A 115343-nucleotide genomic window follows, 5' to 3' on the forward strand; every position below is an offset into this window, starting at 1 on the left:
TCAAGGCCAACGATTCTCCCCTCGACCACCCGATTGCGCAGCACGAGCGTGCCGCCATGCGCGGCCGCCACGCTGCGGGCAATCGTGAGCCCCAATCCCGTGCCGCCAGGCGCATCGCTACGACGCGAATCGATGCGGAAATACGGCTCGAACACGCGTTCGAGCAGCGCGGCATCGGCAATACCGGGGCCGTTGTCGCTGATTACGATGCGCACGCCGCCGTCGTCGACGTCGCAGACGGTGACGCTCGCCTCGCCGCCATAGCGAATCGCATTGTCGAAAAGATTCTGCAGACAGCGTTTGAGGCTGCGCGCAAAGCCCGGAATGGGCGCGCGCACGTTGCCCGTCACGCTTGCACGATGGCCCTGTTCGCGTGCATCTTCGGCAAGTCCTTCGAGCATCGAAACGAGGTCGATGCGCTGGCGCGGCTCAGTGATCTCCACGCCCTGCACGGCGTCGAGCGTGGCGCGCACCATGCCTTCCATGTCTTCGAGGTCGCCGCGCAAACGCTCGCGCGAGGCCGGGTCCGGCAGCATTTCGACGCGCAGCCGCAACCGCGTGAGCGGCGAGCGCAAGTCGTGCGAGACCGCGCTCAGAAAGCGCGTGCGCGCCGCAAAGCTGTCGATCAACTGCCGCTGCATGGCGTTGAACGATTGCGCCGCATTGCGCACTTCGCGCGGACCCGCTTCGGCGAGAGGCGCGCGATAAATGTTGCGCCCGAGCGCTTCGGCCGCCGCCGCGAAGCGCCGCAATGGCGCAAGCGCGAAGCGCACCGCGACCATGGCGATCAGGCATACGGCGGCGAAGCGCAGCAGATAGATACGCAGCAGGTAATCGATCACGAGCGCACCGCGTTCGGTATGCATGCCGGCCTGGCCTTCGTTCGCGCAGACATCGAGCCAGCCGTGTCCGGGCACTTCGAGTTGCACGTGAAAGTCGCCAGTGGGCATGCGCGAGTCGAACAGGCTCAGCACGCCACCTTCGCGGCGTGCGCCGTCGCGCACCTGCGCGTCGATGAGATGCACGTCGATGGGTTCGGCGAGGCGCTTGCGGATCACGCCTTCGATCAGTCCGGCGGTGGCGCGCTGCGCAAGCGAAAGCGTGGCGGGCGTGGGCAGAGGTGCGCCTTGCACCCATTGCAGGCGGTAGCGGTCGTCGCCGAGTGTGGCGACGATCGCCTCGCGCGTTACCGCATCGGGCGCGCGCTCGATCAGGCGCACCGTATCGGCAAGACGGCTGCCGAAGAGGCGCGCCGGAATTTCGAGCGTGCGGTTGTCGTGGGTTTCGAACCAGATCGTGCTGGTCAGCAACTGTCCCGCGAACATGCCCGCCGCGAGGATCACGACGAGGCGCCCAAAGAGCGTGTCGGGCCAAAGCATCCGAAGCGGCCAAAGCGGCCAAAGCGGCGGCCATAGACGCAACCGCGCCGCGATGTGCGCGACCCGCCTCACGCTTCGTACCCGACGTCGGCCACGAGCATATAGCCCTCGTTGCGCACGGTGCGAATGAGCGTGGCCTCGCGCGCCGAGTCCTTGAGGTGCTGCCGCAGCCGGCTCACGCACACGTCGATGGCGCGGTCGAGCGGCGTCATGCTTTTGCTGAACACCTGGTCGAGCAGAAACTCGCGCGAGAGCGGGCGGTTCGGGTGGTCGAGCAGGGTGCGCAGCGTGCGGTAGTCCGAGCCGCCGAGCGAGACGACCACGCCGTCGGGCGAACTCATCTGCTTCATGCGCGCGTCGAGGCGCCAGCCCGCGAAGGTGATGAACGCGTTCGCGTCGGCGGCGCGCGTGCCTGGCACGGCGCGCGTGCGGCGCAGGACCACCTTGATCTTGGCGAGCAGTTCGCGCGGATCGAAAGGCTTCGGCAGATAGTCGTCGGCGCCCATTTCGAGGCCGAGGATGCGGTCGAGCAGGCCGCCGCGCGCCGAAAGAATGATGACGGGAATGTCGTGAGCCCGGCGCAGCTCGCGCGTGAGGTCGAGTCCGTCTTCGCCGTCGAGCATGAGGTCGAGCACGATCAGGTCGATCTGTGCGGTGCCGAGCATCTGCTTCATCTGCGCGCCGTTGGTGGCGGCGCTCGCCTGGTAGCCCATCTCGCGCAGGTAGTCGCGCAGCAGTTGCCGGATGTTGGCGTCGTCGTCGACGACCAGTATGTGATCCATCTTTTTCTCTTGTCGCCGCGGCCTTGAGCCGCGCCAACACATTCCATTACAAAACGGCCCGTTTCAACACATCGCCATTACAAGCGGCCGTTAAAGTTGCACCCGCAAATAGCAATCGTTCGCATTTACAGAATATATCATGTTGACCTTTCGATTGATCCCCGGCTTGACCCGCCAGGCGCTGCGGGGCGCCGTCCTGGCCGCAACTGCGGCCGCCATCACCTTGATCAGCGCAGCCGCCGCCGAAGCCGCCACGCCTGCAATGGCGCAGACGGCCCAGACGCCGCTCGCCGTCACCGATCTCGCGGGCCGCACGATCAAGATGCCTGCCGATCCGCATCGCATTCTGCTCGGCGAGAGCCGTCTGCTTTCCGCTGTCGCGCTGCTCGAGGGTCAGAAGCCGCTCGCGCGCATCGTCGGCTGGCAGGGCGACCTGCCGACCATGGACCCGCAGACCTTCGAGGCCTACGCGCAGCGCTTCCCCGAAATTCGCCAGATCCCGCTGATCGGCAAGGCGACCGAGGACAGCATCAGCGACGAGAAGGCACTCGCACTCAAGCCCGATGTGGCGATCTTCAGCGTGGCGGGTCACGGCCCGAGCCGTTACAACGCACTCGTCAAGCAGCTCGAGGCGACCGGCACGACGGTGGTGTTCGTCGACTTCCGCCTGCATCCGATGCAGAACACGCTGCCGAGCATCAAGCTGCTTGGCGAGGTCCTGCATCGCGAGAAGGAAGCCGATGCCTATATCCAGTTCTATCAGCAGCATCTCGCGCGCGTGCAGCAGGTGGTGAACGCGATTCCCGAGTCGCAGCGCCCGAAGGTGTTCGTGGATATGCTGGCGGGCGTGTGGGACGCGGGCTGCTGCCACACAGCGGGCAAGGGCAATTTCGGTGAGTTCGTCGATGCCGCGGGCGGCCGCAACATCGCGGCAGGCCTGTTGCCCGGCGTGCTCGGCGACATCAGCATGGAGCAGGTGATCGCCGCACAGCCCGATGTGTATATCGCCACGGGCAGCCGCACGAAGCCCGGTCTCGCTTCGCTGCGCGTAGGCGCGCTCACAAGCGAGCACGACGCCGATGCGAGCCTCGCGCAACTGGCCGCACGCCCTGGCTTCAATGCCATCAAGGCGATTCACGATGGCCGCGTGCATGGCATCTCGCACAACTATTACGACTCGCCGTACAACATCGTCGCGATCGAGGCGTTCGCGAAGTGGTTCTATCCGCAGCAGTTCAGCACGCTCGATGTGCATGCGACCGAACGCGAACTGTATCGCCGCTTCCTCGCGATTCCCGATACGGGCACGGAGTGGGTCGATGCGCCGTTGCCGGCGGCGCAAGCGCAGCAGGCTGCGCGATGAACGGCATGCGCCTCGCCGCAGAGGCCGCTCGGCCTCTCGACGCAATACCGGATGCGTATGAAGCCCAGGCGCAAATACGTGCTTACGCGCGCCTCACTCGCCGCCGTGTGCTGTTCCTCGTCGCCGTCGCGTTGCTGATCGTGGCCTCGCTGCTGTTCGACCTCAGCTCCGGCCCTTCGGGCTTGCCCATCGCGACCTTGCTGCGCACGATCTTCCTGCCCGCTTCGGCTGATCCCGCCAACAGCGTGATCGTGTGGCAGATCCGCCTGCCCTATGCCGTCATGGCGCTCGTGGTCGGCGCCTCGCTCGGCATTTCGGGCGCGGAGATGCAGACGATCCTCAATAATCCGCTTGCGAGCCCCTATACGCTGGGCGTTTCGGCGGCGGCCGCCTTCGGCGCGTCGCTCGCCATCGTCCTCGATGTGGCGATTCCGGGCGTCGCGCAAACGTGGATTGTCTCGGCCAACGCGTTCGTGTTCGCGTTCGCTTCGGCGCTGCTGCTCGATTTCGTCGCGCGCTGGCGCGGCATGAGCACATCGGGCGTCGTGCTGATGGGCATTGCGCTCGTGTTCTCGTTTCATGCGCTCGTCGAGCTGATGCAGTTCATCGCCTCTGCCGACGCGCTGCAGGGCCTCGTGTTCTGGACGCTCGGTTCGCTCGCCCGTGCCGACTGGCCGAAGATCGGCGTGCTCACGGCGGCGCTCGCGCTCGCCGTTCCGTTCTCGATGCGCAACGCGTGGACGCTCACCGCCCTGCGCCTCGGCGAAGAGCGCGCGGCGAGCTTCGGCATCGACGTGCGGCGGCTGCGCCTCGGCACGCTGCTGCGCGTATCGGCGCTATCGGCGCTTGCCGTGTCGTTCGTCGGGACCATCGGTTTCGTGGGACTGATCGCGCCGCATATCGCACGCGCGATTTTCGGCGAGGATCATCGCTTCTATTTGCCTGGCAGCCTGCTGCTCGGCGCGCTGATGCTCTCGCTCGCTTCCATCGCTTCGAAGCTGCTCGTGCCGGGCGTGCTGATTCCCGTGGGGATCGTCACGGCGCTCGTGGGTATTCCGCTCTTTCTCGGCATCGTCGTGCGCTCGCAGGGAGCCGTGCAATGAGCGGACTGTCGATCCACGCGCTTTCGGTGCGCTATGGCAAGCGCGAAGTGCTGAGCGACTTGAGCGCCGGGCCGCTTGCACGCGGCGAAATCACGGCGCTGCTCGGGCCGAACGGCAGCGGCAAATCCACCTTGCTGCGCACGCTGGCGGGACTGAATGTGCCACGCAGCGGTTCGCTCACGCTCGACGGTGCGCCGCTCACGCTAACGGCCGCGGGCGCGCGCTCGCACAGCGTGGTTTATCTGCCGCAAGCGTTGCCGGCCGGCGTGCGCCTCGCGGTGCTGGAGTCGGTCGTGGTGGCCGCGCGTGCGGGGCGCGATCCGGCATCGCAGTGGGGTGCGCCGCGCGGCGGGTCTTCGGCGCAGATCGCGCACGCGCATGCCGTGCTCGAGCGGCTTGGCATCGCCGCGCTCGCGGGCCGCTCGCTCGACGAACTCTCGGGCGGGCAGCGCCAGCTGGTCGGCATCGCCCAGGCGCTGGTGCGCGATCCGCAGGTGTTGCTGCTCGACGAGCCGTGCTCCGCGCTCGATCTCAATCACCAGTTCCAGGTGATGCAGGTGCTGCGCGACGTGACGCGCGAGCGCGCGATCGTCACAGTGGTCGTGCTCCACGACATCAACGCCGCCGTGCGTTCCTGCGACCGCGCGATGCTGCTGCATCGAGGACGCATTGCGCGCCTCGGCGCACCGGCCGAGGTTGTCACGGCCGACAGTCTTGCCGAAGTGTTCAGCGTTCGCGCGCGCATCGAGCCATGCTCGCGCGGACAGCTTCAAGTTCTGATCGACGGTCTTGCCGGTCAGCAGGGCATCGCCAGCCGCCACTAGCGCGGCCCAGCCAGCCCGTTCCAACCGCCGTTTCAGCGCGTGTCTTCACGCCGCCGGAACGCATTCGCCCAGCGCGAATGCGGGGCCGGTTTGCGCGCTGGGCGGCCATCGCTACACGCAATCAACTCGAAGGAAAAAAACAATGAAAAAGACGCTCGTCGCCGCAGCCCTTGCCGCGGCCTATGCATGCGGGGCCCACGCACAAAGCAGTGTGACGTTGTACGGCGTGATCGACGCCGGCCTCTCGTACAACAGCAACGCAGGCGGCCATAGCCTCTTCGCGGCCGGCAGCGGCAACGTCACGGGCAGCCATTGGGGCGTGACCGGCAGCGAGGACCTGGGCGGCGGCACGCGCGCCGTCTTCCGCCTCGAGAGCGGCTTCAGCGTGACGAACGGCACGCTGCGCCAGGGCGGCCGCATGTTCGGCTACCAGGCGTACGCGGGCCTCGAAAACAATCGCTACGGCGCGCTCACGCTTGGGCGGCAGTATGACTCCGTGGTCGACTACCTCGCGCCGCTCAGCTTCACCGGGCGTCATCCGGGCGGCAACAATCTTTCGGCTCACCCGTACGACAACGACAACCTCAACAACTCGTTTCGCGTGAACAACGCGGTCAAGTACGCGAGCGCGAACTACGGCGGTGCGAAGTTCGGCGCGCTCTACGGCTTCTCGAACGAAGCGGGCGGCTTCGACGACAATCGCCTCTACAGTTTCGGCGCGTCGTACGATTTCGGCGGATTCGAGTTCGGCGCGGGCTACCTGCAGGCGAACAACGGCGGCAGCAGCAACACGAACGGCGCACTCACGCTCACCGACCGCACGTTCATCGCGGCCCAGCAGCGCACCTATGGCGCGGGTGTCAACTACATCACGCGCAACGCACGCTTCGGCTTTGTGTGGACCCGCACGCAACTGGGCGGCCTCGAGACGATCAACGGTGCGAACAGTCTCGGCCTCGTGCAGAACGGGCAGGGCGCGAGCTTCAGCAACTATGAGGTGAACGCGAGCTACATGTTCACGCCGCAATTCAGCCTGAACGGCGCGTACACCTATACGCAGGGCGCGCTTTCGAGTTCAGGCGGCGAGCATCACCCGCGTTGGCACGAGGTGTCGGTGCAGGCCGATTACTTCCTCTCGAAGCGCACCGACGTCTATGCGCAGGCGAGCTACCAGCACATCAGCGCGGATGGATCGGGTCTGGGTGCGGATATCAGCGGGCAGTCGCCGTCGTCGACGAATCAGCAGACGGTTGTTGCGATCGGCATGCGGCACCGGTTCTAAGCGACGTGCAGCCTAAAGCAGGCTGACAACGCTCACGATGCTGCTGACGCCGGTGTCGGCGATAACACCGGCGCTGACGCCAACGCTAACACCAACGCCAACACCGGCGCCGGCGCCGGCAAGCATCGTCCCGCGGCACGCCGGCGCGCCGCAGCGGCAGATGTATTCGCGCATGTTGTCTTCGCAGGCGTCGTCGGGCAGTTCGAGCGCGTAGTCGATGAACAGCTCTTCGCCTGGCAGGATGTCGCGGCACGCGTCGATGAATACGTGGCCGTTGATTTCGATGGTTTCGCAGTTCGCCTGGCACGCGTGATTAAGCCAGCGCGCCCAGTTGCCGCCCTGGCCGCCGTCGATCACGCGGCCATCGGAAAGGCCGAAGAGGAACGTATGCGCGCCGTCTTCACGCAGACGATAACGCCGGGCCGCGCTACGCCAGCTCATGATCTTGCCTTTGTATTCGAAGATGCGCTCGCCGGCCCGCAGAGGGCGCAACGCATAGACGCCTTTTCCGTGCACCGGCGACTGCCGGACAGTCATTCGTTTGCTCATGGCCATCTTCGCGCGTTGAACGCGTGCAGTATAAGCGGCCACGATGAAAGCGAGTGATGAAAATGAATATGCGCAGCGCCGCTGCGCATTGCGCCTTTGCACACTGCGTGCACCGCATTGAAGCAGGCAGCGCCCGACTCGCTGCTTCCGACCTGTGTGCGCCCCACAGTTGACCTCGCGGGCAGGATCAGGGCAACATACCCGAGTTTCTTTCGCGGGTTTCCGGATCCAATTCTCGAGTGGGCATATGGCAAGCACGAATGAGCCAGGCGCAGACGCCTCGCTGACCTATCGGCTGAAGGCATTGACCAAGATCGCCGATCGCATGAGCAGCGAAATGTCGCGCGACAAGCTGGGTGTGCCGTATCCGGAGGCGAGCATCATCGCCGCGATCGGCACGTTCGGTCCGCAAACCGTGATGGATATCTCGCGGCGCGCCAACCTCGACAAGAGCCAGGCGAGCCGCACGGTCGAGGCCATGCTCTCGAAGGAGATCCTCGCGCGCACGGGCAACGACAAGGATGGGCGCAGCGTCATCATTTCGCTCACCGCCGAAGGCCGCAAGATTTTCAAGAAGATCGGCCCGACCCTGGACAAGCGCGACAGCGACCTTTACCACGGGTTGAACGAGGCCGAGCGCGTCGCGCTGCGCTTTCTGCTCGACAAGATCCTCGCGTCACACGGCTGGGACGCCACACTCTGACCACCTCCTGATCCGTGCACGACTTTCCGTACGCGATCAGTCATTGAATTGTCATCAAATTGCCTCCGCGAAGCGCAGTGCCGTTTCGCGGCTGACCAGGCGTTAACGTGCAGTGGCGCCCAAGCATAAAAGAATGGCATTTGAAGCGAAAAGCGCTTCAGTGGATTGCCGTATCGTTCGCTCACATCGAAAAGCATGCGGGACGCGCCGTGCAAACCGTCGGCAGCCGCATGCGGATCTAATTTCTTTGGAGCACGACTGAAATGAACGACATCATCGCGGCAAGCCAGGAGACGAGCGCCGAGGATCGCGCAACACATGCCCTGCCACGCAGTGGCGCGGATCGCGCGAGCCACAGCGCCGCTGTGCGTTCGCCTTCGAACTGGGCGTGGGCGACGCCGACCAGCCAGTACGACTGGATGGACGGCCACGCGCCGTTCGCTGCGCTCGATTAGCAAAAATGTCAATGATCTGAAGAAGGATGCGCTCGATTAAGCACTCGCACGCGACAGGATGTCGCCTACGAACGCGTTATTTCGGCACTATAGTTGACTTGTCATGTAACTGAGAGCGAACGGCAGGTTACGCCGAAATGGAGGCAAGGATGTTCAGGAACATTAGCGAAACGTATCTGGATCTGGTGGGCGATCGCACGCGCGTGGAAACCTCGCGAGTCACGCAGACGCTATTCATGAAGGACAGGCTGGGCAGCCAGCTTCTGGTGATCACCCAGCAGGGCAAGCCGCAGGCCGTGTTCCCGGCGACGGATCGCAATATCGAGGTGATCTTGTGCGCGGGCTTGCGCATACACGAATACGTGATGCTCGACGGCCAGATCGACTATCAGGAACTCGCCGAAAGCCGGGACCATTTCGAAGACGCGGCCGAAGGCATCGCCTTCGAAGCCGCGCACGCATAGCCGTTACGACTGCTTCGGCGCCTGGATCATCTTCCAGCCGTTGCCGGCAGGATCGCGAAAACCCGCGTCGACGCTGCCGTAGCGGTCGACCGGCTCCTGGGTGAATTCCACGCCCAGGCCCTTCAGGCGCTCATAGCTCGCGCGGCAGTCCGCCACGGCGAGCACGAGGGGCGGCATGGCGCCCTTGGCGACCATGGCGCGCAGCGCCTGCGCGGTGGCCTCATCGTGAACGGGCGGCCCGGGCAGGAAAAGCCCGAGCTGGAACGATGGCTGCTCCGGGTGCTGGACCGTGAGCCAGCGGTACGCACCGTTGCGCACATCGGTATGCACACGGAATCCGAGTTTGTCGACGTAGAACTTGAGCGCCTCGTCCTGATCGTCGACGTACAGGCCCACCACATTGATACCCTGATTCATAACACCTCCCTGGTTGATGACCGCACTTCAGGGCTGCACTTTAGCTTTGCCCGCGCGCCGCCGCTTCTCCAAAACTGCTGTGGTGAGGTCGGGGCGCTGCGCGGCTTTCAGCACGCAGGCGGGCACGCGGTCGATCTCGGGCAGGTTGGCCCGCACCTGAATGCGCATGGCGCTGGGGCTCGAGCCGGTCACGTCGCGGAACGTCCGGCCAAAGGTGCCAAGACTCTCCCAGCCGGTGGCGAAGGCGATATCCGTGATGTCGAGATCGGTGTCGCGCAGCAGGGTGGTGGCCTGCTCGATGCGCCGCGTGAGCAGGTAGCGATGCGGCGGGAGGCCGAAGGCGCGCTTGAAGGAGCGCGCGAAATGCGCTTCGGATACGCCGCTGACTTCGGCCAGGCGCTTGACGGGCCAGGCCTCGTGAGAGGCGGCGTCCATGCGGTCTTTCGCGCGCAATAGACGGCGCAGCAGGGCCGGGTCCTGAAGGGGTTCCGCGTCGGGCGGTTCGGGATGCGCATTGGGGAGCGTGGGCGCATCAGCTTTGAGGGCTGCGCTAGCTGGCATGCATTCGTCTGAAGTGGGCGATATGCCGCTAGTTTAGGCCCAACGGCGATCGACGGCCGGCGATTGGCTTTCGATTGGTTGGGCCTGCCCGGCGTCGCTCACTGCGATTCGACGAACTGGATGATCTCGCCGTTGTCGCGCTTGAGGTACAGGTCGGCGCCTTTCATGCGCACTTCGTTGCACGAATATGGCATCTTGCTGCCTTTGCTGCAGATCTTGCCGTCCTCGGCTTTCCAGTCGCCGTGGTCGGCAAAGCCTTTGCTCGACTTGAAGTCGTAGTCGCCGTTATTGCCGTACTGCACGTGCCACGTGCTGCCGTCGGCGATCTTGATGTCGAACGCCTTGCCCGAGAGGCGTTGCTGGATGTCGGCCGCGCTTGGGCTCGCGGAACCGTCCGGGAATGCCGCCGAGTCTGCAAAAGCCGTAGCGGGAACGATGAGCAGGAGGGCAAGCAGCTTCTTCATGGTAGGTCTCCTGAAAAGCCGGATCACTGCCTTGCTTCGACACGATGGAGCGGCGCGCTCTCCCGGGGGGAGCCCGATGCCAGGCGCGGAGGCGGGTGTTGCGCGTCGTTCGCGTTAACGTTTTCACTATAGCGCCGGGCATTTTCGCCAATGTGGCCTGGCGCACACAAGGCGTGTAACCGAGGCCGCAAGCCGATGTCCGCACATCGTTGCGCATGGCCCGGCATGCGCTGGCGGGCCGTGAAATGACCGCCCGCCGCGACCTTACTTCAAGCGTCCCGCGAGGAACTGCTGCAGCCGCTCGCTGCGCGGCGCATTGAGCACTTCCTTGGGGTCGCCTTGCTCTTCGATCTTCCCCTTGTGCAGAAACACGACGTGATTCGACACGTTGCGCGCGAAGCCCATTTCGTGCGTGACGACGATCATGGTGCGGCCTTCCTCCGCGAGCTTCTGCATGACCTTGAGCACTTCGCCCACGAGTTCGGGGTCGAGCGCGGAAGTGGGCTCGTCGAACAGCATCACTTCGGGCTCCATCGCCAGCGCGCGGGCGATCGCCACGCGCTGCTGCTGGCCGCCGGAAAGATGCGAGGGGTACTTGTGCTCGACGCCGGCTGCCAGCCCTACCTTGTCGAGGTACTTGCGCGCGCGGGCCTCGGCCTCGCTGCGGGAGAGTCCAAGCACGCTGACCGGCGCCTCGATGATGTTCTCGAGCACAGTCATATGCGCCCAGAGATTGAAGTGCTGAAAGACCATCGAAAGGCGCGTGCGCATTTTCTGGAGCTGCTTCGGATCGCTCACGCGCAGCGCGCCGCCGCGGTCGGCGCTCGTGCGGATCTCCTCGCCGTTGAGCGTGATGCGTCCCGAGCAGGGCGATTCGAGAAAGTTAATGCAACGCAGGAACGTGCTCTTTCCCGAACCGCTCGACCCGATCAGGCTGATCACGTCGCCAGCCTTTGCCTTGAGCGATACGCCCTTCAAAACCTCGTTCTCGCCGAACTTCTTGTGCAGGTCGTCGACTATCAGCTTGTACATACTCGGTTCACTCCATCAGGACTGAAATTCTTAATGGCCTTGCGGCTTCAAATAGGCCAGCACACGTGTTTCGAGGCGGCGGAAACCCCAGATCAGGGCGAAGACGATGGACGCATAAAGCGCCGCTGCGATGCCGTACGCCTGGAACGTCATATAGGTGGCGGAATTCGCATCGCGCGCCACTTTCAGGATGTCGGGCACGGTCGCGGTGAACGCCAGCGTCGTCGCGTGCAGCATGAGGATCACCTCGTTGCTGTACGAGGGCAGCGCGCGCCGAAATGCCGAAGGCAGGATGATGCGCGTGTAGATTTTGGTCTTCGACATGCCATACGCCTGGGCCGCTTCGATCTCGCCATACGCGGTCTCGCGAATCGCACCCGCGAAAATCTCGGTGGCGTAAGCGCACTCGTTCAATGCAAAGGCCAGCAGCGTGCAATTCATGGCACTGCGAAAGAAGTCGCCAAGTACCGGATTGGCTTGCACGAAGTGCAGGCTGTAGAGACCGGTGTAGAAGAGCAGCAGCTGCACATAGAGCGGCGTGCCCCGGAACACGTACGTGTAGACCCAAACCGGCCGCGAGAGCCACGGGTTGCGCGACGCGCGCGCAATGGCGAGCGGCACGGCAAGCAGGAAGCCCGCCACGATCGACACGACCAGCAGCCAGAGCGTGATGGCGAGGCCGCTCGTGTTGAAGCCGTCGCTATACAGATAGTTGGGCCAGTATTGACGAAGCAGTTCGATCACAGCGCTGCCCTCCGCACACCGGTCGAATAGCGCTTTTCGAGGCGGTGCAATGCCAGGTTGGAAACCGTCGTGATGGCGAGATAAATCGCGCCGGTCACGAGCGTGAAAAAGAAGAACGCCTGGGTGGCCTTGCCCGCGTCCTGGGCGGCTTTCACCACATCGGCGAGACCGATGATCGACACGAGCGCCGTGGCCTTCACGAGCACCTGCCAGTTATTGCCGATGCCCGGCAGCGCGAAACGCATCATCTGCGGGAACAGGATGCGCGTGAACACGCGCGTGGAACTCATGCCGTATGCAAAACCGGCTTCGATCTGCCCGCGCGGCACGGCGAGAAACGCGCCGCGGAAGGTTTCCGTGAAATACGCGCCGTAAATGAAGCCGAGCGTGATCACGCCGGCCACGAACGGGTCGATGTCGATCTGGTCCATGCCCATCATGTCGGTCGCGTCGTTGAGCCAGATCTGGATGCTGTAGAACAGCAGCAGCATGAGCACGAGGTCGGGCACCGCGCGAATCAGCGTGGTGTACGCCGTGCCGATGCGCGAGAGCATGCGGTTGGGCGAGAGCTTCGCGGCAGCGCCCGCAAGCCCGAGCAGAAACGCGGCGCCGAGAGACAGCACCGCGAGCTTGATGGTTTCCCACGTGCCCGCGAGGAGCAGCGGGCCGAAGCCTTGAAAGACCATGGAAGGATGTCCTCGTTCAGGGGAGCAGCGCTCCCCCTGGTTGTTGCAGATGAACGCGGCGGCGCTTAGCCGCCGTACACGTCGAAGTCGAAATACTTCGACTCGATCTTCTTGTACGTGCCGTCCTTGATCATGTCGGCGATCGTCTTGTCGATCTTCGCCTTGAGGTCGGCGTCTTCCTTGCGCAGGCCGATAGCGGCGGCGCCCGTCGGGATTTCCGCGCCCGCGAACGCAAAGCCCGCGCCGCGCGGCGTCTTCAGGAAGCCGAGATTGGCCTGCACTTCGTCTTGCAGCGCGGCGTCGAGGCGCCCCGACTGCAGGTCCAGATAGACCTGGTCCTGGTTCTGGTAGGGAATCACGTTGACGCCCTTGGGCGCCCAGTTCTGCTTCGCGTAGGTCTCCTGAATCGAGCCTTGCTCGACGCCCACCGTCTTGCCCTGCAGCGAAGCGATGGTCGGCTGCAGCGGCGAGCCCTGCTTCGCGACGAGGCGCGTCGGCGTGTTGAAGAGCTTGGCCGAGAAGGCGATCTGCTGCTCGCGCTGCGGGGTGATCGTGAGCGCGGAGAGCGCGCCGTCGAACTTCTTGGCCTTGAGGCCCGGGATCATGCCGTCGAAATCCTGCTCGACCCACACGCACTTGGCATTCAGGCGCCGGCAGATTTCGTTGCCGAGGTCGATGTCGAAGCCGACCAGCTTGCCATCGGTCGCCTTCGACTCGAACGGCGCGTAGCTCGCGTCGGTGCCGAAGCGGATCGTGGACCAGTCTTTCGCATACGCGCCACCGGCGGCAAGGGCGAGGGCGACACACAAGGCAAGTTTCTTCATGAAGTCTCCGATAGGAATGGTTGGCGTGTGCCCGGTCATGTGCCGGAGGTTCGGCCCGGCAAGTTGTCTATACAATTATCGATGTGTCGAAAAGACCGGCAATCGGTGTTATCACCTGGGGATTTCACTGTGCTGCAATCGAAAGACGGCGTAATTCAGGCGTCAGGAAGCCGGAATGCGGGTATACGTGGAGCAGATTGAACTTGTATAGACAAGCTTGCTTCGGTAATCTGATTCCACCTTGTCCAGACAACTTTGACACCGCAATGAACATCAAACTCACTCCCGGCAATCTGACCCTGTCCCAACTGCGCCAGATCGCGCGTGCCGATGAAAACGGCGGCGTGAAGCTCGAACTCGACCCGGCCAGCTTCGCGGCCATCGACGCAGGCGCACGCGCCGTTGCCGAGATCACGGCGAAGGGCGAGCCCGCCTACGGCATCAACACGGGCTTCGGGCGTCTGGCGAGCACGCACATTCCGCGTGAGCAGCTCGAACTCCTGCAGCGCAATCTGGTGCTTTCGCACGCCGTGGGCGTGGGCGAGCCGATGTCGCGTCCGGTCGTGCGCCTCCTGATGGCGCTGAAGCTGTCGAGCCTGGGCCGCGGCCATTCGGGCATTCGCCGCGAAGTGATGGACACGCTCATCACGCTGTTCAATGCCGACGTGCTGCCCGTGATTCCGGTGAAGGGTTCCGTGGGCGCTTCGGGCGACCTCGCGCCGCTCGCGCATATGTCCTGCGTTCTGCTGGGTGTGGGCGACGTGTTCGCGAAGGGCGAGCGCATGAGCGCTGTCGAGGGCCTGCGTCTCGTCGGTCTCAAGCCGCTCGCGCTGCAGGCCAAGGAAGGCCTCGCGCTGCTCAACGGCACGCAGGCTTCGGCCGCGCTCGCGATCTACAACATGTTCGCGATTGAAGACCTGTACCGCACGGCGCTCGTCTCGGGCGCGCTCTGCGTGGACGCGGCGGCAGGTTCGGTGAAGCCGTTCGACGCGCGCATTCACGAACTGCGCGGCCATCGCGGTCAGATCGAGGCGGCCGCGGCCTATCGCACGCTGCTCGAAGGCTCGGCGATCAACCTGTCGCACCGCGATTGCGGCAAGGTCCAGGACCCGTACTCGCTGCGCTGCCAGCCTCAGGTGATGGGCGCGTGTCTCGACCAGATGCGTCACGCAGCGCAAGTGCTGCTCATCGAAGCGAACGCGGTTTCGGACAATCCGCTGATCTTCCCGGAAACGAACGAAGTGCTCTCGGGCGGCAACTTCCACGCGGAACCGGTGGCCTTCGCCGCCGACAATCTCGCGCTGGCCGCCGCCGAAATCGGCGCACTGGCCGAGCGCCGCATCGCGCTGCTCATCGACGCGACGCTTTCGGGCCTGCCGCCTTTCCTCGTGAAGGACGGCGGCGTGAACTCGGGTTTCATGATCGCGCACGTTACGGCCGCTGCACTGGCTTCGGAAAACAAGACGCTCGCGCATCCGGCCTCGGTCGACTCACTGCCGACTTCCGCCAACCAGGAAGACCACGTCTCGATGGCGACGTTCGCCGCGCGCAAGCTCGCCGACATCGCCGACAACACGGCCAATATCCTCGCGATCGAACTGCTCGCCGCCGCCCAGGGCGTGGACCTGCGCGCGCCGCACCACACGAGCCCGGCGCTCGCACACGTGATGGAATCGGTGCGCGCCCAGGTGCCGCATTACGACCTCGACCGCTACTTCGCTCCGGATATCGCCGCGTTGACGAAGCTCGTGCAGAACGGCGCGATCGCTTCGCACAGCCCGCTGGCATTCGAGTCCGAGCAATAAGCGCTAGAAGCCCAATAAAAACAGTCATCCTGAATAACATCCGAGACGAAGACGTTATGAACCACCCGAACTTCACCGATCCCCGCCTCGACCCGACCCGCACGATCCGCGCGCCGCGCGGCAGCGAGAAGGTCTGCAAGACCTGGCTGGCGGAAGCCGCCTACCGGATGATCCAGAATAATCTGGACCCCGAAGTCGCCGAGCATCCGCATGCGCTCGTGGTGTACGGCGGCATTGGCCGCGCCGCGCGCAACTGGGAGTGCTTCGACCAGATCCTCGCCTCGCTCAAGGACCTGAACGAGGACGAAACGCTGCTGATCCAGTCGGGCAAGCCCGTGGGCGTATTCCGCACGCATGCCGACGCCCCGCGCGTGCTGCTCGCGAACTCGAACCTCGTGCCGCACTGGGCCACGTGGGAACACTTCCACGAACTGGATCGCAAGGGCCTCATGATGTACGGCCAGATGACGGCGGGCAGCTGGATCTACATCGGCTCGCAGGGCATCGTGCAGGGCACCTACGAGACGTTCTATTCGGTCGCGAACCAGCACTTCAACGGCGATCCGAAGGGCCGCTGGATTCTCACGGGCGGCCTCGGTGGCATGGGCGGCGCGCAGCCGCTCGCGGCGACGATGGCGGGCTTCTCGATGATCGCGGTGGAGTGCGACGAGACGCGCATCGACTTCCGCCTGAAGACGCGTTACGTGGACCGCAAGGCGAAGACCATCGACGAGGCGCTGGCCATCATCGAGGAAGCGAAGAAGACGGGCAAGCCGGTTTCGGTGGGCCTGCTCGGCAATGCCGCCGACGTGTTCGCCGAGTTCGTGAAGCGCGGCATCACGCCCGACTGCGTGACGGACCAGACAAGCGCGCACGACCCGATCAACGGCTACCTGCCGCAGGGCTGGACGGTCGAGCAGTGGCGCGAGGCGCAGAAGGTCGCGCCGGAAAGCATCGTGAAGGTGGCGAAGGAATCGATGGCCCACCAGGTGCGCGCGATGCTCACGCTGCAGGAACGCGGCGCGGCCACGCTCGACTACGGCAACAACATCCGCCAGATGGCGCTCGAAATGGGCGTGGAAAACGCGTTCGATTTCCCGGGCTTCGTGCCGGCGTATATCCGTCCGCTGTTCTGCGAGGGCAAGGGCCCGTTCCGCTGGGTGGCGCTCTCGGGCGATCCGGAGGACATCTACAAGACGGATGCCAAGGTCAAGGAGCTGATCCCCGACGATCCGCACCTGCACAACTGGCTCGACATGGCGCGCGAGCGCATCGCGTTCCAGGGCCTGCCGGCGCGTATCTGCTGGGTGGGCGTGAAGGATCGCTACCGTCTGGGCCAGGCGTTCAACGAAATGGTCAAGAACGGCGAGCTGAAGGCGCCGATCGTGATCGGCCGCGACCACCTCGACACGGGCTCGGTGGCGAGCCCGAACCGCGAAACGGAATCGATGAAGGACGGCTCGGACGCCGTGAGCGACTGGCCGCTGCTCAATGCACTGCTGAACACGGCGGGCGGCGCGTCGTGGGTCTCGTTGCACCATGGCGGCGGCGTGGGCATGGGCTTCTCGCAGCACTCGGGCGTGGTGATCGTGGCGGACGGCACGCAGGCGGCGCACGAGCGTCTTGGCCGCGTGCTGCTCAATGACCCGGCGACCGGCGTGATGCGTCACGCGGACGCTGGCTACGAACTCGCGCAGCAAACGGCGCGCGAGGCGGGCCTCAAGCTGCCGATGCTCGGCCGATGAGCGATGTGACGCCGCCGTTCAAACGCGGCGGCGTCACGTTTGCGAGCGCTCGCTCAGAGCGTTTCGGGCAGCCGGTGTGAGTCGTTGTCTACGCAACAGACGAGCACCTCGGCATCCTCGGCACCTGTGCTGAGATACACGTGCCCCACGGCGCTGTCGAAGTAGAGGCTGTCGCCGGGCGACAGCTTGAAGACAGTGCCGTTTTCAAAATGCAGTTCCAGCTCCCCGCGCAGCAGGAACAGAAACTCTTCGCCGCTGTGGCGGATGTAATCGGGAAACGCGTCCATCGTGCGGGCGTGGATGCGTCCGCGCATCGGCACCATGCGTTTGCCCGTGAGATCGTTGGCGATCATGCCGTACTCGTAGTTCGGCGTGTCGTAGATCATCTGCTTGCCCGCGCGCGTGAGCGACGGCTTCATCGGGCCGGCCGCCTTGCGCTTCCTGCGCCCGAAAATCGTGTCGAAGTCCACGTTCAGCGCGTGCGCGAGCGCTGCGAATTTGTCGTACGTGAGCGCAATGTCGCCGCGCTCGGCCTTCGAAATCGTCGAGACGGCGATGCCCGACAACTCCGATAGCTGCATCAACGTCAGCTCGCGCGCCTTGCGCGCCTCGCGCAAACGCGCGCCAACGGCTGCGTGATCGATTTCCGTAGCCGCCTGCCCGGTTGCTTTCCCGGGTGCGTGCTCGGTTGCGTGCTCAGTTGCGTGAATTCGTGCTGCGCTCTTTGCCATGGAAGGGACGGTTCCCGGTTACGGGTTTTGTCGTATACGAGAAGTGATTTTTTCTCGTATATGATAACTCGCATCTCGACTCCCTTTTGAAGGAGCAGCGTCGTGGCCTCAATTGCATTGGGAAAAACGGGTCTTTCGAAGGGCCAGGTCATTGCCGCGACGACGCTGGGCACGGCGCTCGAGTACTACGACTTCACGATCTACAGCTTCTTCGCGATCCAGATCGGCAAGCTGTTCTTTCCCTCTGCATCGCCGGTCAACCAGTTCCTCCTTTCCATTGGCCTGTTCGGCGTGGGCTTCGTGGTGCGTCCTCTCGGCGGCATCGTTATCGGCGCGTATGCGGACCGCGCCGGGCGCAAGCGCGCCATGGTGCTCACCATCATGCTGATGGCGCTGAGCTGTGCGCTGATCGCCTGTGCACCGCCGTATGCGGTGGCGGGCATCGCCGCGCCGCTCATCGTGCTCGCGGCGCGCCTGATCCAGGGCTTCGCGGCGGGCGGCGAGTTCGGCCCCGGCACCACGCTGCTCGTGGAATATGCGAGCGACAACACGCGCGCCTTCTTCGCGAGCTGGAACTTCGCGGCGACGGCGCTGGGCCTTGCGCTCGGCGCGACGGTCGCCACGCTCGTGAACGTGCTGCTGCCCAAGGAAGCGGTCGACAGCTGGGGATGGCGCGTTCCGTTTCTCGTCGGCATCGTGGCGGCGCCCGTGGGCATGCTGATCCGCCGCCGCCTCGAAGAGACGCTGAGCGCGGCGCCGCCTTCAACGCGCCGAAGCGGCGCGTTGAAGGCGGCGCTCACCACGCATCTGAAACTCACGATACTCGGGACTTTCGCCGAACTCGGCGGTTCGGTCTCCATCTACATCACGGCGTTTTTTCTCCCGAATCACGCCGTGCGCGTGTTGCATCTTTCGTCCACGGCGGCGGTGGCGTCGGGCGTGGTCAGCTCGCTCGTGCTGTTCGTCGCCGCGCCGCTCGTGGGCAAGCTCGCCGACCGCTACACCCGCAAACGCGTGCTCGTGATCTCGCGCGTCGTGCTGCTGTTGAGCGTGTACCCGGCGTTCGCCTGGCTTTCCGCCGCGCCTTCCATGGCGTTGCTCTGCGCGGTGTCCGCTTTCCTCTCCGTGTTCGTGGCGGGGCAGGTCGTGCCGGTGCTCGTGATGATCCCCGAACTGTTCCCGCGCGAAGTGCGCGCCACCGGCATCGCGCTGACCTACGTCGTGAGCGCCTCGATCTTCGGCGGATTTTCGCCACTTGTGGCAAGCTGGATCGTCGCGCGCACAGGCAATCCGCTCGCGCCCGCCTGGTATGTCGCGGCTGCCTGCGCCATTTCGCTGATCCCGCTCGTCTGGCTGCGCGACCGTACCGGCGAGGCCATCGGCTGAACAACCATTCATCAGGAAACCGAACGATGCTTGACAAGACCGAGCTGGTCAGCCTGTCCGCCGTCGAACTGCGCCGCCTGATCGGCGCAAAAGCCATTTCGCCGGTCGAATTGCTCGATGCGTGCATCGAGCGCATCGAAGCCGTGAATCCGGCCGTCAACGCGATTACAGCGACGTGTTTTGACGCCGCGCGCGAAGCGGCCAAAGCCGCCGAGCAGGCCGTCATGGATGGCAAGCCGCTCGGCCTGCTGCACGGCTTGCCGCTCGGCGTGAAGGATCTCGAAGACACGGCGGGCCTGCTCACGACCTACGGCTCGCCGATGTCGCGCGGGCACGTGCCTTCGCGCGACGTGGTGCTCGTGGAGCGTCTGCGCGCGGCGGGCGCAATTCTCGTTGGAAAGACGAACGTTCCGGAACTCGGCGCGGGCGCGAATACGCGCAACCCGGTATGGGGTGCAACGGGCAATCCGTTCAACCCCGCGCTCAATGCCGGCGGCTCGTCGGGCGGCTCGGCGGCGGCGCTCGCGTGCGACATGCTGCCGGTTTGCACGGGCTCCGACACCGGCGGGTCGCTGCGTATTCCCGCCGCGAAGTGCGGGGTGGTGGGCTTCCGTCCGTCGCCGGGGCTCGTGCCCAATTCGCGTCGCCTGCTCGGCTGGACGCCGATCTCGGTGGTCGGGCCGATGGGGCGCGACGTCGCCGAAACGGCGCTGCAACTCGCGGCAACCGCGGGCGAATCGGCTGGCGATCCACTGAGCTACGAAGTGGATGCCAACGCGTTCGCCTTGCCTGCGCACATTGATCCGTCGACGCTGCGCATCGGCTATACCGAAGACTTCGGCTGCTGCGACGTCGACCCGCAAATTCGCGCCGTGTTCCGCGCGCGCATGGCGGAACTCAAGCGCATCGTCCATACGTGCGAGCCGGTTGAGTTCGATCTTGGCGACGTACATCGCTGCTTCGACGTGATCCGCGCGGAGAGCTTCGTCGCGGGCCTGCATGCCGCCTACACGCGTGACCCGGGCGCGCTGGGTCCGAATACGCGCGCGAACTATGAAATGGGCGCGAAGATGTCGCTCTCGGACAGCGCGTGGGCGCAAGCCGAGCAAACGCGCATCTACCAGCGCTTCCAGAGCGCGTTCGCGCGCTACGACGTGATCGTTTCGCCCACCACGCCGGTCACGCCGTTCCCGTGGACCGAGCTTTATGCCGCGCAGATCGACGGCCGCGCGCAAGAGAATTACTACCGCTGGCTCGCGCTCACGTACGTCGTTACGCTCACCACGCATCCGGCGCTCGCGCTGCCGTGCGGCGTCGATCACGCGGGCATGCCGTTCGGACTCCAGATCGTTGGACCGTTCCGCGGCGACATGAAGACGCTCGCGGTCTCGCAGGCGCTCGAGACGGCGTTTTCAGCGTATCCTCATCTGCGTCGCCCGCGCCCCGATCTCGCGCGCCTGACGCAACCCAATCCGGCGCTGACGTCCATCGTCACGGCGCCTCCCATTTACAACCCGGCCGGTAGCGACGCTGCCGGTCTTTCGGCGGTATGAACATGAGCAACGATATTCAAAGGCTGCAAACCAACGCGCGCATGAGCCAGGTGGTGATCGCCAATGGCGTGGTGTATCTCTCGGGCCAGGTGCCCGACACCGCAGGCGCGCCGATCGACGTTCAGGCAACCGAAATCCTCACGCGTATCGACAAGCTGCTCGCATCGGCGGGCGTGGACAAAACGCGCGTGCTGACCGCGAACGTGTGGCTGAGCGACCCGAAGCATTTCGACGCGTTCAATGCCGTATGGGACGCCTGGGTTCCGCAAGGGCACGCGCCCACGCGCGCCTGCGTGCAGGCCTTGCTGATGCGACCGGGCCTCGACGTCGAAGTGGCCGTCACCGCGCTCGCCTGAGTGCCTTCGAGCCAGGAACATCGCGTGATGAAATTCGATTCGGTCGTGCTTGGCGGCGGTATCGTCGGCGTCTCGGTGGCCTTGCAATTGCAGCGGCGCGGCCTCTCGGTCGCGCTCGTGGACCGCAGGGCGCCAGGCAATGAAACATCGCACGGCAACGGGGGATTGATCCAGCGCGAGGGCGTCTACCCCTATGCGTTTCCGCGCGAGCTTTCGACGCTGCTGCGCTACGCGCGCAACCGCTCGACGGACGTGCGCTATCACCCGGGGGCGATACCGAAGCTGCTGCCGTTTCTCTATCGCTACTGGCACCATTCGCGCGCCGACCGGCACGCCGAAATCGCGCGCGCGTATTCCACGCTCATCGAGCATTGCGTGATCGAGCATCGCGCGCTGATCGAGGCGGCGGGCGCACAGGCGCTGCTACGCACCAACGGCTGGATGAAGGTGTTTCGCAGCGCGGCGGCCATGGACGCCACGCTGGCCGAGGCGCAGCGCTGGCAGCGCGAGTACGGCGTGGGCCACGAGGCGCTCGACGCAGCGGCGCTGCGCGCCGCCGAGCCCGCGCTCAGCCACACGCTGGTGGGCGGCGTGCGCTACACCGATTCCGATTCGGTTAGCGATCCGAAGGGGTTGGTGACGACCTACTCGAAGCTTTTCGAGCAGCTAGGCGGCCGCGTGCTGATTGGCGACGCCGCGACGCTCGAACCGTCGTGGCGCGTCATGACGCAGGATGGGCCCGTGCTGGCGAAGTCGGCGGTCATCGCCATGGGGCCGTGGTCGGGCGACCTCACGGTGCGGCTGGGCTACGAGTTGCCGCTCGCCGTGAAACGCGGCTATCACATGCATTACGCGGTCACGAACGGCGCGAAGCTGAACCAGCCGGTGCTCGACGCCGAAGCGGGTTTCCTGATCACGCCCATGGTGCGCGGCACGCGCCTCACGACCGGCGTCGAACTCGGCTTTCGCGATTCGCCCAAGACGCCGGTTCAGCTCGAAGCCGTGGAGCCGCTCGCGCGCGATATTTTCCCGCTCGGCGCGCGGCTCGATGCCGAGCCGTGGCTGGGCCGCCGCCCCTGCACGCCCGATATGATGCCGATCATCGGGCCCGCGCCTAAGCACGACGACCTCTGGTTCGCTTTCGGCCACGCGCACCACGGGCTCACGCTTGGCCCGGTCACGGGGCGCCTGATCGCGGAAATGATGACGGGCGCGCCGACGGTGGTGGACCCACGGCCGTTCCGCGCCGAGCGGTTCTAACGGGGCGCGCATCGGCGCACGTGTTTAGAACCGGTAGTTGAGCCCCGCGAACGCCGTGATCTCGCGGCGGCTCTCGGTGATCGGGCTGTCGGCGGCGTAATGCTGAAGGCGTCCGAACGTTGCGTTCACCGAACCGACCCAGTGCTTCGAGAAGTCGTGCGTCATGTAGAACGTCATGTGCAGATCGCGAATGCCCGCGCCCGGCGAATAGGCCGGCAAGCCGGATGCCGCACTCTCGTCCGGCGTCACACCGAACAGCGTGCGCGTGTAGACGCCGTTGGCCCACGTGAGCCCCGGCCCTACCGAAAACAGCCAGCCCGTCAGCGGCAGCGACACATAGAGGTCCGCCGTTGCCGTCGTACCTTGCCCGTGGCCGCTGATGTCCTGATACATGGCAACGGCGCCGGTGAACGCCCACGCCGTGTAATCGGCGAAAAGGCGCAGCTTGGGACCGTCATCGACATTGCTCAGGCCGTGCAGATGCGGGTCGTCCGACACGGTGCGCGACTGGAAGTCGAAGCTCAGCGAAGCGCCTACGTGGTAGTTCTCCGCGGAAATCACGTTCACGCCCAGCACGTCCGGCCCTTGCGAGAAGAAGCGGTCGCGGTACGAGATGTCGAGCGACGGGAACGGATAGAACTTCATGTGGCGCGCGCCCGGATACTCGGGCGCGAAATAGGCGCCCGGACCGATCGAGATTTTCCACGGCGAATCAGTCGTTGCGGTACTGGACGTATCGGTATCGGCCCACGCGTGCGAGGCCAGGGTCAGCGCGGCGACGCACGCCAGCCCTCTCATTGCTACGGATTGCTTCACGTATTTTTCCTTCCCACTGCCGCCAGTTGGCGCAGACGCCGGGCGAGCGCCTTGGAGACGACCGGCGCGTCCTTCGCGCCGCGCGCGACTTCGCTCTCGCGCAGGAACAGGGCCGTTTCGCGCGCAACGATCTCGCGTTCGTTGTCCGAGGTGATCATGTGATACGAATCGTCGAGCCACAGCGTGCGCAGGAAGTTCGAGCCGATGCGGTCGATCACGTGGCGCGGATTGCGCGGGCTCGACGTTTCGTCGTCGATCGCGTGGATCACGAGCGTGTCGTTCTCGATCGCGGCGATATCCTTGCGCGCCGCGCGCGCGAGGCGCAGCGCCTGGTGCAGCGCGGGCAGCGCAATCGTCGAAGGGCCGACCTCGCTGAAGTCGCTGCGCTGCATGGCGCGCGCGATCTTCTTGCGCAGCGCTTCGTTACGCACGCCGAACGGTTCGGCTTCGCGATAGCGGTAACGGTGGCGCAGCGGCGTGAAATACGCCCAGTCGAGCAGGAAGCGATACCACGGGATCGCCCAGCCGTCGTAGGCGAGCGTGAGCGAGAGCAGCACGAGCGACTGCGCGGCGGGCCGCTCGCGAATCAGGCGCAGCGCAAGCGCGCCGCCGATCGACAGCCCGCAGATCGAGACGCGCTCGTAGCGCGCCGCCAGCGCGTCGAACTCGCGCGCGGCGTTTTCGACCCATTGTTCCATCGGCAGTTGGCCGGTGCCGGCGCTATACCCGTCGATGACGGGCGCGCATACCGTGAACCCTTCGCCCTGCAGGTAGCGCGCGAGATAGCGAAGTTCGATCGGCGAGCTGGAGAGCCCGTGAAGCATGAGCACGGCGTGGCTGTCGCCTTCGCAGAAAAAGCGCGTGGACTGCACGGCTGGCGTTTCGGTCGCGGCCAGTTCCATTTCGAGCGTAGCCATGTCAGCTCTCCGTGCGCAGCACGAGAAAATCGCCCGCGTGAGTGGTGAAGCGTTCACAGCTGCAATTGACGTGCCGGTACTCGCGCTTGTGCTGCTCGCTGCGCAGGCGCACGCGAAGATGGCCCGGCGACAGGGTGTGCGTGAGGCGCTGCACGTCGTCGGGATGCAGGGCGTCGAAGAGCGGGCCAGGCGCGACTTCGGCGGCGGCCGGCAGCGCTTGCGACATGCTCTGTCCCACGCTTGCGCGTTGGGCGGCATTGCGCTCGAGCCCCTTGATGAGGACGAAGCCTTCGTGATGCTGCGCGAGATGCCGCAGCAGGCGATGCGTTTCGTCAACGGCGCGGCGCGCCAGCGCGCGCTCGTTGTCGTGACGCAGCAGCATTTCGTAGCGGGACTGCGCGACCGAGGTGATCAACTGCGCGCGAAACTGCTCGCGCCGCAGACGCTCGATCAGCGTGATCACGATCACCGTGACGAGCGGATACGACACCAGCAGGATCACATCGTGGGTGTCGATGAATGTAATGTAATTGTAGGGCGGCACGAACATATAGTCCGCAATGGCGAGGCCCAGCACCATCACGGTCAGCGCAGGCGCGAGGCCGAGGAAGTATTCGACCAGCGAAGCGGCAATACAGAACGTCGTGCCCGGCATCAACGGGCCGAGCAGGGGATGCAGTGCGAAGCGGATGGCGCACGCGAGCGCGAGCGCGCCAGCGGCAAGGTACCAGCGGCGCGGGCCTCTTGGCGCCCAGAGGCGGGCGTTACGGACTTTCATGGTTTCCCGGGTGGCCCGCCGCGTGACGGGCCGTCGCGCGCGTATTGCGCATGGGCAATCGCTGACGCTTTAGTTGTAAGCAGTGCAAGGAATTCGACAGGAACGGCAAAGCGGAGCGGCGGTGACCGACCTGTCACCGTCAGCCCTCTGACGATTTTTTCGTGTCCCGAATATTACCACTGTTTACAGTCATCGGATCAGCCGTGCGAGGCCGCCGGGAAACCGTGGCGAGCTCGTGGGGAGCTTTAGACGTCAGGATTCCACGTCGGCCAGGCTGAATATTCCGGTCTTGTCGTTATACGAAAAGATTTCGGCGTAGCGGCCCCAGGCAATCACGGTGTCGAGCGTTTCCTCTGCGGCGTCGTCGGCAAGCAGGTCCTCCAGTTCCTGCTCGAAGCGCACGCGCGGGGCGCGATGTCCAGGGCGCTCGTTAAGCACCGTTTTGATCCGCGCGGCCAGCGGCACGTTGCGCAGCAAATGTTCGGCGAACATCAGCTTGCGCTCCTGCGTACTGAATTCGTTGAAGGTCTTGCCCGCGTGCGTGAGAATCACGTCGCCTTCGCTGACCTCCGCAAAGCCGAGATACTGCAGCATTTCCGCGACCGGGAAGAGCTCGTCGACCTCCAGTTGCAGTGCTCGCGCGATTTCCGGCATGTCCGCGCGGCCGTTGTAAGGCGCGGCGGCCAGCGTTTCGATCAGGCCCGCCATCAGGTTGACCGAGATGCCCGGCAGCCAGCTGCCCGGTTCGAGTTCGGGTTTCGCCGGGCCGCCCGGCTTGCGCGCGGTCATCTTCGCGTAGATATCGTCGACGAGCGCGCGGAATGCCGGGTCGAGACGATTACGCGGGTGCTTGAACGCCACCGGAATTTCGGCCACCACGCGGCCCGGGTTCGACGACAACACGAGAATGCGGTCGCACATGAATACCGCTTCCTCGATGTTGTGCGTGACGATCAGCACCGATTTGATCGGCAGGCGGCCTTGCGTCCACAGGTCGAGCAGGTCGGTGCGCAGCGTTTCGGCCGTGAGCACGTCGAGTGCGGAGAAGGGCTCGTCCATCAGCATCAGCGTGGGATCGACCACGAGCGCGCGCGCGAAGCCCACACGCTGGCGCATGCCGCCCGAAAGCTCGCGCGGATAGGCGTTCTCGAAGCCGTCCAGACCGATCAGGTCGATGGCGGCGAGCGCGCGCTTGCGACGCTCGTGCGGGCCGACGCCGATCGCTTCCAGTCCGGCCTCGACGTTTTCCAGCACCGTGAGCCACGGGAACAGCGCGAAGGTCTGGAACACCATCGCGACGCCTTCGGCCGGACCGCGCAGCGGCTTGCCGAGGTAGTTCACTTCGCCGCTGGTGGGCGGAATCAGGCCCGCGATGATGCGCAGCAGCGTCGACTTGCCGGAGCCCGAGCGGCCCAGCAAGCCGACGATCTCGCCTTCACGCAGCGTGACGTCCACGTCGTCGAGCACCAGTTGCTCGCCCGGGTTCTTGCCGAAACCGCGGCACACGTGCTGGACGCACATCACGTCCTCGCCGAGGCGGGGCCGCGTCTGCGGCATGTCGGGAGTGGTCGTTTTGAGGTTTTGCATGGAATTGATACTCAATCAAGGCGAAGACGGGACTCGGCATACGCGTACAGCGGACGCCACAGCGTGCGGTTGAAAAGCGTGACGAACAGCGACATCACGGCAATGCCGAGGATGATCTTGGGGAAGTCGCCGGCGGCGGTCGTTTGAGCGATGTAAGCGCCGAGCCCATGGGCCACGACCTTGGTGTCGCCCCATTGCACGAACTCGGAGACGATGCTCGCGTTCCAGGCGCCGCCGGAAGCCGTGATCGCGCCCGTGATGTAGTACGGGAAAATGCCCGGCAGCATGGCGCTCTTCCACCATTGCCAGCCGCGGATGCGGAAGTTGGCGGCCGCCTCGCGATAGTCATTGGGATATGCCGTGGCGCCTGCAATCACGTTGAAGAGGATGTACCACTGGGTGCCGAGCACGATCAGAGGCGAGAGCCAGATGTCCGGGTTCAGGTGGTACTTCACGATCACGATCACGAACACGGGAAACAGCAGGTTCGCGGGGAACGCCGCGAGAAACTGCGCGAGCGGCTGGATCTTTTCGGCGAGCGCCGGACGCAGGCCGATCAGCACGCCGAGCGGCACCCAGATCACCGAGGAGATCGCGATGAGCACGACCACGCGCAGCAGCGTGATGAGCCCCAGCACGAACACGTGCCCAACTTCGTCGAGCGTGACGCCCGTGCGCACGTACGAGACCACGCGGTACACCACGTAGACCGTGAGCACCAGCACGAGCGTGCCCCAGATGATGTCGCCCACGAGCGTCGACTTCCGGCGCTGCGACTTCTCGAGTGGGCTTGCGTGCGGCAGGGGCAGGCGAGCCGGAATGCGGGCCGCCGTTGCGAGCAGCACGCCTGCCGGCGTCAGCAGGCGGTGAATGAGGCGCGTGCGCCGCATCACGTCGAGCAGCAAGGACTCGGGCGCATTGCCCGAACTCGTGGTTTCCATGCGGAACTTGTCGGACCAGGCCACGAGCGGGCGGAACAGCAACTGGTCATAGGCGAGGATCACGACGGTCATCGCAAGGATCACCCAGCCCACCGCGTGCAGGTTCTTGTCGCTGATCGCCTGAGCCAGGTACGCGCCGATGCCCGGTAGCGTAATGGTGTTGTTGCCCACCGTAATCGCTTCGGAAGCGACGACGAAGAACCAGCCGCCCGACATCGACATCATCATGTTCCAGATGAGGCCCGGCATCGAGAACGGCACGTCGAGCTTCCAGAAGCGTTGCCATCCCGTGAGATGAAAGCCTTTCGACACCTCGTCGAGATCGCGCGGCACGGTGCGCAGCGACTGATAGAAGCTGAACGTCATGTTCCAGGCCTGGCTCGTCCAGATCGCGAAGATCGCGGCGAGCTCAGCGCCGATGACGCGCCCGGGAAAGAGCGAAAGAAAGAACGTGACCGTAAACGAGATGTAGCCGAGCACCGGCACCGACTGAAGGATGTCGAGAATGGGAACCAGCACCTTTTCGGCTCGGCGGCTCTTTGCGGCGAGCGTGCCGTAGGTGAGCGTGAAAACGAGCGAGGCGACCATGGCGGCGAGCATGCGCAGCGTGGTTCGCATGGCGTATTCCGGCAACATGGCCGGATTGAGCGAGATCGCCTGCGTCTTGAGCGTCGACATGGGCGCAAGCGTTTGATGAAAGCCAATCGAAGCCATCGCGATCAGGCAGATGATCAACGGAAAGGCAACGAAGTCCCATGCGTTTGGGAGTAACCGCTGTGCGGACGCGTTCGCAGTGCGGTTCAGATTGAAACCGAACTCCATCAGATGTCTCCCGGGTACGCGCCGCATAACGGCGTATCGTTGAGTCGATTCATGGCGAAACGAAAAGGGCGTGAAAGGGAATGGTTAACTCACCGCCACGATCAGGGAGCGCGCCCCTTTTCAACGATGGCGAAACTTCGTGACCGGAGTTTGGCAGAACTTAGGAAAACCGGGACTTGATGCGGCGCCACAGGTCTTTCCAGGGGTGACGGCGGACAGGTTCGAGCGACAGCAGCGCTTCGTAGTGCGCGCGCGCCTCGTTTACGTGAGGCAGATGCGACAAAAGCAGACCGAAAATCATGATGTTTCTCCGGACGTCTGGCGTGTATGGGCGAGTGCAAAGCCCGCAGACGTTCGGTCGCCGCGCAGCCGGCGCGGTCGCAGGGGTCTACGTGCTTTCCTCGGACGAGTTCGAAGGCAAGCGGTAAGGGCAACTGTCACTGTCGGGCATCTCGGCTCCTGTTCATGCTAAGCGCACGCCAGCGCCTCCGCCACGAAGCGGGGTGCAGGCGAACGGCGGCCGCGGGCGCAAGCGCTCGCGAGGTCGTGCCAATGCGTATGCGAGCGAAGCCCGCGTCGGCATGGCGCTATGGTTTGGGGTGCACGAGGGAAGACTGCTACGGCGCGCACCGTCTGCCTGCTGGCAGGACGGCGGCTCGGGAAGGGGAGCGGATGTCCTGCCGGTCAGGCAGCGAAACGATTCGAAGATCGACTACAACTACTGTCCAAGGCATCGGCCCCATTGAGAAGACGGGCGAATTCTAGTCTCGGTAAAAACACCAAGTCAACCAAAATTGCTAAGCAGAGCAGAGATTCAATTCTGAAGGTTGAAGCAACGCGATTGAAAGAAACGGGAGCCTGCGGGGCTGTTGCTGGCCGGCCTCGTCTTTATGCTTTTTTTACTTGCTTTTTTGTCTGCGTGCCCAATACAATCCGCCCCGTCATAGCAAAGGAGTCCTCCGTGGACGCATGTTCTAGTAGTGGAAGTCCGATGCCGGCCAGCGCCGGCAGCACCACCGCGAGATAGTCGCCGCAGGTTCACTCCTTCGCCGCTAACTCGCTTACGCCGGGTTAGCGCGCTTCGTTACTGACTGGTCTCAGTCGCTTTTGCGACCAGTCTGCCAGCAGCACGCTCCCTCTTGTCGATTGCCATTTGCAAGCTTGCTTGCAGGTATGGCTGCGCTTTCGCATTTCGTCCGCTTTTGAAGTGGCCAACGCGGAGGGATGATGTTCGTCTTTCTCTTTCCTGTCTTTCAGCTGCGTGCGTTGCGGGCTGTCTGTTTTCGCGCACGGGGTTTCGTGGCCGCAGCGGCGCTTGCCTGCCTGCACGGCATCGCTTTCGCCGCTGCGGTTCGCGCCACGCCTGCCGGCGTGCGCCTTCGTACGCTGCACGTTGCACGCCGTGCCGCCCACATGGCGGCGCGCTGCGCGCTGCGCACCGTTCACGCGGGACATCCGCTCACGCCCACGGGGTACGTGCTTCTCGGCGCGACCGTAGCGGCGGCTGCGCTGGTCTCGCTGCTGTGCGCGTCCGCGACCGCGTGCACCTCCGAGCCGGAGCGTCCTTTATGGCCGCATTCGCGCTTCGCGTAGAAAACCTGCGCGCCGGACACAGTTTCATCAAGCTTCGCAGGCACGCTCTGCGTTGAATAGCGGACTTGTCCGCAACTTACCAAAGCCCCACAAATACTATGAAAAATATCCTCAAGAGCAGGCTGCCCGGTTCGGGCGGACTCGTCACGCTGAGCGCGCTCCTCTCGCTGGGCGTCGTGCCTGCCGCCTTCGCGCAGACCAGCGGCGAAAATGCGCCCGCCCAACCGGCTTCGCCTGCTGCTCCTGCTTCGTCAGCCGGCGCAGCAGATCAGCAACAAGCGCCCGCTGCCGATCAGAACGCTGCTGCGCCCACGGGTCTTTGGGAACGCTCGAACCTCTTCGGCGATATGGGCGGCTTGCGGCCATGGCTCGCCCAGTACGGCTTGTCGTTCGGCCTGCAGGAAACCAGCGAGTACATGGGCAACGTGAGCGGCGGAACGAGTCGCGGCGGTGCCTATCAAGGTGTGACTGAGTTCAGCCTCGGCATGGATACGCAGAAGGCGTTCGGTTTGCCTGGCGGCATCTTCAATGTGTCCGGCTTCCAGATTCACGGCACGAGCCTGACTTCGCGCAACCTGCAAACGCTGCAGAACGCGAGCGGCATCGAGGCCGATGCCTCGACCCGCTTGTGGGAATTGTGGTACCAGCAGACGCTGCCCGGCGGCAAGGTCGACGTGAAGGTCGGTCAGCAAAGCCTCGACCAGGAATTCATGGTCAGCCAGTACGCGAATACGTTCATGAACGCGACGTTCGGCTGGTCGGTGCTGCCGTCTGTCGATCTGCCTGCGGGCGGCCCTGCGTATCCGCTTTCGTCGCTCGGCGTGCGCGTGCGCGCCACGCCTACCGACGCGATCACCGTGCTCGGCGGGGTATTCGACGGCAACCCGGCGCCGGGCGACGGCGACCCGCAAAAGCTCAACGCGAGCGGCACGAATTTCAACCTGGGCAATGGCGCGCTGGTGATCGGCGAAATTCAGTATGCAATTAATCAGCCGCCTGCAAATAATTCGGATCCCAAACCAAGTGGCATGCCCGGCACCTACAAGCTTGGCTTCTGGTACAACAGCAACCGTTTCGCCGATCCGGCAACGGGCGTGACGGGCGTGGGCGGCCCGGTTAGCCATCGGGGCAACTACAGCATCTATGCCGTGGCGGACCAGATGGTCTGGCGTCCGAGCGCCGACAGTCCGCAGTCGGTGGGCGTGTTCGCGCGCGTGATGGGCGCGCCCGGCGACCGCAACCTGGTGGACCTCGGTGTCAACGCGGGCGTGACGCTCAAGGCGCCGTTCAAAGGACGCGACAACGACGTGGCCGGCCTGGCGGTGGGCTACGCGCACATCGGCTCGCATGCGCAGGACTTCGCGAGCGCCCAGGCGGCCTCGACGCCTGGCTACCCGTCGCGCAGCGCGGAGACGGTTCTGGAAGCGACTTACCAGTATCAGATCGCGCCGTGGTGGCAATTGCAGGCGGACTTTCAGTACTTCTTCCGGCCGGCCGGCGGCATTCCGGACCCGCAGAATGCGTCGCGGCGTATTGGCGACGAGGCGGTGTTCGGCCTGCGCACGACGGTCGCGTTCTGATTCGGAAACGACGCTCCTGCCGCCGGATTGGCGGCGGCAGGAGCGTGCAGGACGACGAAGCGTTAGTGGTCTGCGTGCAGATACGAGCGAAAGACGAGGGAAGACCCCGATTGGTCGTACTTGCGATTGATCTAGACTCCAGGGGCGAGTGCTGCGCAGCTATTCGATGCGGCACCAGTTTCCAGACGCAGATTTCGTTCCATGAAGCATCCGATCCAGGGATGGCTTTTGGGTGTCGCTCTGCTGGCGCTTGCCAGCGTCTCGGCGGCCGAACCCGCCAAGTCGGCGCATACCCAGAAGCCTGTCCAGAAGCACGTCCAAAAGCACGTCCAGAAGGACGCGAGGGGCCATGCCCCGAAGCACGCCGTTGCGGCCGCACCCGCGCCGGCGGCGCCATCCGTCTCTTTGCCAGCCATTGCGAAGCGCTTCGAGTACCAGTCGCCGTTTGAAAGGCAGTACGACGCGCATCTGGCGACAACCACCGCTGCAACGCCTGGCATTCCGGACGATACCGACGCCTCGCTGGATCCGGGGACCAACGGGCCGCGCACGCCGGGAGCCCAGGTCGATAGCAATGGGGTGCCGAATCAGGCGCTCCATCCGCAAACGCCGCCGCTCGTCACCGTAGGCGACTGGGATCTCTCGGCCGACGCGCATCTGCCGTTGACGCGCTCGCACGACACGGGCGCGGCGATTAGCGCCCGGCACGGGTTCTAAGACAAAAATCCCCCCGATACCCACTTCCTTACCGCCGCAAGGTAATCGGTAAGGCATTGCCGTTGTCGCACGTTGCTCCCGGGAATGCGGATGAGGCGAGTCAGTAAGCTGACAAGCTCATATCCCGCAAAAGAATCCTCCCCGGACCCACGCCTCATGTCACAACGACGCCCAACCTGTTCGCGCATCCTGGGTCAGCTCCTGCTCCCCGTGCTGCTCAGCTCGACGCTGATGCTGCAGGGCTGCGCGACGACCGCGGAAAATATTGCTCTGGGTTTTGGTATCGGCTCGGTCGGTACGATCTCCGCCCTGGGTTGCCTGCTCGCCTGCCAGATGAACGACGCGCGCTGGTAAGCGGCGCTCAGTAATACATCCACCGCCCGTATTGCGGCGACCAGTACACCCAGCGCGCCGGCGGTTGCTGGTATTGCTGCGCGCCCCACGGTGCGGGCGGCGGGTAGTACGCGGGCCGGGGCTGCGCGTACGCGGGCTGCTGCTGTGGGTATTGTTGCTGGGCGTATTGCTGTGCATACACCGGCTGCTGCTGCGCGTAGGCGGGCGGCTGCGGGTAGGCCGGACGCTGCTGCGCATACGCCGGCTGCTGGGCATAACCGTACGGCTGGGGCGGCGGCGCGTATTGCTGGGCCTGCGCCTGGACCGGCTGCTGGACCCGTGGCTGCGCCGGTTGTGAGTAGGGCTGGGCATAACCCTGGCCCTGCGTCGAGTAGATCTGCGCGGAGCGCGGCGGCTCCGATTCGTCGACGGCTTCGTCGTTCGCCAGCGACTCCGGCGGCGCGACGTCGTCCTGCGGGGGCGGCGTCGCCGCAACAGCGCGATGGTTCGCGCTCGCTTGCGCATAGGCGCGGGGCTGCGGTTGCCGGGCGGCCGCAGCCGGCGCTGCGTTGGCGGCGTGCGCAATGTTGGCGTGCGCGTTCGTCTGCTCGGGAGCCGGCGCCGCTGCCGCCGCTTCGGCCGGAGCCGCGGCGGTGGAGTCCTGGACGTCTTGCGCCTCTTGAGTCTCTCTCGCGCTTTGTTCGCTTTGCGCGCCTTGCGCATCCGCGAGCGGCTTGACCACGACCGGCACGGTCATGACCGTCGAGACCTCGCCCGCGTCGCTATACGTGTGCTTGATGTCGAGGATGGGTTTCTGCGCCGCCGCGCCGGCGGCCTTCTTCGCGGGCGCTGCAGCAGGCGCAGCAGCAGGCGCAGCAGCGGGAGCCGCCTGCGCCATCTCCTCCCTGGCGGCCTTGTAACCCCTGTCATAGGCTGCCTGGACTTCGCGGTCCTGCGCCGCGGCGTCTTCTTCCTTGCTATAGGCGTGAGACGCTCCCGATATTGCGCAGCCCGTTGCAAGCAATGCGATGGCCGTCGCGTGCCGTGCGGTCGTGTCCATGGAGGGACCTCTAATTCTGTTTTTCGATGACTTCATCGTACTACGCGGCTGATGACATTCAAGCGGCGGAAAACCCCCTGGGTATGCAGACGAACGCAAGCGCTCACCCCGGCGACGCTTGCGCCAGCAACCACTGCCGGAATGCCGCCAGGCGGCTCTGCTTGATGTCGGTCGAGCGGCACGAAAGGAAATGCGTTTCGCGTAAAAAGCGCGTGAAGCGGTCGGCGCCGACCTCCACCAGATCGCCGCGCGCAAGCTCGCGCTCGGCGAGGCGCGTGCTTTCGAGCACGACGCCCATGCCGTCGGCCGCCGCCGAAATCGCGAGCGCCGCGCGATCGAACGAGGGGCGCGGCCGGTCGGTCAACGGCAGGCCGTTCGCGGCGAACCAGTCGCGCCAGGTCACGCGGCTCAACGGGCTGTCGATCAGCGTGGCTTCCTGCATCAACGCTTCCACCGAGCCTGCGCTCGCCAGCATCGCGGGCGAGCACATCGGCACGAGCGGTTCGACGCCCAGCGCCACCGTCTCCACACCCGGGCGCTCCAGCGCGCCGCCATACGAAATCGCCACATCGATTTCCTGAGCGCGCGTGAGGTCCAGCGGGTCCGGTCCGGTGGAAAGCCGCAACGTGATGTTGGGGTGATGGCGCGCGAAGTCGGCAAGCCTCGGCCCGAGCCATTTCACGGCGAAACTCGGCGCGCTGTACACGGCGAGCACCTGGGCCTGGGGCGCGAGCGAGACTTCGGTGCAGGCCGATTCGATGACGTCGAACACGCGGCTCAGGCTGTCGAGCAGACGCAGCGCCTCGGGGGTCGGATCGATGCGGCGATTGCGCCGGATAAAGAGCGGCCGCCCGAAGTACGCCTCGAGCTCCTTGACCTGATGGCTGATCGCCGATGGCGTGAGATGGAGTTCGCGTGCCGCGAGCGCGAAGCTCTGGAGCCGTGCCGCGGCTTCAAAGGCGCGCAGCAGCACAAAATTCGGAATTTTGCGCACGTTCGACCCCGAGATAGGTGAATGTGACTCATGTTTTCATGAACATCCATCGTTTGTCAACGCGTCGAGAGCCGGACAAGATGTCAACCATCGAACGGAAGGATTTGAAAGGAGACGCAGCATGTCCGAAGTGATGGAGACGCCCAAGGCCACGAAGGCAATCGACCTGAACGGTCGCATCTCGATCTATCAGCCCGAGCAGAAGGATCTGATTTTTCCCGAACTGCCGACTTTCGCGAATCACGCCGAGCACCGGCAGCACCTGAAAGAGCGCCTCGTCGCCGCCTGCCGTGCGTTCGCGCTGCAGGGCTTCGACTACGGCTTCGCGGGGCACCTCACCGTGCGCGATCCGGAGCATCCCGATCTGTACTGGACCAACCCGATGGCCGTGCACTTCTCGCAGGTCAAGGTCTCGAACCTGATTCTCGCGGACCACGAAGGCCGCGTGGTCGAAGGCAAGTACGCCATCAACCGCGCCGGCTTTGTGCTGCACGCGGCCGTGCACGAAGCGCACCCCGACATCGTGGCGATGTGCCATGCGCATACCGTCTACGGCACCGCTTTTGCGGCGCTCGGCAAGAAGATCGAACCGATCACCCAGGACGCCTGTGCGTTCTTCGAAGACCACGTCGTGATCGGCGACGAGGCGGGCCAGGTCGCGGTGGAAGTGAAGGCCGGCCACAAGGTCGCCAACGCATTCGCCGGCGTGAAGGCCGCGATTCACCAGAACCACGGCTTGCTGACGGCCAGCCGTCACAGCATCGAATCGGCGGCGTTCTGGTTCATCGCGCTCGAGCGCTGCTGCCAGCAGCAGCTGATGGTCGACGCCACCGGCATCACGCCGCGTCTCGTGCCGGAGGACCGTGCGCGCTACAGCCGCGAGCACGTGGGCAGCGAGTACATCGGCTGGCTGCACTTCCAGGCGATCTGGGATCAGCTGGTGGCCACGCAGCCGGATATGTTCGATTAAGTTGTTTGTTTCGCTCTAGATGTACGTTTGACTGAGCACTGCGGGCCGCTGGCGCAAGAGAACATGCGCGAGCGGCCGCGCGCACAATAATCTTCGGAGACAACCCCCATGAATACGTCGAGGCCTACGCTCGCGGCGTCCACGACTTTCCCGAGCGCCGAAACATCGCAGTCGGCGCTCTACGCGAAGGTCGCGTGGCGCCTGGTACCGCTCTTGTTCCTCTGCTATGTGGCCGCCTATCTCGACCGTGTGAACGTCGGGTTCGCGAAACTGCAGATGCTCAAGGACCTGGGCTTCAGCGAAACCGTGTACGGTCTTGGCGCCGGCATCTTCTTCATCGGCTACTTCATTTTCGAGGTGCCGAGCAACATCATCCTGCACAAGGTCGGCGCGCGCATCTGGATCGCGCGGGTGATGATCACGTGGGCCATCATTTCCGGCCTCATGATGTTCGCGAAGACGCCCGCCATGTTCTACACGCTGCGCTTTCTGCTGGGTGTCGCGGAAGCGGGGCTCTTTCCCGGCGTGATCCTGTACCTGACTTACTGGTTTCCGGCCGAGCGGCGCGGCAAGATCATCGCGCTCTTCATGACCGGCATTCCCATTTCGGGTGTGATCGGCGGCCCGCTTTCCGGCTGGATCCTGCATTCGATGAGCGGCACGCACGGGCTGGCGGGCTGGCAGTGGCTCTTCGTGATCGAGGCGATTCCCTCGCTCGTGCTCGGCGTCGTGGTGATCCTCATGCTCGACAAGGGCATCGAGCAGGCCAAGTGGCTCAACGACGACGAGAAGCGAACGCTGATCGTCAACATCGCGGCCGATGCGAGCCGCGTGGAGTCCCACTCGTTCCGCGACGGCTTCACGAACCGCATGGTGTGGGTGCTGAGCGTGATCTACCTGTTCTTCATCATGGGGCTGTATGGCGTGGGCTTCTGGTTGCCGACGCTCATCAAGGGCTCGGGCGTGAAGGACCCGCTCACGATCGGACTGCTGACCACCTTGCCCTACGCGGCGGCGGCAATCTCGATGGTCGTTGTGGGCCGTAGCTCCGACGCACGTCGCGAGCGCCGCTGGCACGTCGCGCTGCCGGGCCTGATCGGCACGGCGGGCTGGATCGTCGCGGTGGCGGCGGGCAGCGGCAACGTCACGCTGGCGATGATCGGTCTCACCGTCGCGACGATGGGCGTGATGACGACGCTGTGCCAGTTCTGGTGCCTGCCCACTGCTGTTCTTGCGGGTGCGGCGGCGGCGACCGGCGTTGCGGTGGTCAACTCCGTCGGCAACCTCGCGGGCTTCGTGAGCCCCTACGTGATCGGCTGGATCATCGACAAGACGCATTCGACCGATCTGGGTGTGTATACGCTGGCGGCGTGTCTTTCGATTGGCGGATTGCTGGTGCTCGCGCTGCCCAAGCGGCTCGTGAATCACTAATCAGGCATACGGGGCCGCTGAAATTCACTGAACCGCCTTCGGTTCGCTATCACCCGCCACAGCGGCCCCCGCTTTCTCATCCCACTGCCACCCGCCACCCAGATTCTTGATCAACGCAACGCTGCTCTGCATCAACAGCGACTGCGTATCCTTCAAGCTCTGCTGAGCCTGTAGCAACGTGAGCTGCTGCGTGAGCAAGCTTTGCTCGCTGGCGGTTCCCGCGCCGAGCTGCGCCTGCGTGCTGGCGAACAAGGCCTGATTGCGCTGATAAATATTCGCGTAGGCCGCTTCCTGCTGCGCAAGATGATTCCACGACGAGAGGCTGTCCTCGACGTTCTGGAACGCACCCAGCACCGCCTGTCGATAGTTGGCCGCCGCTTCGTCGTAGGTCGCGCGCGCTTCGTGCACGGCTGCCGTGCGCGCGCCGCCGTCGAAGATCGTCGCGGCGATATCCGGTCCGAGCGTCCACACGCGGCTTGGCAGCGAGAACAGATGCGCGAAGGTGTTGTGCTCGAATCCGCCCTCGATGCTCAGGTCCAGTATCGGAAAGAACGCCGCTTCCGCCGCACCGATCTTCGCATTGGCCGCCGCCGCCGAGCGTTCGGCCTGCACGACATCGGGCCGCCGCTGCAGCAATTGCGACGGCAGCGCGAGCGGCACGGCCGGCGTGTTGAACGCATAGTCCGCTTGCGGCGGCAACGTGAAGCTCGCCGGCGCCACGCCGATCAGCATGGCGATCGCATGCTCGTCCTGTTCGCGCGAGGTTTCTGTGCTCTGCAATGCGGCCACGACGAGTTCGAGCGTATCTTGCGCGGTCAGCACGTCGTCGTTCGATGCGGTGCCTTGCGCATACGCCGTGCGCGTGATGTCGAGTAGCCGCGTGTCGATGGCTTGCTGCTGCTTGAGCGACGCGATGTCGAAGTCGGCCTGGCGCAGCGCGAAGTAGTCGTCGGCGAGGCTCGCGGTAATCGACAGGCGCTCGCCCGCGAGTTGGGCGTCCGAGGCTTGCGCGCTCGCCTTGCTCGATTCGATCTCGCGGCGAATCTGCCCCCAGAGGTCGGGCTCCCAACTCGCTGCTGCGCTCACGCTCACGCTGTTGTGCACGCCGGGCACGGTGCCCGTGGTCGAACTCACACCGCCTGTCGCGGCATTCGTGCCCGTGCCGCTTCTTGTGGCCGACATTCCCGCCGTGACGACAGGAAAGAGGCTAGCGACGCTGGCATCCACGGTGGCCTGCGCGAGCCGGTAGGCCGCTTCGGCCGCGACGATCGACTGATTGGCCTTGAGCGATTGCTCGATCAGCTGCGTGAGCTTGGGATCGTCGTAGACGGTCCACCAGCTGCTCGCGAGCGCCGCCTGCGGGTTGGCCTGCGCGCGCTGCCAGTCCACGCCTTCTTTGAACGTGGCGGGAATTTCCACCGCAGGCTTGCTGTAGTTGGGGCCGATTGCACAACCCGCGAGCGCGGCGAGCGCGAGCGCCGCCGCACAGCGCCGCAGCTGTGGCACGGCGAAAACGGATGACGTATTCATGGTCATGCTTCCTTCTTGCGGCGACGCAAGCGTTGATAGGCGCGGTCGAGCCACAGATAGATGACGGGTGTCGTGTAGAGCGTGAGCATCTGGCTGAACAGGAGCCCGCCGATGATCGAAATGCCGAGCGGCTTGCGAAATTCCGAGCCGTAGCCCGAACCGAACACGAGCGGCAACGCGCCGAGTATCGCGGCGCTCGTGGTCATCATGATCGGGCGAAAGCGAATCAGCGCCGCGCGCTTGATGGCTTCTTCGGCGGCGAGCTTGCGTTCGCGCTCTTCGGTAATCGCGAAGTCGATCATCATGATCGCGTTCTTCTTTACGATGCCGATCAGCAAAATCACGCCCACTAGCGCGATGATCGACAGTTGCGTGTGCGTGACGAGCAGCGCGATCAGCGCGCCCACGCCTGCGGAGGGCAGTGTCGAAAGAATCGTGAGTGGATGCATGAGGTTTTCGTAGAGCATGCCGAGCACGATGTACACGGAAAGCAGCGCCGCCACGATCAATAGGGGCTCGCTCGCCACCGCCTGCTGGAACACCTGTGCCGTGCCCGCAAAGTTGCCGGTGATGCTCGCGGGCATGCGCAGTTGCGCGACGGCGTCGTCGACCTCGCGTGTGGCTTCGCCGATCGAGGCACCGGGCGCGAGATTGAATGAAGCCGTGACGGCAGGGAAGGTGCCCTGATGATTGATCGAGATGGCGGTGCGGTCGATGGTGAAGTGCGCCACGGCCGCGAGCGGCACGAGGGCCTGGCCGTTCGAGAGCACCGCCGTCGAGGGCGTGTTCGTCGTGCTGCCGGGCCCGGCTACTGCGGCTGCCGAAGCGGCTGCAGCAGTAGCCGCCGCTTCGCTTGCCGAAGTCGCGACGCTCGCACCCGCTGGGCTGCCGTTGCCGCTCGATCCGTTCTGGCCCGAACTCGGCGCGCCCGCGGCCACGTAAATGCCCTTGAGCGCGGCGGGATTGGTCCAGTACTCGGGGGCGAGCTCCATGACGACGTGGTACTGATTGGCCGACCGGTAGATCGTCGAGACTTGCCGCTGCCCGAACGCGTCATAAAGCGCGTTGTCGATCGAACTGAAGTTCACGCCAAGGCGCGCCGCCGCATCGCGGTTCACGCCCACGGTGGCCTGCATGCTGTTGTCCTGCTGGTCCGTGTTGACGTCTTCGAGTATCGGCATCTTGTGCATCTGCGCGACCACCTTCGGCACCCACTTGTCGAGGTCGCCCTGGTCGTCGGCGGTCAGCGTGTACTGGTATTGCGCTGCGCTCTGGCGGCCGCCCACGGTGATGTCCTGCGCCGATTGCAGGTAGAGCCTCGCGCCCGGAATGTCGCCGAGCGTGCGGCGGATCTGCGCGATGACCTGGTCGGCGCTCACATGGCGCACGCCGAGCGGCTTGAGCGTAACGAACAGCAGCGCCGTGTTGATCGCGTTCGTGCCGCCTATGAAGCCGCCCACGGCCTGAACGTTAGGATTCGCAAGCACCTGCTTCGAGATGGCCTGAAACTTCTGCTGCATCAGCCGGTACGAAATGCTCTGCGACGCCTGGATCGAACCAATGAGCCGCCCCGTGTCCTCCTGCGGAAAGAAGCCCTTGGGCACGACCACGTAGAGCATCACGTTGAGCGCGAGTACGAGGATCGTGACGATGCCCATCAAGAGCGGATGGCGGATCACCCAGCCCAGCGTGCGGGCGTAGAAGCGGTGAAAGCGCGAATCGGGGTATTCCTCTTCGTTGTGGCCCGCGTGTTCCCCGCGCAGCGCCACGCTCGAAAGCATCGGCGTGACCGTGAGCGAGATCAGCATCGACATGATGATCGCCACGGAAAGCGACACGGAGAACTCGCGAAAGAGCCGCCCGACGATGCCGCCCATCAACAAGAGCGGGATGAACACGGCAACGAGCGAGACGCTGATCGTGAGCACCGTGAAGCCCACTTCGCGCGCGCCCTGCAACGCGGCCTGCACGGGCGGCTCGCCGCGTTCCAGATGCCGCATGATGTTTTCGACCACGACGATGGCGTCGTCCACCACGAAGCCGGTGGAGATCGTGAGCGCCATCAGCGAGAGGTTGTTCAGGCTGAAACCGAGGAAGTACATCACGCCGAAGGTGCCCAGCAGCGAGAGCGGCACGACGATGGCGGGCACGAGCGTCGTGCGCCAGCTGCGGAAGAACGCGAACGTCACCGCGGTCACGAGCAGGATGGAGATCATCAGCGTGACTTCGACGTCGAAGAGCGAGGCGCGGATCGTCGTCGTGCGGTCCATCAGGATATTCAGCTTGATGGTCGGCAGGATCGAGGCTTCGAGAAAGGGCAGCTCGGCCTTGACGTTGTCCACCGTGTCGATGACGTTCGCGCCCGGCTCCTTGTAGACGATCAGGAGTACGGCCGGTTTGCCGTCGGAGAGCCCGTAGTTCTCCAGGTTCTCCACGTCCTGGCGCACGTAGCCGAGATCGGAAATGTGCACCACGTCGTTGCCGACGCGCTTGACGATGATCGGCGCGTAGTCGGCGGGGTTGTACAGCATGTCGTTCGCGCCGATCGTATACGAGACGCCCGCGAGGGCGGCGGAACCCTTCGGCAAGTCCGCGTTCGCATTGGCGATCGCCGTGCGGATCTGTTCGAGGCTCACGCCATAGTGGCTCACGCGGTCGGGGTTCAGCTCGACGCGCACGGCGGGCAGTGCGCCGCCGCCCACGGTCACGTCGCCCACGCCCGGCGTTTGCAGCAGCTTTTGCTGCAGCACGGTCGAGGCGGCGTCGTAGAGCTGCCCGCGCGTGGCCGAGTCGGAGGTGAGGCTGATGATGAGAATCGGCGCGTCGGCGGGATTGACCTTGCGATAGGTCGGGTTGCCGTCGAGGTTCGCGGGCAGGTTGGTGCGCGCCGCGTTGATGGCCGCCTGCACGTCGCGCGCTGCACCGTCGATATTGCGATTCAGGTCGAACTGCATCGTGATGCGCGTGGCGCCGAGCGAGCTGACCGAGGTCATCTGCGTGATGCCCGCAATCTGGCCGAACTGGCGCTCGAGCGGCGTGGCCACCGAAGTCGCCACGGTGTTCGGATCGGCGCCCGGCAAGTGCGCGGTCACGTTGATGGTCGGAAAGTCGATCTCGGGCAGCGGCGCGACCGGCAGCAGCTTGAACGCGAGCATGCCGAAGAGCGCGATGCCCACGGCGATCAACGTGGTCGCGATGGGGCGGCGGATGAACGGTTCGGAGAGGTTCATTGCCGCTTACTCCGTCGCCGTATCCGATGCCGCACTGGATGCATTCCCTGCGCGCTTGCTGAAGAAGTCCTCCACGCGGTGCAGCGCGAGATACATCACCGGCGTCGAAAAGAGCGTGAGCAACTGGCTCACGATCAAGCCGCCGATGATCGCGATGCCGAGCGGATGCCGCAGCTCCGAGCCCATGCCGGTGCCGAACGCGAGCGGCACCGCGCCGAACAGGGACGCCATGGTGGTCATGAGAATCGGCCGGAAGCGCAGCTCGGCGGCGCGCTGGATCGCCTCGACGGCAGGGAGCCCTTCGTTGCGCTCGAGTTCCAGCGCGAAGTCGATCATCATGATCGCGTTCTTCATGACGATGCCGATCAGGAGCACGATGCCGATCAGCCCGATGATGTCGAACTGCGTGCCGGTGAGCACGAGCGCTGCGAGCGCGCCGAGCGCGGCGGAGGGCAGCGTGGAAAGAATCGTGACCGGATGGATGAAGCTCTCGTACAGAATGCCGAGCATCAAATACACGACGATGATCGCGGCCGCCACGAGAAACGCCTCGTTCGCAAGCGACGCCTGGAACGTGGCCGCCGAGCCTTCGAGCGAGGCCTGCACGGTCTGCGGCAGGCCGATGCGCTGCTCGACGTCCTTCAGATGCGCGAGCGCCGTGCCGAGCGTGTAGCCGGGCGCGAGATTGAACGACACGTCGGCGTAAGGGAACTGGCCCTGCCGGTTGATCGTCACGGGTGCGGGCACGAGCTTCATGGTCGCCATGGAGGCGAGCGGCGCCACACCGCCCGACGACGTGTCGACGTAAAGACCGTCGAGCACATGCGCGACTGAGTTCGAGGTCGCGTCCGCCGCGAGCACGACGTGATACTGGTTCAGTTGCGTGTAGATCGTCGAGACCTGGCGCTGACCGTAGGCGTCATATAGAACGTCGTCGATCGCTTGAGGCGTGATGCCGAGGCGCGAGGCGCTCGCACGGTCGAACGTGAGCTGGATCTGGTTGCCCTGTTGCATGGCCTGGCTTTGCACGTCGGCGAACGCGGGGTCCGCGCGCAGCGCGGCAATCAACTTGCCGGTCCAGAGGTCGAGCACGGCGGGGTCGGTCGCCTGCAGGCCCACGCGGTAGCTCGTGGTGGAGATCGTGTCGTCGAGCGTGAGGTCCTGCACCGGGTGCAGGAAGAGGCGCATGCCGGCGTCGCTGGCGGTGGAGTCCGAGAGGCGACGAATCACGGCAGTGCTGCTGTCGCGATCGCCCTTGTCCTTCAGGTTGATGAGAATGGTCCCCTGGTTGAGCGTGGGGCTCGTCTGGTTGATGCCGATGAACGACGAGAGGCTCGCGACCGCCGGGTCCTTGAGAATCTGCGCGACCAGTTGTTCCTGCTTCTGCACCATGTACGGAAACGAAATGCCCGGCGCGGCCTGCGAGATGCCTTCGATGAGGCCCGTATCTTGCTCGGGAAAAAAGCCTTTGGGCATCAGGAACAGGATTGCGAAGGTCAGCGCCGCCGTTGCCGCCACGGAAAGCAGCGTGAGCCCGCGATGCGCCAGCACCCAACCCAGCGCCTTCACGTAACGCGCGTTGATCTTGTCGAAGAAGTCGGCGCGCTGCGTTTGTTCGTGCTCCGCGTCGTGCGCCTTGAACATGCGCGAGCACATCATCGGCGTGAGCGTGAGCGAAACGAACGCCGAGATCACGATGGCAATGGCGAGCGTGAGCGCGAACTCGCGAAAGAGCCGCCCGACCACGTCGCCCATGAAGAGCAGCGGAATCATTACCGCGATCAACGATACGGAGAGCGAAACGATCGTGAAACCGATCTGTTTCGCGCCCTTGAGTGCCGCTTCGCGCGGCAGCTCGCCCATTTCCAGGTAACGTGTGATGTTCTCGATCATCACGATCGCGTCGTCCACCACGAAGCCGGTCGCCACGGTGAGCGACATCAGCGTGAGGTTGTTCAGCGAGAAGCCGAGACCGTAGGCCACCGCAAGCGTGCCGATGAGCGAGAGCGGCACCGTGACCGCCGGAATGACTGTAGCCGCGAGCTTGCGCAGGAAGATGAAGATCACCATCACCACGAGCGCCACGGCCACGCCGAGTTCGTATTCGACGTCGCGCACCGAGGCGCGGATCGTTTGCGTGCGGTCGGTAAGCACGGCCACCTTGAGCGTGCCCGGCAGGCTCGCGCGCAGCTGGGGCAAGACCTTCTGCACGCGGTCCACCACGTCGATCACGTTTGCGCCCGGCTGGCGCTGGATGTTGAGCACGATCGAGGGCTTGTCGTTGGTCCACGCGGCCTGGCGCACGTCTTCCGCACCGTTCACGGGATGCGCCACCTGCGAGAGGCGGATGGGCGCGCCGTTCTTGTAGGCGATTACGAGGTCCGTATAAGCATCGGCGCTCTGCAACTGATCGTTCGCGCCGATCGAGTACGACTGGTAACGGCCGTCCAGATTGCCCTTCGCCTGATTCACGTTGGCGTCGGCGAGCGCGGTGCGCACGTCGTCGAGCGACATGCCGAGTGAATTGAGCGCGCCTGTGTTCGTCTCCACGCGCACCGCGGGGCGCTGCCCGCCGCTGATCGTCACGAGCCCCACGCCCGAGATCTGCGAGATCTTTTGTGCGAGGCGCGTGTCGGCGAGGTCTTCGATCTTCGTGAGCGGCAGCGTATCGCTCGTGAGCGAGAGCGTGAGCACCGGCGCATCGGCCGGGTTCACCTTGCTGTACACCGGCGGGTAGGGCAGGTTGGCGGGCAGGTAGCTCGCCGAGGCGTTGATGGCAGCCTGCACCTCCTGCTCGGCGACGTCGAGCGAGAGCGAAAGATCGAATTCGAGCGTGATGACGGAAACGCCGTTCGAACTCGTGGAGTTCATCGACTTGAGGCCCGCCATTTCGCCGAGCTGCACTTCGAGCGGGGCAGTGATGGAGGAACTCACCACGTCGGGCGCGGCGCCGGGGTACTGCGTGTAGACCTGAATGGTCGGGTAGTCGACTTCGGGCAGCGCGGAAACGGGCAGCAGGTGGTAGCCGAGCAGGCCGGCGAGCAGCACCGCCACCATGAGGAGCGAAGTGGCGATCGGTCGCTCGATGAACGGGCGCGAGATATTCATGGGCGCGCCCTGTCAATGCATGGTTGACGAGGCGGCCGAAGCCGACGACGCGGGCGATGCAGCTGAAACCACGCGCACCAGCGTGCCGTTGTCGAGCTTGTCCGCGCCGTCGGTGACGACGCGCTCGCCGGGCTTCACGCCGCCGCCAAGAATCGCAGTGTCGTCGCCGGTCACGGGGCCCGCCTTCACGTTGCGCAGCACGGCCTTGTTGCCCGCGCCCACCACGAACACGAAGTCGCCGTTCGTGCCGTGCTGGATCGCCGCCGTGGGGATCACGGGGTTCTGGTCGAGCGTGTCGGCCTGCATGCGTGCGTTCACGAACTGGTTCGGAAAGAGCGCGTCGCCCGCATGGTCGAACTGCGCGCGCACCTTGACCGTGCCCGTGGTCGTGTCGACCTGGTTGTCGAGCGCGAGCAGCGCGCCGGTAGCGAGCAGCTTGCGTTTGTCGCGATCCCAGGCGAACACCTTCACGGGGCCGCGCGCCATCGCGGCGTGAATCTGGCCGAGGTAGTCCTCAGGCACCGCGAAAATCACCGTGGCGGGGTCGAGCTGCGTGATGACGGCCATGCCGGTGGTGCTCGTGGTCGTCACGTAGTTGCCCGGATCGACGAGGCGCAGGCCGATCACGCCATCCACGGGCGAGGTGATCGTGCAGTAGTCCACCTGGACCTGGAGGTTCTTCACATTGCCGGTGTCGGCCGTGACTGTGCCTTCGTCCTGCTTGACCGTGGCCGCCTGCGTATCGAGCGTTTGCTGCGTGATCGAGCCGACCTTGATGAGCGTCTGGTAGCGCTGCAGGTTCAGACGGTCGTTGGCGAGCGTCGCCTGGTCGTGCACGAGCGTGCCCTGGGCCTGCTGAAGCTGCGCTTCGAGCTGGCGCGAGTCGATGTGCGCGATCACCTGGCCTTTCTTGACGTGCTGGCCTTCCTGGAAATTGACCGAATCGAGAATGCCGTTGACCTGGGTGATCAGCGTGACCGTGCGGATGGCCGTGACGGTGCCGAGCGCATCGATATAAACCGGCACGTCGGCCAGCTTCACGGCAACGGCCGAAACAGGAATGCCGCGCGGCGCGGCCGCGGTGGTGGCGGCGGGACGCCGGCCATAAAAGAACCACGCTGCGAAAGCGATGAGCAGCACCGCGACGGCCAGCGCTGCCCAGCTGATGTGTTTTCTTTTCATAACGCCTCGTTCAGGAACCCTTGAGCGCGCTGCCATCGCCGGGCGGGTTTGAATCGGCCGATCTGAACCACACGGTGAGGCGTAAAACGCGCGTAGTGCTCTGCAAGGGCTATGCCAACGAGGGTCAGACGATGCGCTATGGGTTTGCAGCGGTTCCGCTTGCGCCGCCAAGCCGAGGTTGTCGTGAAAGCCAACAGGCGGTGTCGTGAATCAGGACAAAAAGGGGCGCTAAGTTATCGGCGTGGCCGGCGCGTGGGCCGGCGCTGGCCTGGCATGGCTTTCGCATCGCATAATGCCCCGTCCCTCATCACGACCCGAAACCGGAAACTGGACCGATATGCTCCGATCCCTGCGCGGCCGGCTGATCCTGCTGCTCGTTCTGCTAGTGGGCGCGGCGCTGTCCACCGGCATCCTGATGATTGGGCTCTTTCACCAGTCGGCGGCCGCGCAACTCGGCCAGGCCGCCGCCGAGAACAGCCGCGCCTGCGATGCGATTGCGGCCTCCTACCGCGCTTTCAGTGCGGCTCACCCGGAAAAGGTCGCGGCGCTCGACGGCAAAGCAGGCGACGCGTTGCGCGAGCACCTGAACGACCTCGTGGCCGTGTCGCTGCGCACGCGGCCCGGCGTGCAGGGCGGCGTCTGGAGCCGCGACGCGGGCTCGCTCGCCTATGCCTATCCGACTTACGTGGGCGCGGTGCAGCGCACGGACCCGCCTGCCGGCGAGCTGCCGCGCATCCGCACGCTCAACGAGGCGGCGCTTGCGGGCGACCACGCGACGAGTATGCGCATCAGCGGCCAGACGCAAACGCTGCTGCTGTCGGCTTGCCCGCTGCCGGGGCCGGTTCCGCACCTCACTGCCTGGACCATGAGCTGGACGCTCACGTTCGCGGGCCGCAGCTATCACCAGCTGATGGCGGGCCTCGGCGTGCTGCTCGTGACGGTGCTCGCGGCGGCTGCGCTGCTCACGCATCTGACGGTCACGTGGTCGCGCCATGTCTCGCAGATCGAAAGCGCGCTCAATGCCTACGACGTTGCCGAACTGCCCGTGTTGCCCGCCACGCGCGAGCGCGAGCTCGACCGCATCGTGCTCGCGCTGAACGAGGCGGCGCGCAGGCTTGCCGCAGCACGCCAGCGCGCCGATACGCTCGCGCGCCAGATGGCGAGCGCCGAGCGCATGGCCGCGATCGGCCGCGTGGCGGCGGGCGTGGCGCACGAGATCCGCAATCCCATTGCGGCCATGCGGCTGAAGGCGGAGAGCGCCGTGGCGGCGGGCCCCGAGCGTCAGCCCCAGGCGCTGCAGGTGATCCTCGGGCAGATCGAGCGCCTCGACGCGCTGGTGCGCCGCCTGCTGAGCATTACCGAGCACGACGAGCCCAAGCGCGAGCAGGTCGCGGTCGGCCCGTTCCTTGACGCCCGCCTCGCCCAGCACGTGGAGGTGGCGTCGGCGAAGCAGGTTACGATGACACGCACGGGCGACTTGCAAGAGGCCCGCTTCGATCCCGACCAGATGCAGCGCGCGCTCGACAACCTGATCCTCAACGCGATTCATGCGGCGCCGCCCGGCAGCCGCATCGAAGTGAGCGCGCGTCATGCGCCGGAAGGCGCGGTGTTCGCCGTGCGCGACGAGGGCGCCGGGCCGCCCGCCGCGATCCTCGATCACCTGTTCGAGCCGTTCGTGACCGGCCGCCCGGACGGCACGGGCCTCGGCCTCTCGATCGTGCGCGAAGTGGCGGAGGCGCACGGCGGCGTGGCGCGCTTCACCCGTAGCGCTCGCGGAACGTCTTTTGAAATGGTGCTGCCATGGCCCACATCCTGATCGTCGACGACGACGAGACCATGCGCGACGCGCTCGCCGAAGTCGTGCGCGACCTCGGCCACAGCGTCTGCCTCGCCGCGAACGGCACGCTGGCGCTCGAGATGGTCGAGCGCGAGAGCGTGAGCGCGATGTTCCTCGACCTGCGCATGCCCGGCATCGATGGGCTCGAAGTGCTGCGCCGCCTTCGCGAGCGGCCTGCGGCGCCCGCTGTCGCCGTGCTGACCGCGCACGCCACGGCGTCCAACACGATCGAGGCGATGCGGCTCGGCGCCTTCGATCACCTCACCAAGCCGATTGGACGCGACGATCTCGCGCAAGTGCTGGAGCGCATGCTGGCGAGCATCGTCGAGCCTCAGCCGCCTGCCGCCAGCGTGGAGCCCGAGACGCTGATCGGCTCGAGCGAGGCGATGCGCACGGTGCAGAAGACCATCGGCGTGCTGGCCGACAGCGATGCCACCGTGCTCATTACCGGCGAGACGGGCACGGGCAAGGAAGTGGTGGCGCGCGCGATCCATGAGCACGGGTTGCACAATCGCGGGCCGTTCGTGGCCGTGAACTGCGCGGCGATTCCGCCCGATCTGCTGGAGAGCGAACTGTTCGGCCACGTGCGCGGCGCATTCACCGGCGCGAGCGCGGACCGCGACGGCGCGTTTCGCCAGGCCGAGCACGGCACGCTCTTTCTCGACGAAATCGGCGACATGGGCATGGCGATGCAGGCGAAGATTCTGCGTGCGCTGCAAGAGCGCGTGGTGACGCCGGTGGGTGGCCGCGCCGTGCCCGTGCAGGTGCGCGTGATTGCTGCCACGCACCGCGACCTCATGCGCGGCGTGCGCGAGGGCAGCTTTCGCGAGGACCTTTACTACCGGCTCCATGTCGTGCCGATCCACCTGCCGCCGCTCTCGGCGCGCATTTCCGACATCGTGCCGCTCGCCGAGCATTTTCTCGCCCGCGCGGGCACGCGCAAGCGCCTTTCCGCCGACGCCGCGGCGCATTTGATCCGTTATGGCTGGCCCGGCAACGTGCGCGAGTTGAAGAACGCCATGGAGCGCGTTGCGGTGATGGTGCGCGGCGAGTATGTGCACGCCACCGACCTCGCATTTCTCGAAGGCGAGCGCTCGGGCGTCGACCCTGTAATCGACTGGCCCGACGAAGACCTGCCTTCCGCGCTCGCGCGTCTGGAGGAAATGCTGATACGGCGCGCGCTCCGGCACAGCAACAACAACCGGACCGACGCGGCGCGCCGGCTGAACGTGAATCGCCAGTTGCTCTATGTGAAGCTCAAGCGCTACGGCATCGAGGTGGCCGATGAAAAGAACATCGAAGGCGGCGAAGGCGAGTAGGGGGATGCCACACGAAACCGCGCATAGCGGGCACTGTTCGCGTGAAAGTTATCTGGATTCCGAAATAGTCGCCGAGGCCGAATAGCCGAGTTGCGTCGCCGCCTTTTCGGCGAGCGCGAGGAGTGCGTTGTCCGTCGTCGGCGTAGGCGGCACGACGTAGAGATCGGCGATATCGGTCACCGGGTCGCTGAACGGCGTTGGCGCACTGCGCTGGGCGTGCAGAAAATCGCGGATCGGTGAAGGGTCCGTGAGACCCAGAAAGCGGCTGATGCTTGCAATCGTTGTGTCCGCATCTTCGATGAGATTGCGATAGCCGATCGTCAATGTCTGCTCCTTCGGGATTTCGGCGAAGAAGTCGATGATCTCGGTCACATACTGACCCCATACGCGCACGCCGTCGTTGACGGACCCGATCCAGTGCTTGCGCACCAGTGAATTGGCGACCCAGCCAGGATCGCGATGAAGATGGATGAAGCGGGCGTTGGGCAGCAGCTCGTGGATGAGCCTCAGGCACGACCCGGAGCGCGGCAAGCGCTCGATTGCGCCGATGCGCCCGGAAAGAATCGTCGGATCGGCGTAAGGGGGATGCTTGTCGCCCCAGATCGGCGCCGACATGTCGAGGTCTTCGCGATAGAAGCGCTCGACCCAGGCGCCAAGCGTGCGGCGGCTATAAGCGTTGAAGCGGTCACGGCAAGCCGCGCCCAGCAGATCGGGGCGCTGGCTGTCTACATCCAGCATTTCCTTGACCAGCGCGAAAATACGGCATTCGTTGGTGAGCTGGATGTGCGGATGCGCATTGAGAACCGAGCAGAGAAACGTCGTTCCCGAGCGGGGTGCGCCGACAATGAATAGCGGAAAAGAATGCATTCTGCCCTCTCCCCTGTTGCGTCCTGCGCCATGGCTTCGTTTGCACCGATCTTACCTGCCGACGCTGGCGCGAAACTGACGCCGCGATGGCCAAGGTGACAAAGCGCTGGCGGCCGGGCTACCGGGCAGCGAGAAATCTAGCGCAGATTCGCCTGGAAAAACGCGAGCACGCTTGCATCGAACTGCTTATGAAAGGCGACCCGGTCGAAGCCATGCTCATCCACGCAGATCTCCGGCACGTTCTTTTTCATCGCGGCTGGGCAGGGCGCAAGAAAGGCGAAATGCGCCGAGTCGGGCACGAAGTGGTAGTCGGGTTTGCGAGGCAGCGTGTGGGCAAGCGCAGGCGCGTTGTGAGGCAATACGCCGTCGCCGCCATACTGCGAGGCCCACACCTGCATAGGCGCTGACACGTTCTTCAGGTCGCTCGCGGCGGGGAATTCATTGAGCGGATCGGCGAGTACGAATGCCTTGATGCGTGCGTCGGCTGGCAACGGTTGCGGGGGCACCTCGCCACGCGCGATCTCGTCGCAGATCGGCGGCCTCGGGTCCGGGCACGGCACATCGGCGTGCTTGAAGTCCGGCACACCGCCCGCTAGCACCAGACCCGTATAGCCGCCGCGCGAAAAACCAAAGAAACCGATGCGTTGCGGGTCGATCTTCGCTGCGTCGGGCGCGGCGCCCAGCATGTAGTCGATCAGACGTTTGATATCGGTCGGCCGCTCGACGAACACGGAAAGATCGCCTGATCGGCTCGGATCGGCGAACGAATCGCCGGGATGGTTGATTGCGGCCACAACGAAGCCCGCATCGGCGAGCACTTCGGCAAGGTCATGATGGCCCAGAAACGAGCCCGTGTGACCGTGCGAAATGACTATGAGCGGAAGTTTGTCGCCAGCGGTCGGACAGTCACGCCGCCCGCGCAGGACGTATGGACCGAACGGCACGTCTTCGGCGGGCTCGGCGCATGGCGTCCACACCATGGCCCTCAACGCCGGGCCGTTGGCGTCGGCGGGAATGTCGAGGCGCCTGAAGCCCGCCGCGTGTGCGACCGCGGTGAACAGGCACAGGAGCAAGGTCAATATCGAGGCTGCGGCATGCGGAAGTTTTTTGCGGGTCGTTGTCATGGCGCTTCCGGAGGGAGTGAACTCAATGCGCGGGCGTTCGGACTTTGCCGTCCACCAGCAAGGTGCGTTTGTCTCGCCTGACGTCGTATTCGACCGATTGCTCGCGCGTCACGGCGCCGTACGACAGGTCGTTCACGTAGACCTGGCCGTCCCTCAGTTCGACTGAATCGCCCTGTACCTGCGCGGACGCGTGTTGGCCCTGCAGCACGGCGCCGACGCAATCTCGCGTGGTGAAGGTATGGACCGAAGAATTGGGTTTCGGCGGCTTCCCGTTCTGGTCGGGAAGAAAAAACTGCGGATACGAAGAGCCGGAATGCGCGGCACTTTCCACACTGCAAGGTGACGCATCCTCGCTTCCTGCTGCGTGCGCGATTGGGCAACTGATCGCGCAGCCGAAAAGCACGGCAATGGCCGGTGCAAATACGCTTTTCATGACAGTTGCGCCTCGATCGCGGCCTTGTCGATGACGGACCAGACCTGCGCGATTTTCCCGTCGCGCCAGGCGTAGAAGACATTCTCCGAGAACGCGATTCGCCGGCCGTCGATAGACAGGCCGAGAAAGGCCTGGCGGGGCGTGCAATCAAATCGTAAGCGGCTGGCAATGAGCGGCGGTTCGGCGGCCAGCAGTTCGATTTCGAAGCGCAAGTCGGGAATGTCACGAACGTCCTGTTCCAGCATGGCGCGATAACCCGCGAGACCAATCGGACGGCCGTTGTGGATCGCGTCCTGAGCGACGAATTCCCCGAGGGAAGCCCAATCGCGCCGGTTCAGGCAGTCGATGTAGCGCCGGTAAAGGGTACTCAGATCGTGTGCGTCCAATACGGTCTCCTTATCGGATGACGATGCACACGCGATGGTAGACGAAAGCGGCAGGAGGGGGCCGCGAACGCGCCGTATGGGCATGCGAAGTGCGCGCACGGAGGCTACCGGAGTACGCACGTGAAAGCTGCTTGCACGGGCTGTGGGGGCATCTTTGGGTCGATGTCGCGTTTGCAGCGGTGTGCGCGCTGTTGGCGTTCGTGGCATTGGCTGTGGGCACCCGTGAGGCGCGCAAGGGCAATTAAGCTGATCCCGCACGCCACCGATCACGAGGCGCACAGCCGGGTTGCGGGCCCACGAATCAGCGTGAGCCCGCGTTGCCCATACGCCCGCAAGCGTCAAAGCTTCGGGCCGCCCATTCCGGGCGGCTCGATACCGCTGCCCGGTGCGAGCGGATCGTCCTGCCAATGCGCGCGTGCGCCGTAGTACTCGTGCACCGTGGTTGCCCAGCCAATGTCGGCCATGGAAGGCCAGTGGTCCTTGTCGAAGCCCGGTGCGGTCTTGACGCGTTCTCCGCTCACGTTCAGCAAGAAGCACTTTTGCGTGGTGTCGAGCGTGAGTGCCGCCCACGGCAGCGCGAGCAGCTTGTCGCCGATGCCGAGAAAGCCGCCGCTCGACATGACCGCATAGGCAATGCGGCCGCGTTCGACATCGAGCATGATGTGCTTGATCTTGCCGAGCTCTTCGTTATCCGAACTGTACACGCGGTCGCCTTCGAGCGTGCTCGAGGCCATGATGTACGGGCCTGGGCCTGCAGCGGTCTCGCTGCCTTTGCCGACGATACGTGCGCCGGTCTGTGGGGAATCGGGGTTCATCGCCATGATGGGCTCCTGAAAAAGTCGAAGGTTGCGTGACGTATTCGCATCGCCCGCACGGCTATCGGTTTGTCCTCCGGCCGTGCGGCGACGATGCATCGACTACTCAGCAACGCGCGCGCCCGGGTCGCCGCGCCATGGCGTCGGGGTCGCACGCTGGCACCCTCCTTGCGCATACAGACAGCGACACGATCGGGAGGGCATGGGCAATGAAAGACTTATCGACACTCGCAGTGGTGCGAAGAGAGAACGCATGCACGCTCGATGCACGGATTCTGCTCGACGAGATGAACGCCATGCTGGCGCTTTACCGAGCGGACGCCGTGCAACCGCAGTTCTACACAGGCGACATGAGTTCGGCGCGCAGCGCCTTTGTCATGGCGCGCACCACGGATGGCCTCGCCATCGGCTGCGGCGCGCTGTGCCGCTTCTCGTTCGAGGTGGCCGAATTCCGGTGTCTCTACCGGCGGCCTGCATGGCCGGGGACCGGTACGGCGATTCTTCGTTTTCTCGAGACGGTGGCGGCCGTGGCGGGCTATCGGCGCGTCATTCTTCAGGCGCGGGAAGCCAACCGGCGCGCGATCGCGTTCTATCAGCGGCACGGTTACGAGCGGGCCGAGCCGTTCGCGGACTGCGCGGCTCTCGGCGACGTGCGCTGTTTCGCGAAGGCGCTGCCGATCCTGGCGGACGATTGACGCGACCGTACCGCCCGCACGACGAGCGGCACAGAGGTTGCGCAGATGAGGCGTCCGTGCGCGGGCAACCGCCATGCACTGCCGCAACGATCGACGAGGAGGGAAGTCTTCCAATGCCGGAGGAAGCGCTGTGGTTTTTGCTGATCGGCGTGCTGCTGATGTTCGTGGCGCTCGCGCGGGGCCCGATTGCGCGCTTGCCGCTCACAGGCGCGATGATTTATCTGGCCGTGGGCATGATCGTCGGGCCCGGTGTGCTCGGCCTCGTGCATGCCGACCTTGCGCAGAACGTGCGCACGCTCACCGTGGTGGCGGAAGCCGGGCTCGTGATTTCGCTGTTTTCGGTTGGCATGCACCTGCGCGTGCGGTTGCGCGACCGGCTCTGGCGCTTGCCGCTGCGCCTGGGCGTGCTGGCCATGGCGCTCAGTGTCGGGCTGATGTACGCGTTTGGCGTGGCGTTGGGCGCAACCGCCGGCGTGGCCTTGTTTCTGGCCGCGGCGCTCGCCCCGACCGACCCGGTGCTCGCCAACGAATTGCGCGTCCATGAAGCCGGCGACGCCGAGCCCGTGCGATTCGCACTCTCGGGCGAAGGCGGCCTGAACGACGGCGCGGCGATGCCGTTCGCGCTGCTCGGTCTCGCGCTGTGCGGCGTGCACGTTGCCGGCACGCAGAACGTGGCGGCATTCGCCGCGTGGGTGGTCTGGGGCATCGTGGGTGCGCTCTTCGTGGGCGCCGTGCTCGCCACGCTGTGCGTGCGGATCGTGTTCCACTTGCGTACGCGTTATGGCGAAGCGGTGGGGCTCGACGGCTTCATCGCGATCGGGCTGATGTCCGTGACCTACGGCGTCGCGCTGCTGTTGCACGCATACGCGTTCGTGGCCGTATTCGCCGCGGGCGTGGCGCTGCGCCATGAGGAATTGCGCGCCACGGGCGAGCAGCGCCCCGCCGAAGCGCTCGAAAACGTGCAGCTTGGCGAGCGCACCGAAGTCGCGAAAGACCCGCAGCGCGCGCACGTCTGGCTTGCCGAAGGCATGACGGGTTTCACGCTGGAAATCGAGCGGCTGGCCGAGTTCTCGGTACTGCTGATCATCGGCTGCGTGATCTCCGCGCATTGGCGCGAGATGCTCGACCTGCGCGCCGTGCTGTGCGCACTCGTGCTGGTGTTCGTTGCGCGGCCATTGGCCGTGATCGCGGCTATGGCGGGCTCGCACGCGGACACCCCGCAGCGCGTCTTGATGGCGTGGATGGGCATACGCGGCGTGGGGGCGTTTTATTACGCGGTGTGGGGTATCGACCAGGCCGGCGACGCGCTGCGGCCCGTGCTGCCCGCGGCACTCGACGCAATCGTGCTGTCCGTCGTGCTGCACGGCGCGACCGCGGGCTACGTGCTCGAGCGCTATTACCGGCGCCAGGAAGCGCTCGCGGCATCGGAACACCATGTGGGCGCGAGCGCATCTTTCGACTAGCCGGCGGCCGGCGCGTCAGGCATCGGCGTCGATCTGAGCCTCACGGCACGCGCCGCTGCGAAATGTCTTCGAGTGTATTGGCGATGCGCTCGCGCTGCGCACCGTCGCAGCGCGTGGCGATGTCGCCGAGCGAGAGCGTGCCCACCAGCTCGCGTTCGTGGTTCACCACGGGCAGCCGGCGCACCTGCGCCTCCGCCATGCGGCGCTGAACGACATTCACGTCTTCGTCCTCGTAGCACCATTGCACGCCCGAAGTCGCCACGTGCGAGACCGTTTCCTCGCCCGTGCAGCCCTGGGCGAGCCCGCGCATGGCGAGGTCGCGGTCTGTCACCATGCCGACGATCTGCTCGCCGTCGCATACCGGCAGCGCCCCGATGTCGTGATCGCGCATGAGTTCGGCAGCGTGGCGGATCGTCGTGTCAGGCGCGATATGCACGACCTCGCGTGACATCACTTCGCGAACCTGAGTCATTGTCTTCTCCTTTCGTGGTTGTGTTGTCTCTTGTGATGCGAAACGTGCCGTGCGCTCGAGGCGCTCCGGCGGCGCGTGCGGCGGCGGATCGCCTTCGGGCAGCGTGGGCGGCGGGCGGTCGTCGGGCTGCGGCGGCAGCGGCGGACGTTGCGGGTCGTCCAGCGGATCGGGCGGCGGCAAATGAAACGACGTCGTGAAGGCATGCTGCATCGGCATGAAGAACTCCTGTGGAGAGGCCATGGCGGTTGGATGTGGGGCTCAAAGCGACGCGAGCGCGAGCCGCGAATTGACCTTGAGCGCGGGAACATCGTCGCGGTAGGGCGGCCGTGGTTCGAACGTGCGGATCACGTTGGGCTGGAAGATGAGGCAATACGTGCTGCCGCCATATTGAAAGAAGCCCAGTTCCTCGCCCTTGTCCACGTGCTGACCTGGCAGCGCGACGATGCGGCACGATGAAACCTCCGCCATGCCGACGAACACGCACGCCACGAGCCCGAGCGCCGCTTCGTCGGCTTCGATCAGCATGACCGCACGCGCCGCGACCGCCGTTGTGTAGCCCTGCGAATCGTTCAGGCCGCGCGCGTCGGTGCCCTCGCCCTCGATTTCGGAGTAGTAGGTGCCGTCCACGTTGTACGCCTCGCGTACCGTCCCCGCGATGGGCGCGTGCCAGCGGTGATAGTTGAACGCGCTCAGATAGCCCTGATACACGCTGCCGCCCACGAAGCGCTCCGCCACGCTGCGCTCGGTGCCCGCCAGGATCTCGCGTAGCGAGTAGGGCTGCGACTTGATCCAGAAGCGGTCGTGTAGCTCGCAATGCTCGCTCACGTCGTAAGGGGACGCTTCGCAGGCGTTGACGATGACGGCGGCGTTCGACGGTTCGTCGACGGGCCGAGTGCCTTCCCGCAGGCGCCGCGTGAAGAAGTCGTTCCAGGACGCGAAGCCCCAATGCGGCTGCGAGCGCTCGCAAAGGTAGTCGTCCAGATGCATCGTCTCCTGTGCTTGCTCGCTGAACCAGCCGTGCGGCGCCTGCGTGGTGAGATGCGTGCGCGAATGCGGACCGCTCAGGAAACCGCACCAGTACGAGAGCACGTTGCGTAGTTGCGCGTTGAAGGCGGGATCGCGGAACACGGCGTAGCCCGAGGGCATGCACATGGGCCAGTCGAGCACGAGATTGAGCGGCGTGGCGATCGGCACGGAGGCATTGAAGGGCGGCGCGTAGGTCGTGAGGTAATCGACGATGGTCATCAGTTCGTCGATATTGCCGTAGCTGAGTTCGAAGCCTGCGTGCAATGCTTCGTCGATCGCGCGCGAGAGATTCATGCGCAGCACCGTGTCGCCCTGTACGAGGCGGGCGAGTTCGCGCACCACGTTCACCTGCGGCGTGTCGCGCGAACGCTCGCGTGCCGCCGCCGCGATCTGCCGGCGGAAGTCCGCCGCGACGGCCTCCTTCTGCGGCATCCAGTTGCCGAGGCGTCGCCGGGATTTCATGGTGGGCGGGGTCGTCGCGTCCATCGGTTTGCTCCTTGTCCTCTCAGACTTTTGCCGTGTTACTGCGGTTTGGACACTTTCAGGTCGTTCGTCACGTAGACCACGCCGTCGAGGTCGTGGACCACGCTTTCGGCCTTGTCGCGCTGCGCCTCGTTGGGCACGGTGCCAGTTAGCGTGACGGCGCCGCGCTGGGTGGTCACGTGAACGTCGCTGGAGTTCACGCCGTCCGCGGCCATCAGCGCAGCCTTCGCGTGGGCGGTGATGAACGTATCGCTCGCTTCGCCGCCGTAGCCCGGATTGCCGGCCGCGAGATTGTGTGGCGGCAACTGGTTGGGCCGCGGGTTGGGTTGCAACGTGGCGCTGCCGGCTTGCGGGCTGGTCTGGGAAAACGTTGCGTGCATGCCGAGCACGACACAGAGGCCGGCAAGGGCCGCGCGCGAGGCGCATTGCAACGGGTTCATGACTGTCTCCTTCGCTTTGAGAGCCGCAGCCTGCTCCTCCCGCAACAGGCGTGCCGCGGCGACTCGGCGTTTTCCTGGACTCCGGCGTTCAGGCAAGAGCGGCAAGCGCCGGGTCGGGCACAGCCGGTGCGCATACGCCGGGAGACTTTTTTCAAAGGAGCCGGCAATGCTTTACTACGCGATCGTTTTCTTCGTGATAGCCATCATCGCGGCTGTCTTCGGGTTCGGCGGGCTTGCGGCGGGTGCAGCGAGCATCGCCAAGATTCTGTTCTTCATCTTCGTGATTCTGTTTCTGGCGAGCTTGCTGTTTGGCATCACGAGGCGGTAAGCATTGCCCGGCGTCGGTCAAGGCGCGCCTCTTCGCACTGGGCATGCACGATGCGCGCGCCATCTTGCGGCGCGCGTAGTCGCGTGCGCTGTAGCCAGCGCGGCGGCGGTGGCCGGCACGACGTCCGGGTGGATTGGAGGGCAGGTCGGCCGGCAAGATATTCAGGAGTCCCGCACCATGAACATCTCTTTTCCTGAAGGCCCGGTCGAGTACGACACGGAGGAATTCGCGCTAACTTTTGTTGCGGTCGCGGATTCCGTCCCTGTGGACTGTGCCATTACGGCTGAGGCGCTGGAAGACCGCTTCGGCGCGAGATCGCTGCGCGAGCCCGATCTGCGCCAGGCGTTCCACCGGAACCGGGACGCGATCGAAGCGGCGGCCGCCCGCCTCATCGAAGAGACGGACGGCAAGCCCGTGATGCTGCATAGCGGCTACTTGCGCATGTACGGCACCGGCAGGCACTAACTACTCGCCCGCGCCAGCCTTGCAGCGCGCAATCTGCTTCTTCGCTTCTTCGACCACGCGCTCCGGCGTGAAGCCGAATTTGGTCTTCAGCGCCTTGAGCGGCGCGGAGGCGCCGAACGTGTGCATCACGATCTGCGAGCCGAAGCGGCCGACGTAGCGGTCCCAGCCGAGCGTCGCCGCTTGCTCCACGGCTACGCGTGCATGGATGTGCGGCGGCAGCACCGACTCCCGGTACGCCTCGTCCTCCAGTTCGAACACGTCCCATGAAGGCATCGAGACCACGCGTGCCGCGATCCCCTCCTGTTTCAGCGTCTCATAGGCGGCAATGCATAGCGAAACTTCGCTGCCCGTGGCGAGCAGCAGGACTTCGGGCTGCTTGCCATCGGGCGCGTCGGCGAGTACGTATGCGCCGTGCCGCACGCCTTCTGCGCTCGCGTATTTTTTGCGGTCGATCGTGGGCAGCGGCTGGCGCGACAACACCAGGCAGGCCGGTTCGCGCGAACGTGCGAGCGCAACGCGCCAGGACTCGGCGACTTCGTTGGCGTCAGCGGGGCGCAGCATGAGCAGGCCCGGCACAGCGCGCAGCGAGGCGAGCTGCTCGATCGGCTGGTGCGTGGGCCCGTCTTCGCCGAGGCCAATCGAATCGTGCGTGAACACGAAAACGACGGGCAACTCCATGATTGCGGCGAGCCGGATGGGCGGCTTCATGTAGTCGCTGAAAATCAGGAACGTCGACGCGAACGGCCGCAAGCCCGAAAGCGCGAGGCCATTGGAGACCGCGCCCATGCCGTGTTCGCGAATGCCGAAGTGCAGGTTGCGGCCGTCGTAGTGATCGCGCTCGAAGCTTCCCGCGCCTTCGAACTTGAGATTGGTTTTGGTCGAGGGCGAGAGGTCGGCGGCGCCTCCGATCATCCACGGCACGCGTTGCGCAATGGCGTTGAGCACCTTGCCCGACGACTCGCGCGTTGCCATGCCTTTTTCGTCGGCTTCGAAGGTGGGGATATCGGCGTCCCAGCCCTCGGGCAGCTTGCCTTCGAGCATCAGGCCCAGTTCCTTCGCTAGCTCGGGGTAGCGCTTCGCGTAGTCGTCGTAGCGTTGCTTCCATGCTTCGTGCGCCGCCTTGCCGCGCGCGCCCATGCCTTGCGCGAAGCGTTCGTACACGCCGTCGGGTACGAGGAAATGCGCGTCCTCCGGCCAGCCGTACGCGCGCTTGGCAAGGCGCACCTCGTCCTCGCCAAGCGCCTCGCCGTGCGCCGCCGCCGTGTCCTGCCGGTTCGGCGCGCCCCAGCCGATGATGCTCTTCACCACAATGAGCGTCGGCTTGTCAGTTACCGCCTGCGCTTTCTGGATGGCGGCTTCGATGGCTTTCGTGTCGTTGGCGTCGTCCACGTGCAGCGTGTTCCAGTGGTAGCCGCGAAAGCGCGCTTCGACATCGTCGCTATAGGCGAGGTCGGTATGGCCCTCGATCGTGATGCGGTTGCTGTCGTAGAACCAGATCAGATTCGACAGACCCAGATGGCCCGCGAGCGAAGCCGCTTCGTGCGAGACGCCTTCCATCATGTCGCCGTCCCCGCACACCGTGTAGACGCGGTAGTCGAAGATCTTTGCGTCGGGGCGATTGAAGTGCTGCTCGAACCAGCGCCCGGCCATGGCCATGCCCACGCTGTTGCCGAGCCCCTGGCCGAGCGGCCCGGTGGTCGTCTCGACACCTGTTGTCATGCGAAATTCCGGGTGCCCCGGCGTCACGCTGTCGATCTGGCGAAAGTGTTTGATATCGTCGAGCGAGACCGCGGGCTTGCCCGTGAGCTTGCCTTTTTCATCGATGGCCTGCACGCCCGCGAGGTGCAGCAGCGAGTAGAGCAGCATCGAAGCGTGGCCGTTCGAGAGCACGAAGCGGTCGCGATTGGGCCATAGCGGCGCGGCAGGGTCGTAATGCAGATGATGCTGCCAGATCTGGTACGCGAGCGGCGCGAGCGCCATGGGCGTGCCGGGGTGGCCGGAATTGGCCTTTTGCACGGCGTCCATCGACAAGGTGCGGATCGTGTCGATGACCCGGCGGTCGAGATCGGATGGGTCGGCTTTCGTGGGCCTGGCATTCGACGATGAATTCGATGACATGAGCGGGGACTCCTCGGCAGGGGCGCACTGCCATCGGGCGGCGGCGCGCGAAGGGATGGACGCGCAAATGCGGTGCCAGCCAACGCATGGCGGTCCGCACCGTACTCTGGATCGCGTCTGGAACCTATGGGCATAGCCTTTGCGGATTGAGACTACTCCTCTTTCCGATTCCCGGCCCCGATGCGCACACCATCTCAACGCAAGATTGCTCTGATCACCGGTGCGGGCGCGGGCGTGGGCCGCGCCGCCGCAGAAGCGTTCGCGCGAGCGGGCTATGACGTCGCGCTGCTGTCGCGCGAACCCGAACGGCTCGTGCGGGCCGCCGCGCAATTACAAGCAGCCTACAGTGTGCGCGCGCTCGCGGTGCCGACCGACGTGGCCGACGCACAGGCCGTCGAAGCGGCGGCAGCGCGCGTGGAGCGCGAACTGGGTGAAATCGACGTGTGGGTGAACGTTGCCATGGCGACCATCTTCGCGCCGCTCTCGTCGATCTCTCCGCGCGACTTCGAGCGGGCGACCCAGGTCACCTATCTCGGCCAGGTGCACGGCACCATGGCGGCGCTCGCGCGCATGCGCAAGCGCAATCGCGGCGCGATCGTCAACGTGGGGTCGGCGCTCGCCTCGCGCGCGATACCGCTGCAATCCGCGTATGCAGGCCCCAGGAGGGTGCCATGGAACGATTCAACGGCAAGGTGGTGATCGTCACCGGAGCGGGCTCCGGCATCGGTGCTGCGAGCGCGCGGCGTTTCGCGGACGAAGGCGCGGCCGTCGTGCTCGCAGGTCGCACGCCCGACAAACTGCGCCGCGTGGCAGCCGATCTGCACGAAGACCGCGCGCTGGTGCACGTCACCGATGTACGCGACGACGAATCGGTGCAAGCGCTCATCGACGCCACGGTCGCGCGTTTCGGGCGCATCGACGTGCTGGTGAACAACGCGGGCGTGGCCCCGACGGGCGGCGTGGACGAAGCCCCCATCAACGAATGGGACGACGTCATCGCGACCGATCTGAACGGCGTGCTCTATTGCCTGCGCGCCTGTGCACCCTACCTGAAGGCGACGCGCGGCGCGGTCGTCAACGTCTCCTCCGTTTCGGGCCTGAGCGGCGACTGGGGCATGAGCTTTTATAACGCTGCAAAGGGCGCGGTGACGAATTTCACGCGCGCGGCGGCTCTCGACCTCGCACTCGCGGGCGTGCGCGTGAATGCGGTTTGCCCCTCGCTCACGCGTACGAATCTCACTGAGGACATGTTCACCGACGCGGCACTCGTCGAGAAGTTCCGCGAGCGCATTCCGCTTGGCCGCGCGGCGGAACCCGACGATATCGCGGGCGTGATCGTGTTTCTCGCGAGCGAAGACGCGCGCTTCATCACCGGTGCGAATATTCCTGTGGATGGCGGGTTGAGCGCTTCGAACGGGCAGCCGCGGCAGGCTTGAGGGCACTCTTCGCAAGGCACGCGTTCTGCGCTTCGTGGATTGGATGCGGCGTCGCAGAGGGCGCCGCATCGAACGCATCGACAATTCAAGGAGGCTGCCATGAACAGCACGCTAGACCCCGACAACGATCTTCCTGAATCCATGCCGCCGGGGCACGACACGGGCTCGCTAGGCCCGGGCGATTCATCCGATTCCGGCAGCGATACCCAGGGCGCCAAGCGCCACGAATTCGACCGCGATACCGAACTCGATAATCACGCGCTCGAAGCGGGCGAGGACGAAGCGCAGAGCGATACCGATAGCGCAGGCACGGGCGAACGCGCCTCGGCAGACGGCGACGAGTCGCTGGAGCCCGACAGCGACGTGCTTCCGGATCGCATCGACGATTTAGGCGATATTTAAATAAGCGGGCGCCTGCGCGATATCGCCGTTGCGCCTGGCGCCCGCGTTAAACACGCACGCCAGGCGTTCATGCCTCTCGTGCTGCGCCAGTACGGCCACTGTTACCGATGCGCCGCGCTTTTTTTGCCAGGCCGGTGGCATAAATTTCCGCACATTTGCTCATTGTCACGCCGCAGTTGATTCGGTGTGCGAAGTCATGCGATGCTTTCGTTGCCCGGGATTCCGGCGATGCCAATGTGCATCCAGCCGGACCCGCACGCCGCAAACAAACGGCGTGAACGGGTTGGTGCGATGAGACCAGCGAAGTGCCCCAACACCACGGAGGCAACATGAGCACGCAGCTGCAATCTCGCACCCACGCCGCATCGCCAATCGATGCGCATCGCATTCAAGCAGGCTTACAGTCACTCCCACCCCGAAAATTGCCGCAGCGTTCGCGCACTGCGATCAGCGCGGCCAGCCTCGCAACGCTTTTGCTCGCCTGTGCAAACTGTTTCGCCGATACCCAGGTGGGCGCGCCGTTGCCGCCTGCGCCCGATATTCTGTACGGCGATCTTTTCGTGGCGGTGCAGACCGCACAGATCTTCTCCGACCAGAAGACCTTCGTCGATTCGACACCGAACACGGACCCCGCAACCATCGTTCAGCTCTACGAAACGCAGAAGAACCAACCCGGCTTCTCGTTGCTGAGTTTTGTAAACCAGTATTTCACGCCGCCGCCGGACCAGAGCATCACGCCGCCGGCGGGGCAGACCTTGCGCCAGCATATCGACTGGCTATGGACCGGTCTCACGCGCACGACCACGTCGGCACCCGACAACAGCTCGCTCGTGCCGCTGCCGAAGCCGTATGTCGTGCCGGGCGGGCGCTTCAGGGAAGGTTATTACTGGGACACCTACTTCACGATGCTCGGGCTCCAGGAGTCGGGCCATGAAGATCTCGTCGACGACATGCTCGACAACTTCGCGTACATGATCAACACCTTCGGCCATATTCCGAACGGCAATCGCACCTATTATCTGAGCCGCTCGCAACCGCCGTTCTATTCGTACATGGTGGAACTCGCGGCGCAAAAGGAAGGCAACAGCGTGTATCAGAAGTACCTGCCGGCGCTGCGCAAGGAGTACGCGTACTGGATGCAGGGCGCGAGCAGCACGCCGCGCGGCCAAGCCACGCGCAATGTGGTCGTGCTGCGCGACGGCACGGTGCTCAACCGTTACTGGGACGAACTCGACACGCCGCGCGACGAGTCGTACATCGAAGACGTGCAGACTGCGCAGCAGGCCACGGGCCGCCCCGCGAACGAGGTCTATCGCGACTTGCGCGCCACCGCCGAAAGCGGCTGGGACTTCAGCTCGCGCTGGTTCGGCGACAACCAGAACCTCTGGACCGTGCGTACCACGTCGATCATTCCCGTCGATTTGAACAGCCTCCTGTTCCATCTTGAGACGACGATCGTGCGCGCCTGCACAGTCGCGCGCGATTTCGGCTGCGTGGGGCAGTTCGCCGGCTACGCCGCGCGCCGCGCCGAAGGCATCAACCGTTACCTCTGGAACAGCAAGGGCTACTACGGCGACTACGACTGGCAGTTCGGCAAGTCGCGCGACAACCAGACACCGGCGATGATGTATCCGCTGATGGCGGGCGTGGCGTGGCCCGAGCGCGCGAAGAAGACGGCGCAGACGATGCAAAACGTGCTGCTCCAGCAGGGCGGCCTCGCCACGTCGGTCTACAACACGGGACAGCAATGGGATGCGCCGAACGGCTGGGCGCCGCTGCACTGGATCGCCATACAGGGCCTCAAGCAATACGGGCGCAGCGATCTCGCGCAGCCAGTCGGCACGCGCTTTCTCGCCGACGTCGAGAACGTCTACAACACGCAGCAAAAGCTCGTCGAGAAATATATCGTCGAAGGCGCGGGTGAAGGCGGCGGTGGGGGCGGCGAATACCCGTTGCAGGACGGCTTTGGCTGGACGAATGGCGTGACGCTGATGCTGCTCGATATGTACGGTGGCGGGCAGTAGCTGTGAGAGCCGGACCGCTTCCAGCCCGGCGCGGCTAAAGGCTGGTCGAGCGCCGCGAAGCGGTCCGTTCGAGCTTCATTCCAATGGGTCGGCGTGTTCGAGTTCGAGCAGCGCCGCCTTGCGATCCACGCCGCCTGCGTAGCCAGTCAGCGCGCCGTTCGTCGCGACGACACGGTGGCACGGAACGATCACGGAAACGGGGTTGCGGCCAACCGCGCTTCCCACAGCGCGTGCGTGCCCCGAGTCGAGGCGCAAGCGCCTCGCGACCTCCGCATAGGAGATCACGCGTCCATACGGAATCGCTTCAAGCTCTTTCCAGACCCGCCGCTGAAACGGCGTGCCGCGCAACGCAATGGGAAGCCCGAAGTCCTGTCTTTCGCCGGCAAAGAACTGCGTGATTTGCCGCTGTGCGTAAAGCGCGAGTGGCGGCGCTCCGGCTCCAATGCGCGTAAGCGACATCTGCGGGAAGTACTTTTGGCCCACGAAAAAGAGGCCGGTCAGGAAATCGTCTTCTACGCGCAGCGCGATATCCCCCAGTGGACTGGGAATCAGATAGCCAGGTGTCATTTGAGTTGGCCCTCGAGTTGGCTCCACATGTGGAGGGTTGCATAGGCGCGCCACGGTTCCCATTGTTCGGCACGGCGGCCGAGTGCGGATGCGCTTGCGTAGCCCAGTTGCCTGTTCAGCTTCAGGTCAGAGGGCGGAAAGGCATTCGGCCACGCGAGCGCGCGCATGGCGATGTATTGCACGGCCCATTCGCTTATGCCGTGAATGTTCCGCAGTGCGTGGAGCGTTTCTTCCAGTGGCGCGGCGGGTTCGAGCCTCACGCGCCCCGACGACACGTCGCTTGCGAGCGCAACGATCGCCTCTGCACGCTTGCGCGTCATCCCCGTATCTTCGAGTGCGGAGACTGGCTCGCGTGCGAGCATGGCCGCGGAAGGAAAGACGCGGGTCAACGCCTGCGGCGCGTTGATCCGCGTGCCAAAGCGCTCAGCAATGCGTGCAAGAATCCTTTGCGTGCTCGTCGATTGCGGCGATTGCCCGGCCAGGGCGCACACCGCGATCTCGAAGCCGTCCATGGCGCCAGGGACGCGCATGCCCGGCAAGCCGGCCGCGAGATCGCCGAGATGCGGATCGATCAGATCGGGGCGCGAGTCCAGATCGAATAGACGCCTGACGCGCGGCAGAAGTTGCCCCACCGCGGGCATGAGCGACATCGGCAAAGTCACTTCGAGCGCGTACCGCTGCGGCGTGTGCCGTACGCTGATCCAGCCGTGGATGTCGCCGCCTTTGTGGCTCAACGCGAGGGTTCGTGTATAGATCTCGTCGCCGATATGCTCGACGCCGGCTATCTGCCTGCGTGCGAGGAACGCGAGAATGCCGGACCAGCAAAACGGCGGCCGGTAGCCCAGCGGAAATGTCACGTTTTCTGCACGCGGCGCGTTGGGTGCATTGGTTTCTTTCCGGAACCGCAGTGGGTTCAAGCCGTATTGCTTCAGAAAAAGGTCGTTGAACCGCCGCACGCTGCCGAATCCCGCCGCGAGCGCAACGGCGTTCACGGGCAAGCGGGTATCGGTCAGCAGCCGCTTGGCCATCAGCAGCCGTTGGGTTTGAGCGAACTCCATCGGCGACACGCCGAATTGCGCGTCGAAGATCCTTCGCAGGTGCCGGTCGGTCACGCCCACGCGTGCGGCCAGGGCCGCCAGGCTGCCGGCGTTGAGGAAACCCTCCTCGATCAGCGACGCGGCGGCGTAAGCGAGCCTGCTCGAGACGTCCAGCAGGCCGTTACCCGGGGCCAGTTCAGGGCGGCAGCGCAGACAGGGACGAAAGCCCGCGCGTTCAGCCGCTGCGGCGTTGGCGAAAAAGTGGCAGTTCTGGCGCTGCGGCGTGCGGACCGGGCAGACCGGGCGGCAGTAAATTCCCGTGGACGACACGCCGACGAAAAACCAGCCGTCGAAACGGCGGTCTTTCGAGAGCATGGTCTGGTAGCAGGTGTCGGGATCGAGGCGCATGTCGAGACTGTAAAACAGATTCAGGGAGGATTCTGGCCAGATTCGGACATGAGTATTCGAGCCCCGAGTGCCGGTCTGCGACTTGTGCCGCCGTATGCCTTAACAGCGCCTTTATGACTCGAACGGATAAACGTATCGGATTTGCTTCGTTGTCAGCCGGCAGGCGGATCACGTAGATTGAAGCTATTGCTTACCTGAAAGGCTTGCTGCGTGATTACCACCGCCACATTCATCGCTCCTGCCGCATCGAGCGCAACGCAACGCTTCGACATTCTTCCCTTGAGTGCGCCGCTCGGCGCGGAAGTGGTTGGCCTCGATCTGGCGAAGCCGCTGTCGCGCGACGATTTCGCGCGTATTCATCGCGCGCACCTCGATCACCACGTGCTGGTGTTTCGCGACCAACGCATTACGCCGGAGCAGCAGGTCGAATTCAGCCGCCGCTTCGGGCCGCTGCAGATCCACGTGCTGCATCAATTCGCACTGGCGGGGTACCCAGAGGTGCTGATCGTCTCGAACGTCATGGAAAACGGCAAGCCCATTGGTCTCGGCGACGCGGGACACTTCTGGCATTCCGATCTTTCGTACAAGGAGAAGCCGAGCCTCGGTTCGCTGCTGCACGCGCAGGAGTTGCCCGCAGAGGGCGGCGACACGCTGTTCGCCAACATGCATCTGGCATGGGACACGCTGCCCGCGCATTTGCGCAGCGCCGTGGAGGGGCGCCGTGCCGAGCATACCTATCTCGCGCGCTATGCGGAACTCCAGGCGCGCAGCCCGTGGCGGCCGAATCTAACGGCGGAGCAGATCGCGCAGGTGAAGCCGGTGGTGCATCCCGTGGTGCGCACGCACCCGGAAACGGGCCGCAAGGCGCTGTTCGTGAGCGAGCACTTCACGACCCGCATCGTCGATCTGCCCGAGGACGAAAGCCGCGCGCTGCTCGACGCGCTGTTCGCGCACAGCGTGCTCGAGGAGCATTGCTACCGCCACGAATGGCGCGAGCACGATCTCGTGTTCTGGGACAACCGCTCGCTCATGCATCTCGCGGCGGGCACGCCAGATCATCTGCGCCGTAAGCTCTATCGCACCACCATCGAAGGCGACACGCCGTTTTGATGCGCGCCGCGAGGCGTTTTTTCTCGCGGTCGGTATTACATAGAATAAAAAGGAATCCATAGTATGTCGCTTTCTATCGGTAATGCACTTGCGAAGCGTGTAAACGTATGGCGCCGTGCGGGCGCGGCGTCGCTCGCCATTGCGCTTGGTTCGCTTGGACTGGGCGTGCCCGCATCGGCGCGCGCAGAAGGGCAGATCCGCATTGCGGAGCAGTTCGGTGTCGTGTATCTGATGCTCAACGTCGCGCGCGACCAGCATTTCATCGAGCAGGAGGGGCGCAAGGCCGGGGTGGATATCAAGGTCGACTGGCTGCGTCTTTCTGGCGGCGCGGCCGTAAACGACGCGCTGCTTTCCGGCGCGGTGGACGTAGCCGGCGCGGGCGTGGGACCGCTGCTGACGGTGTGGGACCGCACGCATGGCAGGCAGAATGTGAAAGGCGTGGCATCGCTTGGCAACCTGCCGTATTACCTCGTGAGCACGGATCCGAACGTCAAGACGATTGGCGACTTCACGAGCAAGGACCGCATTGCCGTGCCGGCCGTGGGTGTTTCCGTGCAGTCGCGCGTGCTGCAATACGCGGCGGCGAAGCAGTGGGGCGAGAAGCAGTTCGACCGCCTCGATCCCTACAGCCAGGCCATTCCGCACCCGGACGCGACGGCCGCGATCATCGCTAACAGCAGTGTGATCACGGCGCATTTCGGCAATCCGCCGTTCCAGCAGCAGGAGCTGGCTGCCAACCCGAAGGCTCATATTGTGCTCAACTCGTACGACGTGCTGGGCGGACCGAGTTCGGCCACGGTGCTTTACGCCACGCAGAAGTTCCGCGACGAGAACCCGAAAACGTATCGCGCATTCGTGGCGGCGCTCGCCGATGCAGCGAACTTCATCGCAGCGCACCCCGAGCAGGCCGCGGATATTTATATCCGCGTGAACGACTCGAAGATCGACCGCAATCTGCTCCTGAAGATCCTGCGGGATCCACAGGTGCAGTTCAAGACCGCGCCGCAGAATACGCTCGCGCTCGCGCAATTCATGTATCGCGTCGGCGCGATCCGCAACGAGCCGAAGTCGTGGCGCGATTATTTCTTCGACGATCCGGCGGTTGCCAACGGCAGTTGAGCAAGCACGGCATCTGCGCCAGAAAGCGGGCCCAGTTCGGGCCCGTTTGCACTGGTGGCGGACATCCAGTGCTTATACGCAGGCCTGGTTTGAATATGCCGATTCATTGGTTGGGTAGCGCGCCGGGTGCCCGTATGTTGACGTTTTATCCGCTGGATTTGCGAAAAGTGAACGTCACCACCACCAGATTCTGGGAGCGCGCTCCCGCAGTGCGCCGCGAAGCGGGCGCGGCGGAACGCGTTGTTGTGAGCGAGCGGCCTGCGCATACCGAACACACCATCGAGGCGGGGCGACACAGCGAGCGCCTGCTTGCCATCGAGAACGTCAGCCTCGAATACCGCAGCCGCGAGCGCATCGTACGCGCCACGCAGGACGTGAGCTTCGATGTCTACGGCGCCGATCGCTTCGTCCTGCTCGGGCCTTCGGGCTGCGGCAAGTCCACTTTGCTCAAGGCGATTGCGGGCTTTGTCGAGCCAGTGTCGGGGTCGATCTCGCTGGCGGGCGAACCGGTGCGCGGACCGGGTGCGGACCGCGTGGTGGTGTTCCAGGAGTTCGACCAGTTGCCGCCCTGGAAAACCGTGGCCGAGAACGTGGCGTTTCCGTTGCGCGTGGCGCGCAAACTGCCGCGTGCCGAAGCGCGCGAACGTGCGCTCCATTATCTCGACAAGGTAGGACTCGCCGCGTTCGCCGATGCGTATCCGCACACGCTTTCGGGCGGCATGAAGCAGCGCGTGGCGATAGCGCGAGCGCTCGCCATGCAGCCGCGCGTGTTGCTCATGGACGAACCCTTCGCCGCGCTCGACGCACTCACGCGCCGCAAGATGCAGGAAGAACTGCTGCGCCTTTGGGACGACGCGCGCTTCACGCTGCTGTTCGTCACGCATTCGATCGAGGAAGCGCTCGTGGTCGGCAACCGCATCCTGCTGCTCTCGCCGCATCCGGGACGCGTGCGCGCGGAGGTGAACAGCCATGCGTATTCGCATGCGAGCATGGGTGGCGTGGACTTTCGCGAGAGTGTGGCGCGCATTCATCGCCTGTTGTTCGATACCGATACCGAAACCGAAGCCGTGAAGGAGGCCAGCCGATGAGCACGCCACATCAGACGCTGCCGCCCTTGCCACCCGTGCGCGCGGAATACGAGCGGCCTTTGTTGCCGGTGCAGGCGGGCGCAGACTCCGCGCCCTTGCCGCTCGCGCGGCGGGTGCTCGATGCGGGCTGGTTTCGCCGCACGCTCATCGCGCTCGTGCTTATTGCGGGCTGGGAGATCACGGCGCGCGTGGTTGCGAACGATTTGCTCGTGCCGACGTTTGGTGCGACGCTTGCCGCGTTCGTGCAGGGCATTGCGAGCGGTGAATTGCTCGTGAAAACCGGCATTTCTATGTCGGTGCTGTTGCGCGGCTACGCTATCGGCGTGGTGCTCGCATTCGTGCTGACGTCGCTTGCGGTTTCTACGCGCGTGGGGCGCGATTTGCTTTCCATGCTGACGGCGATGTTCAATCCGCTGCCTTCGATCGCACTGCTGCCTATTGCGTTGCTTTGGTTTGGGCTTGGCACCGGCAGCCTGTTGTTCGTGCTCGTGCATGCCGTGCTGTGGCCGCTCGCGCTCAATATGTACACGGGTTTTCTCGGCGTGCCGGCGACGCTGCGTATGGCGGGGCGCAACTACGGGTTGAGCGGGTTGCGTCAGGTCGTGTTGATACTCGTGCCTGCGGCGCTGCCCTCGATTATCGCGGGGTTGCGCGTGGGCTGGGCATTTGCATGGCGTACGCTGATCGCGGCGGAACTTGTGTTTGGGGCTAGCGCGGGGCAGGGGGGGCTTGGGTGGTATATCTTTCAGAACCGGAATGAGCTTTATACCGATCGTGTTTTTGCTGGGCTTGCTGCTGTGATCGTTATTGGGTTGCTCGTTGAGCATCTGGTTTTTGATACGCTCGAGCGGTTGACTGTGCGGCGTTGGGGAGTGCAGGGTTGAGGTTTTTGGCTCTGCGAGGCGTTTGATTATTGATTGGACGGGGGCTTTGGTTTTTTCTTGTTTTCGTGTCGGTCTGCACAGGGGCAACGCCTGCACACCGACGTGAAAACAAGGAAAGGCCAAAGCGCCAGGCGTCCCGCCCGAGGCGGCGCACAACACCAAACCCTCAACCAATCTCAACCACAATCTTGCTAGCCGCGCTGCCGTCGGCCACGGCCTCATAAGCCCGCTCGGTTTCACCCAGCGTGAAGCGCCGAGAATCCACCCTCGCCTTAAGCTGCCCCGCCTCCGCAAGCCGCGTAGCCTCGCGAAGCATCTCACCGTGATGCCCACGGTTCTTCCCACTCAAAAGCGGGTAAAGCGTAAAAACCCCCGAATAACTCGCCTCACGAAATGATAGCGGCGCGAGGGCATGCGAGCCCCACCCGAGCGCGCTCACCACGTGCCCAAAATGCTTGACCGCGGCAAACGAAGCATCGAGTGTCTTGCCGCCCACAGTGTCCACCACGAGATCGAATCCCTCACCCGCCGTGTGCGCCTGAACATACTGCTCCACACTCAGCGAGTTGTAATCGATAGGCGTCGCACCCAGTTGCGAAATCACTTCAGCGTTGCGCGCGCTACCCGTCGCGAAGACATTCGCGCCAAGCGCCCGCGCAATCTGCACGGCCACATGCCCGACGCCACCCGCGCCGCCCTGAACCAGCACGCTCCGCCCCGCCGCCAGGTGCGCGCGATCGACGATGCCCGACCACGCGGTGATGAACGCGAGCGGCAGCGCGGCGGCTTCGCGCATCGAGAGATTCGCGGGCTTGCGCGCGAGGAGGTCCGCGTCGACGGCAGCGTACTCGGCCAGCGCGCCTTGAATGCCACCTACGCCGCCAGTCATGCCGTACACCTCGTCGCCGGCCGCAAAACGCGTGACGCCCGCGCCGACCGCTTCCACCACACCCGCCATGTCGATGCCGAGCACGAGTGGCAGCGGATGCTTCGCATGATCCGCCTTCCCCGCCCGAATCTTGACGTCGAGCGGATTGAGGCCCGCAGCATGAATGCGCACGAGCACCTGGCCCGTTTGCGGCTGCGGGCGATCGAGCGTAGCCAGTTCGAGCGGACCGTCGTACTGGCTGAGGACGAGTGCTTTCATTGTTAGTGTGTGTGCCGTTGCGAATTGAACAGGATGGCCAGGCGAAATTCGCTTAGCCCTTGTGATTCAACTGCGAGGCGGCGTCGCGCAACGCCGTACGCAAGCCTTCCTCCACCACCGGGTGATAGAACGGCATCGCCACCATGTCGTCCACGCTCAGTCCCATCTGTACGCTCCACGCAAGCAGATGCCCGATATGTTCCGCCGCCGGCCCGAACCATTCCGCACCCACGAAGCGCCGTGTCGCGCGATCCACGTACACGTGGCCCAGACCGTGGTTCTTGAGCATCACGCGGCTGCGGCCCTGGTCCTCGAAGCTCACGGCGCCCGTCACAAAGCTGCCTTCCACCAGTTCCCGATGTGACTTGCCGATCATGGCGATCTGCGGATCGGAAAACACGATTGCAAGCGGTGCACGGCGCGCAACGGGTTCGACTTCGGGAAAGCGAGCCGCATTGCGGCCCGCGGCCCGGCCCTCGTCGGCGGCTTCGTGCAGCAGCGGCAGCACATCGTTCGCGTCGCCCGCTACAAACACCGGTGCCGTGCCGACTTGCAGCGTAGCCGGGTCGAAGCGCGGCACGCCTTGCGCGTCAAGTTCGAGCGAGGTGTTCGCAAGCCCGAGGGTCGCCACGTTGGGGTCCCGGCCCGTTGCCGCCAATACGTAATCAAACGTTGCTTCGGACTGCGTGCCATCCGTACGGGCATAGCGCAGCGTCACGCCCGCATCGCTGCGCGTAGCCGATACGACACGTCCCTGCGTCTCGAACTGCATTTCTGCACCGAACACGCGGTGCGCTTCGCTGATCAGTCGCGGGTCCGTGAGCGGTCCCACGCTGCCATGCGAGCCGCCGTACAACGTGACCCGCACGCCGAGCCGCGCAAGCGCCTGGCCGAGTTCCAGACCGATCACGCCCGCACCGACCACCGCCACGCTGCGCGGCAAGTCTTCCCAGGCGAATACGTCGTCGTTCACGATCAGGCGGTCGCCGAGTCCGGCGAGCGACTCGGGTACCGTGGGCGTGGAGCCCGTAGCGATCACGACGCTCTTTGCGCGCACCTGCGTGTGCTCGCCAACCTGGAGCAGTCCGTCGTCGATGAAGCGGGCATGCCCGACGAGGCGGTCCGCTTCAGGCAGGGCGAGCGTGCTGTCCACGACGAAACCGACGAAGCGGTCCCGCTCGCTGCGCACACGCTCCATCACGGCCCGGCCGTCGATTTCCATGCCGAGCGGATTCACGCCGAAACGCGGCGCCATCGTCACCGCGTGCGCCGCCTCGGCCGCCGCGATCAGCAGCTTCGAGGGCATACAGCCCACGCGCGCGCACGTCGTGCCATAAGCGCCGCCTTCAATGATGATTGCGCTTGCACCTTCCGCCCTTGCGGCACGGTAAGCAGAAAGTCCGGCCGTGCCGGCGCCGATGATGGCGACATCCGTTCGCAGGGTTTGCATCGTGTTTCCTTGAGGGGTTCATGCATTCGTTTCCATAACCCAGTCTAGGAGGTCCACGCGCGAGGGTGAATGTCGGCGCTGCTCAAGTTCATGCCCGATCGTCTCACGGGCGGCGGGGCATGCGCCGCCGATCACTCGGGCATGTGCTGCGCGAGCCAGTCGATCAACACGCGCACCTTCGGCGGCAGAAAGCGATTGGGCGGATAGAGCATCCACACCGGACCGCTATACGCGCGCGGCTCCAGCGACCACTCGGGCAGCACACGCACGAGCAGGCCGTCGCGCAGCGCATCCGCCGCGGCGAATTCGGGCAGGCTCGCAATGCCCCAGTTTGCAAGCGCCGCATCGCGCCGCGCGCCCACGTCGTTGGCGATATAGCGGCCCTTCACCTCGACCGCATGCGTTTGCGCGCCGCGCCGGAAGGTCCAGCGGTTGTCGTCGGGCGTTTCGCCGAGATAGAGGCAGTCGTGGCCGGCGAGATCTTTCGGGTGTTTCGGCGTCCCGTGCGCGCGCAGATAGGCGGGCGACGCGCACGACATCCACTGCAGCGTGCCGAGCCGCCGCGCCGCGAGCCCCGGCGGCGGCGTGGGCGTTGGGCGGATCACGACATCGACGCTGTCGCGCACGGGATCGACGTCGCGGTCGGTGAACATGAGCTGCACTGCGACCTCCTCGTACGCATGCAGGAAACCGGAGATCAGCGGATGAATGACGCTTTGCGCAAACGAGATGGGCGCGCTGATGCTGACGCGGCCATGCGGGCGGTCGGTGAGGCGGCTCGCGGCTTGCGCGGCGCTCGTGGCGGCTTCGACCATGTCCGTGCAGTGGCGGTAGACCTCGGCGCCGGATTCCGTGAGCCGCAGGCTGCGCGTGGAGCGCTCCAGCAGACGCGTGCCGAGCGCGCGTTCGAGCCGCTGCATCTGGCGGCTCACGGTGGAAGGCGTGCTGCCGAGCTGGCGCGCCGCGACCGAGAAATTACCGGCGTCGACCACGCGGGCGAAGGTGGCCAGATCGGGCAGCAGGGGCAGGAGGTCGGCGGGATTCATGGCAGGCAGGGCGAAGTCATCTGTGCACCTGAAGCATAAATGATGTTCCGTTGAAGCGGATTATCGCTTCGAAAGCATTATCGGACAATGTGTCCATTCCAGGCTCATCCGCAGGCTCGTTCCCCATGAATGCTCTGACCCGTTCTTCCCGCACCGTCGATCTGCTGCTCGTGGCCGTCGCGCTCATCTGGGGCACGAGCTATGGCGTGGTGAAGGGCGCGCTGCTCGTCTATCCAGTGCTCGGTCTGCTCGCGCTGCGCTTTGGCATTACGTTCGTGCTGCTGTCACCCGCGTTGCGCGGTCTGCGTCAAGCGACGTGGCGCGAGCAGATCGGCGTGATCGGCGCGGGACTGCTGTTGCTCGGCATCTTTCTGGCCGAGACGTTTGGCGTGTCGCTCACGAACGCCTCGAACGCCGCGTTTCTCATCAGCCTGTGCGTGGTCCTCACGCCGCTCGTGGAGTGGGCGTGGCTCAAGCGCGCGCCGCGGCCGGTGGAATGGGCGGCGGCCGGCGTGTCCCTGCTTGGCGCGCTTCTCCTCACGGGCGGCCATGTGGCGGCAAGCCCCGGCGATCTGCTGGTCGTGCTGGCTGCACTGCTGCGCGCATTGACGACCTGCGCGGTCAAGCGCGTGATGAAGTCCGGCGCCGTGCCGCCGCTCACGGTGACGGCGGTCCAGTCCGCCGTCGTTTCGATTGGCTGCGCCGCGCTCGCGTTGACTGTTGCGCCCGAACAGTGGCAACCATTGCCGCACTGGCAGGGGCATGGCGTGTTCTGGGGCAGCGTGATCTATCTCGTGGCGGGTTGCACGCTGTTCGCCTTCTTCGTGCAGAACTATGCCGTGAGCCGCAGTAGCCCCACGCGCGTGGCGTTGCTCATGGGCAGCGAGCCGGTGTTCGGCGCGCTCTTTGCGTGTGTGTGGCTCGGCGAGCGGCTTACCTTGTCCGCGTGGATCGGCGGCATGCTGATCGTTGCCGCTTCGCTTTTCGCGCTCAAGCGGGAACCGCAGGTCGAAGTGCAGATAGAAGCGCAGGACACCGTGAAAGCGTAGGCCGCGCGCACATCCGCAAAGCTGATATGCAATTGCGAATTAACTGGTAGGGGATCGGGACGCAAGCTGTTCCAATGGGCATTTGGTCCTTCGATGCCGCAGGAGCGAGCCTTACGATGGCGAAAACGAACAAACCCATTTTGCTCAACGCGTTCAACATGAATTGCGTGGGGCATATCAATCACGGGCTGTGGACGCACCCGCGCGACCGCTCGACCGACTACCGCACGCTCGCGTACTGGACGAATCTCGCGCGCACGCTGGAGCGCGGGCTCTTCGACGGACTCTTTCTTGCCGATATCGTGGGTGTCTACGACGTCTATCAGCGCAACGTGGACGTGACGCTGCGCGAGTCGATCCAGTTGCCGGTGAACGACCCCACGCTCGTCGTGCCGGCCATGGCCGCAGTAACCGAGCATCTCGGCTTTGGCGTGACGGTGAACCTGACTTACGAGCAGCCTTATTTGCTGGCGCGGCGCTTTTCGACGCTCGATCACCTCACGCAGGGCCGCATCGGCTGGAACATCGTGACGGGCTATCTGGACAGCGCGGCGCGCGCCATGGGGCTCGAGCAGCAACTGCCACACGACGAGCGCTACGACCGGGCGGACGAATACCTGGAAGTCCTCTACAAACTATGGGAGGGCAGCTGGGAAGCGGACGCCGTGCGGCGCGACAAGGTCGCGCGTATTTTCGCAGATCCTGCGAAGCTGCACCGCGTGGAGCATGCGGGACGTTACTACCGTGTGGACGGTTATCACCTGGCGGAACCTTCGCCGCAGCGTACGCCGGTGCTGTTCCAGGCGGGCAATTCGGGACGCGGGCAGCGCTTTGCTGCGCGTCACGCCGAATGCGTGTTCATTTCGCCGCCTGGCCGCTCCGCAGCGCGCGAGACGGTGCGCGCGCTGCGCGAACAACTGGTGCAAGCGGGGCGCCGGCCCGACGATGTGAAGGTGTTCGTTGGCGCGGCGGTGGTGGCGGGCGCGACCGAGCGCGAAGCACGCGAGAAGTATGCCGACTACCGCCAGTATGCGAGCCGGGAGGCTGGGTTGGCGCATTTCGCGTCGAGTACGGGCATCGATTACGCGCAATACGATCTCGACGCGCCCGTGGATTACGCGCCGGGCAACGCGATCGAATCTGCCACGCGCACGGCGAAGCAACATGGCTGGACGCGGCGCAAGCTGCTCGAGATGTTCGAGCTGGGTGGCCGCTATCCGGCGATTGTTGGCAGCGCTTCGCAAGTGGCGGATGAGCTACAGGCGTGGATCGACGAGGCGGATGTGGATGGGTTCAACTTGAGCCGCACAGTTGTGCCCGAGAGCTATGAGGATTTCGTGGATCTCATCGTGCCGGAGTTGCAGACGCGTGGGCGCTATAAGACGGCGTATGCGCCTGGGACGTTGCGGGAGAAGTTGTTTGGTGGTGAGGCTGTTTTGCCTGAGCGGCATGCTGGGGCGGGGTATCGGTGGGCGGGTGAAGTGGTTTGAGTGTGGGTGGCTTTTTTGTTGGGATTGCCCTGGGGCTTTGGCCTTTTCTTGCTTTCGCGTCGGTATGCCAGCGTTGCCCCTGTGCGGGGCGGCACCTACTTTCTTTGCGGCGGCAAAGAAAGTAGGCAAAGAAAGCCGCTCAAACCGCCAGCGCCTGCCACCGTTCACATCTCGCCGTAGATGGTGAATGGCTCCGGAGCGTCTGTCACCACTCGCCCACAAACGGAGTGACAAGGCGCTCATACCTCCGGCGGCGCTCCGCGCGCCGAAGGGCACAACAAACACCAGCGGAGCACATGGGTTCTCGCAAATGCTCATGCGTGCCACCCGGTTTCCCATGCAGACCCAACCGCAGCGTGCGTAGCGAGCAGCGGGATGAATGACTGCCTTGTCACTAGCTTTGGTGGTGCGAGGTGACAGACGCTCCGGAGCCATTCACGAAGAATGGCGCGAGGTGAACGGTGGCAGGCATTAGCGGTTTGAGCGGCTTTCTTTGCCTACTTTCTTTGCCGTGCGCCCCGAAGGAAGTCCCCTTGGGGGACAAAGAAAGTAGGTGCCGCCCCGCACAGGGGCAACCCAGGCATACCGACGCGAAAACAAGGAAACGCCAAAGCGCCAGGAAGCCGAGCACAAAAATCCTCCCGGCGCCCAGCCGCAACCCCACCCCTCACTGTTGCGGAGCACCCTGCCAGGCAGGCAACGTAGCCCCGTGATACACGGCAATAATCTCGGAAGCCACATTCGGCTGCTGATAGCTCTCCACAAGCGCACGCACCCAACCCGCGTTAGCGTCCTTCTCATTCACAGCAATGAAGTTGCGATAAGGATTGCCAGTCACCTTCTCCTGAGCAATCCGCTCCTGCGGAATCTTGATCCCGGACTTCACCGCCCAGTCCGTATTGACAACAGCCGCATCCAGATCGCCAATCGCGCGCCCGACAATACCTGAATCGAGTTCCTTGATATGGATATTCTTCGGGTTCTTCGCGATGTCGCGTGCGGTCGGCAGCAGGCCGACGTTCTCGCGCAACGTGATGAGCCCCTGTGCCTGGAGCAGCAGCAGCGAGCGGCCTTCGTTGCTCGGATCGTTCGGCACGCCAATGGTCGCACCCTGCGGGAGGTCCGCCACTGACTTCACCTTGCGCGAATACAGCCCGATAGGCTGCACGTAGGTAAAGCCCACCGGCACGATCTTGTAGCCACGCGCCTTGATCTGCGCGTCGAGATACGGCTTGTGCTGGAACGAGTTGGCGTCGAGGTCGTGGCTCGAAAGCGCTTCGTTGGGCTGCGTGTATTCGGAGAACGTGGTCACCTTGATCGTCAGGCCTCGCTTCGCGGCGTTGGCGGCGACCACGCGCCACACGTCCTCGTCTTCGCCCGACATGATGCCCACGCGCAATGTCTGGTCCGCCGCGTGTGCGAGCGTCGCGCCCCCGAAACTCGCGCCCAACGCGAGCGAAGCCAGCATCGCGCCCAGCAATGTTCTTTTCTTCATAGGATCCGTTATTCGAAGAGTTGTGGATACGACGATGCTAGAGAGTGCACTGCAAGTGGACAACCAATTTTGGAAGCATTGCTTAGCTATATTCGTCGTTTTGCGGCATGCAACGGCGTGGCTAGGATGCAGCGATTCCATCCATCACGCGAGCTCCGTTCCATGTCCACTCTCGCCGTTCCCGCTTCCGAAGTCATTCAAGCCGCCGGGCAAGCGCAAAACCCGCAACATGCCGTGATCCGCTCCGCTCAGGACGTCTCCCGCATCATCAACGCCGGGGCCGCGCAGGGCAGCAACGCGCGCATCGTGATCGCCATCGCATTGGGCGGCGTGTTTCTCGATGCCTACGATCTCACCTCGCTCGCCTACGGCATAAAGGACATCGCGCGCGAATTCTCGCTTTCGCCCGTGCAGGTCGGCTTCGTTTCGGCGGCCATTACGTTCGGCGCGATTCTCGGCGCCCTGTTCGGTGGCTATCTCACGGACCGCATCGGGCGCTACCGCGTATTCATGGCCGACATGCTGTTCTTCGTCGTTGCCGCGATCGCGGCCGGGCTCGCACCCAACGCCTGGGTGCTGGGCGGTGCGCGCTTTCTCATGGGTTTCGGCGTGGGGCTTGATTTGCCGGTCGCCATGGCGTTTCTCGCCGAGTTCTCGCGCGTGGCGGGCAAGGGCAACAAGGCGGCCAGCGTGGCGGCGTGGTGCCCCGCGTGGTACGCGGCCACCAGCACCTGCTATCTGCTCATTCTCGGCCTCTATGCGATCCTGCCCGAGCATCAGCTCGGCTGGCTCTGGCGCATCACGCTCGCGTTCGGCGCGGTGCCGGCGCTCGTCATCATCGCCGTGCGCAGCCGTTATATCAGCGAGTCGCCCGTATGGGCCGCGAATCAGGGCGATCTGGAAGGCGCGGCGCGCATTCTCAAGCGCTCGTATGGCGTGGATGCAGTGGTCGAGCGCAGTGAGGCGCCCGCGCGAGCGCCGCGTGCCGCTTCATGGCGCAACTACGGCGTGCTTTTCAACGCCACTTATCGCCGCCGCACGATCCTTGCCGCAACGATCGGCGCGGCATCTTCTTTCGGTTACAACGCGATCATTTTCGGCTTGCCCGTGATCATCGCGAGCTTTCTCCAGCAGGGTCCGCTCACGACCATCGTTTCTGCGCTCACGCTGAACCTGTTGTTCGCTTTCGTTGGCGGGTTGATTGGCGTGCGTACCGCGCCCACCGTCGGCGCGTGGAAAATGACCGTGCTCGGTCACACGCTGCAGTTCGTCTCGCTCATCGGTCTTGCGCTGATCGGCCATCCGGGCAGCGGCTTTTTCGTCGTGCTCGCCATTCTGCTGCTGGGCGGCTATCTGTTCGGGCAGGGGTTCGGCCCCGGTTCGCATAGCATGACCTATGCGTCGCTCAGTTATCCAACTTCTCTGCGCGGCATTGGCGTGGGCTTCAATCAGACGCTCGTGCGCTCCGCTTCCACGGTGTCGCTATTCCTGTTTCCCGTGCTCGCCGCGGCGCTCGGAACGAAGGTCTTCTGGGTGATCGCCGTCGCGCCGCTCACTTCGCTACTCATGTTGCTCGCGATCCGGTGGGAGCCCTCGGGTTACGACATCGATAGCGAAGATTACGCGGATGAGCCTGACGCCGTGGTTCAACGCAGTTCGGTATAGCCCTGACGAGCGGCGGCGTTGGCGAACGCCTCGATCTCGGCGTACGCCTCGCTCGTGAGCCTGGCGAACCCGCGCAGCCGCAGCTTGCGTGCGCGCTCGGGGTCGGCTGCGAGCGCGGCGTCGAGCGCATCACGCAGCGCTTGCGCCTGACTCTCGCCGAGCGCGCGTGAGGCGATCAGCGGAAGGCCGGGTGCGGACGCTGTCATGCCGATGGTTTGCACACCGTCGAACCGTTCGGGGTGGGAATCGTGCAGCAGTGCGAACGTAACGCAGTCGATGGCGCCCACGTCGGCCGCGCCGCTCGCCAGCGCGTGTAAGGTGGCCGCGTGCGAGCCTGTCCAGTGCACCGAGGCGAGGAAGCGCCCGTCGCGTGCGAGCGGCGCGATTGCGTGGCGAAACGCGTTCATGCCGCTATGCGAATCCGCGCCGTTGCATGCGGCGCGCAGACCGCGGCACGCTTCCAGCGTTTTCGCGCCACGCTCCCACGCCTGTGCTGAAACGGCAAGCACGCTTCGATAGCGCGGGCCTTCGCAACCGGGGGCGTCGAATATCGGGGTCGCAAGCAGCTGAACTTCGTTGGCGAGGTCGAGCATCCGGTACGGAAACCCGCAGGTCTGCGAGAGCAGCAAATCCGTGCGGCGCCAGTGGGGCATGAGTTCTCCATCCGGCGCGTTCACGATCGCGATGTCGCCCATGTCGAACGAGCGCCCAAGTACGACCAGGCAGTCGCTCAGCAGCGAACGCCACGCCGCCGCATGTTGCGGCGTCACGTTGTACATCGGCAGGGAGGCGATCCAGCGGGTCATCGGCGCATTCTACGCCGCGCAGTCATGGCGCGTCGCGCGGCGCAGTGAAATAAGCAAATGGCAATTCGTTGTTTGGTAAAGCGCTGTGCGTTCGGTATGGTGAGGACCTGCGTTGCTTTGCTCTCCGTATGGAGTGGCATCATCCTTCATTGCGGGAGCTGGCGAACATGGCCGAATACTTCGACGCAGACCACGCGCGGGAAGTCGCCGCGCTCGCCACAGGATTCACCGCGCGCACGGAATGGCCCACATGGCTGCTGATCGCGGTGATCTACGGCGGCTGGTTTGCGGTGCTCGCGTTCGTGCGCTCAGGTGTGGTCACGCTCGTGGCCGCCACGCCTTGCCTCATCGTGCTGTGCGCATGGCATATGTCGCTCCAGCACGAATTGCTGCATGGACATCCCACCCGGTTCGCATTGTTGAACATGGCGCTGGGCTGGGCGCCGCTTGCCGTGTGGTTCCCCTATGCGGTGTACCGCAAGAGCCATATGGCGCATCATCGCGACGAAGCGTTGACTGTGCCTGGCATCGACCCCGAAACGAACTACGTGCAGCACGAGCAATGGGCTCGCCTGCCGCGCTGGCATCGCGTGCTATGGCACGCACGCAAGAGCTTCGTGGGCCGTGTGGTGATCGGGCCGCCCATGAGCGTGGCCGCCATGCTCGCCGGCGCGGCGAAAGCGCTGCGTAGCGGCGACTGGCGAGACGTGCCGATGTGGCTCGCACACTTCGCAGCTGTCGTGTTGCTGCTCGCGTGGGTGCAGCGTTACGCGGGCGTGCCGTGGTGGTGGTATCTCGCCGCCGTCACCTGGCCCGCGCTCGGGCTTGCGATGGTCCGCTCGCTGTACGAGCATCGCGCGGCGTCGCATCCCAAGGCGCGCATCGCCATCAACGAGGCCGGACTCGTGATGCGCTTTCTGTATCTGAACAACAACTACCATCTCGTGCACCACGATCTGCCGCGCTTGCCGTGGTTTCAACTGCCGCGCGCCTATCGCATGCGGCGCGATGACTATCGGCACAAATGCGGCGGCTTCGTGATCGAAGGCTACGCCGCGCTCCTCAGGCGTTACGCGTGGCGCGCGACGGATGCTCCCGCACATCCGTTCGGCGACAACACCGCGCAGTGACATTCACTCCCGGAACCGCTTGAAAAAGCGGCGGATGTCGGCGGCGAGAAGATCAGGCTCTTCCATGGCGGCGAAATGGTCGCCGCGCGGCATGTCGGTCCATTGCGCGACATCGAACACGCGCTCGAGCCACGACCGTGGCGGGTGATTGATCTCCTTGGGAAAGCGCGCGAAGGCGACGGGCGGCGTCACGCGTTGTCCCGCCGCGAAGCGAAACGGCTGGAGACGGTTTTCCCAGTACATCTGCATCGACGTGCCGATGCTGCCCGTGAACCAGTACAGCGAAAGGTCCGTGAGCAAGGCGTCCTTCGAGAACCGACGCTCGATGTCACCGTCGCAGTCGCTCCATGCGCGAAACTTCTCGCCGATCCAGGCGGCCAGTCCCGCGGGCGAGTCGTTGAGCGAGGCTGCCGCCGTTTGCGGCTTCGTGCTGTGCATATGCGCGTATCCGCCCTCCATCGCTGCCCAGTCGGCCTTTTCGCGCAGATAGTCCTGTTCCGCCGGGGTGAGCGGGGCTTGCGCGGTGTCGATTGCGGGTTCGTACGAGCTGGGCAGGAAGTTCAGGTGGATGCCCTCGACGGCCGGGCTGTGCCGCGCGGCGAGCGCGATGGACACGCCCGCGCCGAGGTCGCCGCCCTGCGCGCCGAAGCGCTCGTAGCCGAGACCGCGCATGAGCGCGGCCCACAGGTCTGCGATCTGGAACGCGGAGGTGCCGGGCGCCGCCGGCGCGGGCGAAAAGGCAAAGCCCGGCAGTGACGGGACGACGACATCGAACGCATCGGCCGGGTCCGCGCCGAATGCGGCGGGATCGCAGAGCCGGTCGAGTAGTGCCTCGAATTCGATGAACGACCCCGGCCAGCCGTGCGTGACCACGAGCGGGTAGGGCTTCGGGCCTGTGCCGCGCCGATGCACGAAGTGAACGCGCTGGCCACCTGCGCCACCTGCACCGCCGACTTCGGCCATGAACTGCGGCAACTGGTTCAGCGCGCGTTCGGTGGCGCGCCAGTCATATTCGTCTGCCCAATACGCGACCAGCTCGCGCAACCACGCACTATCGGCCCCTTGTTGCCACGCCGGCGAGGGCGTAGCGTTGGCCCAGCGCGTGGCGCGCAAACGCCGGCGCAGGTCGTCGAGTGCATCTTCCGGAACGCGAATTTCGAATCGATCGATATGCATGGTGGTTCATCCGCACGCTGGCAGGCCGAGGAACTGACGATTATGAGCGAATTCGCCGCCGCGCATCGGCCGCCCCAAGGGACCCTTCGAATTCCATCGATCGCTTACCAGATGTTTATCGAGGCATCGATTTAATTTATCGGCGTTTGGCCAGCGCGGCGGGGCGGTGCGCCGCCTCATCCGGGCGAGGCGGCGCGGCGCAAACCCCACGGCGTCCATGGTTGCCGGTATTTTCAGCCGTCGGCTGCCGCACCCGCTTATTGGCGCCAGCGGTATTATTTGCGCAATCTAGGTAATAGCCCTGGCTACTAGCGCAGTGGGGCCAATTCGTACCGTAGCGCCACGATTCGAATCAGCAGCAGAGGTCCCAATGATCATCGACATTCACGGCCACTACACCACGGCGCCCGCGGCGCTGGAGGCGTGGCGCAAACGCCAGATAGCGGGCATCGCCCAACCGTCCGAGATGCCGAAGGCATCGGAGCTGAAGATCAGCGACGACGAATTGCGCGAATCGATCGAACTCAATCAGCTCAAGCTGATGCGCGAGCGCGGACTCGATCTCACGATTTTCAGCCCGCGCGCGAGTTTCATGGCCCATCACATCGGCGACTTCCAGGTGTCGAGCACCTGGGCGGCGATCTGCAATGAGCTGTGCCACCGCGTGAGCGAGCTTTTTCCCGAGCACTTTGTGCCGGCCGCGATGCTGCCGCAAAGCCCGGGCGTCGATCCCGCCACGTGCATTCCGGAACTCATCAAGTGTGTGGAGCAGTATGGCAATGTGGCGGTCAACCTGAATCCCGATCCCTCGGGCGGCCACTGGACGAGCCCGCCGCTTTCCGATCGCCACTGGTACCCGATTTACGAGAAGCTCGTCGAATACGACATTCCCGCGATGATCCACGTGAGCACGAGCTGCAACGCGTGCTTCCACACCACGGGCGCGCACTACCTGAACGCGGATACGACTGCATTCATGCAGTGCCTGACGTCGGACCTGTTCCGCGATTTCCCCACGCTGCGCTTCGTGATTCCGCACGGCGGCGGCGCGGTGCCTTACCACTGGGGGCGCTTCCGGGGTCTCGCGCAGGAACTGAAGAAGCCGCCGCTCAGCGAGCATTTGCTGAATAACGTGTTCTTCGACACCTGCGTGTATCACCAGCCCGGCATTGACCTGCTCACGCGCGTGATTCCCGTGGACAACATTCTGTTCGCGAGCGAGATGATCGGCGCGGTGCGCGGCATCGACCCCGAAACGGGCCACAACTACGACGACACGAAGCGCTATATCGAAGCCGCGCATGTCGATGCCGCGGATCGCTACAAGATCTACGAAGGCAACGCGCGCCGCGTGTATCCGCGCCTCGACGTGCGTCTTAAGGAAAAGGGCTTGTGAGCGCGCACGTCGCGGCTCGCAATCTGTGCAACACCAGCGAAGTGCACCATCAGGCGGTTTCGCTCACTCTCGACTGAAACGGAAGTCAATGACAAAGGACGATGTGAAAAGCAGCGCCGCGCTGGCGGGGGTCGGGTCGATGGCGACGCGCCTCCTGCTGGCGGGTCTCGCCGAGCAATACGAGCGCGAAACGGGGCAGCGGCTGACTGTTGCCGCGATTGGCGGAGTGGAAGCCGCGCGGCGCGTGCAGGCGGGCGCGGCGTTCGATTTCGCCGTGCTGGCCTCGGCTGCGATCGACCGCCTGGCGGCGGGCGGCCACCTTATCGGCGCGCGCACGGACGTCGTGCGCTCCGGCATGGCGGCGGCCGTCGCCGCTGGTGTGGCGCACCCGGATATCGGCACCGAAAGCGCATTGCGGGAGACGATGCTGCGCGCGGCGCGCATTGGCTATTCGACGGGGCCGAGCGGCGACCATCTGCTGGGGCTGCTCGAACGCTGGGGCGTGGCCGAAACGCTCAGGCCGCGCCTCGTGTTGGCGCAGCCGGGCGTGCCGGTGGCGAGCCTGATCGCGGCCGGTGAGGTCGAGATCGGCTTTCAGCAATTGAGCGAGCTAAAGGATGTGCCGGGCGTGGACGTGATCGGGCCGCTGCCCGCCGGCGCGCAACTCGTCACGGTCTTTTCCGCGGCGATCTGTGCGGTGTCGCAGCAGCGTCAGGCGGCGGCGGACTTCCTTGCGTTCCTCGGTTCGGAACGCGCCGAGGCGACCAAGCGGGCGTTCGGCATGGAGCCGGCAGGCGGCGGGGAGCACAGGCTGTAGCACGGCAGCAGAGCAGTCGTTAGGCGGCAATAAGCGAAATAGAAGGAGCAATAAGGCGATTAGATCGGACATCTCATGTCGCACGGTCTACGCATCCAAATTATTTAGGTTTACTAATCAGAAAAAACAGAATCGGAGGCGTGAAAAGTGAATCAGAAGAACACCAATACGGACAACCCCAGGAGGCAAGCATGAGAACCCTGCATACCCGGCGGCTTTTCACGAGCGTGCGCGCTCGTGCCGCCTCGCTGCTCTCGCTGTTCGCCCTCTTCGCGGCGGCCACGCTCGTGGCCGCGTGCGGCAGTGGCGGTAGTGGCAGCAGTAGCGCCGATGCGTCGAAAGCGCCGCTCGCAGTCGTGGCGCCCGTGGTGGATTGCTCGAAGCTGGCGTCGGTCGATATCACCGATATCGGCGGTTCGGGCAGCGCGATTACTTCCGCTAGCGTGACCACGGCGACCATCAACGGTGCTTCGGTCAACTTCTGTACCGTGAAGGGCACGCTCGCGCCTTCGAATACGTTCGAAGTGGCGCTGCCGGTGAGCACGTGGACGCAGCGCTTTGCGGCGCTGGGCTGCGGGGGGCTGTGCGGCAACGTGAGCGACCCGACCCAGCAGTCGTCGTTCAGCTTCAGCTACACGTGCCCGCTCGTGCAGGAAGGCGGCTTCGTGACGGCGGCGACCGACATGGGCCACTCGGGCAACGACACGACGTGGACCACGGACCCGCAAAAACAGGCCGATTTCGCCTATCGCGGGCAGCACATCACGACGCTCACGGCGGAAAAGCTCATCAAGGCCTACTACGGGCAGGCGCAGAAGTACGCGTACTTCATTGGCTGCTCGGACGGCGGCCGCGAAGCGCTGATGGCCGCGCAACGCTATCCCAACGACTATAACGGCATCGTCGCGGGCGCGCCGGCCGCGCACTTCCAGATTCAGAACTCGCTGTATCACGGCTGGAGCGTGGAGTCGCAAAGCACGACCGGCGACAGCACCGGCAACGCCGTTCTGTACGCCGACAAGGCGCTCGTGCTGCACAAGGCCGTCGTTGCGGCATGCGGCGGCCAGGCGGGCGTGCCCGATGGTCTGCTCGCCGATCCGCGCACCTGCAATTTCGATCCCGCATCGATCCAGTGTGCTCAAGGCGCGACGAACACGAGCAACTGTTTGACCGCAGCCGAAGTCGCCACCGCGAGCAAGATCTATGGCGGACCGGTGGACGCGACTACGGGCGAGCGCATGCTGGCGGGCTCCCCGCAGATGGGCTCGGAGGAGAACTGGGTCGGCGTGGAAGTGCCCACGACGAATTCGACGGCCACGCCGGTTTCGGTGAAGAGCCTGTTCAGCTACATGATCGTGACGGGAGCCTACAACCTGATCTTCACGGGCTCGCCCACGATGCCGACCATCGACACCTTCGGCTACACGGACGCGAGCTTCTACCCGACCTACCTGCAGGCCAACCATCCGCTGATGGACGCCACGAACCCCGACCTTTCGGCGTTCAAGAAGGCGGGCGGCAAGCTGATCCTGTGGCACGGCTGGGCCGATCAACACATTTCGCCGCTCTTCACGATCCAGTACTACGAAGCGATGCAGAACACGATGGGCGCGACGAACGTGAGCGATTTCGCGCGCCTGTACCTCGTGCCCGGCGTGGCTCATTGCGGCGGCGGCGAAGGCTTCCCGAACATCGACCTCGTCTCGCAGATCACGGCGTGGGCCGAGCAGGGCACGGCGCCGAACGCGGTCATGACGTATCAGACCGATTCGTCGAACAACGTGACGGCCAGCCGTCCGGTTTATCCGTACCCGGCCGTCGCGCAGTTCACGGGCACCGGCGACTGGCACCTCGGCGCGAACTGGACGCAGGGCGCACCGCTGTACAACCAGCCCACGCATACCTGGGCAGGGTCGAGCTTCTATACGACGTACACGCCGACTACGCAGGGTGTTGCCGCGCCTTAACGGGCAAACTTCAGGCAAACTCGCGTGATTCACTGTTGAACCGGCCAGCCCTTCGGGGCTGGTTTCGTTTGCATCGCGATAACTGAATCGCATGGCGAATGCGCGCCGATGGCAGCGGCTCGAACCGCGCCGCCACCTCGAAACGCGGCGCCAATGAGAGCGCCGCCTGGCGATGTAGCGGCAACTGAATTCCGCACGATCGTCCAGCGCGTTTGCGAATCCTTTCGGAGAGCATCGATTTTGTTTATCACGGTGGATTCGATTCCAGCCCCGGGCCACGACAGGCAAAGCGCGGGCTGATTGCGCCCGGCCTTTACGCAGCGCGGCTTCCGGGGCGGTATCGAGGGTGCGGGCGGCCCGAAATCGCCCATGCGGACGGGCACGGACGTATCCAATATGTGGTTAACCCGCACTTTCAGGCGAGGGGCTGGCCACCTATCGTGCCCCCGACGGATAGCAGTTCGTAGAAATTCGACTCGGGCACGAGCGAGCGGCAGACCACAGAACGGACAGGAGACTACAGATGTCTGGCAGCAAAACAATCGATATCAAGGCGTTCATCGACGAACGCCACATTTCGGCCTACCAGTGGCTACTGGTGGCGCTGTGCTTCCTCGCAGTGACCGCCGACGGCATGGACGTGGCCATCATGGGCTTCGTCGCGCCCTCCATCATTCACGAGTGGGGCATTTCGCGTCCCGAGTTCGGTCTCGTCATGAGCGCGGCGCCCATCGGCCTCGTGATCGGCGCGCTGGCCGCCGGCCCGGCTTCTGACCGCGTTGGCCGCAAGTGGGTGCTGATCACCTCTGTGTTTCTCTTCGGCGTGTTCACGATCCTCACGGCGTTCACGCAGTCGCCGGTGTCGATGGCGGTGCTGCGCGTGCTGACCGGTATCGGTCTTGGCGCGGCCATGCCGAACTCCACGACGCTGCTCTCGGAGTACTCGCCGCAACGCCGCCGCGCGCTGCTCATCACGATCATGTTCACGGGCTTCAACCTCGGCTCCGCGTTGATCGGCTTCGCGGCTGGCTGGCTTGTGCCGAATCACGGCTGGCGCGCGGTGCTGATCTTTGGCGGCGCCATTCCGCTCGCACTCGTGCCGCTGCAGGCCTGGCTGCTGCCGGAATCGGCGCGTCTGCTCGCCGTGCGCGGCGCCACGAGCAAGCGCATTGCCGCGACGCTGAACCGCGTGACCGGCGCGAACTTCGCGGGCGACGAGACCTTCGTTTCGACGGAACCTCCGCTGCCCACGCGCAAGCCGATCGGCGTGCTGTTCTCGGAAGGCTACGGCGTGATGACCATCGCGCTGTGGGTCACGTATTTCATGGGCCTGCTCGTCATCTATCTGCTGACCGGCTGGCTGCCCACGCTGATCAAGGATGCCGGCCTCTCCATCACGGTGGCGGCGAACGTCACGGCCATGTTCCAGATCGGCGGCACGATCGGCGCCGTGCTGGTGGGCTGGATCATGGACAAGGTGCGTCCGGCGCGCGTGATCAGCGCCGCGTATGTCGGCGGCGGCATCTGTGTGCTGGCGCTGGCCGGTGTGGGGGCACTTTCCTCGTCGCTCGCGCTGCTGGTGTTCGCTGCGGGCTTCTGCATGAGCGGTGCGCAAACGGGCCTGAACGCCTACGCGCCGGGCCGTTATCCGACGGTTGCGCGTGCAACGGGTGTGAGCTGGATGTTGGGCATGGGCCGCTTCGGCAGCATTTTCGGCTCGGCCATCGGCGGCGCGCTGCTGGGTCTTGGCTGGGAATTCGCTGCGATTCTCGCGATGCTCGCCGTACCGGCTGTGCTCGCGGCGATCGCGATCCTGGTTTCGCAGCGTGCGCGTCATTCGGAACCGGCTACGCAGGTGAGCGCGGCACACTGAGTCTGATTTAGCAACAGCGCTGGACTGATCGGCGCGGCGGTGCGAATTGCACTGCCGCGCCGTTTTTTTTGTTTGGTGTGAGAGCGGAGGCATCGCCTCCGCTTTAGTGCCGTTCGGCTAGTTAAATCCTGAACGCCCCCACCGTTTCGATCACGGTCTGCGCATTCCTGCCCAGCGTAGTGGCCGAAATCGAAAAATGATTCACGAGAGCGCTGTCTTGTTGCGTAAGCGCTTCGATATGATCCAGAGCCTGCTTGATCTCGGCAATGCCGGCGCTTTGCTCGCCGCTCGCGGTATTGATTTCGTCGATTAGCACGTTCACGTCGCGCACTGCCTGAACCGCCTGCTGCATCTTTTCCCGGGCCGTTTCAGTGAGTTGGCAGCCTTCCTGAACCTTCTGCGTCGAGTCGACGATCAAACCCGCGATTTCCTTCGCGGCCATCGCCGCGCGGCCAGCGAGATTGCGCACCTCGCTCGCCACCACCGCGAAACCCCGTCCGTGCTCGCCCGCGCGCGCCGCTTCCACGGCCGCGTTGAGCGCGAGAATATTGGTCTGGAAGGAAATCCCTTCGATCACCTGAATGATCTCGCCAATCTTGCGGGAAGCCTCGGTAATGCCCTGCATCGTCACCGTCATGGCTTCCACGGCACGGCCGCTGTCTTCGGTGATGGCGCGCGCCTGGCCCGCGCTGGTGGCCGCCTGGCGCGCCGCATCGGCGGTTTGCCGCACGTTGGCCGCAATATGCTGCATCGAGGCCGCCGACTGCTCGAGGCTCGCCGCCTGCGATTCGGCTCGCGCCGAGAGCGTCTGGCTGCCTTCGGACACGGTCGCTGTGGCCGCGCTCATTCTCGCCATCTGGTCGCGTGCGTCGCCGACGATCGCGCGCATGTTAAGGCTGACCTGATTGACCGATTGTTCGAGCTTGCCGACTACGCCGGTGGGCTTCCATGTGTTCTCGACCTTCTGCGTGAGGTCGCCCATGGCGAGCCTCGTGGCCGCGCCCAGCAGACGGCGCAGCGGATAGATGAACATGAAGCGCATGCGGTATTCGGCCAGCACGCCGAACGCCACGCAGGCGGCGAGGCCGATCGCCGTGCGAACGGGCGTGATCGACGCAGCGCCGCCATCGATCAGAACGCCCGTGACCATGCCGGCCGCCGCGAGACCGCTCGTGAGCAGATAGGTCTGCGTCTTCATGGTGGGATGCACGAAGCGCGAAAGCCGTCCCACCATGTCCTTGCGAACGATTGCGCCAGCCTGCAGATGGTGCGCTTGCCGGCCGGCTCTTTGCTCTGCGAGCAAAGTCGCATACAGCGCCTCGGCTGCCCGAACCTGATCGCGCGACGCTGCGGTGTGGACGGCCCGGTACGCAACGACATGCTGCCCTATGGGCGTGACGCCAATCTGCACCCAGCAATGCCGCCCGTGGCTGAAGCGGTTCTTCAGCACGCCGACCCATGGCTCGCGCTTTTTCAGCGTGGCCCACATGTCGCGGTATACCTCGGCGGGCATGTCGGGGTGGCGCACGACGTTATGGGGCTGCCCGATCAGCGCTTCGCGGGAAAGGCCGCTGGCTTCGATGAATGCGTCGTTGCAGTAGGTGATCACGCCGCGCGTGTCGGTCGTGGAAACGAGCAGCTTTCCGGCTGGGAGCGCGGCTTCTCCATGATGGATCTGTCTGGTCGATGATTCGGTGTGCACTCGTGGTCTCCGTTGTTCTTGATCGGGTTGTCCCGCTGTCCGATGCTTATCGGCCTGCGTTTTCGATCATGAATGGGGCGCTTCGAGGCTGAAAACCGTCGCCGCGGCGCAGCAGGGCGATAAATGAAGCGAGGCGCTGCGGCCTGTACCGTCACGCCGTAGCTCAAACGCCCGCGGCATAAGGCTGACAGCCAGGATGACGAAGCGTCTGAGGCGTTTGAGTGGATGTTTGCATGAGCAACGCCCGATAACTTCTTCGCAAGTCTCCCAAAGCAGATTCGATACGACCGTTCGAAATGCGTCCGGCAAAGTCGGGGAGCGCCGCCCGGACGCGCACCAAGCGGCGCAACGCATACAATTGAGCCGGACACACTCAGAGTTGAACGGCGATGCGCATTCTTGTGATCGAAGACGAGCCGAAGACCGGCGCCTATCTGAAGAAGGGCTTCGAGGAATCCGGCTATGCGGTGGATGTCGCGGCGGACGGCGCGGAAGGCCTGATTCTCGCGAAAGAGGCCGCGTACGACGTGATCGTGCTCGACGTCATGCTGCCCGAAATGGACGGCTGGACGGTGCTCAAGACGCTACGCGCCACGCACACCACGCCGGTGCTGTTCCTCACCGCACGCGACGACATCAGCGACCGCGTGAAGGGCCTCGAGCTGGGCGCGGACGACTACCTCGTCAAGCCGTTCGCTTTCGTCGAACTGCTCGCGCGCGTGCGCACGTTGGCTCGCCGCGGCCCCCCGCGCGAGAGCGACGTGCTGCTGCTGGGCGACCTCGAAGTGGACGTCACGCGCCGGCGCGTGAAACGCGGCGCCACGCGCATCGATCTCACGCCGAAGGAGTTCTCGCTGCTGCAACTGCTCGTGCGCCGCCAGGGCGAAGTGCTCACGCGCACGCAAATCGCCTCCTACGTGTGGGACATGAATTTCGACAGCGACACCAACGTCGTGGAAGTGGCCATCCGCCGCCTGCGCGCGAAGGTGGACGACGCCTTCGACGTCAAGCTGATCCACACGGTGCGCGGCGTGGGCTACGTCGCCGAAATCAAAGGGAACGCCTGATGGCGCGCATGGCGGTGCGCTCGCTCGCCACCGGCCTCGCGCTGAGTTTCGCGGGCACTACGCTCGCGGTATTCGCGCTCGTGGGCAGCACGCTTTATTTCACGCTGGACCGCGAGGTGAAGCAGCAGGACGACCTCGATATCGTGCTGATTTCGCGCCACACGCGCCGCCTCGCACAGGAACTGCACAACGAGCATGACGTGCGCGAGCATGCGGAGCGCCTCACGAGCCAGGTGCTCGGCAATCCCGCGCTTTCCATGGAAATACTCGGCACCGGCGGCGCGCAACTGGTCGAGCACAACACGGCGGGCATTGCGGACGCGACGTTTCCCGATGCGGCGCTCGCACGGCGCCTCCCGCCGACGCAACGCATTACCGAAGGCGATGTGGTGGAGTGGCGCAATGCGCGCGGCGTACCCGTGCGCGGACTCGCCACGGACGCCGCGCTGGCGGACGGCACGCCCGTCACCATCGTCATCGCGCGCGACATGACCGACCGCTGGCGGCTGCTCGACCACTATCGCGAGCGGCTCTACGGCTTCGGACTGGCGGGCATGCTGCTCGCGTTCCTCATGAGCTGGTTGCTCGTGCGCGAGTCGCTGCGCCCGCTGCGCGAGATGGCGGCGCGCGCGGCCACGGTCACGGTCGACCGGCTCGATACCCCCATTGAAGTCGAACGCGCGCCGAGCGAGCTTGATACGCTCACGAAGTCGCTCAACGCCATGCTTGACCGTTTGCACGGCGGCTTCGAGCGGATGTCGCAATACACCGCGGATCTCGCGCACGACATGCGCACGCCGCTCGGCAACCTGCGCGGCGCGAACGAAGTGGCGCTCGCGCGCGAGCGCACCACGGCCGAATACGAGGCGTTACTCGAATCGAATCTGGAGGAATGCGAACGGCTTTCTCGCATGATCGAAAGCGTGATCTTCCTCGCGCGCGCGGAGCATCCGCAGTTCATGACGACGCTCGCGGAGTTCGACGTGCACGATGCGCTCACGCAGATCGCCGACTACTTCGAAGGACTTGCCGACGAGGCGGGCGTGCAAATCCGCGTGCAGGGCGAGGGCCGCCTGCGCGCGGACAAGGAGTTGTTCAGGCGCGCCGTAGGCAACCTGCTCGCCAATGCGCTGCGCTATACGCCGCGCGGCGCGGAGATCACGCTGAGCGTCGAACAGACGCCACAGGCCGTCGAGGTCACGGTGGCTAATCCGGGCACGCCCATCGATGCGGCGCTGCTGGAGCGCATTTTCGACCGTTTCTATCGCGCGGATGCGTCGCGCCACCGCGAGCCGCGCGCGGGTGCTTCGGCGGGTCTGGGGCTCGCGATCGTGCGCACGATCATGACGCTGCACGGCGGCTCGGCACGCGCCGAAAGCGATGCGACGAGCACGCGGTTCATCCTGACGTTCGCCCGCCCTTAGCGCTCAAGTCGCTCAGCGCCGCGCGGTCCCAGCCGCCGCCGAGCGCCTGGAGCAGATGCACGCTCGCATCGAGCCTTCTTCCTGCGATCTGCTCCTCGTTGCGTTCGTTCGAGAGCGCGATGGTCTGCGCCGTCACGACATCGAGATAGTTCACCGCGCCCGCCTGGTAGCGGTTGGTGGTGAGCTTGAGCGAGAGTTGCGCGGCGGCGGTAGCGCGCTGCTGGCTCTGCGCTTCGCTCGCCAGCGTGTCGAGCGCACTCAGGTTGTCTTCGACTTGCTGGAACGCCGTCAGCACGGTTTGCCGGTAGCCGGCCACCGCCGCGTCATATTGTGCGTTCGCGCCTTTTAAGGTGGCGTCGCGCCGGCCGCCATCGAAGAGCGTGCCCGCCAGTTGCGAGCCGAGCGACCAGAAGAGGCTCGGCGCGCTAAGCCACGGCGCGAAGAACGTGCTTTCGAGGCCCGCCGTCGCGGAGAGCGTGAGGTCGGGATAAAAGGCCGCGTGTGCCTCGCCGATTCTTGCATTGGCCGCCGCCACGCGCCGCTCGGCCGCCGCGATGTCGGGGCGCCGTTCGAGCAGCGCGGAGGGCACGCCTGCGGGAATCGACGGCACGACGGCGGGATCGACACGCGCCGGCAGACTGAACGTCGAAGCGGGCACGCCGATCAGCGTGGCAATGGCGTGCTCAAGTTGCGCGCGCTGTACGTCGATGTCGCTGTCCGCCGTGCGCGCGCTTTCGAGCTGCGTTTGTGCCTGCGCGACGGCGGAGGCGTCGATCGCGCCGTCGGCGAGCTGCTGCTGCACGATGCGCAGCGCGGCCGTGTAGGCGGTCACGGTGTCGTCGAGCAGCTTCTTCTGGCGATCGAGCGAGCGCAAATCGAAGTAGTCCGTCGCCAGCTGGCTCGCAACCGATAGGCGCACCGATTCGAGGTCGGCTTGCGTGGCCTGGGCGTTCGCGTGCGCTTCGGTGGTCGCATCTTTCACGCGCCCGAAGAGGTCGGGTTCCCAGCTTGCCGTGAGGCCCGTCGAATAATCGGGAATCGTCTTGCCTGCGAGCGAATGATCCACGAGATTCTGCGAGGTCCGGTAACGCTGCGCCGCCACGCCAGCCGTGACGGTCGGCGCATAGCCCGCGCGCTGATAATCGATCATTGCGCGCGCGGCTTCGAGATTGGCGACGGCCTGGCGCACGCTCTGGTTCGACACGTCCACGCGGGCTTCGAGCTGGTCGAGGTCGTTGTCGCCGAAGAGCGTCCACCATGGGCCGCGCGATTGGGCATCGGCGGGCGCGGCGACGGTCCAGCCGGGCGCCGCTGCGGGTTGCGTTGTTTGTGTCGCGAAGTGCGCAGGCACGTCCGTCGAGGGCACGCTGTAATGGGGCAACGTGGTGCATGCCGCGAGCGATGCCGCCGTGCAGGCGACGACGATCCGGCGCAGCGCAGGGAGAGGGCGTTCGAACATGATGAGCCTCGCTTACGCTTTCGCTTGCGCAGCCGTCGAGGCTGCCGCCACGCGCACGCTCTGGCCGCCCGCGATGGCGTCGCCGGGATTGTTGATGACGCGATCGGTCGGCGTGAGTCCGGTCGCGATTTCCACGTAGGTGCCGAAGTCGCGGCCGATGCTCACCTTGCGCAATTGCACCGTGTTCTTCGCATCCACCACCGCAACTGTCACGCCATCCGGCCGGAACAGCAGCGCGCTCACGGGCAGTTCGAGCGCCGGCGCGGCCGCCGTGAGCGCGAGGTGCACCTGCGCGTAGGCGCCGGGCATCAGTGCGCCGTCGCGGTTGTCGACATCGACTTCCACGCGCAGCGTACGGCTCACGGGATCGATCACGTTCGAACTGCGCGCCACGCTGGCTTCGAAGCGGCGGCCCGGATATTGCTGCGTCGTCAACCAGACAGCCGTGCCTGGCGTCACGAGGCTCGCGTCGTCCTGAGGCACGTCTACGTACACGCGCAGCCGGTCGGTCTGCGAGATATGGAACAGCTCGCCTGGCATCGTGGCGAGGCCGGGCGTGCCGCCTGCCGTGACGAGCGCGCCGACCTGCACGTTGCGCGCCGTAATGACGCCATCGAAAGGTGCCGTCACGTTCTGGTAGGAAACCAGCTCCTGCAGCCGCGCCACGTTGGCCTGCGCCGCCTGGAGCGTGGCCAGTTTCGCAGCGGCGTCGCTCGTTTTCGCCTGGGCGTCCTGCTCGGAGACCGATTGCGTCTGCAGCATCGTTTGCCAGCGCTGCGCCGTGCTGCTGGCGAAGCGATAGTTGGCCTGTGCGGTGGCTTCGTCGGCGCGCGCCTGCTGGAGTTGCGCGTCGAGTTCGGGCGTGTCGATCTGCGCGAGCGTCTGGCCTGCCTTCACGTGCGCGCCGATATCCGTGTACCAGTGCTGCACGTATCCGCTCGTGCGCGCATAGATAGAGGCGTCGGCCCAGGACATGACCGAGCCGGGCAGCAACAGGTCCTGCGTGGCGGGTGCGCGCGTGGGCGTGAGAGTGGAGACGATCAATTCGCGTTGCGCCGCGACCTGCTGGGCTTGCGCCGTGCGCGCCTGGAGGCGCGGCACGATGCCCGCTGTGAGGAGCGTCGCGGCGATAGCGAGGCAGGTAAGGCCGATGACTATAGCCGAGCGACCTCGCGTTGCGGTTCGCGGCGCGGCATCGCGTTCTTCGGGCGGTGTCTGCGATTTCATTCTGGAATCCTTATTCAACGTGAGTGGTTGCACTGGCTTGCGCATCGTTGCTGGCATCGCGCGCGGCGCGGCGTTTCGCGAGCCAGCCATGCACCATGCCGAATACGACCGGCACGAACACGAGCGTGGAAAGCGTGCCGATCGCGAGGCCGCCGATCACGGCTCGCCCGAGCGGTGCGTTCTGTTCGCCGCCGTCGCCGAGACCCAGCGCCATCGGCAACATGCCGATCAGCATCGCGAGCGCCGTCATCAGCACGGGACGAAAGCGGTTGAAGCCCGCATCGAGCGCGGCGGCGAGCGGCTCCATGCCCGCGGCGAGCGACTCGCGCGCCGTGTTGATGACGAGAATGCTGTTGGCCGTGGCGATACCCATGCAGAGGATCGTGCCCGTGAGCGCCGGCACGCTGAGCGTGGTTTGCGTGACGAACAGCATCCACGCGATGCCGGCGAGCGAGGCCGGCAGGCCGCTCACGATGATGAGCGGATCGAGCCACGACTGGAAGTTCACGACCATCAGCAGGTACACGAGCGCGATGGCGAACACGAGGCCCGCTGCGAGGCCGCTGAACGACGCGTTCATCGACTGCACCTGGCCGCGCATCACGATCGAGGAGCCCGGCGGCAGTTGCGCGCGCGCTTCATTCACAAGGCGGTTCACGTCGGAGGCGACGCCGCCCAGGTCGCGTCCCTGTGTCGACGCGAAGATGTCGAGCACGGGCTGCACGTTGTAGTGCGAGACCACGGCTTCCTGTGAGCTGCGCGAGACCGTGCCGAGCGTGCCAAGCTGGTCTTGCGGCGAGAACGTGACGGATTGCGACGTCGTCAGCGGAATATTGGCGAGTGTTTGCAGCGAATGAATGTCGTATTGCGGCACCTCGGTCACGAGCGGATAGCTCACGCCGTTCTTCGGATCGAGCCAGAAGTTCGGCGTGGTTTGCGAGCTGCCCGAGAGCGCGATGAGCAGGTTCTGCGCCACGTCGTGCTGCGTGAGGCCCGCCTGCAAGGCCTTCGTGCGGTCCACATTCACGTTGATGGTGGGCTCGTCGCCGGGCTGCTGGATGCGCGCGTCGACGAGGCCGCGCACGCCGCGCATTTCGTCGAGCAGATGGTTCGCAACGACGCGATTCTGCGCGAGCTTGTTGCCGACGATCTGCACGTCGATGGGCGCGGGCAGGCCGAAGTTCAGGATCTGGCTGACGATGTCGGCGGGCAGGAACGCGAAGGTCACGCCTCGAAACGCGGCGTTGAGCACATTGCGCAGCTTCGCCACATATTGCGCGGTGGGTTTGTGCTTCGGCGCGAGCGTAACGAGGATATCCGCGTCTTCGGGGCCGATGGGGTCCGACGAGTCGTACGTGAGGTTGATGCCGCTCACCGGCACGCCGATGTTGTCGAGTACCGCGGCTTGTTCGGCGGGCGGAATCACGCTGCGGATTTTCGCTTCGACTTCGTCGGTGATGCGGGCCGTTTCCTCGATGCGCGTGCCGGTGGGCGCGCGCAGGTGCAGGCGGATTTCGCCGGTATCGACGGCGGGAAAGAAGTCGCGGCCGGTGAACGGCACGAGCACGAGCGAGCCGAGACAGAGCGCGACCCACAGCACGACGAATCGGCGGCGCTGCGCAATCGCAGCCTGAAGCAGTGCGCGATAGCGGTTGCGCACCGCTTCGAAGCGTCGTTCGAAGCCCGCCTGAAAGCGCGTCAGCGCACCGGCGATGCCGCGCCTGGGTGCAGCGTCAGGCTTGCGCGCACGCAGCAGATACATGGCGAGCGTGGGAATGAGCGTGCGCGAGAAGAAGTACGACGCGCACATCGCGAACACCACGGCCTCGGCGAGCGGCACGAACAGATAGCGCGCCACGCCCGAAAGCAGGAACATCGGCACGAACACGATGCAGATGGAGAGCGTCGAGACGAAAGTCGGCACGGCAATTTCGCCGGAACCGTTGAGAATGGCGTCGTGCAGCGGCGCGCCGCGCTCCAGATGATGCGTGATGTTTTCGATGGCGACGGTGGCGTCGTCAACGAGGATGCCGACCGCAAGCGCGAGCCCGCCGAGCGTCATGATGTTGATGGTTTCGCCGAGCGCCGCGAGCGCGATGAGCGACGTGAGCACGGCGAGCGGAATCGTCACGGCGATGATGAGCGTGGCGCGCCAGCTGCCGAGAAAGAGCAGGATCATCGCGGCGGTGAGGCAGGCCGCAATGAGCGCTTCGCGCACCACGCCCGAGATCGCCGATTTCACGAACACGGACTGATCGGAGAGCGGCGTGATCTTGAGCGCGCTCGGCAGGCCCGCCGCGATCTTAGGCAGCATGGCCTTCACTTGCTGGATGATCGTGAGCGTCGAGGCGCTGCCGGTCTTTTCGACCGTAAGGAGTGCAGCGCGTTTGCCGTCCGCGCGCACGATGTTCGTTTGCGGCGCGTAGCCGTCGATCACGTGCGCGACATCGCGCACATACACCACGCTGCCATTCACGGTCTTGATGGGCAGGTCGTTGAGCGCCGCGACGGTTTGCGTGCTGCCGTTCATCTCCACGTTGTATTCGCGCGAGCCGATCTTCGCTGTGCCGCCGGGCAGGATGAGGTTCTGCGCGTTCACGGCGTTGACGACGTCCGCGGGCGCGAGACCTTTGGCCTGCAACGCTTTCGGATCGAGCTGCACCATGATCTGGCGGATCTTGCCGCCATAGGGCAGCGGTACGGCCGCGCCCTGGACGGTCGCGAGCTGTGTGCGGATGAAGCTGTTGCCGAGGTCGTAAAGCGACTGCTCGGGCAAGGTCGCGCTGGACAGGCCCAGTTGCAGCACCGGCACCGTGGAGGCGTTGTACGTGATGATGTTCGGCGGCAGCGTCCCCGGCGGCAGGACGCGCAGGATCGAAGCGGAGTTCGAAGCCGCCTCGGCAATCGCGCGGTTGATGTCAGCGCCCGGATGGAAGAACACCTTCACGACCGACACGCCGTTGAGCGATTGCGATTCGATGTGCTCGATGTCGTCCACGTCCGAAGTCAGCGCGCGCTCGTAGTTCGAGGTGATGCGGTGCGCCATGTCCTCGGCGGAGAAGCCGTTGTAGGTCCAGACGATGCTGACCACCGGGATATTGATGTTCGGAAAAATGTCCGTGGGCGTGCGCATGATGGCGAGCGGCCCGAGGATAAAGAGCAGTACGGCCAGCACGATGAACGTGTAAGGCCGTCTGAGAGCCAGCTTGACGATCCACATGACGGGGTCCGGGTTGAGGCGGGAGTGGCGCAAGTATCGGGAGGGCGCGCTTACCCGGTGCTGACCTCGACATTACGGATTTGTCATCTTTGCCACGAAGGGGTGTTGACCGCTCTCGGCGCGCTGCGCCCAGATAACGAACTCGTAATCAGCAGGTCAGCTTTGGGTCAGCGCTGTGCGACCAGAATGCGTTCAACCTTCGCGACATTGCCGAGGGTGGCTGAGGCGGCATCCCTTCCCGATGCAGCGGCCATTCATTGAGAGGTGAACATCATGAAAGCACTCGTTTCCACATTGCTCGTTGCCTGCGCCCTGGCCGCTCCCGCTGCCGCTTTCGCACAGACCGCCAACCCCGCCAACACGCCGGTCACGCGCGCCCAGGTGGTCGCAGATCTCACGCGGTTGGAGCAGGCGGGGTATCGCCCTGTGGCCAACGATCTCAACTATCCTGATGACATTCAGCACGCTGAGGCGATCGTGGCCCAGCAGCAGGCGCAAAAGACCCAGCAGGCCGCGCCCGGCAGCACGGCGGTTGGCGGCGTGGCGATGACGGGCAGCTCGGATGCGGGTGCGCCGGTCGTGGCGAGCGTCAGCGGACGGTCGATTTATGCGGGCCACTGAGCGAGCCACTGAATGCTCGAACGCGGCGCAGCAGCCCTGGCAATAACGCCGGGCGCCGCCGCGCATTTCGATTCGCTTAATCAAACGTTTGCGCGAACGCAATTCGCCCCATTCGCGCGCAAAAAAATCGTTATTCATTTTTATTGAAGCCGCGAACCTGCCCCATTAATAACGGCGGCGTTAAATCAGCCGCATTGGCGAATTCACCACAATATCGCGCGTTTTTACGGTGTCATCTTACCGACTCACGCAAATTCATAATGCGCTGGTAAGATACGCGCGAATATGGGATGGCCGCTCTCCATTCCGGTCTATTGGCGCGAATCTAGACCACTCGCGCCGCCGGAACAGGAGTCCGCGCTGTCAGGCCGACGGGGAGCGGCCGTCTCGCACTACGAATAGCGCTCCATGTTTAAAAAAGCGCGTACGTTCGGTTTGTGTGTTTAATCGCAAGCGTTTGAGACTCGCGTTTCGCCTTTCCGGCGAATCGTCTGCGGCCGCTTGCCGCTGTTGCGCCTTGCGCAGACGGTCATTCCCCTCGCGGTCTAATCCCGCCGTCATGCCAATCAGGCGTATAAAACAGTCGCACATACTGGCCGAACCCGTCATGTCCACCCAGTCGACCCACCATCACCGCCTCTTTATGGCGCTGGTCGGTGTCATCAGCGCGGCGCTCAATACGGGCGCGCTCGTGGCGCTGTTGTTGCTGCGCGGACAGACCGGCGACACGCCGTACACGCGTGCGTTGACCGGCGCGTTCGCCGTGGCCGCGTTCGTGGTGTTCGCACGCTTTCACCTGATTGCCAGTGCGCGTCATCTCTGGTGGATGCTGGGCCGCGGCGCGTGGCGCTGGTGCCGGCTGCCCGTCGCGCTCATGGTGCTGCTGTTCGTGACGCATGGCGATAGCGGCACGACGGCCCTGCGTACGCTGGTCGTGCAGTGGGCCGCCATTGCGCTGCCGCTGCAACTCGTCGGCCTGGCTGTCTTGCGAGGCGTGGCCCACAGCATCAACAACGCGCCCGGCAACCTGCGCCGCGCGGTGTTCTTCGGCATGGGCAGCGAGGCGCGCAAGCTGAACCTGCGCCTGCGGCGTTCGCCAATTCTCGGCATTCACGTGAAGGGCTATTACAACGATGCGCCCGTCGCGCCCCGTGACGGGGAAGTGCTGCCGCCGTATCTCGGCCGCTATGAAGACGCGGCCGCGCGCATCCAGGCGAACGACTACGAGATCGTGTTCCTCGCGATGGGGCGGCCCGTGATGGGGCGATCCGACGCGACAGAAGTGAAGGACATCACGGCCGACATCGTGACGCGCCTCTACGATTCAACGGCTGCAATCTATCTCGTGCCCGAACTGCACTATCTGGAAGACGTCGCGACGACCGGCGCGGACCTGGCCGGAGTGCCGTTGCTCGCTTTGCACGACGTTCCGATCCTGGGGCTTTCGCGCGTGCTCAAGCGCGCGGTCGATATCGCCGGCGCAGCGCTCCTGCTCGCGCTGTTGTGGCCGGTCATGCTCGCGATTGCGCTGGTGATCCGGCTCGATTCGCCGGGCCCGGTGATGTTCAGGCAGCGCCGCAACGGCGAGCACGGCCGGGCGATCGTCGTGCACAAATTCCGTTCGATGCGCGTCGCGGCGCACGACGAGGGCGATGCAGAAGAGCAGGGCGTGCGCCAGGCCCGCAGCGGCGACGACCGGATCACGGGTGTGGGGCGCTATCTGCGCCGGACTTCGCTTGACGAGTTGCCGCAGCTCTTCAACGTGCTGGGCGGTTCGATGAGCCTCGTGGGTCCGCGTCCGCACGCGGCGGAGCACAACGAAGAGTACCGGCAGCTGATTCCCGGCTATATGCTGCGCCATAGCGTGAAGCCGGGCATTACCGGGTGGGCGCAGATCAACGGGCTGCGCGGCTTGACCGATACGCCCGACAAGATGCAGCGCCGCGTGGAGTACGACCGTTACTACATCACGCACTGGTCGCTGTGGCTCGACCTGCAGATCCTGCTGAAGACGATCCCGTCGATCGTCTCGGGCCGCAATGCGGTTTGAAGCGAGCGCCGCGCGAGACGTGGCCGGACGTGAGCCGGCCGCGTCCGCATCGGCGGCTTTACGCCGCGCGCTGCTGCGCGCGCGCCATGCGCCAGTGACGCCAGAGGATGGCGAAGAAGCGGCGGTCGTCCACGAGGTAGCGGCGCCACAGGCGCGCGGGGTCCTGTTTGATGCGCCAGCACCATTCGAGACCGCAGCGCTGCATCCACACGGGGGCGCGTTGCTGCAGGCCGACGGCGAACTCGACGGCCGCCCCCGCGCACAGCATGAGGCCGCCCGGCAGCTTGCTCGCGTGATGCAGAGCCCAGCGTTCCTGCTTGGGCATGCCGAGGCACACGAACACGATATCGGGCGCGGCCGCGCTCACGCGCTCGGCCACTGCGTCGCCCTCGGGGCCGGTCGGATCGAACGTCATGGAAGGCGCGATCACCTCGACGTCGAGGCCCGGATAGTGCTGCGCGAAGCCATTCAGGAGCGTGGCTTCGTGGCCCGGGCGGCCGCCCACCACCACCACTTTCCAGCCGGCCGCGTGGGCGCGCTCGCACAGTGCGGGCAACAGGTCCGAGCCGGTCACGCGTTCCGGCAGCGGCGCGCCGAACAGGCGGCTCGCCCAGACAACGGGCATGCCGTCCGCGAACAGGAAGTCGGCGGTGCGGTAAAGGCGTTGAAGATCGGGCTGCGTGTCGAGACGCACCAAGTGATCGACGTTCGGCGTGACCGCCACCTGCGCCCGGCCGTCGCGCTGCAAGGCGGCGGTGCAAAGCACGTCGAGCGCGGTGTCGAACGACACGGCTGCGATGTTGAGACCGAACAAGGGAATGCTCGGCTTGAAGACACCCCGTGCGGCCGCCTGCGGCGCCGCTGTTATGTAAGGCGTGCTCATCTTGTTTTTGTGACCCCGACGTGCGCACACGACGAGAGCCACGCACGGCGCCCGTTGAATCGGCGTCGTGCCACCCCGTCATGCGACGTACGTTATGTTTTTTTCTGGTCTCCTGGCTTTTGCCAAGGCGTTTTGGACTTCAGACGGAATCTTACTGCTGTGTCGGTGCTGCGGGTAATACAACAGTGTTTTTTTAGAGACAAAAATCGGGATGCGACTGAAATTTCTCTGGCTGCGCCGGTGGTTGCATGCGAGCGATCGGCTACTATCGCCGCGGCCCGTTTTCCCATTTCCGTTCATGACAGACGATGATTACCGACGCCCGTGAGATTCCCGCCGGCACGACGCTGCGCGCGGACCTTTGCATCGTGGGCGCCGGCGCTGCCGGTATTGCGCTCGCGCTTGCGCTGGAGGAGAGCGGGCTCGACGTGATCGTGCTGGAGAGCGGCGGCGATGCGCCCGAGCCCGCCACCCAGCAGCTGTACGCGGGCATGGTGGCGAATGCGGCGCTTCATCCGCCGCCGGACAACTACCGCGTGCGCCGCTTCGGCGGCTCGACCACGCTGTGGGGCGGCCGCTGCATGCCGCTCGATGCGCTCGACTTCGAGGCGCGCGACTACGTCGCGCACAGCGGCTGGCCGATCGCGTTCGCCGATGTGCTGCGCCACTACTCGCAGGCCAACGCGCTGTGCGAAGCGGGTGAATTCGCCTATACCGCCGAAGGCGCGTTCGCCGCGCCGCTGCGCCCGATGATCGGCGGCTTCGCAAGCGACGTGTTCTCGACGCACACACTCGAGCGTTTCAGCTGCCCGACCGATTTCGGTCAGCGTTACCGGGCGCGCCTCGCGAAAGGCCGTGTGCGCGTGCTCCAGCATGCGAACCTGTGCGGCCTGCCGATGCTGGCGGGTTCGACGCGGCGTGTCGGCGCGGCCCAGGTGCGCGTACTGAACACGTCGGGCAAAGCGGACGCGACGGGCGGCGCAACGTTCGAGGTGGCCGCGCGCGCCTACGTGCTCGCGACCGGCGGTCTCGAAGTGCCGCGCCTCCTGCTCAACAGCCCAGGGCCGAGCGGCCGGGGGCTCGGCAACGCCCACGACGTGGTGGGCCGCTATTACATGAGCCATCTCGCGGGCACGATCGGCACGCTCGATCTCGCGGCGGCGCAGTCGGTGTGGCACGGCTACGAGGTGACGGAAGAGGGCGTCTATTGCCGCCGCCGCCTCGCACTGCGCCCGGAACAGCAAGCCGTGCTGCGCGCAGGCAACTTCATTGCGCGCCTGCATCATCCGCGCATTCCGGACGCCGGGCACGGCAACGGCATCCTCTCCGCGCTGTATCTCGCGCGCGGCATCGTGCCGTACGAGTACGCGAAGCGGCTCTACGACGGCACGCCCGAAGGCTTTGCGGGCTCCACGCTCGCGCACCTGCGTAACGTCGTCGCCGATGCGCCGAACACGGCGCGTTTCCTGTGGCACTGGCTGCGGCGGCGCACGCTGGCCGCGCGCAAGTTCCCCTCGGTGATCGTGCGGCCCGCGAATCTGCGCTTCTCGCTCGACTTCCATGCGGAGCAGGAGCCCAATCCGGCGAGCCGCGTCACGCTCGGCGACGAAACCGATGCGCTCGGCCTGCGCCGCATTCATGTGGACTGGCGCTATACGCAGCAGGACGTCGCGACCGTGAGCCGCGCGCTCGCCGCGCTCGCGTACGAGGTCGAGCGCGCGGGCGTGGGCCGCTTCAACTACGACCCCGCGCAGGTCGAAGCCGAAATGACGCGCTACGGCGCCTATGGCGGCCATCACATCGGCACGGCGCGCATGGGGCACGACGCGCGCACGAGCGTGGTCGATGCCGACTGCCGGCTGCACGAAGCGGACAACGTCTATGTGACGGGCGCCGCGGTCTTCCCGACTTCGGGCCAGGCGAATCCGACCTTGACCATCGTCGCACTCGCACTGCGCCTTGCCGAACACCTCAAGGGCGCCGCCGATCTTGGCGCGCTGCCCGTTCCCATCGCAAACCATTCCGAACCCGCGTAATGAAAGCCCGTATTCTCGTTCTCGGCGCGACCGGCTTCGTCGGTCGCCATCTGGTGAAAGCGTTGAGCAATACCGAGTGGGCCGAGCCGGTTGCCGCCTCGCGCAGGGAAGGCAGCGGCGTGCGCCGTGTCGATGCCGCGGATCCCGCGTCGCTCGCTGCCGCGCTAGCCGACGTGGACGGGGTGGTCAACTGCGTGGCAGGTGCGCCGGCGACGATCGTCGCGAATGCGCGCGCGCTGGCTGCTGCGCTCGCGGCACGCGGTGCGCCGCTGCCCGTGGTCCACTTCAGTTCGATGGCGGTGTACGGTGCCGCCGAAGGCCGTATCGACGAAACGGCGGCGCTCGACGCCGCGAGCCCCTATGGCGATGCGAAAGTCGAGTCGGAGCGACTGCTTGCTTCGCTGCCCGCGCTCACGATATTGCGCCCGGGCTGCATCTACGGAGGCGGCAGTCCGCAGTGGTCGGCGCGCATCGCGCAACTGCTGCGCGCGCGGCGCCTGGGCGACCTCGGCGCCGCCGGCGACGGCTGCAGCAATCTCGTTCACATCGACGACGTCGTGCAGGCGGCGCTGGCTGCGCTGCGCGCGCCGGCTGCGGGCGCTCAGGCGTACAACCTGGCGATGGCGGATGCGCCGCGCTGGAACGAGTACTTCGTCGCGTACGCGCGCATTCTGGGGGCGACGCCGGTGGAGCGGATCGGTGCGCGGCGTCTGGCGCTCGAGACGAAGGTGTGGGCGCCCGCGCTAAAGATTGCCGAGATCGCGGGGCGCAAACTGGGTGGCGTAAAGGTGCCGCCGCCGCTGCCGCCCTCGCTCGCGCGGTTGTGGCAACAGGACATCCGGCTCGACGCGCATCGCGCGGAAAACGCTTTTGATATGACGTGGACGCCGTGGCGCGTCGCGCTGCAGGCCGAAGCGTTCGTCGCGGTGGCGTCGCACACTGGCTGACCCGGTTGGGTTAGCCGGGGTTCGGCGCGTCGGAGGCTCCGGCTTCGACCCGCCGCTATGATTCGGACTCCTGTTGATAAGTTCGGCGGCCACAGTCGCTTCGACGATCGTACCCTCGTTCCGCCACGCTTTAGTGGTGCCGGATCGTGGTGCGTCGGCTATTCAGCGACGGCATAAGAGGCGCGGGCTGAAAGCGGCAAATCAGCGAATTGAGGCCATAAAAAAGGCTTGTTCTCGACGCAGACGCATGCACGCGGCCCATAGAATTTACGCGTAGATCCACTCACGCAGCGTCAGGCGACCGATACCTGTCGGATCGCTTTCCCACATCGGATTTCCGGTTAATTCAGCATGACACGGCTTGCACGGCACTACGTCCCAGAACAACCGCAGCACGTTATCTTGCAGGGGCTCAGAGGGCCCGCATTCCTCGACGAAGGAGACTACCTTTACTTCCTCGCCTGCCTCGCGGACGCCGCGCGCGTCGCCGATCTGGCAGTCCACGCGTGGGTGCTCATGCCCGACGCGGTGCAGTTCCTCGTCACGCCTTCATACGAGTCGAGCGTGGCCATGGCGATGCAGGCGGTTTGCCGTCGCTATGTCGAGACCTTCAACCGCCGCCACGGACGCCGCGGTGCGATGTGGCGCGGCGAGTACCGCGCAACCGTGATCGAACCCGACCGCTATTTCCTGCTCGCAAGCCAGGTCATCGATCATGCGCCGGTGCGCAACCACCTCGTGACCGAGCCGGGCAACTATCAGTGGTCGAGCTACACGCACCATGTCGGGCTGCGTGTCGACAGGTTCATCAAGGATCATCCGCTCTACCGCGCACTCGGCGATACGCCGTTCGAGCGCCACGAGTCCTACCGCGACCTGGGCGCACAGCCTCTCGACGAAGCCGAAGTCAGTCACCTGATGCGGGCGACGCTCGAAGGGTGGGTGCTTGGCAGCGCCGCGTACTGCGAGTGGGCGGCGCAAACTGCCAACCGGCGCTTGATGCCGCTGCTGCTGCGCGACCGGCCGGCCAAGGTTCGCGCGACCAGCGCACACGCATGACGAGGGCGATGGGCTAGCCGCTGCATAGGGCGCGAAATCACGAGCATGCGCCTCCTTCCTGGAGGCGCATAATGAGCGCTCGGCGAGTCGTCCAGCTATTGTTCACGCGCAGGCGGGAAGTGAGCCTTCCATTCTTCACGATCGGCCATTCCGACCGCACCCTCGATGAATTTATCGGGCTGTTGAGGGGTGCGGATATCGGCATGCTCGTCGACGTGAGAAAAATGCCCAGGTCGAGAACCAATCCGCAATTCAACGAGGAAACCTTGCCCGCTGCGCTTGCGGCATGCGATATCTCGTATGAACATGAATCCGTCCTCGGTGGTCTGCGCGGTAAGTCGCGAACCGTATCCGCGGACGTCAATGGCTTCTGGATCAACAGCAGCTTTCATCATTACGCCGACTACGCGCTATCCGAAGCATTTCACGCGGGCATCGATCATCTGGTCGAGCAAGGGCGCGGCAGGCGTTGTGCCGTGATGTGCTCGGAAGCCGTATGGTGGCGCTGTCACCGACGTATCATCGCCGACTACCTGATCGCACGAGGCGAAACGGTCTTACACATCATGAGTGCGCAACGGCATGAACCCGCGCAGCTGACGGCGGGGGCGGTCGTTCGACCTGATGGGACGATTGTCTATCCGCCGGTGAATCAGGCGAAAACCTGAATTGCCATCCGGGCGATGTCTACGGCACGCCCGCCTGCCAGGCCGCGAGCGCCAGCATCCGCGGCCTCGGCCATCGCTTCGTCCGGGTTGCGCCACGCTTGCCCGGCTCCCAAAAAGTGCCAGCGAATCTGAAAATTGTATAGGGACACAGTCGCGCCCAAGGCATATCTTTCTGCCAGCGAATCCGATGTCCAGCGGTTTGCGGGTTGCTGTGACGATAAAAAATGGAGACTAGTACTGTGCGTTCTTCGCTTCAGATCAAAAAGAAAATCCTGGCGTGCCTCACCGTTGCCGCCGCTGCGGCGCTCGTTCCAGGCGCGGATGCCGCGACGGCGACCAAGGGCGACCTGCTGATTTACCGCATCGGCCCGAGCACCTCGGAACTCTTCGTCGCCAACGCCGACGGCAGCGACGAACACCGCCTGATCCAGTCCGATGGGTTCGACTATCACGGTTCCTTCTCGCCGGACGGCAAATGGATCGTGTTCACTTCGGAGCGCGATGGCCTTGGTCATGCCAGCCTCTATCGCGTGCGCGTGGATGGCACCGGGCTGCAGCGCCTGACCGACTGGATCGGGGTGAGCGACGCCGCAGTCTACAACCCGGCCGATCCGGATCTGATCGCGTTCGTGTCGTCGCGTCGCGATAAGGATAGCTGGGGCACGACGAACATCTGGACGCTCAACATCAAGACCGGTGCGCTGCATAACGTGACTGGCGATATCAAGTTCGATCCGGACAAGCCGCACAGCTTCTTCCGTCCTTCGTGGTCGCCGGATGGCAAGTGGATCGCGCTGTCGTCGGATATCGGCAGCGACTGGCGAGGCCACAACCTGCCGGTCGGCTGGGAGCGCACCCAGGAAACCAGCATCTACGAGATTCATCCGGACGGCACGGGCTTCAAGCAGATCACCGCGCGCGCCGGCTTTGCCGAGGGATCGCCGTCGTGGTCGGCGGACGGCAAGCACGTGGTGTTCTATGAAACGCCGGTCGAATCGACCTGGGGCGCGCACCGACCCGAGGCGATCGGCAAGGTCGAGACGCAGATCGTTCAGGTCGACGTGGCGACGGGCGAGCGCAAGGAGATGACGAACACGCCGGGATTCAAGGTGTTCCCGCAATACGTGGGCGCGACCGACGTCGCGTATCACATCAAGAACGGCGCTCAGGAAGGGCTCTATACGACGGGCGGCCAATCGCGCGCGACGGCGGGAAGCGGCATCCGCTCGCCGCATTATTCCGCTGACGGCAGGCAGGTCGTCTACGAAAAGGTGGTGTACAACAAGCCGTTCCATCCGAACGGCACGGCGCTCTACAGTTTCGATCCCGAATGGAACTACCGTTTCGTCGATGTGTTCCCGCAACTCTCGCGCGACGGTAAATCGCTCGTGTACACGGAGAAGGCGGTCGGCTCGTCGATCATCGTTGCGAATGCTGACTTCAGCAACGCGCACCGTATTTACGATCCGGTGACCAGCGGCCTCGATCCGAAGATGATCAAGATGGGGCTGGCGGGCGCGTTCCAGCCGACCTGGTCGCCGGACAAGCAATGGGTGGCCTTCGGTGTGGGCGGCTGGTTCTTCACGCGGGCTCACATGCCGGGCCGCATCATGCGCATCAAGGCCGACGGCAGCATGAACGGCAAGGCGGAGATCTTGACCGACGGGAAAGAGAACGCAGGCTTCCCGAGCTATTCGCCTGATGGCACCCGCGTCGTCTACCGTGTGTGGAGCGATACGGACAAGGGCCTGCGCATCCTCGACCTCGAGACGCACAAGACCACCGTCCTGACCACCGAGCCGGACAATCTGCCTGGGTGGTCGCCGGACGGCAAGCGGATCGTGTTCACGCGCAAGGAGGTCAACCCGACTGACCCCAACAAGTTTCACTACGACGTGTACACGATCCATCCGGACGGCACGGATGTACAGCGCGTCACGCCGCCGGGTTCGAATCAGGCCCACGCGACCTGGACATGGGACGGCCGCATTGCGTACAGTTCAGGCGAGTATGGCTTCCGCGACGAACTATCGCTTTACGACGACACGTTCCAGCCCGATGGCCAGAACTGGGTGATGAATGCGGACGGCAGCGATCGGCGTGCGATTACCGACACGCTTTGGGAAGATTCGATGCCGCTTTATATTCCCAAACAGTAAGTCCGCTTCATAGTCTCAAACGACAAAAGGCACTGCGCTCAGGCGCGGTGCCTTTTTTATTGTGGCCGCTCGCAATTCGGATTCGCATGGCAGTACTGATCAATAAAATTAAACGGTCAAACGTTCAGTACGAGTGAACCGTCTGCGAGTCGAGATTTACCCGGATATTCGCCCCTTCTCACTAAAAAGTGCCAGCGAAAATCACTTTTGTGTAAAGGCATTCACGCGGGTATCGCATACATTCCATTCCACCGCAGCAGGTTTTACTACGTTGACTAACGCAAGGCTTTGCCGACGGTGCGAAAAATCGAGAGTCGTAAATCGACCGCATCTTGCATATCGATAAAATATGGAAGGAGACATGAAAAAAACGATCGCTATCCGCACGCCACTGTTGGGTGTCGCTGTCCTCAGCTGCTTCGCCGGTGCGGCACACGCAGCGGATTCCTCACAGACTGCAGAGGGAGAGGCTCAGCCGGCACAGGTCGCCCAGACGGACAGCAAGGCATCCAACGCCACGCCGATTTCGACCGCAGCACCCCTGACGCTGTCGCAGGCCAGCACCGTGACCGCGCCGCTTTCGCCGCCGCCGGGACTGTACACCCCGCCGACCTCGTGGAACGACACGTATATCGGCTATCGAGTCGGCACCAATTTTTACTACCCCGGTGTGCGAACCGAAGCCGGCGCACCCGCCAAAATCACGCAGAACATCGGCTACCTGACGACCACGGGCGGCTTCAAGTTCGGTAGTTACGCGTTCAACGTGGACTACCTCGTCTCCAGCATGGCGAACCCCGAAGCGGGTCCGACCAACCAATACGGTTATCCCACGCCGGGGCCGGGCGGCGCGCAGGAACTGTACAGCGTCGGCCGCGTCTCGTTCAGCGCAGGCAAGATTTTCGGCAGATCGTTTTCCTATGGCTTCATGCGGGACTTCGGCCTGACGGTCGGCTATGAATTCGGCACCAAGAACGATGCGTTTGGCCAACGGGCCCGCATGGTGGTCGCCGGGCCCACAATCGACCTTGCCATACCCAACGGGTTCTGGAACATCACGCTCGGCGTTCGCACCGAAAGCAATCACGACGGCATCACGAACGTGGATGTGCATTTCAACCCCGCCGTGCATCTCGAGAGTTCCTGGCTCTATAACTTCCGTATCGGTCCTGTTCCCCTGGTCTTCAAGGGTTTCGCAAGCGTCACCGGGCCGAAAGGCAAGGATGGCGCCGGAGTCGATACCACAACGGAGTTCCTGACCCGCGCGTATCTGCTGGCAGACGTCGGATCGTTCGTCGGCCATCCGCGTACTGCGTACATGGGTCTTGGCTACGAATACTGGCACAACATGTACGGCACGCCGGCTTCCGAACAACCCGGCACGACGCAGACGTCCGTGCCGATGTTCGTGGCCGAAATCCACTTCTGATCGCGCGATCGCGTGAAGACGGCCATCGGCGATCGTAGTGTCTGTTGCCGATGGCCCATCCTCGAATGCATAACCTGGCGGCTATCCGCCAAGCGCAATGATCGCCATCGTCAGCACGATCCCAAGCAGCATCATCGCGAAGCCCGCTTTCATCGCGCCCGCGCCGGTGTAGCGTCCGAGCGCGAAACCGGCGGCGAAGAGCATCGCGAGCGTGAGTATGCGTGAGATGACGAGCGCCGCTGTGTGATCCCTCACGAGGATAAAGGGCAGGGCAACCGGGAACGTCGATACGACCACGAGCAGAAAAACGCCCACTGCCCCAAGAAAGTCATCGCGCTTGAAATGCGCGCGAGGTGGCAGCGTAGGCACCGCGGCAAGGCGCGCGCGAATCAGCTCGAGTTCTTCGTCGTCGACGAGCGGCTCCAGCGCCGTCGGCAATGCGTCGCGCAACGCCCGCACTGCCGCGGCGCGGTCCGGTTCGCGTTTCACGGTCAGGGCGAGTGTCAGGCGCTGTCCGCGATCCGCGAGCGTGCGAACGAGATACATCACGGCGTCGGCGAGGCCCCAGGCGAGATTGCATCCGAGGGCGGCGAAAAACAGTTTGCGGCCGGCGTCCTCGCCCGCTGTGACCGCCTTGACCGCACCGACGAAGGTCAACGCCATGAACAGGCCAAAGCACAGTTCGGTCACGCGCTCGACGGTATTGAGTACGGGCTCGCGCTTTTCGGCCACGGTTTGCTGTGTCGGAGTAGTGGTATTCATATGGCCTCTTGCAAGAGGAGATGAGCGCTCATGGCGTTCTCTGTCCGGGATGGCTAGTGGCAGACGATACGCCATCGCGCGAAATGGCATGCTGCGCTTCCCACCACGCGGCTAGCGCCTGTTCGAGATTGAGAAACATGCGCTCGTGTCCTAGCACGCTGCCGAGCGGCGCCTTCTCGAGGACGGCAAAGACTGCGGGATTGAGGCCCACGACCCAGACTTCGATCCCGCTCTCGCGACATTTCTTCTCGGCCTCGGTCAGCATCTTCAATGCTGTGTACTCCACATCGAATACGGCCCGCATATCGAGCGCCATGACCTTCGGGCGCGCCTGGGCGACGAGCGGCATGATCTTGTGCACGATGTTGGAGGCGTTGAGAAAGAAAATTCGCCCCTCGGGACGCAGGAGCAGCAGCCCCGGAAAGTCCTCGTCGTTTGGATGCTCGTCCGATACCGGACGGAACACGTTCGTGCCGGGCTTGCGCCGCAGCACGTACACAGGTGGATCGGAGACCTGATGGGCGAGTGCGCCGAGCGAAACGACGATGGCGATCAGAATGCCTTGCAGCGTGCCGAGCAGCACGACGCCCACCAGCGCCACGACCGCCCAGATAAACTCGGTACGCCGGATGGCGAGGATCGCGCGAAAGTCCGCCGGGTTGAGCAGGCCGATCGAATAGACGATCACCACGGCGGCGAGCGTGGCATGCGGCATGAGACCGATGACGGGTGCGAGCAGCACCATGGTGCCGAGCGTCACGGCCGCGGTGGCGAGTTCGGCTAGTTGCGAATGCGCACCGGCCAGCCGGTTGACGGCCGTCTGGGTCGTCCCGCCGCCCGCGGGCATCGAGCCGAACAGCGCGCCCAGCGCATTGCCGAGGCCTGTCGCCAGCAGTTCGCGGTTCGGCAGCGGAACGGGTTCCCCGCTGAGCGCGAATGCGCGTCCTGACGCAATCGTTTCGGTAAAACTCATCAAGGCAATGCCCGCTGCCGCCGGCCAGAGCGCGTCGATCAGCGACAGATCCGGCATCACGAACGACGGCAACCCGGTCGGGATTTCGCCGACGATCTCCACGCCGTACCGCTGCACGCCAGCGAAAGCGACACACGCAATCCCGAGCGCCACCGCGATGAGCGGCGCCGGGGACTTCGGATACCAATGTTCCAGCGCGACGAGCACGGCGATCGTCAGTACGCCCAGTGCAAATGTCGCCATCGACGTATGGGGCAGCCCTGCCACGAGCGCATGCACGTTATGAAAGAACGAGCCTTTCACGACGTGAATACCGATCAGGTTCGGCAGCTGGCCGAGCACGATGACGATGGCGATGCCGGCCTTGAAACCTGTCAACACGGGTTCGGAAATGAAGTTCGCGATAAATCCAAGCCTGAACAGGGCAGCGAGAACGAGGAAGAAGCCGACGAGCAGCGTGAGCGTGGCGGTCGCGACGATTAGTTGAGCGGTGTTGCCGTCGGGCGCAACTTCACCGAGCGCGGCCGCGCTCAGGATGGCCAGCGTCGCGCTGGTGCTGACGCTCAATGGCCTCGATGTGCCGAAGAGCACGTAGATCACCATCGGCACGAACGCCGTATAGAGCCCGGTTTCGACGGGCAGTCCGGCAACACTCGCGTAAGCCATCGCTTTCGGCAACACGACAGCCGCTGCCGTGATGCCGGCGACGATGTCGGGTTTGATCCACGATGTCTGGTAGCCGCGTACCCATTCGAGAACGGGAAGACGGAAGCGGGAAGAGCGGTGCGACGCAGACCGATCGCGCATGATGCTGTGACCTCCAGGAGTGGAAACACTACCGACGCACGCCGACGTCGAATGTCTCACCGTTGCCTTCCTGCGGGCTACTGCATTCAACATGCCGAAACGGAATTTCGATAAATCCCGTGTAGCCGCGGGCGGATCGATCGTCAATCGGACTTTGGTCCTATTGCTGCGGGGCAAACGTACAGGCGCAAACGTGCCGGCGGCATATGGGCCGATGGTCCTATAGAGAAAGCACGTGAGGCGCTGCACGATTCAGTTCGTGCAAACGGAATCGTCGCCGACCCGGCGCGGTCCCGTAACGAACCTGTCACGTGCGTCTGCCAGTGTCTACAGAGATAGCGTCCATGTCCGTCTTTGCCGCTACGCGCGTGACAGTCCAGTATATTCGTAAGCATTCCTTTCATTCAAGCGAGGCAGCGGACGTGTCCTCTCCCACTCGTTTGCGGACCAGGAGGTGATGCCATGACCGACGTAGCCAATCAGTATGCGCGTTGTCAGGAGATCGGCGGCAAAGTTGCCCGGCTTCTCGCAAAGCGATCGGAATTAGCGCAGACACAATTCAGTCAGCGTTTAGCGGATGCGACTGGGCGGCTGGGCGAGAGCGACAAACCCGCTCCGGGCAGCCCCGCATGGGCAACTGCACTGGACCCCTGGGCCGGCTACCGCTACGCGGTGGATGTCGCCGAGCGTTCCGTGCTTTTCTGGGACACCTTGCGGCAGCGCGGCAACGGTTTCGTCGAGCAGGCGCGCAACGGTCTTCAACCCGTCCTCCATTTCGGCCACGAACTCGTGATCGACGGCCGGAAGATGGCGCGGCCTGTCAACTACGCGCTCGTGCGCCTGCTGCCGCCCGAGGGGGTGGTCATCGACGTTAGCAAGCGTCCTTACGTGATCATCGACCCGCGTGCGGGCCACGGTCCCGGCATAGGCGGTTTCAAGGACGATTCGCAGGCTGGCGTTGCGTTAAAGGCTGGCCATAGCGTGTATTTCGTCATCTTCTTTCGCGATCCGGAGCCTGGCCAGACACTGCTCGATGTCTGCGCGGCGGAAGCGCAATTCATCAAGAAGGTGTGCGAACTGCATCCGGACAGCCCGAAGCCGGCGATCGTCGGCAATTGCCAGGGCGGCTGGGCCGCCATGATGCTGGCGAGTTCCGATCCTGACCATACGGGGCCGCTCGTCATCAACGGCGCGCCGATGTCCTACTGGAGCGGCGCATGGAGCGAAGGCGAGGGCGACAACCCCATGCGCTATTCCGGCGGCATGCTGGGCGGTACGTGGCTCGCGTCGCTGACGGCGGATCTCGGCAACGGCAAGTTCGACGGCGCCCATCTCGTGCAGAACTTCGAGAACCTCAATCCCGCCAACAGCCTATGGGACAAGTACTACCACCTGTTCGACAACGTCGATACCGAGCCGCCGCGCTTCCTCGACTTCGAGCGCTGGTGGGGCGGCTACTACCTGATGAACCGCGAGGAGATCGAGTGGATCACGCGCAACCTGTTCGTCGGCAACACACTCTGGTCGGGCGAGGTTCGGGGTCTCGACGGGGGTGCGTTCGATCTGCGCGAAATCAAGTCGCCGATCATCCTGTTCGCCTCGCTCGGCGACAACATCACACCGCCTCAACAGGCATTCAACTGGGTCGCCGACATTTACGGAAGCACGGAGGAAATCAAGGCGCGCGGTCAGGTGATCGTTGGGCTCGTACACCAGAGCATCGGCCATCTCGGCATTTTTGTTTCAGGCAAGGTGGCGAAGAAGGAGCACCAGCAGATCGCATCCGTGCTCGAAGCGATCGAAGCCTTTCCGCCGGGCCTTTACGGCATGGAGATTGCCGAGCGCCGCGGCGAAGCAGGAAAAACGGAATACGACGTGTCATTCCGCGAGTACCGGCTCGAAGATATCGTCGAGCGCCTGAACCGGTTCGAGCGTAGTGA

Annotated in this window: 99 protein-coding genes and 1 pseudogene (2 of these 100 only partly in view); 53 read left to right on the top strand and 47 right to left on the bottom strand. The window is 64.7% G+C overall.

Annotation, left to right across the window (positions count from 1 at the left end):
* Positions 1-1379, bottom strand: the 5' portion of a protein-coding gene (locus E1N52_RS12595; protein WP_133183115.1) for an ATP-binding protein. 31 nt of this gene lie to the left of the window's left edge; 1379 of the gene's 1410 nt are visible here — the first part of the coding sequence; it begins with the start codon at positions 1377-1379; the stop codon falls past the left edge of the window.
* Positions 1380-1447: 68 nt separating this feature from the next.
* Positions 1448-2161 (bottom strand): response regulator, encoded by a 714-nt coding sequence (locus E1N52_RS12600; RefSeq protein WP_133183116.1) that lies wholly within the window; start codon positions 2159-2161, stop codon positions 1448-1450.
* A gap of 139 nt (positions 2162-2300) precedes the next feature.
* Between E1N52_RS12600 and E1N52_RS12605 the strand changes: the two genes are divergently transcribed.
* The 4 genes from E1N52_RS12605 (at position 2301) to E1N52_RS12620 (ending at position 6733) form a co-directional block, all read left to right on the top strand.
* Positions 2301-3524: an ABC transporter substrate-binding protein gene (locus E1N52_RS12605; protein WP_133183117.1), complete on the top strand. Its 1224-nt coding sequence runs from the start codon at positions 2301-2303 to the stop codon at positions 3522-3524.
* Between the two features lie 5 nt (positions 3525-3529).
* On the top strand, positions 3530-4627 hold the full coding sequence (locus tag E1N52_RS12610) for a FecCD family ABC transporter permease (RefSeq protein ID WP_133183251.1): 1098 nt from the start codon (positions 3530-3532) through the stop codon (positions 4625-4627).
* The gene (locus E1N52_RS12615) at positions 4624-5451 is read left to right on the top strand and encodes an ABC transporter ATP-binding protein (RefSeq protein ID WP_133183118.1); all 828 of its coding nucleotides are present in this window, start codon (positions 4624-4626) and stop codon (positions 5449-5451) included. The genes E1N52_RS12610 and E1N52_RS12615 overlap by 4 nt, the downstream gene beginning before the upstream one ends.
* Before the next feature lie 142 nt (positions 5452-5593).
* The gene (locus tag E1N52_RS12620) at positions 5594-6733 is read left to right on the top strand and encodes a porin (RefSeq protein WP_133183119.1); all 1140 of its coding nucleotides are present in this window, start codon (positions 5594-5596) and stop codon (positions 6731-6733) included.
* A gap of 12 nt (positions 6734-6745) precedes the next feature.
* On the opposite strand, the gene E1N52_RS12625 is transcribed toward E1N52_RS12620, so the two are convergent.
* On the bottom strand, positions 6746-7282 hold the full coding sequence (locus tag E1N52_RS12625) for an SET domain-containing protein (RefSeq protein ID WP_133183120.1): 537 nt from the start codon (positions 7280-7282) through the stop codon (positions 6746-6748).
* A gap of 247 nt (positions 7283-7529) precedes the next feature.
* Between E1N52_RS12625 and E1N52_RS12630 the strand changes: the two genes are divergently transcribed.
* From E1N52_RS12630 to E1N52_RS12640, 3 genes are all read left to right on the top strand, one after another.
* Positions 7530-7985, top strand: a complete 456-nt coding sequence (locus tag E1N52_RS12630) for a MarR family winged helix-turn-helix transcriptional regulator (RefSeq protein ID WP_133183121.1) — start codon at positions 7530-7532, stop codon at positions 7983-7985.
* Between the two features lie 263 nt (positions 7986-8248).
* Positions 8249-8440: a hypothetical protein gene (locus tag E1N52_RS12635; protein ID WP_133183122.1), complete on the top strand. Its 192-nt coding sequence runs from the start codon at positions 8249-8251 to the stop codon at positions 8438-8440.
* Between the two features lie 149 nt (positions 8441-8589).
* Positions 8590-8904, top strand: coding sequence for a hypothetical protein (locus E1N52_RS12640; RefSeq protein ID WP_133183123.1), 315 nt, complete (start codon positions 8590-8592; stop codon positions 8902-8904).
* A gap of 3 nt (positions 8905-8907) precedes the next feature.
* Here the strand turns inward: E1N52_RS12640 and E1N52_RS12645 are convergent, their stop codons facing one another.
* From E1N52_RS12645 to E1N52_RS12675, 7 genes are all read right to left on the bottom strand, one after another.
* Entirely contained in the window at positions 8908-9321 is a 414-nt protein-coding gene (locus E1N52_RS12645; RefSeq protein ID WP_133183124.1) for a VOC family protein, read from the bottom strand.
* 27 nt (positions 9322-9348) lie between these two features.
* Positions 9349-9882, bottom strand: a complete 534-nt coding sequence (locus E1N52_RS12650) for a helix-turn-helix transcriptional regulator (RefSeq protein WP_133183125.1) — start codon at positions 9880-9882, stop codon at positions 9349-9351.
* Positions 9883-9980: 98 nt separating this feature from the next.
* Positions 9981-10346: a hypothetical protein gene (locus E1N52_RS12655; RefSeq protein ID WP_133183126.1), complete on the bottom strand. Its 366-nt coding sequence runs from the start codon at positions 10344-10346 to the stop codon at positions 9981-9983.
* A gap of 264 nt (positions 10347-10610) precedes the next feature.
* Complete coding sequence (locus E1N52_RS12660; RefSeq protein WP_069263211.1) at positions 10611-11378, bottom strand: ABC transporter ATP-binding protein; 768 nt, start codon at positions 11376-11378, stop codon at positions 10611-10613.
* A gap of 30 nt (positions 11379-11408) precedes the next feature.
* On the bottom strand, positions 11409-12122 hold the full coding sequence (locus E1N52_RS12665) for an ABC transporter permease (protein WP_133183127.1): 714 nt from the start codon (positions 12120-12122) through the stop codon (positions 11409-11411).
* Positions 12119-12808, bottom strand: coding sequence for an ABC transporter permease (locus tag E1N52_RS12670; RefSeq protein ID WP_133183128.1), 690 nt, complete (start codon positions 12806-12808; stop codon positions 12119-12121). Before E1N52_RS12670 ends, E1N52_RS12665 begins: the two co-directional genes overlap by 4 nt.
* 65 nt (positions 12809-12873) lie before the next feature.
* On the bottom strand, positions 12874-13632 hold the full coding sequence (locus tag E1N52_RS12675) for an ABC transporter substrate-binding protein (RefSeq protein WP_133183129.1): 759 nt from the start codon (positions 13630-13632) through the stop codon (positions 12874-12876).
* Positions 13633-13898: 266 nt separating this feature from the next.
* Here E1N52_RS12675 and hutH point away from each other — a divergent pair, with 266 nt between their 5' ends.
* Together hutH and hutU are read left to right on the top strand one after the other, a co-directional pair.
* Positions 13899-15437 carry a histidine ammonia-lyase gene (gene hutH, locus E1N52_RS12680; RefSeq protein WP_133183130.1) on the top strand — a complete coding sequence of 513 codons (1539 nt, stop codon included), beginning with the start codon at positions 13899-13901 and terminating at the stop codon, positions 15435-15437.
* A 56-nt stretch (positions 15438-15493) separates the two neighbouring features.
* Positions 15494-17182: a urocanate hydratase gene (gene hutU / locus E1N52_RS12685; protein WP_133183131.1), complete on the top strand. Its 1689-nt coding sequence runs from the start codon at positions 15494-15496 to the stop codon at positions 17180-17182.
* A gap of 53 nt (positions 17183-17235) precedes the next feature.
* Here the strand turns inward: hutU and E1N52_RS12690 are convergent, their stop codons facing one another.
* A complete protein-coding gene (locus E1N52_RS12690) occupies positions 17236-17913 on the bottom strand; it encodes a helix-turn-helix domain-containing protein (RefSeq protein ID WP_133183132.1) in 678 nt (225 codons plus the stop codon).
* Positions 17914-18015: 102 nt separating this feature from the next.
* Here E1N52_RS12690 and E1N52_RS12695 point away from each other — a divergent pair, with 102 nt between their 5' ends.
* The 4 genes from E1N52_RS12695 to E1N52_RS12710 are packed head-to-tail and all read left to right on the top strand — an operon-like array spanning position 18016 to position 22468.
* Complete coding sequence (locus E1N52_RS12695; RefSeq protein WP_133183133.1) at positions 18016-19299, top strand: MFS transporter; 1284 nt, start codon at positions 18016-18018, stop codon at positions 19297-19299.
* 26 nt (positions 19300-19325) lie between these two features.
* Entirely contained in the window at positions 19326-20852 is a 1527-nt protein-coding gene (locus E1N52_RS12700; protein ID WP_133183134.1) for an amidase, read from the top strand.
* A 2-nt stretch (positions 20853-20854) separates the two neighbouring features.
* Positions 20855-21208, top strand: coding sequence for a RidA family protein (locus tag E1N52_RS12705; RefSeq protein ID WP_133183135.1), 354 nt, complete (start codon positions 20855-20857; stop codon positions 21206-21208).
* 27 nt (positions 21209-21235) lie between these two features.
* On the top strand, positions 21236-22468 hold the full coding sequence (locus tag E1N52_RS12710) for an NAD(P)/FAD-dependent oxidoreductase (protein ID WP_133183136.1): 1233 nt from the start codon (positions 21236-21238) through the stop codon (positions 22466-22468).
* Positions 22469-22492: 24 nt separating this feature from the next.
* Here E1N52_RS12710 and E1N52_RS12715 read toward each other — a convergent pair whose 3' ends face one another.
* The 6 genes from E1N52_RS12715 to E1N52_RS44020 form a co-directional block, all read right to left on the bottom strand.
* Positions 22493-23266: a MipA/OmpV family protein gene (locus tag E1N52_RS12715; protein ID WP_133183252.1), complete on the bottom strand. Its 774-nt coding sequence runs from the start codon at positions 23264-23266 to the stop codon at positions 22493-22495.
* Positions 23267-23280: 14 nt separating this feature from the next.
* Positions 23281-24186, bottom strand: a complete 906-nt coding sequence (locus tag E1N52_RS12720) for an alpha/beta hydrolase (protein ID WP_246089050.1) — start codon at positions 24184-24186, stop codon at positions 23281-23283.
* A gap of 16 nt (positions 24187-24202) precedes the next feature.
* Positions 24203-24979: a DUF4118 domain-containing protein gene (locus E1N52_RS12725; protein WP_133183138.1), complete on the bottom strand. Its 777-nt coding sequence runs from the start codon at positions 24977-24979 to the stop codon at positions 24203-24205.
* Between the two features lie 252 nt (positions 24980-25231).
* On the bottom strand, positions 25232-26536 hold the full coding sequence (locus tag E1N52_RS12730) for an ABC transporter ATP-binding protein (RefSeq protein ID WP_425468050.1): 1305 nt from the start codon (positions 26534-26536) through the stop codon (positions 25232-25234).
* 41 nt (positions 26537-26577) lie between these two features.
* Positions 26578-28329 (bottom strand): ABC transporter permease, encoded by a 1752-nt coding sequence (locus E1N52_RS12735; RefSeq protein WP_133183140.1) that lies wholly within the window; start codon positions 28327-28329, stop codon positions 26578-26580.
* 160 nt (positions 28330-28489) lie between these two features.
* On the bottom strand, positions 28490-28630 hold the full coding sequence (locus tag E1N52_RS44020) for a hypothetical protein (RefSeq protein WP_165979366.1): 141 nt from the start codon (positions 28628-28630) through the stop codon (positions 28490-28492).
* A 923-nt stretch (positions 28631-29553) separates the two neighbouring features.
* Here E1N52_RS44020 and E1N52_RS12740 point away from each other — a divergent pair.
* The 4 genes from E1N52_RS12740 (at position 29554) to E1N52_RS12755 (ending at position 32573) form a co-directional block, all read left to right on the top strand.
* Positions 29554-29922, top strand: a complete 369-nt coding sequence (locus E1N52_RS12740; protein WP_133183141.1) for a hypothetical protein — start codon at positions 29554-29556, stop codon at positions 29920-29922.
* Positions 29923-30020: 98 nt separating this feature from the next.
* Positions 30021-31502: a carbohydrate porin gene (locus E1N52_RS12745; RefSeq protein WP_133183142.1), complete on the top strand. Its 1482-nt coding sequence runs from the start codon at positions 30021-30023 to the stop codon at positions 31500-31502.
* A 201-nt stretch (positions 31503-31703) separates the two neighbouring features.
* A complete protein-coding gene (locus E1N52_RS12750; protein WP_133183143.1) occupies positions 31704-32219 on the top strand; it encodes a hypothetical protein in 516 nt (171 codons plus the stop codon).
* A 156-nt stretch (positions 32220-32375) separates the two neighbouring features.
* Positions 32376-32573 carry a hypothetical protein gene (locus E1N52_RS12755; protein WP_133183144.1) on the top strand — a complete coding sequence of 66 codons (198 nt, stop codon included), beginning with the start codon at positions 32376-32378 and terminating at the stop codon, positions 32571-32573.
* A 7-nt stretch (positions 32574-32580) separates the two neighbouring features.
* Here E1N52_RS12755 and E1N52_RS12760 read toward each other — a convergent pair whose 3' ends face one another.
* Together E1N52_RS12760 and E1N52_RS12765 are read right to left on the bottom strand one after the other, a co-directional pair.
* A complete protein-coding gene (locus tag E1N52_RS12760) occupies positions 32581-33612 on the bottom strand; it encodes a hypothetical protein (protein ID WP_133183145.1) in 1032 nt (343 codons plus the stop codon).
* A gap of 103 nt (positions 33613-33715) precedes the next feature.
* Positions 33716-34606, bottom strand: coding sequence for a LysR substrate-binding domain-containing protein (locus E1N52_RS12765; protein ID WP_133183146.1), 891 nt, complete (start codon positions 34604-34606; stop codon positions 33716-33718).
* Between the two features lie 121 nt (positions 34607-34727).
* Between E1N52_RS12765 and E1N52_RS12770 the strand changes: the two genes are divergently transcribed.
* Together E1N52_RS12770 and E1N52_RS12775 are read left to right on the top strand one after the other, a co-directional pair.
* A complete protein-coding gene (locus tag E1N52_RS12770) occupies positions 34728-35576 on the top strand; it encodes a class II aldolase/adducin family protein (protein ID WP_133183147.1) in 849 nt (282 codons plus the stop codon).
* A 108-nt stretch (positions 35577-35684) separates the two neighbouring features.
* Positions 35685-37007 (top strand): MFS transporter, encoded by a 1323-nt coding sequence (locus E1N52_RS12775; protein WP_133183148.1) that lies wholly within the window; start codon positions 35685-35687, stop codon positions 37005-37007.
* A gap of 24 nt (positions 37008-37031) precedes the next feature.
* Here E1N52_RS12775 and E1N52_RS12780 read toward each other — a convergent pair whose 3' ends face one another.
* From E1N52_RS12780 to E1N52_RS12795, 4 genes are read right to left on the bottom strand one after another with little or no spacing between them, the layout of a single operon-like run.
* Complete coding sequence (locus E1N52_RS12780) at positions 37032-38537, bottom strand: efflux transporter outer membrane subunit (protein WP_205965606.1); 1506 nt, start codon at positions 38535-38537, stop codon at positions 37032-37034.
* Between the two features lie 2 nt (positions 38538-38539).
* Complete coding sequence (locus E1N52_RS12785; protein ID WP_133183150.1) at positions 38540-41767, bottom strand: efflux RND transporter permease subunit; 3228 nt, start codon at positions 41765-41767, stop codon at positions 38540-38542.
* Between the two features lie 6 nt (positions 41768-41773).
* Positions 41774-44875 carry an efflux RND transporter permease subunit gene (locus E1N52_RS12790; RefSeq protein WP_133183151.1) on the bottom strand — a complete coding sequence of 1034 codons (3102 nt, stop codon included), beginning with the start codon at positions 44873-44875 and terminating at the stop codon, positions 41774-41776.
* A gap of 12 nt (positions 44876-44887) precedes the next feature.
* Positions 44888-46057, bottom strand: a complete 1170-nt coding sequence (locus E1N52_RS12795; protein WP_133183152.1) for an efflux RND transporter periplasmic adaptor subunit — start codon at positions 46055-46057, stop codon at positions 44888-44890.
* Positions 46058-46394: 337 nt separating this feature from the next.
* Between E1N52_RS12795 and E1N52_RS12800 the strand changes: the two genes are divergently transcribed.
* Positions 46395-47873 (top strand): sensor histidine kinase, encoded by a 1479-nt coding sequence (locus E1N52_RS12800; protein ID WP_133183153.1) that lies wholly within the window; start codon positions 46395-46397, stop codon positions 47871-47873.
* On the top strand, positions 47858-49213 hold the full coding sequence (locus tag E1N52_RS12805) for a sigma-54-dependent transcriptional regulator (RefSeq protein ID WP_133183154.1): 1356 nt from the start codon (positions 47858-47860) through the stop codon (positions 49211-49213). Before E1N52_RS12800 ends, E1N52_RS12805 begins: the two co-directional genes overlap by 16 nt.
* A gap of 48 nt (positions 49214-49261) precedes the next feature.
* Here E1N52_RS12805 and E1N52_RS12810 read toward each other — a convergent pair whose 3' ends face one another.
* The 5 genes from E1N52_RS12810 to E1N52_RS12830 form a co-directional block, all read right to left on the bottom strand.
* Positions 49262-50080, bottom strand: coding sequence for a sulfotransferase family protein (locus E1N52_RS12810; RefSeq protein ID WP_133183155.1), 819 nt, complete (start codon positions 50078-50080; stop codon positions 49262-49264).
* Between the two features lie 137 nt (positions 50081-50217).
* Positions 50218-51204: an alpha/beta hydrolase family protein gene (locus tag E1N52_RS12815; RefSeq protein ID WP_133183156.1), complete on the bottom strand. Its 987-nt coding sequence runs from the start codon at positions 51202-51204 to the stop codon at positions 50218-50220.
* A 22-nt stretch (positions 51205-51226) separates the two neighbouring features.
* On the bottom strand, positions 51227-51637 hold the full coding sequence (locus E1N52_RS12820; protein WP_133183157.1) for a sugar ABC transporter ATPase: 411 nt from the start codon (positions 51635-51637) through the stop codon (positions 51227-51229).
* Positions 51634-52023, bottom strand: coding sequence for an ester cyclase (locus E1N52_RS12825; protein ID WP_133183158.1), 390 nt, complete (start codon positions 52021-52023; stop codon positions 51634-51636). The genes E1N52_RS12820 and E1N52_RS12825 overlap by 4 nt, the downstream gene beginning before the upstream one ends.
* Positions 52024-52361: 338 nt before the next feature.
* Entirely contained in the window at positions 52362-52844 is a 483-nt protein-coding gene (locus E1N52_RS12830; RefSeq protein WP_246089041.1) for a PRC-barrel domain-containing protein, read from the bottom strand.
* A 203-nt stretch (positions 52845-53047) separates the two neighbouring features.
* On the opposite strand from E1N52_RS12830, the gene E1N52_RS12835 reads away from it, so the two are divergent.
* Entirely contained in the window at positions 53048-53533 is a 486-nt protein-coding gene (locus E1N52_RS12835) for a GNAT family N-acetyltransferase (protein WP_165979367.1), read from the top strand.
* Positions 53534-53646: 113 nt separating this feature from the next.
* Positions 53647-54996: a cation:proton antiporter domain-containing protein gene (locus tag E1N52_RS12840; RefSeq protein WP_133183160.1), complete on the top strand. Its 1350-nt coding sequence runs from the start codon at positions 53647-53649 to the stop codon at positions 54994-54996.
* 40 nt (positions 54997-55036) lie between these two features.
* On the opposite strand, the gene E1N52_RS12845 is transcribed toward E1N52_RS12840, so the two are convergent.
* From E1N52_RS12845 to E1N52_RS12860, 3 genes are all read right to left on the bottom strand, one after another.
* A complete protein-coding gene (locus E1N52_RS12845) occupies positions 55037-55468 on the bottom strand; it encodes a CBS domain-containing protein (RefSeq protein WP_133183161.1) in 432 nt (143 codons plus the stop codon).
* A gap of 258 nt (positions 55469-55726) precedes the next feature.
* Complete coding sequence (locus E1N52_RS12855) at positions 55727-56980, bottom strand: phosphatidylserine decarboxylase family protein (RefSeq protein ID WP_133183162.1); 1254 nt, start codon at positions 56978-56980, stop codon at positions 55727-55729.
* A gap of 35 nt (positions 56981-57015) precedes the next feature.
* Positions 57016-57417 (bottom strand): BON domain-containing protein, encoded by a 402-nt coding sequence (locus E1N52_RS12860; RefSeq protein WP_133183163.1) that lies wholly within the window; start codon positions 57415-57417, stop codon positions 57016-57018.
* 166 nt (positions 57418-57583) lie between these two features.
* Here E1N52_RS12860 and E1N52_RS12865 point away from each other — a divergent pair, with 166 nt between their 5' ends.
* Complete coding sequence (locus E1N52_RS12865) at positions 57584-57745, top strand: DUF1328 domain-containing protein (protein WP_133183164.1); 162 nt, start codon at positions 57584-57586, stop codon at positions 57743-57745.
* A gap of 177 nt (positions 57746-57922) precedes the next feature.
* Positions 57923-58210 (top strand): DUF1488 family protein, encoded by a 288-nt coding sequence (locus E1N52_RS12870; protein WP_133183165.1) that lies wholly within the window; start codon positions 57923-57925, stop codon positions 58208-58210.
* On the opposite strand, the gene tkt is transcribed toward E1N52_RS12870, so the two are convergent.
* The gene (tkt, locus tag E1N52_RS12875) at positions 58211-60328 is read right to left on the bottom strand and encodes a transketolase (protein WP_133183166.1); all 2118 of its coding nucleotides are present in this window, start codon (positions 60326-60328) and stop codon (positions 58211-58213) included. It lies immediately after the preceding gene.
* Between the two features lie 180 nt (positions 60329-60508).
* Between tkt and E1N52_RS12880 the strand changes: the two are divergent.
* The 4 genes and pseudogenes from E1N52_RS12880 to treA form a co-directional block, all read left to right on the top strand.
* Positions 60509-60991 (top strand): annotated as a pseudogene (locus E1N52_RS12880) (SDR family NAD(P)-dependent oxidoreductase); the annotation flags it as partial.
* 8 nt (positions 60992-60999) lie between these two features.
* Positions 61000-61764 carry a meso-2,3-butanediol dehydrogenase gene (budC, locus tag E1N52_RS12885; RefSeq protein WP_133183168.1) on the top strand — a complete coding sequence of 255 codons (765 nt, stop codon included), beginning with the start codon at positions 61000-61002 and terminating at the stop codon, positions 61762-61764.
* A gap of 99 nt (positions 61765-61863) precedes the next feature.
* Positions 61864-62166, top strand: coding sequence for a chemotaxis protein (locus E1N52_RS12890; protein ID WP_133183169.1), 303 nt, complete (start codon positions 61864-61866; stop codon positions 62164-62166).
* A gap of 329 nt (positions 62167-62495) precedes the next feature.
* Positions 62496-64190 carry an alpha,alpha-trehalase TreA gene (gene treA / locus E1N52_RS12895; RefSeq protein ID WP_133183170.1) on the top strand — a complete coding sequence of 565 codons (1695 nt, stop codon included), beginning with the start codon at positions 62496-62498 and terminating at the stop codon, positions 64188-64190.
* 75 nt (positions 64191-64265) lie between these two features.
* Here treA and E1N52_RS12900 read toward each other — a convergent pair whose 3' ends face one another.
* The gene (locus E1N52_RS12900) at positions 64266-64757 is read right to left on the bottom strand and encodes a methylated-DNA--[protein]-cysteine S-methyltransferase (RefSeq protein WP_133183171.1); all 492 of its coding nucleotides are present in this window, start codon (positions 64755-64757) and stop codon (positions 64266-64268) included.
* Positions 64754-66202: a bifunctional transcriptional activator/DNA repair enzyme AdaA gene (locus E1N52_RS12905; protein ID WP_165979368.1), complete on the bottom strand. Its 1449-nt coding sequence runs from the start codon at positions 66200-66202 to the stop codon at positions 64754-64756. The genes E1N52_RS12900 and E1N52_RS12905 overlap by 4 nt, the downstream gene beginning before the upstream one ends.
* Positions 66203-66412: 210 nt before the next feature.
* Here E1N52_RS12905 and E1N52_RS12910 point away from each other — a divergent pair, with 210 nt between their 5' ends.
* The 4 genes from E1N52_RS12910 to E1N52_RS12925 all read left to right on the top strand — a co-directional run bounded on the left by E1N52_RS12910 (position 66413) and on the right by E1N52_RS12925 (position 70403).
* Positions 66413-67312, top strand: a complete 900-nt coding sequence (locus E1N52_RS12910) for a TauD/TfdA dioxygenase family protein (protein ID WP_133183173.1) — start codon at positions 66413-66415, stop codon at positions 67310-67312.
* Positions 67313-67375: 63 nt separating this feature from the next.
* The gene (locus tag E1N52_RS12915) at positions 67376-68431 is read left to right on the top strand and encodes an ABC transporter substrate-binding protein (RefSeq protein WP_133183174.1); all 1056 of its coding nucleotides are present in this window, start codon (positions 67376-67378) and stop codon (positions 68429-68431) included.
* 167 nt (positions 68432-68598) lie between these two features.
* Positions 68599-69519 carry an ABC transporter ATP-binding protein gene (locus tag E1N52_RS12920; RefSeq protein ID WP_425468047.1) on the top strand — a complete coding sequence of 307 codons (921 nt, stop codon included), beginning with the start codon at positions 68599-68601 and terminating at the stop codon, positions 69517-69519.
* The gene (locus E1N52_RS12925; protein WP_133183175.1) at positions 69516-70403 is read left to right on the top strand and encodes an ABC transporter permease; all 888 of its coding nucleotides are present in this window, start codon (positions 69516-69518) and stop codon (positions 70401-70403) included. Before E1N52_RS12920 ends, E1N52_RS12925 begins: the two co-directional genes overlap by 4 nt.
* Before the next feature lie 166 nt (positions 70404-70569).
* Here E1N52_RS12925 and E1N52_RS12930 read toward each other — a convergent pair whose 3' ends face one another.
* The 3 genes from E1N52_RS12930 to E1N52_RS12940 all read right to left on the bottom strand — a co-directional run bounded on the left by E1N52_RS12930 (position 70570) and on the right by E1N52_RS12940 (position 74046).
* The gene (locus E1N52_RS12930) at positions 70570-71550 is read right to left on the bottom strand and encodes a zinc-dependent alcohol dehydrogenase family protein (protein ID WP_133183176.1); all 981 of its coding nucleotides are present in this window, start codon (positions 71548-71550) and stop codon (positions 70570-70572) included.
* A gap of 52 nt (positions 71551-71602) precedes the next feature.
* Positions 71603-73000, bottom strand: a complete 1398-nt coding sequence (locus tag E1N52_RS12935) for a dihydrolipoyl dehydrogenase (RefSeq protein WP_133183177.1) — start codon at positions 72998-73000, stop codon at positions 71603-71605.
* A 131-nt stretch (positions 73001-73131) separates the two neighbouring features.
* Entirely contained in the window at positions 73132-74046 is a 915-nt protein-coding gene (locus E1N52_RS12940; RefSeq protein ID WP_133183178.1) for a LysR family transcriptional regulator, read from the bottom strand.
* A gap of 125 nt (positions 74047-74171) precedes the next feature.
* Between E1N52_RS12940 and E1N52_RS12945 the strand changes: the two genes are divergently transcribed.
* On the top strand, positions 74172-75095 hold the full coding sequence (locus tag E1N52_RS12945) for a DMT family transporter (protein ID WP_133183179.1): 924 nt from the start codon (positions 74172-74174) through the stop codon (positions 75093-75095).
* Positions 75096-75211: 116 nt separating this feature from the next.
* Positions 75212-76585 carry an LLM class flavin-dependent oxidoreductase gene (locus tag E1N52_RS12950; protein ID WP_133183180.1) on the top strand — a complete coding sequence of 458 codons (1374 nt, stop codon included), beginning with the start codon at positions 75212-75214 and terminating at the stop codon, positions 76583-76585.
* Between the two features lie 667 nt (positions 76586-77252).
* Here the strand turns inward: E1N52_RS12950 and E1N52_RS12955 are convergent.
* The gene (locus E1N52_RS12955; RefSeq protein WP_246089052.1) at positions 77253-78053 is read right to left on the bottom strand and encodes a MetQ/NlpA family lipoprotein; all 801 of its coding nucleotides are present in this window, start codon (positions 78051-78053) and stop codon (positions 77253-77255) included.
* A gap of 189 nt (positions 78054-78242) precedes the next feature.
* Between E1N52_RS12955 and E1N52_RS12960 the strand changes: the two genes are divergently transcribed.
* Positions 78243-79745: an MFS transporter gene (locus E1N52_RS12960; RefSeq protein WP_133183182.1), complete on the top strand. Its 1503-nt coding sequence runs from the start codon at positions 78243-78245 to the stop codon at positions 79743-79745.
* Here E1N52_RS12960 and E1N52_RS12965 read toward each other — a convergent pair.
* Positions 79727-80551, bottom strand: a complete 825-nt coding sequence (locus tag E1N52_RS12965; protein WP_133183183.1) for a phosphate/phosphite/phosphonate ABC transporter substrate-binding protein — start codon at positions 80549-80551, stop codon at positions 79727-79729. The genes E1N52_RS12960 and E1N52_RS12965 overlap by 19 nt on opposite strands.
* Positions 80552-80679: 128 nt before the next feature.
* Between E1N52_RS12965 and E1N52_RS12970 the strand changes: the two genes are divergently transcribed.
* A complete protein-coding gene (locus tag E1N52_RS12970) occupies positions 80680-81681 on the top strand; it encodes a fatty acid desaturase (RefSeq protein ID WP_425468048.1) in 1002 nt (333 codons plus the stop codon).
* 3 nt (positions 81682-81684) lie between these two features.
* On the opposite strand, the gene E1N52_RS12975 is transcribed toward E1N52_RS12970, so the two are convergent.
* The gene (locus E1N52_RS12975; protein ID WP_133183185.1) at positions 81685-82857 is read right to left on the bottom strand and encodes an epoxide hydrolase family protein; all 1173 of its coding nucleotides are present in this window, start codon (positions 82855-82857) and stop codon (positions 81685-81687) included.
* A gap of 370 nt (positions 82858-83227) precedes the next feature.
* Here E1N52_RS12975 and E1N52_RS12980 point away from each other — a divergent pair, with 370 nt between their 5' ends.
* From E1N52_RS12980 to E1N52_RS12995, 4 genes are all read left to right on the top strand, one after another.
* Positions 83228-84253, top strand: coding sequence for an amidohydrolase family protein (locus E1N52_RS12980; RefSeq protein ID WP_133183186.1), 1026 nt, complete (start codon positions 83228-83230; stop codon positions 84251-84253).
* An 88-nt stretch (positions 84254-84341) separates the two neighbouring features.
* On the top strand, positions 84342-85070 hold the full coding sequence (locus E1N52_RS12985; protein WP_133183187.1) for a substrate-binding domain-containing protein: 729 nt from the start codon (positions 84342-84344) through the stop codon (positions 85068-85070).
* A gap of 191 nt (positions 85071-85261) precedes the next feature.
* The gene (locus tag E1N52_RS12990; RefSeq protein WP_133183188.1) at positions 85262-87037 is read left to right on the top strand and encodes a tannase/feruloyl esterase family alpha/beta hydrolase; all 1776 of its coding nucleotides are present in this window, start codon (positions 85262-85264) and stop codon (positions 87035-87037) included.
* Between the two features lie 523 nt (positions 87038-87560).
* Positions 87561-88910, top strand: a complete 1350-nt coding sequence (locus E1N52_RS12995) for an MFS transporter (protein WP_133183189.1) — start codon at positions 87561-87563, stop codon at positions 88908-88910.
* Positions 88911-89031: 121 nt separating this feature from the next.
* On the opposite strand, the gene E1N52_RS13000 is transcribed toward E1N52_RS12995, so the two are convergent.
* Positions 89032-90612, bottom strand: coding sequence for a methyl-accepting chemotaxis protein (locus E1N52_RS13000; RefSeq protein ID WP_133183190.1), 1581 nt, complete (start codon positions 90610-90612; stop codon positions 89032-89034).
* A 389-nt stretch (positions 90613-91001) separates the two neighbouring features.
* On the opposite strand from E1N52_RS13000, the gene E1N52_RS13005 reads away from it, so the two are divergent.
* Both E1N52_RS13005 and E1N52_RS13010 read left to right on the top strand, forming a co-directional pair.
* Positions 91002-91679, top strand: coding sequence for a heavy metal response regulator transcription factor (locus tag E1N52_RS13005; RefSeq protein WP_133183191.1), 678 nt, complete (start codon positions 91002-91004; stop codon positions 91677-91679).
* A gap of 8 nt (positions 91680-91687) precedes the next feature.
* Positions 91688-93103, top strand: coding sequence for a heavy metal sensor histidine kinase (locus E1N52_RS13010; RefSeq protein ID WP_133183254.1), 1416 nt, complete (start codon positions 91688-91690; stop codon positions 93101-93103).
* Here the strand turns inward: E1N52_RS13010 and E1N52_RS13015 are convergent.
* From E1N52_RS13015 to E1N52_RS13025, 3 genes are read right to left on the bottom strand one after another with little or no spacing between them, the layout of a single operon-like run.
* Positions 93078-94562: an efflux transporter outer membrane subunit gene (locus E1N52_RS13015; RefSeq protein WP_133183192.1), complete on the bottom strand. Its 1485-nt coding sequence runs from the start codon at positions 94560-94562 to the stop codon at positions 93078-93080. The two genes, E1N52_RS13010 and E1N52_RS13015, sit on opposite strands and share 26 nt — an antisense overlap.
* Positions 94563-94574: 12 nt before the next feature.
* A complete protein-coding gene (locus E1N52_RS13020; RefSeq protein WP_133183193.1) occupies positions 94575-95789 on the bottom strand; it encodes an efflux RND transporter periplasmic adaptor subunit in 1215 nt (404 codons plus the stop codon).
* Between the two features lie 10 nt (positions 95790-95799).
* Positions 95800-99009: an efflux RND transporter permease subunit gene (locus tag E1N52_RS13025; RefSeq protein ID WP_133183194.1), complete on the bottom strand. Its 3210-nt coding sequence runs from the start codon at positions 99007-99009 to the stop codon at positions 95800-95802.
* Between the two features lie 273 nt (positions 99010-99282).
* Here E1N52_RS13025 and E1N52_RS13030 point away from each other — a divergent pair, with 273 nt between their 5' ends.
* The 3 genes from E1N52_RS13030 (at position 99283) to E1N52_RS13035 (ending at position 101680) form a co-directional block, all read left to right on the top strand.
* Positions 99283-99630 carry a DUF4148 domain-containing protein gene (locus E1N52_RS13030; protein WP_133183195.1) on the top strand — a complete coding sequence of 116 codons (348 nt, stop codon included), beginning with the start codon at positions 99283-99285 and terminating at the stop codon, positions 99628-99630.
* 12 nt (positions 99631-99642) lie between these two features.
* A complete protein-coding gene (locus tag E1N52_RS45270; RefSeq protein ID WP_281282651.1) occupies positions 99643-99777 on the top strand; it encodes a hypothetical protein in 135 nt (44 codons plus the stop codon).
* 460 nt (positions 99778-100237) lie between these two features.
* A complete protein-coding gene (locus E1N52_RS13035; protein ID WP_246089042.1) occupies positions 100238-101680 on the top strand; it encodes an undecaprenyl-phosphate glucose phosphotransferase in 1443 nt (480 codons plus the stop codon).
* A gap of 58 nt (positions 101681-101738) precedes the next feature.
* On the opposite strand, the gene E1N52_RS13040 is transcribed toward E1N52_RS13035, so the two are convergent.
* Positions 101739-102563, bottom strand: a complete 825-nt coding sequence (locus tag E1N52_RS13040; RefSeq protein WP_133183196.1) for a WecB/TagA/CpsF family glycosyltransferase — start codon at positions 102561-102563, stop codon at positions 101739-101741.
* A 308-nt stretch (positions 102564-102871) separates the two neighbouring features.
* Between E1N52_RS13040 and E1N52_RS13045 the strand changes: the two genes are divergently transcribed.
* The 6 genes from E1N52_RS13045 (at position 102872) to E1N52_RS13070 (ending at position 110861) form a co-directional block, all read left to right on the top strand.
* Positions 102872-104599: an FAD-dependent oxidoreductase gene (locus E1N52_RS13045; RefSeq protein ID WP_133183197.1), complete on the top strand. Its 1728-nt coding sequence runs from the start codon at positions 102872-102874 to the stop codon at positions 104597-104599.
* Complete coding sequence (locus E1N52_RS13050) at positions 104599-105546, top strand: NAD-dependent epimerase/dehydratase family protein (RefSeq protein WP_133183198.1); 948 nt, start codon at positions 104599-104601, stop codon at positions 105544-105546. The genes E1N52_RS13045 and E1N52_RS13050 overlap by 1 nt, the downstream gene beginning before the upstream one ends.
* Positions 105547-105897: 351 nt before the next feature.
* Positions 105898-106605 carry a transposase gene (locus tag E1N52_RS13055; protein ID WP_133183199.1) on the top strand — a complete coding sequence of 236 codons (708 nt, stop codon included), beginning with the start codon at positions 105898-105900 and terminating at the stop codon, positions 106603-106605.
* A 119-nt stretch (positions 106606-106724) separates the two neighbouring features.
* Positions 106725-107273 carry a DUF488 domain-containing protein gene (locus E1N52_RS13060; protein WP_133183200.1) on the top strand — a complete coding sequence of 183 codons (549 nt, stop codon included), beginning with the start codon at positions 106725-106727 and terminating at the stop codon, positions 107271-107273.
* A 224-nt stretch (positions 107274-107497) separates the two neighbouring features.
* A complete protein-coding gene (locus E1N52_RS13065) occupies positions 107498-109432 on the top strand; it encodes a TolB-like translocation protein (protein ID WP_246089043.1) in 1935 nt (644 codons plus the stop codon).
* 349 nt (positions 109433-109781) lie between these two features.
* Positions 109782-110861: a hypothetical protein gene (locus E1N52_RS13070; protein WP_246089044.1), complete on the top strand. Its 1080-nt coding sequence runs from the start codon at positions 109782-109784 to the stop codon at positions 110859-110861.
* Between the two features lie 81 nt (positions 110862-110942).
* Here the strand turns inward: E1N52_RS13070 and E1N52_RS13075 are convergent, their stop codons facing one another.
* Complete coding sequence (locus E1N52_RS13075) at positions 110943-111623, bottom strand: VIT1/CCC1 transporter family protein (protein ID WP_133183202.1); 681 nt, start codon at positions 111621-111623, stop codon at positions 110943-110945.
* A gap of 28 nt (positions 111624-111651) precedes the next feature.
* Positions 111652-113403: a SulP family inorganic anion transporter gene (locus E1N52_RS13080; RefSeq protein WP_133183203.1), complete on the bottom strand. Its 1752-nt coding sequence runs from the start codon at positions 113401-113403 to the stop codon at positions 111652-111654.
* A gap of 462 nt (positions 113404-113865) precedes the next feature.
* Here E1N52_RS13080 and E1N52_RS13085 point away from each other — a divergent pair, with 462 nt between their 5' ends.
* Positions 113866-115343, top strand: partial view of a DUF3141 domain-containing protein gene (locus E1N52_RS13085; protein WP_133183204.1) — the 5' portion only. Its footprint extends 913 nt past the window's final position; only the first 1478 of its 2391 coding nucleotides appear in the window; the start codon lies at positions 113866-113868; its stop codon lies off the right edge, out of view.

This window comes from Paraburkholderia guartelaensis, assembly GCF_004353905.1.
In the GTDB taxonomy this organism is placed as follows: Bacteria; Pseudomonadota; Gammaproteobacteria; order Burkholderiales; family Burkholderiaceae; genus Paraburkholderia; species Paraburkholderia guartelaensis.

Coding starts and splice junctions, on each gene's coding strand:
- E1N52_RS12600 (WP_133183116.1), bottom strand. CDS start 2,161: ATGGATCACATACTGGTCGTCGACGACGACGCCAACATCCGGCAACTG.
- E1N52_RS12605 (WP_133183117.1), top strand. CDS start 2,301: ATGTTGACCTTTCGATTGATCCCCGGCTTGACCCGCCAGGCGCTGCGG.
- E1N52_RS12610 (WP_133183251.1), top strand. CDS start 3,530: ATGCGCCTCGCCGCAGAGGCCGCTCGGCCTCTCGACGCAATACCGGAT.
- E1N52_RS12615 (WP_133183118.1), top strand. CDS start 4,624: ATGAGCGGACTGTCGATCCACGCGCTTTCGGTGCGCTATGGCAAGCGC.
- E1N52_RS12620 (WP_133183119.1), top strand. CDS start 5,594: ATGAAAAAGACGCTCGTCGCCGCAGCCCTTGCCGCGGCCTATGCATGC.
- E1N52_RS12625 (WP_133183120.1), bottom strand. CDS start 7,282: ATGAGCAAACGAATGACTGTCCGGCAGTCGCCGGTGCACGGAAAAGGC.
- E1N52_RS12630 (WP_133183121.1), top strand. CDS start 7,530: ATGGCAAGCACGAATGAGCCAGGCGCAGACGCCTCGCTGACCTATCGG.
- E1N52_RS12635 (WP_133183122.1), top strand. CDS start 8,249: ATGAACGACATCATCGCGGCAAGCCAGGAGACGAGCGCCGAGGATCGC.
- E1N52_RS12640 (WP_133183123.1), top strand. CDS start 8,590: ATGTTCAGGAACATTAGCGAAACGTATCTGGATCTGGTGGGCGATCGC.
- E1N52_RS12645 (WP_133183124.1), bottom strand. CDS start 9,321: ATGAATCAGGGTATCAATGTGGTGGGCCTGTACGTCGACGATCAGGAC.
- E1N52_RS12650 (WP_133183125.1), bottom strand. CDS start 9,882: ATGCCAGCTAGCGCAGCCCTCAAAGCTGATGCGCCCACGCTCCCCAAT.
- E1N52_RS12655 (WP_133183126.1), bottom strand. CDS start 10,346: ATGAAGAAGCTGCTTGCCCTCCTGCTCATCGTTCCCGCTACGGCTTTT.
- E1N52_RS12660 (WP_069263211.1), bottom strand. CDS start 11,378: ATGTACAAGCTGATAGTCGACGACCTGCACAAGAAGTTCGGCGAGAAC.
- E1N52_RS12670 (WP_133183128.1), bottom strand. CDS start 12,808: ATGGTCTTTCAAGGCTTCGGCCCGCTGCTCCTCGCGGGCACGTGGGAA.
- E1N52_RS12675 (WP_133183129.1), bottom strand. CDS start 13,632: ATGAAGAAACTTGCCTTGTGTGTCGCCCTCGCCCTTGCCGCCGGTGGC.
- hutH (WP_133183130.1), top strand. CDS start 13,899: ATGAACATCAAACTCACTCCCGGCAATCTGACCCTGTCCCAACTGCGC.
- hutU (WP_133183131.1), top strand. CDS start 15,494: ATGAACCACCCGAACTTCACCGATCCCCGCCTCGACCCGACCCGCACG.
- E1N52_RS12690 (WP_133183132.1), bottom strand. CDS start 17,913: ATGGCAAAGAGCGCAGCACGAATTCACGCAACTGAGCACGCAACCGAG.
- E1N52_RS12700 (WP_133183134.1), top strand. CDS start 19,326: ATGCTTGACAAGACCGAGCTGGTCAGCCTGTCCGCCGTCGAACTGCGC.
- E1N52_RS12705 (WP_133183135.1), top strand. CDS start 20,855: ATGAGCAACGATATTCAAAGGCTGCAAACCAACGCGCGCATGAGCCAG.
- E1N52_RS12710 (WP_133183136.1), top strand. CDS start 21,236: ATGAAATTCGATTCGGTCGTGCTTGGCGGCGGTATCGTCGGCGTCTCG.
- E1N52_RS12715 (WP_133183252.1), bottom strand. CDS start 23,266: ATGAGAGGGCTGGCGTGCGTCGCCGCGCTGACCCTGGCCTCGCACGCG.
- E1N52_RS12720 (WP_246089050.1), bottom strand. CDS start 24,186: ATGGAACTGGCCGCGACCGAAACGCCAGCCGTGCAGTCCACGCGCTTT.
- E1N52_RS12725 (WP_133183138.1), bottom strand. CDS start 24,979: ATGAAAGTCCGTAACGCCCGCCTCTGGGCGCCAAGAGGCCCGCGCCGC.
- E1N52_RS12730 (WP_425468050.1), bottom strand. CDS start 26,536: ATGCCGCAGACGCGGCCCCGCCTCGGCGAGGACGTGATGTGCGTCCAG.
- E1N52_RS12735 (WP_133183140.1), bottom strand. CDS start 28,329: ATGGAGTTCGGTTTCAATCTGAACCGCACTGCGAACGCGTCCGCACAG.
- E1N52_RS44020 (WP_165979366.1), bottom strand. CDS start 28,630: ATGATTTTCGGTCTGCTTTTGTCGCATCTGCCTCACGTAAACGAGGCG.
- E1N52_RS12740 (WP_133183141.1), top strand. CDS start 29,554: ATGATGTTCGTCTTTCTCTTTCCTGTCTTTCAGCTGCGTGCGTTGCGG.
- E1N52_RS12745 (WP_133183142.1), top strand. CDS start 30,021: ATGAAAAATATCCTCAAGAGCAGGCTGCCCGGTTCGGGCGGACTCGTC.
- E1N52_RS12750 (WP_133183143.1), top strand. CDS start 31,704: ATGAAGCATCCGATCCAGGGATGGCTTTTGGGTGTCGCTCTGCTGGCG.
- E1N52_RS12755 (WP_133183144.1), top strand. CDS start 32,376: ATGTCACAACGACGCCCAACCTGTTCGCGCATCCTGGGTCAGCTCCTG.
- E1N52_RS12760 (WP_133183145.1), bottom strand. CDS start 33,612: ATGGACACGACCGCACGGCACGCGACGGCCATCGCATTGCTTGCAACG.
- E1N52_RS12770 (WP_133183147.1), top strand. CDS start 34,728: ATGTCCGAAGTGATGGAGACGCCCAAGGCCACGAAGGCAATCGACCTG.
- E1N52_RS12775 (WP_133183148.1), top strand. CDS start 35,685: ATGAATACGTCGAGGCCTACGCTCGCGGCGTCCACGACTTTCCCGAGC.
- E1N52_RS12780 (WP_205965606.1), bottom strand. CDS start 38,537: ATGAATACGTCATCCGTTTTCGCCGTGCCACAGCTGCGGCGCTGTGCG.
- E1N52_RS12785 (WP_133183150.1), bottom strand. CDS start 41,767: ATGAACCTCTCCGAACCGTTCATCCGCCGCCCCATCGCGACCACGTTG.
- E1N52_RS12790 (WP_133183151.1), bottom strand. CDS start 44,875: ATGAATATCTCGCGCCCGTTCATCGAGCGACCGATCGCCACTTCGCTC.
- E1N52_RS12795 (WP_133183152.1), bottom strand. CDS start 46,057: ATGAAAAGAAAACACATCAGCTGGGCAGCGCTGGCCGTCGCGGTGCTG.
- E1N52_RS12800 (WP_133183153.1), top strand. CDS start 46,395: ATGCTCCGATCCCTGCGCGGCCGGCTGATCCTGCTGCTCGTTCTGCTA.
- E1N52_RS12805 (WP_133183154.1), top strand. CDS start 47,858: ATGGCCCACATCCTGATCGTCGACGACGACGAGACCATGCGCGACGCG.
- E1N52_RS12810 (WP_133183155.1), bottom strand. CDS start 50,080: ATGCATTCTTTTCCGCTATTCATTGTCGGCGCACCCCGCTCGGGAACG.
- E1N52_RS12815 (WP_133183156.1), bottom strand. CDS start 51,204: ATGACAACGACCCGCAAAAAACTTCCGCATGCCGCAGCCTCGATATTG.
- E1N52_RS12820 (WP_133183157.1), bottom strand. CDS start 51,637: ATGAAAAGCGTATTTGCACCGGCCATTGCCGTGCTTTTCGGCTGCGCG.
- E1N52_RS12830 (WP_246089041.1), bottom strand. CDS start 52,844: ATGGCGATGAACCCCGATTCCCCACAGACCGGCGCACGTATCGTCGGC.
- E1N52_RS12835 (WP_165979367.1), top strand. CDS start 53,048: ATGAAAGACTTATCGACACTCGCAGTGGTGCGAAGAGAGAACGCATGC.
- E1N52_RS12840 (WP_133183160.1), top strand. CDS start 53,647: ATGCCGGAGGAAGCGCTGTGGTTTTTGCTGATCGGCGTGCTGCTGATG.
- E1N52_RS12845 (WP_133183161.1), bottom strand. CDS start 55,468: ATGACTCAGGTTCGCGAAGTGATGTCACGCGAGGTCGTGCATATCGCG.
- E1N52_RS12855 (WP_133183162.1), bottom strand. CDS start 56,980: ATGGACGCGACGACCCCGCCCACCATGAAATCCCGGCGACGCCTCGGC.
- E1N52_RS12860 (WP_133183163.1), bottom strand. CDS start 57,417: ATGAACCCGTTGCAATGCGCCTCGCGCGCGGCCCTTGCCGGCCTCTGT.
- E1N52_RS12865 (WP_133183164.1), top strand. CDS start 57,584: ATGCTTTACTACGCGATCGTTTTCTTCGTGATAGCCATCATCGCGGCT.
- E1N52_RS12870 (WP_133183165.1), top strand. CDS start 57,923: ATGAACATCTCTTTTCCTGAAGGCCCGGTCGAGTACGACACGGAGGAA.
- tkt (WP_133183166.1), bottom strand. CDS start 60,328: ATGTCATCGAATTCATCGTCGAATGCCAGGCCCACGAAAGCCGACCCA.
- budC (WP_133183168.1), top strand. CDS start 61,000: ATGGAACGATTCAACGGCAAGGTGGTGATCGTCACCGGAGCGGGCTCC.
- E1N52_RS12890 (WP_133183169.1), top strand. CDS start 61,864: ATGAACAGCACGCTAGACCCCGACAACGATCTTCCTGAATCCATGCCG.
- treA (WP_133183170.1), top strand. CDS start 62,496: ATGAGCACGCAGCTGCAATCTCGCACCCACGCCGCATCGCCAATCGAT.
- E1N52_RS12900 (WP_133183171.1), bottom strand. CDS start 64,757: ATGACACCTGGCTATCTGATTCCCAGTCCACTGGGGGATATCGCGCTG.
- E1N52_RS12905 (WP_165979368.1), bottom strand. CDS start 66,202: ATGCGCCTCGATCCCGACACCTGCTACCAGACCATGCTCTCGAAAGAC.
- E1N52_RS12915 (WP_133183174.1), top strand. CDS start 67,376: ATGTCGCTTTCTATCGGTAATGCACTTGCGAAGCGTGTAAACGTATGG.
- E1N52_RS12925 (WP_133183175.1), top strand. CDS start 69,516: ATGAGCACGCCACATCAGACGCTGCCGCCCTTGCCACCCGTGCGCGCG.
- E1N52_RS12930 (WP_133183176.1), bottom strand. CDS start 71,550: ATGAAAGCACTCGTCCTCAGCCAGTACGACGGTCCGCTCGAACTGGCT.
- E1N52_RS12935 (WP_133183177.1), bottom strand. CDS start 73,000: ATGCAAACCCTGCGAACGGATGTCGCCATCATCGGCGCCGGCACGGCC.
- E1N52_RS12940 (WP_133183178.1), bottom strand. CDS start 74,046: ATGAATCCCGCCGACCTCCTGCCCCTGCTGCCCGATCTGGCCACCTTC.
- E1N52_RS12945 (WP_133183179.1), top strand. CDS start 74,172: ATGAATGCTCTGACCCGTTCTTCCCGCACCGTCGATCTGCTGCTCGTG.
- E1N52_RS12950 (WP_133183180.1), top strand. CDS start 75,212: ATGGCGAAAACGAACAAACCCATTTTGCTCAACGCGTTCAACATGAAT.
- E1N52_RS12955 (WP_246089052.1), bottom strand. CDS start 78,053: ATGCTGGCTTCGCTCGCGTTGGGCGCGAGTTTCGGGGGCGCGACGCTC.
- E1N52_RS12960 (WP_133183182.1), top strand. CDS start 78,243: ATGTCCACTCTCGCCGTTCCCGCTTCCGAAGTCATTCAAGCCGCCGGG.
- E1N52_RS12965 (WP_133183183.1), bottom strand. CDS start 80,551: ATGACCCGCTGGATCGCCTCCCTGCCGATGTACAACGTGACGCCGCAA.
- E1N52_RS12970 (WP_425468048.1), top strand. CDS start 80,680: ATGGAGTGGCATCATCCTTCATTGCGGGAGCTGGCGAACATGGCCGAA.
- E1N52_RS12975 (WP_133183185.1), bottom strand. CDS start 82,857: ATGCATATCGATCGATTCGAAATTCGCGTTCCGGAAGATGCACTCGAC.
- E1N52_RS12980 (WP_133183186.1), top strand. CDS start 83,228: ATGATCATCGACATTCACGGCCACTACACCACGGCGCCCGCGGCGCTG.
- E1N52_RS12985 (WP_133183187.1), top strand. CDS start 84,342: ATGACAAAGGACGATGTGAAAAGCAGCGCCGCGCTGGCGGGGGTCGGG.
- E1N52_RS12990 (WP_133183188.1), top strand. CDS start 85,262: ATGAGAACCCTGCATACCCGGCGGCTTTTCACGAGCGTGCGCGCTCGT.
- E1N52_RS12995 (WP_133183189.1), top strand. CDS start 87,561: ATGTCTGGCAGCAAAACAATCGATATCAAGGCGTTCATCGACGAACGC.
- E1N52_RS13005 (WP_133183191.1), top strand. CDS start 91,002: ATGCGCATTCTTGTGATCGAAGACGAGCCGAAGACCGGCGCCTATCTG.
- E1N52_RS13010 (WP_133183254.1), top strand. CDS start 91,688: ATGGCGGTGCGCTCGCTCGCCACCGGCCTCGCGCTGAGTTTCGCGGGC.
- E1N52_RS13015 (WP_133183192.1), bottom strand. CDS start 94,562: ATGTTCGAACGCCCTCTCCCTGCGCTGCGCCGGATCGTCGTCGCCTGC.
- E1N52_RS13020 (WP_133183193.1), bottom strand. CDS start 95,789: ATGAAATCGCAGACACCGCCCGAAGAACGCGATGCCGCGCCGCGAACC.
- E1N52_RS13025 (WP_133183194.1), bottom strand. CDS start 99,009: ATGTGGATCGTCAAGCTGGCTCTCAGACGGCCTTACACGTTCATCGTG.
- E1N52_RS13030 (WP_133183195.1), top strand. CDS start 99,283: ATGAAAGCACTCGTTTCCACATTGCTCGTTGCCTGCGCCCTGGCCGCT.
- E1N52_RS45270 (WP_281282651.1), top strand. CDS start 99,643: ATGCTCGAACGCGGCGCAGCAGCCCTGGCAATAACGCCGGGCGCCGCC.
- E1N52_RS13035 (WP_246089042.1), top strand. CDS start 100,238: ATGTCCACCCAGTCGACCCACCATCACCGCCTCTTTATGGCGCTGGTC.
- E1N52_RS13040 (WP_133183196.1), bottom strand. CDS start 102,563: ATGAGCACGCCTTACATAACAGCGGCGCCGCAGGCGGCCGCACGGGGT.
- E1N52_RS13045 (WP_133183197.1), top strand. CDS start 102,872: ATGATTACCGACGCCCGTGAGATTCCCGCCGGCACGACGCTGCGCGCG.
- E1N52_RS13050 (WP_133183198.1), top strand. CDS start 104,599: ATGAAAGCCCGTATTCTCGTTCTCGGCGCGACCGGCTTCGTCGGTCGC.
- E1N52_RS13055 (WP_133183199.1), top strand. CDS start 105,898: ATGACACGGCTTGCACGGCACTACGTCCCAGAACAACCGCAGCACGTT.
- E1N52_RS13065 (WP_246089043.1), top strand. CDS start 107,498: ATGGAGACTAGTACTGTGCGTTCTTCGCTTCAGATCAAAAAGAAAATC.
- E1N52_RS13070 (WP_246089044.1), top strand. CDS start 109,782: ATGGAAGGAGACATGAAAAAAACGATCGCTATCCGCACGCCACTGTTG.
- E1N52_RS13075 (WP_133183202.1), bottom strand. CDS start 111,623: ATGAATACCACTACTCCGACACAGCAAACCGTGGCCGAAAAGCGCGAG.
- E1N52_RS13080 (WP_133183203.1), bottom strand. CDS start 113,403: ATGCGCGATCGGTCTGCGTCGCACCGCTCTTCCCGCTTCCGTCTTCCC.